The sequence below is a fragment of the Vibrio sp. CK2-1 genome (assembly GCF_021726515.1).
Classification (GTDB): Bacteria; Pseudomonadota; Gammaproteobacteria; order Enterobacterales; family Vibrionaceae; genus Vibrio.
Genome location: NZ_JAKKCJ010000009.1, coordinates 1 through 95,046, shown reverse-complemented (window position 1 = coordinate 95,046; position 95,046 = coordinate 1). Strand labels below are relative to the sequence as shown.

Genomic DNA, 95,046 nt, shown 5'->3' with positions numbered 1-95,046 from the left:
TTGTTCTTATTGAAAGCGCTTAGCGCGTCTCGTTGAACAGGGCGGCCATTTTAGCGATTTAAAAGTTCGTGTCAAACACTTTTTTAAAACTTTTTCCGCAAACCTTTTTGAGAAGGTTTTGACCTCTGACTCGTTGCTGCCGTTAGGCTGTGTGCTCCGTGTCAGTGAGGTCGCATTATAGAGATCCAAATCACATTGGCAACCCTTTTCTTTAAAAAACTTTAAAAATATAGCTTAGATGGTCACTTTCCGCCCAAAGCCTTATTTATACCACTTTACCCTTACCTTAATAACAAGTTATCCACAAAATAGAGGTAATTTAGCTACTGGTCTAAATGAAAAAGAGGCTATCACCAAAGTGTATAGCCTCTTCTTTATATATAAATAAACGCTTAAGGTTAGATTTTATATTCCAGAACCATCTTGTTGCTGCTCAGGATCATCTTCATGGAGACCACATTCCCGCTTCAAACCAAAGAATCGTGTTTCTTCTTCCGTCATTCCTGGTTCCCATTTGCGAGTAGTATGAGTATCTCCAACTGAGAGATAACCTTCCTCCCATAATGGGTGATAAGACAACCCATGTTTTTCTAAATATTGATGTATCTCTTTATTACTCCAATCGATGATCGGTAAAAACTTAAAAACACCATTTTGAACCGCAAGGATAGGTAGTCCATTACGTGTATTTGATTGCTCACGTCTCAACCCTGAAAACCAGGTAGAAACATTAAGCTCTTTTAATGCACGTCGCATTGGCTCTACTTTATTTATCCGGTTGTACTTCTCAATGCCATCGACACCTTGTTCCCAAAGTTTGCCGTAAGAAGCTTCCTGCCAATTAGGACTTTGTTCAGCTCGGAAAACTTGTAAGTTAAGGGTAAGCTTTTCCTTTAACTCGTCAATGAATCGATAAGTTTCTGGGAATAGATATCCTGTATCTGTCAATATGACGGGAATGTCTGCTTTCACTTCCGTTGCCAAATGCAACATTACTGCAGCTTGGATGCCAAAACTTGAAGACACCGCAAACTCACCTTGCAAGTTTTCTAAAGCCCAGCGAATTCTTTGTTGAGCTGTCATTTCTTCAAGCTGAGCATTAATCTCTGCAAGCATCAAACTTTGCTCTACTTTATTAAGATTGACGAGCTTCTCTATATCTAAACTCTTTTCTTGTGTACTAAGCATAGAAGTCCCTCTTAGAGATCACGACCTCATCGATAATACCAACACGAATCACAAAATCGCCGAACGCTTCTTTGTCTTCACGTTCTTTAGACCAGCGAGCCACCAGCTCATCGATCTCTTGTAGAATTTGTTTATCCGTAATGTTCTCTTTATACATCTTAGGTACACGAGTACCGCTACGGTTACCGCCTAAGTGTAAGTTATAACGGCCAGGTGCTTTTCCGACTAAACCAACCTCAGCTAACATCGCTCGACCACAGCCATTCGGACAGCCTGTTACTCGTAAAATAATATTCTCTTCTTTCGGTAACTGATGCTTTTCTAAAATACCTTCCACTTCCGTAACAAAAGAAGGAAGGAAACGCTCTGCCTCAGCCATTGCTAATGGACAAGTTGGAAATGCCACACACGCCATCGAGTTTTTGCGTTGCTCACTAGTCGATGCATCCATTAAGCCATGTTTTACTGCAATACTCTCTATTAACTCTTTTTGATCAGCAGATACGCCAGCCACTATCAAGTTTTGGTTTGCCGTAATGCGGAAGTCACCTTTATGCACTTTCGCCAATTCAGCCATACCTGTTTTAAGAGGTTTATCTGGGTAATCTAAAATACGGCCATTCTCTATAAATAGAGACAAGTAGTGTTTACCGTCAATCCCTTCAGACCAACCAATGCGATCGCCACGCTCAGTAAACTCATAAGGACGACTTGCTTCAAATTGACTTCCAGCGCGTTTTTCAACTTCCGCTTTAAATACATCAATACCAACACGGTCTAATGTGTATTTGGTTTTGGCATTTTTACGGTTAGAACGGTTACCCCAATCACGTTGCGTGGTTACCACCGCTTCAGCAAATGCCAAAGTTTGATCAACCGGAATAAAGCCAAAGTCATCTGCACGACGAGGATAAGTAGACGTATCACCATGAGTCATCGCAAGGCCACCGCCCACCAGCACGTTAAAACCAATTAACTTGCCGCTCTCTTCAATGGCCACAAAGTTTAAGTCATTGGCATGAACATCTACATCGTTTAATGGTGGAATCGCAATCGTGGTTTTAAATTTACGTGGTAAGTAGGTGCGCCCCAAAATAGGCTCTTCTTCTTGAACCGTACTATCGATTTTTTCCGCATCCAACCAAACTTCCGCATAGCCTCGAGCGTGTGGCAAAAAGTGCTCACTGATTTTCTTTGACCATTCATACGCTTCTTGATGTACTTCTGATTGATATGGATTCGCCGTACATAGTACATTTCGGTTCATATCTGCTGCAGTACCAATCGAATCAATACCAATCGAGTTCAGCGCTTTATGAACCTTCTTAATATTCGGCTTTAAAATGCCATGATATTGAAAGGTTTGACGCGTGGTTAAACGAATACTGCCATATAAAGTATGTTCATCCGCCCACTTATCGACACCAAGCCATTGGGTTGGCGTGATCACGCCCGCCGGTAAACGCGCACGAACCATCAAAGTATGTAGCGGTTCTAGTTTTTGCTTGGCACGCTCAGCTCGGATATCACGATCATCTTGTAAGTACATGCCGTGAAAACGAATCAATGTAAAATTATCGCCCGTCACTGCACCAGTAATTGGGTTTTGTAGATCTTCTGCAATCGTGCCACGTAAAAAGTTACTCTCAGCTTTTAAACGCTCACCATCAGAAAGTGGACCTAATACTTCGCCTAATACTACTTGTTCTTTCGTGCTCATTAGTACACATCCCTTTGATAACGTTTTGCTTTACGTAGGTCATTCACAAACGCTTCTGCCTGCTCACGACCGAGTTTTCCTTGTTCTTGCGCAACTGAAATTAATGCTTCATGAACATCTTTAGCCATACGGTTCGCATCGCCACAGACATAAAGGTACGCACCTTGCTGTAACCATTGCCAAACTTCAGCGGCATTTTCTAAAATTCGATCTTGGACATACACCTTCTCAGCCTGATCTCGGCTAAAGGCAACATCGAGTTTTGTTAGCACACCTGATTTCAAATACTTTTGCCATTCAACTTGATATAAGAAATCTTGAGTAAAGGTACGGTCGCCAAAGAATAACCAGTTTTTACCTTCAGCATCTCGCGCTTCTCTTTCTTGAATAAAGCTACGGAAAGGTGCAATCCCCGTTCCCGGACCAATCATGATCACTGGAGTATTATCGTCTTGTGGTAACTTAAAGTTATTATTGTGTTCAATGAAAACTTTAACGTTATCCCCTTCTTCCAAACGATGAGTCAGATAATGAGACGCACCACCATAACGAGTTTCTTCGCCTTGCTGATATTCAACCAGACCAACCGTTAAATGCACTTCATCTTCAACTTCAGCTTGGCTCGAAGCAATCGAATAAAGTCTCGGTGTTAATTTTCGGAATAGGCTAGCGAGTTCTTCTGCGGTCAGTTTGGTTTTCTTTTCTTTTAAAACATCAATAATCTGAGTGTTACCAGCGTACTCACGCAGCTTATCTTTATCGTCCACCAGCTTTTGTAGCCTCTTACTACCAGATAACTCTGAGTACTTTGTGACAAACTGTGGGTTAGAGGCGGTAATTTCAAACTTATTAACCAGTGCACTATGAATAGAAATGCTTTCTCCATCGAGTTCAATGCTTTCTATTCCAGATAAACCGACTTGATCCAAAATCGCAGCCACTAGATCTGAACTGTTTTCATACCATACCCCTAGTGCATCACCAGGTTGATAAGTGATACCTGAGCCTTCAAGATCAATTTCAATATGTCGAACATCTTTACCTGAATCACGACCGGTAATCTTTTGACTAGTCAGTAAACTCGCAGTGTAAGGAGTTTGTTTATTCCAAGGGCTTTCAACATGGGCACTTTGCCCTACCGGTAATTGCACCACTTGTGCATCACTCGCCGATAGCGTTTCTTTTACTTTTTCTAATGCTTGTTTACGCCACTCACTCGCCGGAGCTTCATAATCAACATCACAATCAAGGCGGTCAAGGAAAGCCGTTGCACCAAGCTTGCTTAAGTAACTATCGAAATCTTTACCGGTTTGGCAGAAAAACTCATAACTAGAATCACCTAGTGCAATAACCGCATATTTTAAATTGGCTAATTTAGGCGCTTTTTTAGATTGCAGGAATTCATGCAACTCAATCGCATTATCTGGCGCTTCCCCTTCACCATTGGTTGAGGCAACAATAATGACATGAGTTTCTTTGGCGAGATTCTTACCTTTGTAATCACTAGCATCAAATAATTCTACGGCGATACCATTGGCATCAGCTTCATTTTTTAACGCTTCAGCGACGCCTTTGGCATTACCGGTTTGTGAGGCATAGATAATAGTCAATTTGCCAGCAGGTTCAGCGGCGACTGAAAGTTGAGATTGAGTAGCGCCTCCGGTTGCTGGTTGTCCGGTTTGGCTTAGCCCCCAGAAGTAACCACTCACCCACGCAAGCTGCTGCGGTGATAACTCAGACATAGCCTGCTGCAATTGACCGATTTGTTGATCATTGAGCGGACTTGCCAAAGCAGAAAGATCCTTAAGTAACATGTCACGACATCCTATCTTTTATATAAGCTCAAACGTTCTCAATTCAGGTGGGAACATTTAGGGATACAATATTATTGCTTCATGACAATAGATTAACGACTCTGATGAATCGCGAGAAAGAATTGATAAGTATGTTTTATAACTTTTTGGAAATAAGAAAGGAGAGAAATAATAAAAGCAGAGAAAAAACAGCCGTTAGTCCGCTGTTTCTTAATGACTATTTGTTAGCAATACGAACTTGTTTAAAACCCACATCTAAAGCGGAGCGAGAAGCTTCGTCGGCATCTTGATAATGACATTCTTTTCCATGCTCATCAGTCAGTAACACTAAGCCACCTCTATTATGGCGAAATTCGACAATCCAGCTTTCCTCTTCAATAGAGGACTCAATAATCGCTTCAATCAATTGCTTATCTTGATATAAACGGCGAAGTTCTGTCACGGTCATGATGTGCCCTTCCATGTCACTCACAATGCTCACTATTAATCATGGCGCAAATTTCAGAACTTGCTAGTTTGGCGGGTAAATTACCCTCCTCCTGTCAAAAAAATTAATAAGAGCTTGGCTTATTGTAGTGTTTATAAATATACAAACCTATCAACGCGACAATGATCCAAGGCAGTAGTTTTATCACCGCCCCTACCATGCTCACGATAAAGGCAAACACGAGCGCAGCCGCTAAAGCGATAAAGAAAGTCACCATGGTTACACCCGTGAACATCAACATGCCGATAAAAACGAGAATACAAAGCAGTTCAAACATAAATAGTCCTATTTAATCAAAGTCAGATATTGCATTTAACTAGCTATGCAGATTACGCGCCAAGTTAAACCAAATATAAAAACTTAAAATTCAGTAACTTAAAGCGAGGCAAAAAAGGTGAGACAATAAAAAAGCGGATTTAACCAATAAAAGGCCAAATCCGCCACTTCAGAAGTGAGATTAAACGTCCAATTCTGCTGGAATTTTGGCTAATGCCGCTTCAACGACTTCAATACCAGCACCCGGTTTATGAGCATTTTCACTAATATAACGTCGCCATTGACGAGCGCCAGGCATTGCTTGGAATAAACCTAGCATGTGACGAGTGATATGACCTAGGCTAGCACCGGCCGCCATTTCTTGTTCAATGTAAGGCAGCATTTCTTGTACTACCTGACGACGTTTCTTAATCGGCTTATCACTGCCAAATATTTTCTGATCGACTTCGGCTAGCAAATAAGGATTTTGGTAAGCTTCACGCCCAACCATCACACCGTCAAGGTGCTCTAAATGAGTCAATGAATCCTCAATGGTTTTCACGCCACCATTAATCGCAATAGTTAAATCAGGAAAATCTTGTTTAAGTTGGTAGGCGCGAGGGTAGTCCAGCTCTGGAATTTCACGGTTTTCTTTGGGACTTAATCCACTTAGCCAAGCTTTACGAGCATGGATGGTAAATTGATCAGCACCACCCTTTTCGCTCACCATAGCAATAAAGCGGGTTAAAAACTCATAGGAATCTTGATCATCAATACCAATACGCGTTTTTACCGTAACCGGAATATCCACCACTTCACGCATCGCGGCCATGCAATCAGCCACCAGCTCAGGTTCTGCCATTAAGCACGCACCAAATTTGCCATTTTGTACACGATCGGAAGGACAACCGACATTTAGATTCACTTCATCATAGCCACGCTCTTGGGCAAGCTTGGCACAATGGGCTAAATCAGCAGGATTCGAACCACCAAGTTGCAACGCCACCGGATGCTCTTGTTGGCTAAATTGCAGAAAATCCCCTTTGCCATGAATAATCGCACCGGTTGTAACCATTTCAGTGTATAACAACGTATGCTCAGATAATAAGCGATGGAAGTAACGGCAATGGCGATCAGTCCAATCGAGCATCGGGGCAATGGAAAAACGTTGCATTGGGTAATTATTCATAATGGTATATGGGATAAATATCTCTGACTTATTTGGCCAAATATTTTACCATAGGCAGCAAAGGCGTACACCAATGAAAATTAAGGTTAACAGATTTTGAATAAACGTTTGATCCAACAAGTAACGGACCTTTGCCAACAACGAGGGGTTCGCCTCACCTCGCAGCGTCAGCAAGTGCTTGAATTAATTTGGCAACAAAAAGGCTCTTCGACTGCTTATGAGTTACTAGATAAACTCAAACAAACCGAACCTCAAGCAAAACCACCGACGGTTTATCGCGCATTAGAGTTTTTGCTTGAACAGGGATTTATTCACCGGGTGGAATCAACCAATAGCTTTGTATCATGCTGCTTTTTTGATGAGCATGATTGTCACGGTAGTAATAAACACTTTTCACACTTATTAATTTGTGACCAATGTGGTGATGTCAGTGAACTTCAAGATAAAGCCTTAGTTGAATTGCTGACCAAAAATATTGCTCAACATGGATTTAAACTCACTAACCATGTCATCGAAACACATGGGATTTGCCAAAACTGTCAATCTGACTAACCCTCACTCTTCTTCATGGCAAAATTGACAAAAAAAGAGAAGCCCAATTTGAGCTTCTCTTTTTTAATATCAGTTTATAAATAACTTACGTTTTAGTTAATCGCTTAGGCTTTAAAAGCTTTAAATGCATTAATCAAACCATTAGTTGAACTATCATGCGAGTCTACCGCATTGCTGTCAGCCAACTCAGGCAAAATTTGGTTAGCAAGTTGCTTACCTAGTTCTACGCCCCACTGGTCGAAACTGAAGATATTCCAAATCACGCCTTGAACAAAAATTTTATGCTCATACATCGCAATTAGGTTACCTAGTGTCTTAGGCGTAATTTGCTTAACCAAAATAGAGTTAGTTGGGCGGTTGCCTTCAAACACTTTAAAGTTCACCAAATCTTTCACTTCTTCAGCCGATTTACCTGCTGCTGCAAATTCCGCTTCAACTTGTGCTTTTGATTTACCAAATGCTAGAGCTTCGGTTTGAGCAAAGAAGTTAGACATCAATTTTTGGTGATGATCGCTTACTTGGTTATGGCTGATCGCAGGGGCAATGAAATCACATGGGATCAACTTAGTGCCTTGGTGGATCAACTGATAGAAAGCATGCTGACCATTGGTACCCGGCTCACCCCAAATGATTGGGCCCGTTTGGTAATCAACTGCATCACCATTACGGTCAACATATTTACCGTTTGATTCCATGTTACCTTGTTGGAAGTAAGCAGCAAAACGGTGTAGGTACTGATCGTAAGGCAAAATAGCTTCTGATTCCGCGCCATGGAAGTTGTTGTACCAAATACCAATCAACGCCAAGATCACAGGAATGTTGTTTTCAAATTCAGTATTAGCAAAGTGCTTATCCATCTCATGGGCACCTTCCAATAACTCAATAAAGTTATCAAAACCAACCGCTAGACAAATAGACAGACCGATTGCAGACCATAAAGAATAACGACCGCCAACCCAATCCCAGAATTCAAACATGTTGTCCGTATCAATACCGAACTCTTCGACTGATTTTGCATTAGTAGAAAGTGCAGCGAAGTGTTTAGCAACATGTGCAGAATCTTGCGCCGTCGCTAGGAACCAGTCACGCGCACTGTGTGCATTAGTCATGGTTTCTTGCGTAGTAAAGGTTTTTGATGCCACTAGGAACAAGGTTGTTTCTGGGTTCAAGTTCTTTAGCGTTTCAGCAATATGAGTACCATCCACGTTAGACACAAAGTGCATGTTCAGACGTGTTTTGTAAGCGGCTAATGCTTCAGAAACCATGTAAGGACCAAGGTCAGAACCACCGATACCGATGTTCACTACATCCGTGATTTCTTTACCGGTATAGCCTTTCCACTCACCCGATACGATACGGTTAGTAAAGCTTTCCATTTTCGCCAGCACAGCATTTACGCCAGGCATAACATCTTCGCCATCAACCATAACCGGTGTGTTGCTGCGATTACGTAAAGCGGTATGTAAAACGGCGCGACCTTCAGTTTGGTTGATCTTATCGCCAGCAAACATTGCTTGAATCGCTGCTTTAAGTTCAGTTTGCTCAGCAAGGGCAAATAAATGAGTGAAGGTTTCTTTATCCAACAAATTTTTAGAGTAGTCGACTAAAATGTCGGAGCCAAATGTTGCAGAAAATTGATTAAAACGATCGGCATCTTGAGCGAATAAAGCAGCCAGTTCCATATCTTGTGCTGATTCAAAATGCTCAGTTAGCGCTTTCCACGCTGCCGTTGTGGTTGGATTGATATTTTTCAACATTACTCATTCCCGATAAGTCTATTGGATTTATTCAGAACAAAAACGGTCGTGTTTATTAAAAACATAATCGTTAATTGCCTACCCCGATACAAAACAAGCTTAGCCGAATTAATAGGCTCAACTTAAAATTTCTTATACTGCTATGGAATAATTATCGCAGTGATTTATGTGATCTATATTGCGTTATATCAGTTTAAAGAAAAGTGGTGACTAAAGAAATCAACAAATCACTGATTCAATTAAATAACCACGATAACTTAAAACGGTTGATTAACCATTACTCGGAACATACTTTCTTCATCGCCCCATGCCATTTCAGCGCGAACCACCACACCTTCAACCTGAAAACGCACTGCGCCGCCGTAGCTCACTTGCATATTTTCATGCAGCTCCGATACATCATACTCATCGGCCACTCGACCAACATCGGTAAAAAGTACCCATTGCCACCACGGCACTTTGTACCAGTCAAACACAGGCCAGTTTTGTAATGGCTGCCAATCCGGCATCACACGATACTCTAAACTATAGTTAATCGCCGCGCGGCCAGTGAATCGACCGGAAGAAAAACCACGTTGACGATATAGACCACCTAAGCGTACTCCAGCATATTCCGGTGGACGATGTTCACCATCAGAGCCTTGCTCCCAACTAGGTGTACCAGCAGTATAGAAATCAAAAGCAATCACTTGTTTGTTAAATAGGTTACCTAGTGAGCCAATATCAAAATACTGGCTGTTTTGAAATTCCCAGGTACTCCATGATTCGTCATTACCTAAATCGGGTGCATAGGTGTAATTCAATACCGTACGAGAACCTTGAGTAGTATTGCGAGTACTGTCTCTGTTATCCCAATCAAGACTAAAAATCGCCCCCCACGTAGAATCGGCTTCATCGTAATCAATATCATCTAGCTTGCGGGTTTTATAAAAAGGCGAAATACCAAGGGTAGTCACACCACTATCCCAAGGCGTCATTCCTGTGAGTTTGCGGTTAGGTAAATAGCTGGCTTTTGCTGCGTCTTCTTTTCCCTGTCCTAACGGCAAGACATAACGAAACTTAGCTTGAATTCGAGATTCCTGACCATCGGTTTCAATATAGTCGTTAAACTCAGAATCGTTATTAGTCGCATCCCCTAGGTAATAGCTATAGTCTTTAAACTGAGCAATATAGGCATCTGAATCCACCAACCAGCGATCAGTTAATTGATAGTTATAGCCACCTAAATAAGTAACATAACTGCCTTTATCTGAAACAAACGCTACCCCTAGCAACGCCGCTTGAGGTTGGCCGACGCCTTTAAGTAACCCCGCCGCCCCAATAGAGTTACCAATCGAATCAGAAATAAAACCAAATGGCACGACTTTGAAATCAGAATACCAAGAGTCGTCCTTGCCCTCACTAGTATCAGATGGTGATTGAGAGGTTTCAGATTGTTCAACGTCGGCGTTTTGCTCTGCGGGTTGAGATAATTGAATATTAGGTTCTGCATGGCTATTAACGGAATATAGCGTCAATAATCCCCAACAAAACAGACTACTCAATAACTGTCGCGCATTTCCCTGCATAAATGACATTCTCTTTTTCATCGTTCGATTATGGTTATTCAGAATAAAGTAGCGCTACACGCCCGGTTAATTTAGTCACGAGTTCGTAAGCAATCGTACCAATATGATGAGCCACTTCTTCTGCTGGCAATCCATTTCCCCACAAAGTTGCCTCATCGCCCACTTTATCTTGACTATCCGCGCTCAACTCAACCGTCAACATATCCATAGATACGCGTCCAACTAACGGCACTCGACGTCCATTAATTAATACTGGTGTACCATTTGGCGCGGTGCGTGGATAACCATCACCATAGCCCATCGCAATCACCCCTACTTTAGTATCTTGTTGAGCAGTCCAAGTCGCACCATAACCAACACTCTCTCCAGCTTTGACATCTCGCACAGCAATTAATTGAGAGGTTAAGGTCATGGCAGGTTTAAAGCCTAAAGACTCAGCGGTTTGATTTTCAAAAGGTGATACGCCATACAGAATAATACCCGGTCTGACCCATTCTAGGTGGCTATCTGGCCAGGCTAAAATACCTGATGAAGCGGCAATAGAACGTTCACATCCAGGTTCAGCTAATTGGGTAAATAAGGTTATTTGTTGCATGGTGACCGGATTATCCAGCTCATCGGCACAACCAAAATGACTGATAAAACGCAGCGGTTTCGCGACATTCGGGCAAGCATGGAGACGCTCAATAAAGGCATTAAGATCTTCTGGGCGAACACCTAGTCGATGCATGCCCGTATCAATTTTCAGCCATACATGAATAGGAGAAGCTAAGCTTGCCTGCTCTAGTGCGACTAATTGCTCTTCACAATGTAGCGCAGTATGAAGATTATTGGCTTGTAAGATAGGGAGATCGGAATCGGCATAGAAGCCTTCTAACAATAAAATCGACTGACTGATCCCGGCGCGTCTCAACTCTAAAGCCTCTTCAATTCTCGCTACGCCAAAATTATCAGATAATGACACTAGCGCTAACGCGACAGGAACCGCGCCGTGGCCATACCCATTGGCTTTAACAATTGAGGTGATTTGGCTATTCGGTACCTTGAGCTTAATTTGCTCTAAGTTGTGACGCAATGCTGCTAAATCTATCTTGGCAGTCGCGGCCAGAGTTGGCTTCATTTCAGTGTGTCCTTGAGATGCAGGAAGGGGTAATCGGCAATAAAAAATCAAGCTGACTAACAAAAGCCAGCTTGATTGTGTTATTTATTCATCATCAAAAGCAGGGCCAGCGTAATTATCAAAGCGTGAGAACTGACCTTGGAAAGTGAGTCGCACAGAGCCGATTGGACCGTTACGCTGCTTACCAATAATAATTTCAGCGATGCCTTTTAATGCACTATCTGGATGGTAAACCTCATCACGATAGATAAACATAATCAAATCGGCATCCTGCTCAATCGCCCCAGATTCACGTAAATCCGAGTTAATTGGACGTTTATCAGCACGTTGCTCCAAAGAACGGTTAAGCTGAGATAGTGCAACGACTGGAACATTTAATTCTTTAGCCAGCGCTTTAAGAGATCGAGAAATCTCGGAAATTTCCAAAGTACGGTTATCTTGCAAACCCGGTACACGCATTAATTGAAGGTAATCGACCATGATCATCGATAACCCACCGGTTTCACGAGCTATTCGACGTGCACGTGAACGTAAATCGGTTGGCGTTAAACCCGAACTATCATCGATATACATATTCTTCTTCTGCATCAGAATACCCATGGTCGATGAAATACGCGCCCAATCTTCATCATCCAATTGACCGGTACGGATCTTAGTTTGGTCAACGCGTGACAACGAAGCCAACATACGCATCATTAACTGTTCGGCGGGCATCTCTAGTGAGAAAATCAGTACTGGCTTTTCTTGATCCATTGCGGCATTTTCACAAAGGTTCATCGCAAAAGTGGTTTTACCCATCGAAGGACGTGCCGCGACAATGATTAAATCAGAGCCTTGCAAGCCTGCCGTTTTCTTATTGAGGTCAGTAAAGCCCGTTGAAACCCCAGTCACCCCATCTTGTGGTGATTTGTATAATTCTTCAATTCGCTCAAGGGTCTTTTCTAGGATATTATCCACCCCTTGAGGGCCTTCACTTTCGGTAGTGCGCTCTTCAGCAATGGCAAACACTTTACTTTCTGCCATATCAAGTAAATCTGCCGAGCTACGCCCTTGAGGATCATAACCTGCATCGGCGATTTCATTCGCAATACCGATAAGGTTACGAACTAAAGCACGTTCACACACAATATCGGCATAGGCATTAATATTGGCAGCACTAGGGGTGTTTTTAGCGAGATCGGCTAAATAAGCGAAACCACCTACAGATTCTAGCTCTTCTCGCTGTTCGAGGTGCTCAGATAAAGTGATAAGATCGAGTGGTTGGCTATTTTCTAAAATCGCTTTGATTGCGGCAAAAATAAGACGATGTGGTCGACTATAGAAGTCTTTTTCTACCACCTTGCCAGCAATCGAATCCCAGCGTTCATTATCGAGCAAAAGACCGCCGAGTACGGACTGTTCAGCCTCTAGAGAATGAGGAGGAACTTTAAGGGCATCAACTTGAGCGTCTACGATTTTGCGAGGTTTATTTTCTGCCATGGGACCACTTACTTGCGAAATGAGGTCGACTATTATAACTGAGTGTGTCGATTTGTAATCACACTATCGAATAAAAAAAGTTTTAACGTTATGATGACGGCAAAATGTCGACATCCTTTATTATCGTCGGCTGTTATTTTATTGAGGTATCACGCTTAGTGCAAAATCGATTATTACCACTATTGTGTTTAATTATAAGCAGCCAAGCTTATAGTGAAGACGCGTTACCGAGTCAATCATCAACAAATGATGTGACAGGTAATAATAGCGTGGTAACCGACAATTCCGTAATCGTACCCAAGGATGATACTCAAACCGCAACGCCCTCCTCTGAAAGCACTCAGCAGGAGAACTCAACGACAGCTGAAACAAATAAAAATGTAGATTCAACTGAAGAGACAGAAGTTGCCGATAGTGATTCTGAAGAGATCACATTCGAACCAACACCTGATGCCGAGACTACAGCAGATTCAGCAGATTCAGCAGATAATAATCCTACCGATCCTTCCACCCAATCAACTGAGCAAGCTGCAAGTTCAGACTCAGAAGATGATGGCATCGATGAAGATCTTATTGCCGAGCTTCTTGATGAAGGGAAGGGAAAAGAAAAAGTAGCCAAGCCAAGCACAGGTACTGATAAAAAAGCCGTCAGTGAAACGCTAGACACGACGAAAAAAGACGCTTCTACAGAATCTAGCTCGGTTGGTAGTTCAACCTGGTTGCCTGAAATCGAGTTTGGCTATCGCTCAGAACAAGGCAATGAAGATGAACGTGCTTTAAATGCACGCCTATCACTGTCACAAATCAGTGGCCGCTTACGTAATAGTGGTGAAATAAAAATCTATCTGAAAAATGAAGATGGTGAAGAAGACGAGCGCGAACAAACCTATCAATTGCAAAGTGACTATAAAATCAGTCCTAAATTCTATATCTATGGCAACTTTAAAGGTATAGATTCGAAATACAGTTCATACTTTCATGATTATACCGTTTCAACCGGTTTGGGTTATCAGATCACAAACACCGAAACGCTAAAAGTTGAGACCGAACTCGGCCCTGGTTATCGTTATCAAGAACCCAATACCGATGAAATCGATGACGACGACCCAATATTTCCAGAAAATGTTGACGAGCCGATTGTCCGTGCAAGCTTAACTCTTAACTGGAAACCGCTTGATAGAACCTCATTTAACTTTGATGGCACTATGGTTAGTGGTTCAAGCAATACTCGTTTTGATACTGAAATTAGTATTATTAACGATATAACCGAAGATATTGCTTTGAAAATATCACAAAGCATAGAACACCTAAGCCGAGTACCTAATAACCTAGAAAAAACAGATACCGTGCTGACCATCAATATATTGTACTCGCCAAAGTAACATCGCTATTTATTCTCTAATCGACCAAATACGCTCTACACATACCAAGCAAATACCCTAAAATTTAGACATAAAAAAACCGACACTAGGCCGGTTTCTTTATTACGCTTTGATGCTAGCGATTAAGCAGCAACAACTTGAAGTTTAACTTCAGCAAATACTTCAGAGTGAAGTTGGATGCTGATTTCAAACTCGCCAGTTGTACGTAGTGCGCCTTCAGGAAGACGAACTTCGCTCTTAACGATCTCAACGCCAGCTGCAGTAACTGCATCAGCGATATCACGAGTACCGATAGAACCAAATAGTTTACCTTCGTCACCCGCTTTAGAAGCAACAACAACTGCTTCTAATGCGTTAACTTTCTCAGCGCGAGCTTGAGCAGCAGCTAGTTGCTCAGCAACTTTAGCTTCTAGTTCAGCGCGACGTGCTTCGAAAACTTCAACGTTAGCTTTAGTAGCCATAACTGCTTTACCCTGTGGGATAAGGAAGTTACGAGCGTAGCCAGATTTAACGTTAACTTGGTCGCCAAGGTTGCCTAGGTTACCGATTTTATCAAGTAGAATAACTTGCATTATCTTAGTCCTCTTAAACTTAATTAAACTGCTGCCAATTACTGATGTTTGTCAGTGTATGGAAGAAGTGCTAGGTAGCGAGAACGCTTGATAGCGCGAGCTAGTTGACGCTGATATTTAGCACTTGTGCCAGTGATGCGGCTAGGTACAATTTTACCAGCTTCAGTGATGTAGTTTTTAAGAGTTGCTACGTCTTTGTAATCAATCTCTTGTACGCCTTCTGCAGTAAAACGGCAGAATTTACGACGACGGAAGAAACGAGCCATGGGCTATCTCCTGATCTTAAATTTGAGTAATGTTGTCGGCATGTAACACCAATTTCCCCAAACCATTTCGGCCGGTGTGATAAGCGACAAAACCACTTACCTTGATGTGACTACCTAAAACTAAATATTGAGTTAATTCTTGTGACCCTTGCCCACTCACGACTACCTGCATACGACAATAAACTTGTCTCGGTAAATTCGCTTCTTGTACTGTCGAGCGGTGCTCAATACTAAAATGGCAATGAGCGATGCCGGCAGGACTTAGGCTTCTAACCGGAGCTTTAACGACAGTGCCGCTTAACTCCAATCGATTGGTCATCAATGATTACTCAGCTGCTGCTTCTTCTGACTTAGCTTCAGAACGCTCTTCACGACGAGGAGCGCGTTCTTCACGTGCTTTCATCATGATTGATTGTTCAGTTACTGCAGATTTAGTGCGCATGATCATGTTACGTAGAACTGCATCGTTAAAACGGAAAGCAGTTTCTAGTTCGTCAATCACTTCTTGGCCAGCTTCTACGTTCATAAGAACATAGTGAGCTTTGTGAAGTTTGTTGATTGGGTAAGCCATTTGACGACGACCCCAATCTTCTAGACGGTGGATAGTACCGCCAGCTTCAGTGATAGAACCAGTGTAACGCTCGATCATGCCAGCAACTTGCTCGCTTTGATCAGGGTGCACCATGAATACGATTTCGTAATGACGCATAGGTTGCTCCTTACGGATTATTAGTTTCCACATTGGCTCGGTCATCCGGAGGAAACAAGGAACGAAAAATATAAAAGACCGAGATTTCAGGACGGCGAATTGTATAAGACGTCACCAGATTAGGCAAGAGAAAGATGAAAAAGAAAAGGGGGGGAGCGTTTCTCGGGGGCTCGGGCGCTACGCTGCTCGTGGCTCGAAAAAACAGAAAGTCAGGTTGCGAGAGCCGAGTACGCTGCGCTTCGAGTTGCGAGGAAGAGCAAAAAGCAAAAGCCGGCCGCGAGAGCCGAGTACCTTCGCTCCAAGTTGCGAGGAAGAGCAAAAAGCAAAAGCCGTTACCAAACACGAAATACGCTACACGCGACTCGCAACAATTTCCTGCTTTTCGGCTCTCTAGCGAAGCGTCCCCGCACCTCGGCTCTAGCTTTAACCTAAACGCTGACGCACAGCTTCAAACAAACACACCCCAGTTGCCACTGAGACATTTAAGCTTGAAACACTACCCGCCATTGGGATCTTGATTAAATCATCACAGGTTTCACGAGTTAAACGGCGCATACCGTCACCTTCTGCTCCCATTACAATCGCCAATGGGCCAGTTAATTTGGCTTGATAGATATCGTGAGTCGCTTCACCCGCCGTGCCGACAAACCAGATTCCTTGTTCTTGCAGCGCTCTCATGGTGCGAGCAAGGTTGGTCACTCGAACAAATGGAACCGTCTCTGCCGCGCCACAAGCGACTTTGCTTACCGTACCTGTCAAAGGTGCAGATTTATCTTTTGGTACGATAACCGCAGCAACGCCGGCTGCATCAGCATTACGCAAGCAAGCGCCTAGGTTATGCGGGTCGGTAACGCCATCTAAAACTAATAATAAAGGCTGCTCACCTTTTGCTTGGCACGCCGCAATGATGTCATCGAGGTGATGTTCATTTAACTGCTTAGCTGGTTTTACTTTGGCAATAATACCTTGGTGGTTCGCCCCTTGCGCTTTGTCATCAAGCGCTTTACGTCCCATTTGTTGTACTGATACACCAAACTTCTGTAGTTGGTTGATCACCGGCATTAGTCGGTCATCTTCACGGCCTTTAAGAACAAATGCTTCAACTAGGCGTGCTGGGTCTTTATCTAACACAGCGTTAATGGCATGAATGCCAAAAATAAATTCGTTACTCATTGTTTACCTTGAGGGTACTAGCACCCATATTTATTAATGCGGCTCTCTGTGATTCAGAAAGCCACTAAACTTAAGAATTTTGTTGTTTCATCTTAGCGCGCTTAGATGCCGATGGCTTACTACGCTTAGGTTTCGTGCCCGGTTTTCCGGCAGCGGCTCCTTTCGGCTTACGCGCTTTTTTCTTTTTCGGTTTGTCAGAACTGTCATCTGGTCGCTTAGTTGGCTCAACCAGTGGCTTCGCTTTTTGACCAGGTTTATTGGCTTTAACCGCTTGTTTCTTTTGAGTCGATGCCTTTTTATCCGCATTAGCAGCACGCTTCTTAGCCGTCTTACCTTTACCGCGAGGTTGGCGCTCAGTACCCACTACTTCAAAGTCAATTTGGCGATCATCAAGATTTACCGCTAATACTTTTACTTTAACTGAATCACCCAAGCGATAAATAACGCCTGAACTCTCACCAATCAAGCGCTGACCTAGAGGATCAAATTGATAATAGTCATTCGCTAATGACGAAATATGCACTAAACCATCAATGTGTAGATCACTCAATCGAACAAAGAAACCAAAACCAGTCACATTGGCAATCACCCCGTCGAGCTCTTCGCCGACATGGTCTTGCATGTATTCACATTTTAGCCAATCAGAGACATCACGGGTGGCATCGTCCGCACGACGCTCAGTCATTGAGCATTGCTCACCGTAAAAGTCCATATCATCAAAGCTATAATGATAACCACCGGTTGGCGTCCAACGGTCGGTATTCACACCGTCATTCTTCGCAATTAAATATTTAATCGCACGGTGAAGTAGCAGATCCGGATAACGACGAATCGGTGAAGTAAAGTGAGCATAACGCTGTAATGCTAAACCAAAGTGGCCACCATTTTCCGCATTATAAACCGCTTGCTTCATCGAGCGTAACAACATGGTTTGAATCAGCTCTTTATCTGGACGCTCACCAATTGCTTTGATCAATTGCGCATAATCAGTTGGCGTTGGCTCAAGCCCGCCGGTTAAGTTCAAACCTAACTCACCCAAGAAATCTCTAAAGCCTGTAAGTCGCTCTTCACCTGGAGTGTCATGCACACGGTATAGTGCAGGCTCTTTGGCTTTTTCAACAAAAGAGGCCGATGCGATATTGGCTAAAATCATACATTCTTCAATGATCTTATGCGCATCGTTACGCACGACAGGTTCAATACGATCAATTTTACGCAGTTCATTAAAGATAAATTTGGTTTCCGTGGTTTCAAATTCAATCGCCCCACGGTTTTCACGCGCCACTTTCAGCACGTTATACATTTTGTGTAATTCTTCTAAGTCCGGCACTAAGGCATGATAACGAGTACGTAACTCTTCATTACCCTCTAAAATATCCGATACTTTATTGTAGGTGAGACGAGCATGTGAATTCATCACCGCTTCATAATGCTTGTAGCCAGAAAGCTTACCCGAAGCCGAAATGGTCATTTCACAGACCATACATAAACGGTCAACTTGTGGGTTTAACGAACATAAACCGTTCGACAAAACTTCAGGCAACATAGGGACAACTTGCGATGGGAAGTACACCGAGTTACCACGATTAATCGCTTCTTTATCTAGCGCAGTATTCGGGCGAACATAGTAACTCACATCCGCAATGGCGACCCATAAACGCCAACCACCACCTTTTTTCGCTTGGCAGTAAACCGCATCATCAAAGTCACGGGCATCTTCACCATCAATAGTGACAAGTGGTAGATCACGTAAATCCACTCGGCCTTCTTTGGCTTCTTCTGGTACTTCTTCACCAAGGTGTTCAACTTGCTTCTCAACGGCAACCGGCCATTGGTCGGGAATTTGGTGTGTATGGATCGCGATTTGAATTTCCATACCGGGTGCCATATTTTCACCTAGTACTTCAACGATTTTACCCATCATGCCACGAGAACGCGTCGCACGAGCGGTCAATTCAACGACTACCACATTCCCCATACGAGCGCCTTCGCGGAACTCATCAGGGATCAAAATATCTTGGCTAATACGAGAATCATCAGGCACGACAAAGGCATGGCCATCTTCTAAAAAGAAACGTCCTACAAGATTGGTTTTACGTGCTTCAAGAATTCGAACTAAGCGCCCTTCCTTACGACCACGTTTATCTTCGCCATTCGGCTGAACAAGAACATAGTCACCATGGATCACTGTACGCATTTGGTGATGAGGAAGCAGAACATCATTGTCTTTGCCTACACTTCCTTCAGGGCGAACCCAACCAAAGCCGTCGCGGTGTCCAATTACGGTACCTTTAATTAAATCGATTTTTTCTGGTAAGGCATAGCATTGACGACGGGTAAAGATCAGCTCACCATCTCGCTCCATTGCTCTCAAGCGACGGCGTAAACCTTCATATTCATCCTCACCTTTTAAGTTCAGAGCTTCAAATAAATCATTACGATTCATTGGCATATTTGCTTGCTTTAAAAAATCAAGAATGAACTCTCGACTCGGGATTGGATTTTCGTATTTTTCGGATTCACGAGCTGCGAAAGGATCAATATGGGTACGTTCGGACATGACAAACCTGCTTATGTGCGCAAAGTGTAATGATTAGTATATCTGAGTGAGGCGTTAACCTACAGAAATCGTTTAAATATCTTCTTTTAATTAAAGCAGATAACAATGACAAGCGTATGTCACACAGGAGTAAGGAGTAATACCAGATCATCATTATTATCAAGCAAGTCAGCAAGAGTACATTGATCAAGTTGAGACAAGAATGCCTCTTTTGCTTTGGCGAGTTGCGATTTTAAACGACAAGCCGATGTAATGTGACAGGCACTTTCAGAGCAATCAATTAGCTGCAATGGTTCTAAGTCTCTAACCACTTGGCCGACGACAATCTGTTCAGCTGGCTTACCTAAAACAATACCGCCATGCTTACCTCTTGTGGCTTGAATATAACCAAGCTGTGCAAGTTTATTGATGATTTTAATTAGGTGATTTTTGGGAATAGAAAATCGCTCACTCACTGCTTGTATATTAGAACGCTCACCCTCAGGCAATGCGGCTAAATAAAGTAATGACCTCAAACCATAATCAGTAAAAGATGTTAATTGCATATCTACTCCCAACTTCGAATTGCAACATTATATACCCAAGTAACTTCAAGATGCAGAATTCACTTGAGTATAAGTATTAGATTGACTGAATGATACGTTTAGATAACAATAAAGATACATCTTAAATGCAACTTTAAAAAGGTACGGATATGTTAAGTCAATCAACCATCGATATCGTCAAGTCTACCGCCCCGCTTATTGCCGAAGCGGGACCTTCAATGACCGCTCATTTTTATGATCGTATGTTCAAGCATCATCCTGAACTGAAAGATGTATTTAACCTAACTCATCAAGATACTGGTCGTCAGCGTGAAGCTCTATTCAATGCGGTTTATGGCTACGCTGCCAACATTGATAATGTTGAAGTTTTACTACCTGTGGTTGAAAAGATCGCCCAAAAACATACCAGCTTTAACATCACAGCAGAGCAATACGATATTGTTGGTACTCACTTACTAGCAACAATTGATGAACTAATGAGCCCAGGACAAGCGGTTCTCGATGCTTGGGCTGAAGCTTATGGCTTACTCGCCACCATTTTCATCAACCGAGAAGAAGAAATTTACCAACAAAACGAACAAGAAATTGGTGGTTGGCGTGGAACTCGTGAATTTAAAGTCATTGAAAAAACGCCAGAAAGCCATGTGATCACCAGCTTTGTTTTTGAGCCTACTGATGGTCAAGGCGTTGTTGGTTACAAACCTGGACAATACATTGGTATCTACCTCAACTCAGACAAACTAGCCAACCAAGAAATTCGTCAATATAGCTTGTCAGATGCACCAAATGGTAAGACTTACCGCATCTCGGTAAAACGAGAAGATCAAGGTGTGGCCTCTAATCACATTCATAATGAAATCCAAGTGGGCGATACTGTACAACTTGCAGCGCCAGCCGGTGATTTCTTCTTTACAGCAGAAGCAGACAAGCCGGTTGCCCTAATTTCAGCAGGTGTTGGTCTAACCCCAATGCTCGCCATCTTAGAAAGCATTAAAGCAACTCACAAAGCGAACATCCATTGGTTGCATGCTGCAGACAGCATTGAGCGTCATGCATTCGCTCAAACGGTTGCTGACTATGCAGAACAACAAGCAAACTTAAGCCAACAGGTTTGGTATAAAGATCAACAAGGTTTCATGGATTTAAACGCTGTGGATTCTATCGACTGGCAAGCGACAGATTTCTACCTATGTGGTCCAATTGAATTCATGCAGTTTGTTGCGAAGCAATTAGTCGAAAAACAAGTACCAGAAGCAAACATTCACTACGAATGCTTTGGTCCTCATAAAGTACTGTAATTGACTCGATAGTCACAAATTACACGCAACAAAAAGCCGACATTGAAGTCGGCTTTTTTAATACTCAATTTAATTCAACATTAAGAATTAAATGGGTGAACCTTAATGATGGTTTCGTTACGGTCAGGACCTGTTGAAATAATATCAACTGGAACACCGGTTAACTCTTCAATACGCTTGATGTAATCAAGAGCCGCTTGAGGTAACTCATCAATAGACTTAGCACCGAAAGTATTTTCAGACCAGCCAGGCATAGTTTCGTAAACTGGTGTCGCTCTTTCAAAATCATCTGCTGACATTGGAGACACTTCAACAATAGAACCGTCATCCATTTTGTAGCTAGTACAGATTTTGATTTCTTCTAAGCCATCAAGTACATCAAGCTTAGTTAGGCAGAAACCAGATAAAGAGTTAATTTGAATGGCACGGCGCATAGCAACCGCATCAAACCAACCTGTACGACGTAAACGACCAGTGGTTGCACCAAATTCGTTACCCACTGTACCTAAGTGTTTACCAACCGGATCTTGCTTCTCTAAGCCATCGTATAACTCAGTCGGGAATGGACCGGAGCCAACACGTGTACAGTAAGCTTTCGCGATACCTAAGATGTAACCTAAGTGGCGAGGACCAAAACCAGAACCTGCAGCAACACCACCAGCAGTAGTGTTTGAAGAAGTTACATAAGGGTAAGTACCGTGGTCGATATCAAGCAATGTACCTTGCGCGCCTTCAAACATGATTTTATCACCACGTTTACGAGCAGAATCAAGCTCATCGGTCACATCAATCACAAGTGAAGTCAGTAATTCAGCATAGCCTTTTACTTGCTCCAACACTTCTTCGTAGTTCACTTCTTCTACTTTGTAGTAGTTCACTAGTTGGAAGTTATGATATTCCATCACTTCTTTTAATTTTTGCGCGAAAGATTCCATGTCGAACAAATCGCCAACACGTAAACCGCGACGAGAAACTTTATCTTCGTAAGCTGGACCGATACCACGACCAGTTGTACCAATTGCTTTTTTACCACGAGCTAATTCACGAGCTTGGTCTAAAGCAATATGATAAGGAAGAATTAGAGGACAAGCTTCAGAAATGTATAAGCGTTCGCGAACTGGAATGCCACGCTCTTCAAGCGGTTTCATTTCTTTTAATAAAGCGTCAGGTGAAAGTACTACGCCATTACCGATAATGCATTTTACATTTTCGCGTAGAATACCTGATGGAATTAAGTGAAGAACGGTTTTTTCACCGTCAATGACTAGAGTGTGACCTGCATTGTGACCGCCTTGATAGCGAACCACATATTTTGCATCTTCAGTTAAAAGGTCAACTATTTTACCTTTACCTTCGTCACCCCATTGGGTGCCCAGAACGACTACGTTATTTCCCATCTTTCTAAGTCTGCTTGCTAGTTAAAAAAGGATTCTAGCATAGCCTAGTACCATCTTGCAGTCATTTTTTAGATGATTTTTTATGCAAGTTAATTTTGCGACAAATATTGTATATCAGACAGCATATTAGGTTTTACAAAATTGAAGCATAAAAGCTAACTCACCACCAATAACACAATAACAGCACCAACCAGAATCAGACCGGTACCAATACGCTTTAATTGCTGATCGGGCTGCTGAGCCATTTGACTCACCATATCGCGCCACTGTTTTGGAAATAACGCTGGCCCCATCCCTTCAAAAATCAGCAATAGACCAATGGCGATCATCAATGCGGTCATTTTCAATCTCTCTCTTTTATATCCCAAAAACTTTTATATATCAGAAACAAGAAAGACCCACGAAGGGCCTTTCAAATCTTACTACCGAATAAGTTCAATCAACTTATTTTCGACCATTACTGTCATTCATGTACTTGAAGAAATCACTCTTAGGATCAAGTACTAACAAGTCACTCTTGTTGCTAAATGACTTCTCATACGCTTTCAATGAACGTAAGAAGCTATAAAACTCAGGTGACTGTGTATAAGCTTTTGAGTAAATATTCGCTGCAGTTGCATCAGCGTCACCTCGTGTTACACGAGCGGTCTTATCAGCTTCTGCAAGAATTGTCGCCACTTCTAACTCAGCTTGAGCTCGAATGATCTCTGCCTTTTCACGGCCTTGAGAACGGTGTTTACGAGCAACCGATTCACGCTCTGCACGCATACGTCGGTAAATAGACTCACTGATTTCATCAGGTAAGTTGATTTTCTTCATACGGAAGTCAACCACTTCAACACCCAAATCTTTCATTGCACTACCACGAGTATCTTCCAATACATCTTGCATGATTTGATCACGTTCGCCATCAATTTCAAGTGCTTCTTTGGCAGATTCAGGCAGTACTTCATTATCATCGATAGAATCTACCGCAACAACATCACTGCTTGGTCCAGAAACAATTTGCTTAATTTCACGTGAACCAATTTCAGAACGAAGTACATCAGTCACTTTACGCTCAAGTAACGTTTCTGCTGTTAAGGTATTACCGCCACCCGTTGCTAGGTAGTACTGACCAAAATCACTGATTTTCCACTTAACATAGGTATCGATGATTACGTCTTTTTTCTCTGAGGTTACGAAACGGTCAGAGCGGCCATCCATGGTTTGGATTCGCGCATCTAACGTTCTTACACTATCAAAGAAAGGCATTTTAATGTGTAACCCTGGCGGGTAAATCTTAGAGATTTCATTGGTATCTTTAAGTACACGACCAAAACGGATCACGATGCCACGCTCACCTTCAGGGATCACGAACACCGACATTAACGAAACGACAATTAAAATCGCAACTAAAGGGATAATTAACTTACGCATGCTTAGAATCTCCCTTGACGTGTAGATGTTGAGTTAGTGCCTGAATCTTGAGATTCAGTGCTGTTTTGTGGATCCAACTGAATACCATCATAGGTTGGTTGCGTTTTATCTTTTGCACGAGTTGAACTGTTGTTTTGCTTAGATTCTGAAATCAACTTATCAATTGGCAGATATAACATATTGCCTGATGAGTCAGAGTCAATCAGCACTTTCGAGCTATGAGAATAAATCTTCTCCATTGAATCTAAGTACAAACGGTCACGAGTGACACCTGGTGCTGCATTATATTCAGGAAGTAATTTCTCAAACTGAGCAACTTGACCTAATGCTTCATTTACCGTGCGTTCAGTATAACCTTGCGCTTCTTTCTTCAAACGTTCAGCTCGACCCGTTGCTTTCGGTAAAATTTCATTTTTATAAGCTTCTGCTTCACGAATGAAACGTTCTTCATCTTCTCGAGCCGCAATCGCATCATCAAATGCATCTTTTACTTGCTCAGGAGGACGAGATGATTGGAAGTTCACATCAATAACCGTTAAGCCCATATCGTATTTATCGATAATTTGGTTCAAGGTTTTTTCTGTTTCTTGACGAATCGCCTGACGACCACTAGTCAAAATACTATCCATTAATGAATCACCGATAACCGCACGTAGTGCTGAATCAGTTGCTTGACGTAAGCTATCATCAGCATTCGTCACACGGTACAGATATTTATATGGATCGGATACGCGATATTGAACGCCCATTTCAACGGTAACTACATTTTCATCTTTAGTCAGCATCAAGCCAGATGCACGTAAAGAACGAATAGCTTGTACGTTTACCGCAGAAACTTCATCAATAAAGCGAGGACGCCAGTTTAGACCAGGGTCAACCATACGCTCATATTTGCCTAAGCGTAAAACCACACCTCTTTCTGCTTCACCGATAGTGTAGAAACCAGAGAACACCCAAATTAAAATGGCAATAATCGCAATGGCACCAAAGCCCATTACACCGCCACCACCAAAAGAAGGCCCTTTACCGCCTCCTTTCTTACCAAATTTTCCACCTAACTTTTGGCTGAGTTTATTAAACACCTCATCCAAATCAGGTGGACCTTGTTCACGACCGCCACGATTATTGTTCTTACCCCAAGGGTCATTATCGCGGCCGTTATTGTCGTTATTATTTCCAGGCTCATTCCACGCCATTAGAAAGCTCCATCGTATAGATATGACGTTATATCAATCTGTCTCGTAATAATTGATATCATACTGTAGCAGTGATGTCTGTGACGATAAAGTCACTCATGACTGCCCCTTCTCTTTTCACTAATCTTAACCAATCAACTTGTTGCATTCTAATATCAATCAGTAAATTGCCTTGTTCATCATACTCTTCCGCTTGAATTGCATTCAATTGGAAAAACAGGCTCCGAATTCGCCCCTGATTCATAGGAGGAATACACAACTGATATTGAACAATTTGAGTTGCTAGACGTTCTGTCAGCGCAGCAAATAGCAAATCAATGCCTTGCCCTTCCATCGCTGACACCCACACAGTGCGAGGTCTGCCTTCATCATCACGGTCGATTCTTGGCTTCTGATCGTCCATGCTATCAATCTTGTTCATCACTAATAGCGATGGAACCTCATGAGCATCGATCTCTTCAAGAACTTCGTTTACCGCATGAATATTCTCACGAAAACGGTCATCACTTGCATCCACAACATGTAACAAAATGTCAGCTTCTTGCGTTTCTTGCAAGGTTGCTTTAAATGCAGCGACTAAGTCATGTGGAAGGTGGCGAATAAAACCAACGGTATCCGCTAAGATTGCCCCACCAACATCCTCTAACTCTATCTTACGCAAAGTCGGATCTAGCGTTGCAAACAATTGGTCTGCTGCATAAACCCCAGCTTCGGTAATACGGTTAAATAAAGTAGATTTCCCCGCATTGGTATAACCCACTAATGAGATAGTTGGAATTTCCGCACGTTGACGCGCTTTACGCCCTTGCTCACGCTGCTTAGCCACTTTCGCTAAACGACGCAAAATCGCTTTAATACGCTCACGCAATAATCGTCTATCGGTTTCAAGCTGAGTTTCCCCCGGCCCTCTTAAACCAATACCACCTTTTTGACGCTCCAAGTGTGTCCAACCACGAATCAAGCGAGTAGAAAGATGGCGTAACTGTGCCAACTCTACTTGCAATTTACCTTCATGGGTTCGAGCTCGTTGGGCGAAAATATCGAGAATTAACCCGGTACGATCCAACACACGGCATTGACATAAATACTCTAAGTTACGCTCTTGAGCAGGACTTAAAGCATGATTGAAAATGACAATTTCAGCCCCGAGAGACTTAACTGTATCCGCGATTTCTTGAGCTTTACCGGTTCCGACATAGTATTTTGTGTGCGGAGATTGGCGGCTACCTGTTACAACTTGTAGCGATGTGACGCCAGCGGAAGATACCAGCATTTCAAACTCACTGAGATCTTCCCACTCACCTTCTTGTGTGAAGTTGATATGAACAAGTACAGCCTGCTCACCGGCTTCATAACGGTCAAACAAGCAGCTCGCTCCTTAATGATTGATAGTTCAAAATTAGATAGATATTAATCTTCAGAATTCTCTTGTTGAGGACGTTCCGTACGTTCACCTTGTGGACGTTCAGCCGTATGATGGCTAACCGCACGAGCAGGAACGACGGTAGAAATTGCATGCTTATAAACCATTTGGTTTACTGTATTTTTCAATAGGATCACAAATTGATCAAATGACTCAATTTGGCCTTGTAATTTAATGCCATTCACGAGATAGATTGATACTGGGATACGCTCGCGACGTAACGCATTTAAGAACGGGTCTTGTAAAGATTGCCCCTTAGCCATTTTATATTCCTTATATTTGTTGTTTATTTTATTTTTAGCTAACTTTCTCTTTTTACTACGTTCCAAGTGGGACTTAGTGTAGAAAATCAAAAGTACTTACTTACACAAAAAGCAGTGCCAATTCTTATCGATATTGCTGATTTCTCAGCATAAGCGATAAGTCATGCATTAACGGATGAATTCACCCGACTGCTAAAGTTTCTTTTATATAGCGATTTCAACCTTGAAGTCGCTTTTGACACATACGCAAAGCACTGAGTACAAAGAGCATGAGCAATTACAGTATATACTCAAACTCATTCAAGATGCTTGCATCAATCAGAATTTACTTACAATTTGATTGATAAAGTTATCAATGTGAATAATGATCAATTTCGGCAGAAATCGCCTTAACCCCCGCATCGATATCTTCGCTATCTAACCAAATTAAGTCATTCCAGCTGCGTAACCAGGTGATTTGTCGCTTGGCCAATTGACGTGTGGCACACACCCCACGGAAGATAGCCTCATCCAATGTACCATTGCCATCTAAATATTCCCACACTTGTCGATAGCCTACACAACGAATTGAAGGAAGATCAAGATGTAGATCACCTCTGGCACGTAATGCTTTAACTTCATCTTCAAAGCCGGCTGCCATCATTTTTTCAAATCGCAGTTCAATCCGACGGTGAAGCTCTGCTCGCTCTTTTGGCATAATGGCAAACTGCTTCACTTGGTAAGGCAATGCTTCACCCTTTTGTTCCGTCAATTCGGTTAGGCTTTTACCTGAAATACGAAACACTTCTAATGCGCGAGACAAACGTTGTGGATCGTTAGGATGAATACGCTTAGCGGAAACAGGATCAATTTCACTTAACTGTTGATGCATTGCATCCCAGCCTTTCTCATTGGCTTCTTGTTCAATTTGTTGACGAATGTCCGGATCAGCCGCGGGTAATGGTGATAACCCTTCAAGTAAAGCTTTGTAGTACAGCATCGTCCCGCCAACCAACAATGGAATTTTACCTTGAGAGACGATTTCATCCATCTGCTGCAACGCATCACGACGAAAATCCGCAGCTGAATAGGCTTCACTAGGATCGAGAATATCAATCAATCGATGCGGTGCGAGTGCTAGTTCTTGTGCATCAGGCTTAGCAGTACCAATATCCATGCCTTTATAAATTAACGCAGAATCGACACTGATGATCTCAACCGGATATTTTTGTCTTAAGCGAATCGCCAGTTCAGTCTTACCTGATGCGGTTGGGCCCATTAAAAATAATGCGAGTGGTAATGGTTGTTTCATGATTGCAGCGCCGCTATTGATTCAGAGAAATTCACAGGTTGGATCCAGTTATATTGATGATAAGGCAAATAAGCGCCCCAGATTTGTTCGAGTTCTGCGACTAACTGAATCGCTTCAGAAAGCCTATATTTTGGTTTTGCTACCACAATCTTGCTTGTGATCCATTGAGTGATCAAGGGTAGTTCAATATTTTGTTCTTTTTGTAATTCAGCCAATAAGTCAGGTATTAATTGCTGTAAATTTTTCTGACGTAATGGTTGTGGTACGCCCATTACCATCACGCTACTTTTGCCTTTCGCTGTTAATTCAATTCCCAGCGTGAGCAATAGATTCTGATAAATCGTTAAGGTTTCAATATCTTCAGCCGACATTGGAATATTTAAAGGGATCAATAAAGGCTGAGCTTTCAACATTTCCCCATCAACAAGATTAAACTGCCCTTGAACCCGTAGCGCTTCTGCTTTATTTAAATCAACCAAATGGCAACCTTGCGCATTTTGCATCAATAAATACACATCTTGGATCACCGTTAATGCTTTACCTAGGTCGGTGATATTGATCGCTGAGCTCTCATGCTTTTCCATTGGAGATTGAGAAACATAGATATTACCCTGATCCATAACATCTTGTTCCATAACACCTAGCTCCGACTCATCACACTCCTCGTCAGCAACATTCGGCAAAGGCTCAAATAAAGCACGATAAGCATCGGTTTGCTTTTTCTGGACTATGGATGATGGGCGCGAGCTTGGATAAGAGACAGGGGAAGATGATCGCGAATGCCCCGATGAAACACGAGATGATTCCCACGCTTGAGTGTTAGCACTAGGGTTAGAGCTTGTATGCTGAGGTTGATGGACTGGAGCAGACTCTCGAATCGAGTAATCATCACCTCCAGCGGGTTCAGTTGCGTACGCCGATTTAGATACCGATGGTTTAACGAGCTCAATGCTTTGCGCCAGTGCATCACTTAACGCTTGGTAAATAAAGTCGTGAACTAAGCGAGCATGGTGAAAGCGTACTTCATGCTTAGCGGGATGAACATTAACATCGACCTGATGTGGGGCGACTTCAATAAACAACACATAAGTCGCGAATTGCTCGGGGCGCAGTGCATTCTCATAACTTTGACGGATAGCATGATTAATTAACTTATCACGCATCATTCGACCATTAACGTAACAGTACTGAAGATCACTCTGACTACGTGCACCATCCGGTGTGGTGATCCAACCTTTAAGCTTTAAATCATCATGGTTAAGTTCAATCGCAACCGCGTGATCCATAAAATTATTACCACATACCGCAGACACTCGTTTTTCAACTTGTAGATCGGTTTTAGCAGAGCGATATTGGCGTATGACTTTACCATTATGACGTAAGGTAATGGAGACCGAAAAACAGCTCAACGCAATACGTTTAAGCAGTTCATCGATATGAGAAAATTCGGTCTTTTCAGTGCGTAGAAATTTGCGACGTGCAGGCGTATTAAAAAAGAGATCGACCACTTCAACAGTGGTTCCAATCGGGTGTGCGGCAGGGGTTAATTGCACCGCCATATCTCGACCTTCCGCATACGCAGCCCATGCTTCAGCTTGTGTTGCCGTGCGAGACGTTAAGGTTAAACGCGAAACCGAGCTGATACTGGCCAGCGCTTCACCGCGAAAGCCTAGGCTAAGAATGGCTTCAAGATCATCAAGAGAATGAATTTTCGAGGTGGCATGACGACTGAGCGCCAAGCCTAGTTCATCTTTTTCAATACCCGAGCCGTTGTCACGCACTCGAATCAGCTTGCTGCCACCCTTTTCAATATCAACATCAATGCGCGTCGCGCCGGAGTCGATACTATTTTCAACCAGCTCTTTAACCACCGATGCAGGGCGCTCAACTACTTCACCTGCCGCAATTTGGTTGGCTAATCGAGCGGGTAAAATTTTTATCGCCATAACGCTACTGCACCATTTAATCGATTGAAATTAAGAGCGAGCTTAAGATTGAGGTATGGTCAACTTCTGCCCTACTGCTAGACTATCGGATCTCAAATTATTGGCTTTACGAATATCAGAGATACTGACGCCATACTTGTCGGCAATCTTACCTAAGAAGTCGCCACTTCTTACTTGGTAGATCGTGGTTTTTACCGGGACGCTGATTTGTAATTTTTGGCCAACTTTTAAGGTATTAGAGCGCAAGTTATTCTGTTGCTTAATGCTACTCACCGATACTGAATATTGTTCAGCAATTTTACCTAGGTAGTCACCACTTTTTACCACATGAGTAACGGTTGTATTACCAGAACTACGAGAAGCCGTTGAACCGCTATTACTAGATGTGGCACCTGGTGAAGCAACTTTCAACTCTTGGCCAACAAATACCGTCGAACTTTTTAAGTTATTCCACTTCATCAAGTTTGCCGTAGTGGTGCCATAATTATGGGCAATCACCGAAAGAGACTCGCCACTTTTCACTTTATGAGTCGAACCTGATGATTGATTCACGACAATCATGCCTTCCGGTGGGTTGGCTTTAAAGTACTCTACCACTGCATTGGAAATCGCACCGGCTAATTTATTTTGGTGGTAGTTCTGAAATAATAGCTTCTCTTCCTGTGGATTAGAAATAAAGCCTGTCTCAACTAATATTGATGGAATATCTGGAGACTTCAATACGGCAAGGCTGGCATAAACTGGTTTAGACGTGTGCATTTTTGTCACTTGTCTTAACTCTTGGATCACTTTCAACGCGAGTTTATTACCTTCAGTTTGCGAGTGGCTAAACTGCAAATCTAATACCGTTTGGCTAACGTTTTTATCATTGCTGTTTTTAGACAGTAGAACACCGCCACCACCTAGAAGCTCAGATTGTTCTTCTTTTTTCACCACCCAACGGCCAATTTCAGTATTAGCACGACGAGTACTTAATACGAATACCGAAGCACCGCGTGGCCCTGCCGTCGTATAACTATCGGCGTGAATCGAAACCAATAATAGAGATTTATTTTTACGGGCAATTTCCGAACGCTTATTTAAGTTAACGTAGTAATCACCGGTACGAGTTAAGACCGCATGAATATTGGATGTTGAATTCAGTTTAGCCGCCACTTTTTTAGCAATCGCTAATGTCACGTGCTTTTCATATTTACGAGTCGGGCCAATAGAGCCTGGATCTTCACCACCATGTCCTGGGTCAATCGCCACTACGATTTTAGATGGTGGAATGGCGCGCGTTGTAACCGCTGGAGCGGATGCTTTTTGAGGGGCACTTTTAGCAGCAGTAGCATTTTTAGCAACAGTAGCATTTGATGATGTCGAAGCGGTTTCTTCATGTTTAAAGTCAACCACTAACCTATGTCCATATTGACCATCTGCAGTTGGCGCTAAAGTAAATATTTCTGGTTTTTGTGCTGATTTCAATTCAAACACTAAACGATAACTTGATGGCTCAGCCGGTGTACTATGACGAATTTTAGTTAATACCGGGCTATCTTTAATTACAATCGGTAGCTTGGTTTTTAATTGTGTTTGTTTTAAATCCAGAACCAAGCGATCTGGCCCACTTAAGGTGAAATAGCTAAATTTAGCCTCACTGCCCATGTCCATCACCACGCGGGTGTCATGAGGTGAAGGCCAAACTCGAATACTATTTAAAGAATTAGCATTGGCACTCGCAATAGCACCAAGCCATAACATCATGAGCAGACACAGCGCTCGAAAATAAGAATGTTTCAACACAGCTCCAACTTATTGACTAAAGATTGCCCATATTCATTATTCGCCGTGATCACAACCTGACGTTGCACATCGACGTAACGTAGTTCTATATCCAGATCGGCTAAAGGAAGCAGACCTTCACCTTTTTCAGGCCATTCCACCAAGCAAATCGCATCGGGGGTAAAGTAATCTCGGATCCCCATAAACTCGAGTTCTTCAGGATCCGCAAGACGGTATAAATCAAAGTGATAAACTTGCCACTTATCTAACTGATACGGTTCAACCAAGGTATACGTCGGGCTCTTTACATTTCCTTCATGGCCTAAAGCACGAATGAAACCTCGGCTAAAGGTCGTTTTCCCAGCACCAAGATCACCATGTAAGTAAATAGTGGTTTGCTGAGAGCATAACTTAGCCAGTTGTGTTCCAAACGCGATGGTCGCAGATTCATCACTTAACATAGCTTGTTTTATCGTCTGCTTGGTCGTCATAAAGTGTCATCACCCGTAAAATAAATGGCCTATTGGCAGCTTATAATTCCATCAATAAAAAATAGTAAACTGACTGAGTCAACAGTGGCAAGACTCAATCGGTCTATTATTCTATATATTGACGACAAATTCTAAACAAAGTGTCAAAAAGAAATAGAAACTTGGTCAAAATTACGTTACTCAGCAAATAGAGATCGTCGTTGCTACTGAATCACACTCCTAACTCATGCTAGAATTCTAATATAAATCTTACCGAAATAGCCCGTCTAACATGAACTATCAAGAACTTGCTAATAAAATCAAACAATGGGGTAAAGAACTCGGCTTTCAGCAAGTTGGGATCACCGATGTTGACCTCTCGGAACATGAAGCCCAATTACAGCGTTGGCTTGATGCTGGTTACCATGGTTCTATGGATTGGATGGCGCGACACGGCATGATGCGAGCGCGCCCACAAGAACTCCACCCAGGTACCATTCGTGTAATAAGCGTTCGTATGGACTACTTGCCTCCAGAGGCACAATTTGCTTCAAATTTATCCGATCCTACTCAGGCTTATATTAGTCGTTATTCATTAGGTCGCGACTACCATAAGCTCATCCGCAACCAATTAAAAAAGCTAGGTCAACGAATTGAAGAAGAAGTGGGTGAATTAGGGTATCGACCTTTTGTTGACTCTGCGCCCATTTTAGAACGCCCTTTAGCTCAAAAAGCAGGATTAGGTTGGGCAGGAAAACATTCCCTCATTCTTGATAAGCAGGCTGGCTCATGGTTTTTTCTTGGTGAGCTATTAGTTGATATCCCCCTTCCTATTGATGAACCTCAGACAGATCAATGCGGCCAATGTCGAGCTTGCATGACATCTTGCCCTACAGGAGCGATAGTCGAAGAAGGCGTGATTGATGCTCGTCTATGTATCTCCTACCTCACTATTGAACTAGATGGTGTCATCCCTGAAGAGCTTCGTTCAAAAATCGGCAATCGAATTTATGGCTGTGATGATTGCCAATTGGTCTGCCCATGGAATAGAGCAGCAGACGTCACAAATGAAACAAGCTTTCACCGACGTGACATCTTCAATGATGCTGACCTTATCAAGCTATTCCAGTGGAACGAACTTCAATTTTTAAAAAATATGGAAGGCTCTGCTATTCGCCGTATTGGCCACACTCAGTGGTTACGTAATATTTCGATCGCCCTAGGTAATGCGCCTTATGAATCTGCGATCCTAGAAGCACTAACAGCACGCCTAGGGTTAGATGATAATTTGGATATTCATATTCAGTGGGCGATAGAGCAACAAAATAAAAAGAAGAATGATATTGATGCCAATACAGCACGAAATACTAAATTAGAAAGGCTAGTTAGAATTATAGGAAAAGGGTTACCAAGAGACGCTTAGTGATACTTATCCCAAAAAATATTAGAAATGTGGAAAAAGTGACAAAAGCGAGAGCGTGACAGGGCGTAACAAAAAGTTAAGCACATTCAAAAGAAATGATAAAGATCAAGTAAAAATCAAATAAAGATCCTTGTTATGCACTGTTTTTCCATACAGTAAAAACACAATGATTATACAAAACAACAGGTTACAACCATGTCATTTAATTTGTGATTTTAATCAACTTTAGATGATCCATTAGAAATGGATTTCACTACAACTAAAAAACAACTTACACACCAAGTTATCCACAAAAAAAACATGTGGATAAGTTTGTAGATAATTATTGATTCTTCTCAGATAACGCGGGTAATAATGCAGAGAAGCATTGAGATCAAACGTGCAAATTGAGTTTGGAAATATAAACTGTAGCAATCAAAGAGCAGAAATCCAGAAAAACTGAATTTATTATTGAATAGTGATATCACTCACTGAATTACAAAGAATAAAAAACGACCCCTAAAGAGATCGTTTTTATATATTTGGAGGAAGCTAGGATACAAGTTCCTAGTCCCTAGGCTTTCAGTCTTTCCCTAGAAACTAGGGACTATAAACTAGAAACCTTATGTATTTGGAGCGACACACGAGGTTCGAACTCGTGACCTCAACCTTGGCAAGGTTGCGCTCTACCAGCTGAGCTAGTGTCGCATGATAAATCGCTAAGTAGCAATTCATCTTAATGTGGTTGCGGGAGCAGGATTTGAACCTACGACCTTCGGGTTATGAGCCCGACGAGCTACCAAGCTGCTCCATCCCGCGTCCGATCTTTTCGTTTCTCGTGACTCGGAATCTCGTTTCTCGATAAACGAGTAACGGCTCTTTCCGAATGACGTTTTTATTTGGAGCGACACACGAGGTTCGAACTCGTGACCTCAACCTTGGCAAGGTTGCGCTCTACCAGCTGAGCTAGTGTCGCTTTTTTTCGTTTCTCGTGGCTCGGAATCTCGTTTCTCGATAGACGAGTAACGACTTTTCCAAGATACGATTATTTGGTTGCGGGAGCAGGATTTGAACCTACGACCTTCGGGTTATGAGCCCGACGAGCTACCAAGCTGCTCCATCCCGCGTCCGATCTTTTCGTTTCTCGTGACTCGGAATCTCGTTTCTCGATAGACGAGTAACGGCTCTTTCCGAATGACGTTTTTATTTGGAGCGACACACGAGGTTCGAACTCGTGACCTCAACCTTGGCAAGGTTGCGCTCTACCAGCTGAGCTAGTGTCGCTTCGCGTTTCTCGGAATTTCGTTTCTCGTGGCTCGATTTTCGAGGAACTAGAAACGTTTTTTCCAAGTAACTTTTATTTGGTTGCGGGAGCAGGATTTGAACCTACGACCTTCGGGTTATGAGCCCGACGAGCTACCAAGCTGCTCCATCCCGCGTCCGGATGTCATTGTTAAAGTACAATGATAACTATCCCTTCTCTATAAAAAAGAAGTGGAGCGACACACGAGGTTCGAACTCGTGACCTCAACCTTGGCAAGGTTGCGCTCTACCAGCTGAGCTAGTGTCGCTTTGCGATTCTCGGAATTTCGTTTCTCGTGGCTCGAATTTTCGAGGAACTAGAAACGTTTTTTCCAAGTAACGTTTATTTGGTTGCGGGAGCAGGATTTGAACCTACGACCTTCGGGTTATGAGCCCGACGAGCTACCAAGCTGCTCCATCCCGCGTCCGATCTTTTCGTTTCTCGTGACCCGGAATCTCGTTTCTCGATAGACGAGTAACGGCTCTTTCCGAATAACGTTTTAATTTGGAGCGACACACGAGGTTCGAACTCGTGACCTCAACCTTGGCAAGGTTGCGCTCTACCAGCTGAGCTAGTGTCGCTTTGCGTTTCTCGTGGTAATAAATTTTACACTTCGAGAATCGTCACCCTGAACGTCTTTCGTTGTTCAGGGCTGCGAATTATAAGAGCATTTTTTTTTGATGCAAGTACTACTTCAAAAAAAATGCAAATATCTATTCAATCGTTGAAAAATAACTCAACCTGCGGTTTATAGCCGCACTTTTTATAGCAACCGACTGAGAATTATTAAATTTTAAACACGCTTGAACGATAGTACTGCAATTCTGCAATCGACTCACGGATGTCATCAAGCGCTAAATGACTACCTGATTTTGAAAAACCATCGAGCACTTCTGGTTGCCAACGACGAGTTAACTCTTTAATTGTGCTGACATCTACGTAGCGATAATGGAAATACTCTTCAAGTACTGGCATGTGCTTATATAAAAAACGACGATCTTGACCAATACTGTTACCACAAATTGGTGACTTACCTTTGGGTACCCATTGCTCTAAGAAGGCAATAGTTTGAGCGACTGCATCATCTTCTGAAACCGTACTCTCTTGAACACGCTTCACTAAACCGCTATTGGTATGGGTATTGGTACACCAGTCATCCATCTTAGCCAGTTCAGATTCTGGCTGATGAATAGCAAGAACCGGTCCTTCAGCTAGAATGTTCAATTCACTGTCGGTCACGATGGAAGCGATCTCAATGATTTTATGTGTTTCAGGATCAAGTCCTGTCATTTCTAAGTCGACCCAAATTAAGTTTTGGTCACTGAAAGACGCATTTGACATAGATCTTTGCCTTTTTTATCCAGAAAAGAGGTATCATACTCTGCTTGTATAGAGAAAAACATACGTAGAGTATCCAATAGGGAATAAGTATAACCTGTGGCAAAAAAGAAAAAACTCACTAAAGGCCAAGTTCGCCGAGTTCGAACCAATCAAAAAAAACGTCTGACTCAAGAAGATTCCATTCAATGGGATGAAAACATGTTGGGCGGTATGCAAAAAGGCTTAGTGATCTCTCGCTTTGGGCAACATGCCGATATTGAAGATCTTGAAACGGGCGATATTCAACGCTGTAATTTACGCCGAGGTATTGAAAGCCTCGTCTCTGGCGATCGCGTTATTTGGCGCCCGGGCCTTGAATCTATGGCGGGTATTTCTGGTGTGGTTGAAGCGGTTGAGCCTCGCAGCTCTGTTCTCGTTCGCCCTGATTACTACGATGGCGTAAAACCGGTGGCTTCTAACGTCAATCAAATGGTGATCGTATCGTCTGTTCTACCAGAGCTATCACTTAACATTATCGACCGTTATTTGATTGCAGCAGAAACACTCAAGATTGCCCCACTCATCGTATTAAATAAAACCGATTTAATTCCTCAAGGCGAAGAGCAGCAATATCGCCAAGCACTTAGTCATTATCAAAAGATTGGCTATGAGGTGTTATTTGTTAGTCGCGAAACCGAAGATGGCTTAGCAGAATTGCAAGAAGCCCTTAAAGATCGTTTAAGTATCTTTGTGGGTCAATCAGGTGTAGGTAAATCAAGCTTAGTTAACGCCTTAATGCCGGAAGTAAAAGTACTTGAAGGCGACGTGTCTGAAAACTCAGGCTTAGGTCAACACACCACCACGACAGCTCGTTTATATCACTTCCCGAAAGGTGGTGATCTTATCGATTCTCCGGGAGTGCGTGAATTTGGTTTATGGCACTTAGAGCCAGAAGAAGTGACACAGGCGTTTATTGAGTTTCGTCCCTATCTTGGTGGTTGTAAGTTCCGTGATTGTAAACACAATGACGATCCTGGTTGTTTACTACGCGAAGCGGTTGAGAAAGACGATATTCCGCGCGTTCGTTTTGAAAACTATCACCGCATCATTGAAAGCATGACGGAAAACAAAGCCAATCGACAGTTTTCTAAAAATAAGAAAGACTTATAACGCTAATTTTGAAAAGCTGACAACGGGTTTGCTTTTAAGTAAAATCGGCTACCCTTTTCGTAACTAAGACGAAATGTTCAACAAAAACGGATATTCACGTGATAGATAAAATTAAAGTGACTCTGCAATACTGGATCCCACAGCACGGCTTAACTCGCCTGATGGGTAAATTGGCCTCAGCCAAAATGGGCAGCCTCACTACCGCGGTTATTCGCTGGTTCATCAAGCAATACAACGTCAACATGGACGATGCGGTACATTCTGATCCGGCTTACTTCAATAGCTTTAACGAATTTTTTGTTCGTGAACTGAAAGAAGGCATTCGCCCAGTTGCTGAAGGTAGTAGTGTGATCACTCACCCTGCCGATGCTCGTACGAGTCAGTTTGGCCCAATTGAAAATGGTCGCTTAATCCAAGCAAAAGGCCACGATTTCTCAGCTCAAGAGCTATTAGGTGGCGATGCAAAATTAGCAGAAGAATTTATCGACGGTGAATTCGCAACGTTATATTTATCACCAAGTGATTATCACCGAGTTCACATGCCTTGTGATGGTACGCTACGTCAGATGATTTATGTTCCTGGCGATCTATTTTCAGTGAACCCACTGACAGCTGCGAATGTACCAAACCTATTTGCTCGCAACGAACGTGTCGTGTGTATTTTTGATACGGAATTCGGCCCGATGGCACAAGTACTTGTTGGTGCAACCATTGTGGGTAGTATTGAAGTAATCTGGGGCGGCACCATTACGCCACCAACCGGTTCATCAGTACATCGTTGGAACTATGAAACCACTGGTGATAAAGCGATTCACATCAAGAAAGGTGACGAAATGGGTCGCTTTAAACTTGGCTCAACCGTGATTAACCTATTTGCTAAAGATCAGATCCGTTTTGATTCAAGCATGGCTGAAGGTGAGGCAACTGTACTAGGTACGCCTTATGCCCACGCTATCATTAATGATGCTGAAACGGCGAGTACTGAGTCTCAAGCAGAGCAAGACTAAAACCGAAAACAAACTGTCGAGGGCTACCATGATTTGGTGGCCCTTTTTTATGCACTCAACGGGTCAATTCCCACTAGCCAAGTCCTTCTCAATTCCACTACTATGAACACTTAATCTTCGAGTTCAGGTTATTTAATTATGTTAATCATTGCTCACCGTGGCGCGCGATCTACCCATCCAGAAAACACCTTAACCGCTATCCAAGCGGCAATCGATATGGGATGTAAAGCCATTGAAATTGATGTACATGAGCACGATGGGCAGTTTTGGGTGATTCACGACAAATGGCTGAATCGCACCACAGATCATATTGGCAAATTGCATTGGATGAGTAGTGATAGGCTCAAAAAAGTCATAGTAGAAAAAACCGAGCCCCTACCGACCTTATTGGATGTATTAAAGCTGGTTAACGGTAAATGTGCGCTCAATATTGAACTAAAAGGTGTTCAGCATCTCGAACTCCTCTACCTTCATCTTCAATTTGCCACCGAGCAATGTCAGTTCGACAGCAATCAATTGATCATTTCATCGTTTAATCACAGCTGGTTGCAACAAATCAAACAAGAACAACCGCAGTGGCTCATAGGTGCACTTACCGCATCAAAAGGCACCGACAAAGCCGCTTTTGCCAAAAACTTAAATGCCACCAGCTTGAATTTAGATATCGATGTAGTCGATGAAGATTACGTACAACACGCTAAATCTCTAGGCTTACAAGTTTATGTTTATACAGTGAACCGCCAAGAAGATTGGCAATGGTTGTCAGAAATCGGGGTTGATGGCGTGTTTTGTGATTGTCCTGCTGAAGCGATAAAGCACTACCCTCAGGCAGATGGATTTTCTTGGTATTGAAATGAGAGGACGCTTCGCTAGAGGCACGGGGACGTTTCACTCGAGAGCCGAAGAGCTTAAAGACTATTACGTGTTTCGAGTTACGTGTAAAAGCAGAAGCATTTTGGGATCTGCTTTTCGCATCTCGAGCCTAGCGTCCTCGGTTCTCGCGCGCCCTTCCATGCCGTCATTCCCTACATGAGCCTAAGCGAAGAAGATAGGGAATCTACTTAAAGCGCACTGAATTGTTAAGCCCATAATGGTCTACAACGCGTGGCCTGTAGATCCCCGGTTCCTCGTTTTTTGAGTGATTTGATGTTTTTAAGTACATTGCAACTCGGCCCGAGGATGACGGGTTTCTTGGGCTTTTTCTTCTCGCGTCTCGAGCGTAGCGTCCTCGGCACTCGGCTCCGCTCCTCCCTTAAGCTCTCGGAAATGGAAACGCCGTCACCTGATCTATATGATCCGCGCCGATCGCCAGCATCACTAAGCGATCAATACCTAGCGCAACCCCTGCACATTGAGGCAATCCTGCTTCTAACGCGGCAATCAAATGATGATCAATCGGTTGTGGTTGTAACCCCATCTCTATCCTTTGCTGATTATCTTGCTCAAAACGCGCTAGTTGCTCTTTGGCATCATCCAGTTCATGAAAACCATTCGCTAATTCAATGCCTTTAAAGTACACCTCAAAGCGATCGGCAACTCGTGGATCTTGTTGATTAATCTTAGCTAAAGCCGCTTGTGATGCAGGGAAATCATAAACCATCACCGGCATTTGCTGGCCGATATGCGGTTCAATCCCAACGCTGAATAAAAGTTGCAGTAACGTGTCGCGATTATCCTCTGGTTCAGCAATATCGGCCAAGCCTAAGGTTGCAGCCACTTCTTTTAGTTGCCTCATGGTCGACTCTAGCGGGCAAATATCGAGTACTCGCAAAAAGGCTTGTTGATAGGTGATTTTTTCACATGCTTCACAGCCAAGCACCATCTGTAAAAGCGCATCCATTTCCGCCATTAAATCATGATGATCAAACCCCACGCGATACCATTCCAACATAGTAAATTCTGGGTTGTGATAACGGCCATTTTCTTCATTACGAAACGCTTTATTAATTTGGTAGATCGAACCACTACCGGCCGCTAATAAGCGCTTCATATGAAACTCTGGGCTGGTCATCAAAAATACGTTTTTTCCGAACGCATATTCCGGCCCAACAAATTCAGTTTTAAAGGTATGAAGATGAACATCGGTAACCGTCGCGTGGCTCATGGCTGGCGTATCCACCTCTAAAACCTGTCGTTCGGCGAAGAACTGGCGGATAGAAGTAATGATCGAAGCGCGTTGCTTTAATTGGGAAATCGAACAGGAAGGCTGCCAAGTATGCATAAAAAACTCAAAACAAATGAAAGTGCGCTCAGTTTAATTAAACTGCTAACGATAACCAAGCCCTACCTTAAAACCTAAGCGACTTCTCACTATTGAAACAACCAATCAAAAGCTACCACTTTAGGGTAGCAAAGTGCCTATTTACCCCTGTCAGATCAATTTATTATTCATCATTATTTCCTACACTTATGGCGCACAAAATTTATAACTACTATTTTTCCAATCGTGCTCGTGAAACAAAGCTCTTATGAGCACACCTACTCTGGAGGATAACTGTGAAAGTCATAACCACAGATATCGCAGTCATCGGCGCTGGCGGCGCTGGTTTACGTACTGCAATTGCGGCAGCAGAAGCAAACCCTGAACTTGAAATTGCACTGATTTCAAAAGTGTACCCTATGCGTTCACACACGGTTGCTGCCGAAGGCGGTTCAGCAGCAGTTATCAAGGAAGAAGACAGCTTAGATAATCACTTCAACGATACCGTTGGTGGTGGTGACTGGCTATGTGAACAGGATGTTGTTGAATACTTCGTAGCAAACTCAACCCGTGAAATGATCCAAATGGAGCAATGGGGTTGTCCATGGAGCCGTAAAGAAAATGGCGATGTAAACGTTCGTCGTTTTGGTGGCATGAAAATCGAGCGTACTTGGTTTGCGGCCGATAAAACTGGCTTCCATATGCTACACACACTTTTCCAAACCTCTATTAAATATTCAAACATCAAACGCTTTGATGAGTACTTCGTAGTTGACCTCTTAGTCGACGGTGAAGATGACGCAAAAGAAGCGCAAGGCATCGTAGCCATTCACATGTCTGAAGGTGAGTTAGTCGCGATCAAAGCAAAATCAGTGGTACTTGCTACTGGTGGTGCAGGCCGTGTTTACAACACCAACACCAATGGCGGTATCGTAACCGGCGATGGTATGGCGATGGCTTACCGTCACGGCGTACCTCTACGTGATATGGAATTTGTTCAATACCACCCAACCGGCCTACCAGGTACAGGTATCTTGATGACCGAAGGTTGTCGTGGTGAAGGCGGTATTATCGTCAACAAAAATGGCTACCGTTACCTACAAGATTACGGCATGGGCCCTGAAACGCCAGTGGGCGAGCCTAAGAACAAATACATGGAACTTGGCCCACGTGACAAAGTTTCTCAAGCGTTCTGGCATGAACAACAAAAAGGCAACACCATCAAGCACCCACTTGGTGATGTGGTGCACTTAGATCTTCGTCACCTAGGTGAAGAATACCTACAAGAACGTCTACCGTTTATCTGTGAGCTAGCAAAAGCTTACGTCAACGTTGACCCTGCGAAAGAGCCAATTCCAATTCGTCCAACGGTTCACTACACCATGGGTGGTATTGAAACCAATGGTCAATGTGAAACTCGCATTAAAGGCCTATTCGCAGTTGGTGAATGTGCGTCTGTTGGCCTACACGGTGCAAACCGCCTAGGTTCAAACTCTCTGGCTGAATTTGTGGTATTTGGTCGCGTCGCGGGTGAACACGCCGCTGAACGTGCTAAAGAATTCAAAGGCTGGAATGAAGACAACATCCAACGTCAAATCAGCGATGTAGAAGCTCGCATTCAAGCGCTATTAGATAATGATGGCACTGAAAGCTGGTCTGATATCCGCACAGAAATGGGTCACACCATGGAAGCGGGTTGTGGTATCTACCGTAAAGAAGACTTGATGCAAGCGACTATCGATAAGCTAACTGAGCTTAAAGCGCGCTACAAGAAAGTGGGCATTAAAGATAAAGGTAAAGTGTTCAACACTGACCTACTTTACGCTATCGAAGTGGGCTACGGCTTAGAAGTGGCAGAAGCGATGGCACAATCAGCTATTCGTCGTAAAGAGTCTCGCGGTGCACACCAACGTTTAGACGAAGGCTGTACCACTCGTGACGATGAGAACTTCTTGAAGCATACGCTATCTTTCTACCAAGAAAACGCTGCTCCTGTGATCGACTACAACTCTGTTAAGATCACTAAGTCTCAACCGAAAGCTCGCTTGTACGGCGCAGCGGCTGATGAAGCTGCCGCCAAAGAAGCTGCTGAACAACAAGCGCAGGAGAAATAATAATGTCTGCGACTCCCGATCTACAACAAAAGCAACGAATTCAGAAAGTTAATATTCTGCGTTACAACCCGGAAACCGATAACGAACCGTATCTACAAACGTTCGATGTACCTTGTGATGACACTACATCCATCCTAGATGCGATTGGTTACATCAAAGATCACCTAGACAAAGATCTGTCTTACCGTTGGTCTTGTCGTATGGCAATCTGTGGTTCATGCGGCATTATGGTTGATAACGTACCAACGCTGGCTTGTAAGAGCTTTATGCGTGACTACCCAACTGGCGTGACCATCGAGCCTCTTGCTAACTTCCCTATCGAGAAAGATCTTATCGTTGATATGACCCCTTTCATCGAACGTTTGGAAGCGATCAAGCCATACATCATTGGTAACGACCGCAAACCAGAAGACGGCACCAACAAGCAAACTCCAGCGCAAATGGCGAAATACAAACAATTCGCTGGCTGCATTAACTGTGGTCTTTGCTACGCGGCTTGTCCTCAATTCGGTCTAAACCCTGAGTTCATCGGTCCAGCAGCGTTAACTCTGGCACACCGTTACAACTTAGATACCCGTGATAACGGTAAAGCTGAGCGTATGAAACTTATCAACAGTGATAATGGCGCTTGGGGCTGTACCTTTGTTGGTTATTGTTCAAAAGTGTGTCCAAAACACGTTGATCCAGCCGCAGCGGTAAACCAAGGGAAAGTGGAATCTTCAATGGATTTCGTGATCTCTATGTTCAAATCTGAGGAGATCTAGAATGAGCAATCGTAAGCCTTACGTTCGTCCTATGAATCGTACTTGGTGGAGCAAGCATCCGTTCTACCGTTTTTACATGGTTCGTGAAGCAACGGTACTGCCGTTAATTCTATTTACCTTGTTCATGCTTTGCGGTCTAGCAAGCTTAGTGAAAGGCCCTATGGCTTGGGTAGAGTGGCAACACTTTATGCAAAACCCACTAGTGATCGCGATTAACATCGTGGCATTAGCCGGTAGCTTATTCCATGCGGCAACCTTCTTTAGCATGATGCCACAAGTGATGCCTATCCGTTTAGGTGGCAAATTAGTAGAACCGAAAATGATTATTGCCGCACAATGGGGCGCAGTTGCTGTGATCTCACTGATTGTATTGGCATTGGTGTAGGAGAGAAGAAATGATTAATCCAAACCCAAGACGTTCTGATGAGCCAATCTGGTGGTCACTATTTGGTGCTGGCGGTACTTGGTTTGCCATGATCACGCCAGTAACGGTTTTAGTACTGGGTATCTTAATGCCACTAGGTGTGTTTGATGCGGGCAGTTTTAACTTTGTGCGCGCCCATGCCTTTGCAAGTAGCATTATTGGTGGCCTATTTATTATCGCCTCAATTGCACTACCAATGTGGCATGCAATGCACCGTGTTCACCACTGCATGCACGACCTAAAATTCCACACTGGAATCGTTGGTAAAATTGCTTGTTACGCAGCGGCAGCGATTGTCTCTGTTCTCGCGATTGCTTATATTTTCTTACTGTAAGTAAATATCGTTAATAGATTGAAAAGCCGGCATTTTGCTGGCTTTTTTTGTTTTAGAAATAAGAACTCGATACTCGTTGCTCGGGCGCTTTGCTTCTCGTAACTCGAAAAAAAAGTCGTCATCCTGAAAAGCGACGAAGGAGCGCAGTTCAGGATCTCCCAAAGGTACGCTGAAGAATTAAGGTTTTTAATAAGTCACATGTTGTTGGAGATCCTGAATCTTCTTCGCTTAGGCTCATGTTCAGGATGACATAGTTTTATTTCATTTCTCGTTAATAGTGACTAATAACTTTATTCCCTTAACAAAAAACGGGCCGCTGAAAATTCAGCGGCCCGTTTGCCATTCTTCGAGCTACGAGCAGCGAAGCGCCCTAGCTACGAGAAACGTAAATCTTACTTAACACGACCAACATATTCGCCAGTACGCGTATCCACTTTCACTACTTCACCAATCGCGATGAATAGTGGAACGCGAACTACTGCGCCAGTGCTCAATGTTGCAGGCTTACCGCCCGTACCTTGAGTGTCACCTTTAAGGCCAGGATCGGTTTCTGTTACTTCAAGCTCAACAAAGTTTGGCGGAGTCACAGAGATAGGGTTATCATTCCACAACGTTAGAGTACAAACGTCATTTTCAACTAACCACTTAGCCATATCGCCGACTGCTTTCACGTCTGCTGCAATTTGCTCAAAGGTTTCGTTGTTCATGAAATGGTAGAATTCACCATCGCTATATAGGTAACCTAGTTCTACATCAACTACGTCAGCCAGTTCAAAGCTTTCACCTGACTTGAACGTTTTCTCTAACGTTTTTCCAGACAAAAGTTTGCGAAGCTTAACGCGGTTAAACGCTTGCCCTTTACCAGGCTTAACGTATTCATTTTCGATGATTGAGCAAGGCTCATTATCCAACATGAATTTTAAACCGCCTTTGAATTCATTGGTGCTAACTGTCGCCATGATTTCCTCTATTATTCTTCGAGTTCAATTTAATGCCCGATATGATAACCCGAAAAGTCATTTCTGTTGAGCAAAAGTGGCGTAAAACCTCGCCAAATGCCCGACAAAATGATCCAACTCGACAAAATTCTTGGTTAACCGAATTAGCACAGGCGATTTCCGATCCCATGCAATTGCTTGAGTTATTGGAAATCGATCCTACGCCGTGGTTATCGGGATTGAAAGCGCGCCAGCTATTTGCCCAACGCGTCCCTAGAAGTTTTGTCGATAGAATGGAAAAAGGCAATCCGCACGATCCTTTATTACGCCAAGTGTTGCCTTTAAATGAAGAATTTGAAGTGCATGACGGATACTCAACCGATCCGCTAGATGAGCAAGACAACGTGCTGCCCGGCTTATTACATAAGTACCGCAGCCGAGTACTGATGATCGTCAAAGGGGGTTGCGCGATTAACTGTCGCTACTGTTTCCGTCGCCACTTTCCCTATCAGGACAACAAAGGCAATAAAACCACTTGGCAGCAAAGCCTAGACTACATTGCTGCGCATCCTGAACTCGATGAAGTGATTCTGTCTGGCGGCGATCCATTAATGGCTAAAGACAGTGAATTGCAGTGGCTTATCGAAAATATCGCTCAAATCGAACACATCAAAACGCTGCGAATTCATAGTCGTTTACCAGTAGTGATCCCATCACGCATTACTGATGACTTATGCCAAACCCTCCAACACACTCGCTTAAATGTCGTGATGGTGACGCATATTAATCACGCCAATGAAATAGATGATGAACTAAATGCTAGCTTAAACAAGTTACGCCAAGTTGGTGTGCACTTACTTAATCAGAGCGTATTATTAAAAGGCATTAATGATTCAGTCGAGGCTCAAGCAGCATTAAGCCACGCTTTATTTAATGCCGGTGTTCTACCTTATTACTTACACTTGCTGGATAAAGTACAAGGCGCGGCTCACTTTTATGTGTCAGATGAGAAGGCGAGACAAATTATGTCGAAATTGCTCAAACAAGTATCAGGCTACCTAGTTCCTAAACTGGCACGAGAAGTGGGTGGTGAAGCGAGTAAAACCCCCATCGATCTTCATTTATCTTAATAAGGCAGCATTATGGAATTGGAAGATATTTACCGCCGCGATCTTAACTTGCTTATTGCCTTACGAGTATTAATTGAAGAAGGCTCGGTGAGTAAAGCAGCCCAGCGTTTAAACTTGAGCCAATCTGCGATGAGCCGGGTTTTAGGTCGCTTGCGAGTGTTACTCGACGATCCTTTGTTTACTCGCCAAGGGCAACATCTCATTCCCACTCAGAAAGCCTTGGATTTTAATCAATCGCTTACTCAACCACTTGAGAATATCCGCGATATTTTATCTCCTCAAGAATTTGAGCCTCAAGAGTGTCGCCAAAAATTCACCATCGCTACTACTGATTATGCGATGCAAACCATTCTACCGTTTGCTTTGCCGCGTATTTATCAAGAAGCACCGAACCTGCAACTTAAGCTCGTTCCGCTGCAACATAATAACCTCGTCCACCAGCTGACAACCCAAGGTGCCGATATCGCAATCTGCCGCCCGACTTATTCGGTAGCGCCGCTGCACAGTGATATTCTCGGCAAAGTCAGCGTCTTTTGCTTATTGTCGAGTCACCATCCACTAGCCAATGTTGAACTGACATTGGATGATTATCTCAATAGTCGACATGCGATGATTGCGATTAGTGATGGGGTTAAAGCTCTAATTGATGAAGCGCTTTCTGACTACCCTAGCCCTAATTTGGTTCTACGCTCTTATCATTTAGAAGCGGCATTAGCGGTAATGGATACTCTACCTTTGATTGTCACTGTGCCCGCCGATCTCGCCTACCTAGTGGCAAAGCGCTACAACCTAGTGATTAAGCAACTACCTTTTAACTTAACCCCATTCGATTACTCGTTAATTTGGCATTCTCGCTGTGATCATGCCGCCTCACAACAGTGGCTCAGAGGAGTATTAAAGCAAGAGTGTGGTAAGTTAATTGCAGAAAGGATTAAAGTGATGGGGATAGAGTAAAGAGTTCCTGGTCCCTAGTTTCTAGTTTCTAGTTTCGGGGAAAAGATGATCGAGTCTCGTGGCTCGGGCGCTTTGCTGCTCGTGACTCGAAAAGAAATAAAAGTCCCTAGATCCTAGTTCCTAGAAAGAGCGAGTCGAGATCGCTATTGCTTTCACATACTACCCACAGCAAAACCTCGTCCAAATAGCATAATTTTTAATCTATGATAAACTTTGTGTGAATAGTTAACACAAGGTAAATCCCATGGGACGAACAACAAGTGTCACAATCGGTGAATCACTCAATAGCTTTATTGAGCGCATGGTACAAAGTGGTCGTTACGGCTCAACCAGTGAAGTAATGAGAAGTGCCTTACGTTTATTGGAGCAGCAAGAAAACCAACAAAATATGCTACGCAATGCAATTGAGGAAGGTGAACAAAGTGGTGAAAGCAACTTATCTTTAAAGCAGATCGCTGCGCAGCGCAAGGCTAAGTTGAGTGTATAAATTATCAAAAAAAGCCGAAGAAGATTTCGGGACAATTTATGAATACACTTGGTTAAATTTTGGTGAAGATCAGGCGGATGACTACACCGATGATATGGAACACTGCTTACTTATTCTATCTGAAGCGCCTTTACTTGGCCGCGATTACAGTGAACTTAAACAAGGAATAAGAAGGCATGATTATAAAAAACACGCCATTTTCTATCGAATAAGAGAACAGGATATTTTCATTCTTCGCATTTTACATCAACAAATGAACCCTATGCTTCACCTATAAAAAAAAGCCAAGCAGCGACTCATGTCAAAGCACTGCAAGGCTTTATAATCAATTAAATACATTACTATTTTACTTTTCTCATTGCTCAAAAAACCAAAATCGAGTAACGAGAAACGAACAAGCGTAGCGCTCTAGCCTCGGACGTTAACCACGACACGACCAGTCACTTGACCATTAGTAATGTCTTCTGCGTATTGTGGTACTTCTTCTAAAGTAATTTCTGAACAGGCTTGTTCAAAGTAACTTGCTGGAAGGATCTCAACCAATTTATTCCACGCGGCAATACGTTTTTCTGCTGGGCAATTGACCGAATCGATACCTTGTAGACGCACATTACGTAAGATGAAAGGCATCACCGTTGTTGGTAGATCAAAACCAGCTGCTAGGCCACATGCAGCCACGGTAGAATCGTAATCCATTTGAGCCAACACTTTAGCGAGAACTTTACTACCTGCAGTATCAATCGCTCCCACCCACACTTGTTTTTCAAGCGGACGAGCTGGTTCTTCAAATTCTGAACGGTCAATAATACGAGATGCACCACGCGCTTCAAGCCAAGGGCCATTGGTTTCTACACGTCCAGTTACTGCCGCGACTTTATAACCAAGTTGGCTTAATAAAGTGACAGAAACTGAGCCCACGCCACCACTTGCGCCAGTCACTAGGATCTCACCATCTTCTGGTTTTACACCCGAATCTAAAATAGCTTGTACACATAGCATGGCAGTGAAACCAGCAGTACCGATCATCATAGCTTGCTTAGGATCAAAGCCTTGCGGTAATAGCACTAACCAATCGGCTTTTAAGCGTGCTTTTTCAGCCATGCCGCCCCAATGGTTTTCACCTACGCCCCAACCCGTTAGAACCACTTTATCGCCTTCAGAGTAACGATCATCTTGAGACTCTAAAACCGTACCGGCGAAATCAATGCCAGGCACCATTGGAAAGTTACGAATAATTTTGCCTTTACCTGTTACGGCTAGGCCATCTTTGTAGTTAATTGAAGAGTAATCAACCGCAACCAGTACTTCACCTTCCGGCAATTGACTTTCATCGAGTGTTTCAATGTTTGCGATTGTACGTTTGTCTTCTTGGTTAAGAACTAAAGCTTTAAACATAACATCTCCAACGTGTGGGTTAGCAATTCGACTTAATATGCTGGCAGTATAGGTAATAAACCTTAATAAAAACAGTGATAACAACGCATACAGATCATGCGCAAAACGCATACTTAAATTAATTACTAATGTGTTTTTAGCATTATAAATAAAGTCCTTATAAGCGACTAATGAGCAATCTACGATAGAAAGCATTTACCTTAGAGATAAAAAAATATCATCAACAATCAACTAGATCTCGAAGCCAAAAATCGTCATATTCCACTTTCTTGCTACGCCTCTTTTATCATTAATTTCATTCATCTTATTTAAGGAAAAATCTCCATCAATGAATCCGGTATGGCTTAATATTGAACCCTTTGATTGGTGGTCTCTCGCTGCCTGTGCAGTTAATGGCACTTTAATTGGCTTGGAGCGTCAGCTTCGTGGCAAACCGGTCGGTATTCGCACCGCGATATTAATCATTTCCGGTACTTATTTATTTATGGCGATGGCGGTCTCTCTGTCTCCTAACACCCTCGACCAAGCACGAGTTCTCGGGCAAATTATTACCGGCGTTGGTTTCTTAGGCGCAGGCGTGATGATGACGATGGACGGCAAAATTCATGGTGTGACTTCTGCGGCGGTAATTTGGGTTCTTGCGGCATTAGGATTAATGATCGGCCTTGGTCATGAAACTCAATCCATTATTTTTACCGCGTTAGCCCTCGGCGTTCTACTAGGGGTAGATAAGGTAGAAAAGAGCTTTCAAAGCCTACGTCGCGGCGTACATCAAACGATGCAAAAACGTCGTCGCCCTAAGACGATTAATATGAATCGGGTGATAGTGAAAGAAGAGCAAAGCAGCGAAGATTAAATTGAGACAAGGTTTGTCTATACCTAATACGTCCAACATACCCACGTAACCTCTAATTCAACATACCGGGGTTACTGGGTATAAACGTTTTATGAGCATATCAAAGCGTTTTTATTTCTACTTGGTATCCCATCTCTGAGCTGCCAACAAAGTCCACATAGTTACGGATCGCCGGCAGTGCATCATCGCTATGATGAGAGACATACAAAATCTGACTCAAATTCTCTTCGGCGATCATATTAAGAGTATTCATCACCAGCTTACGATTAATGAAATCTAGGCCTTGATAAGGTTCATCGAGAATTAATAACACTGGCTGCTTAATCAATGCGCGCCCAATTAATAGCAATCGCTGTTGGCCATAATCGAGTTGTTTAAAGCTGGTTTTCTCAAATTGACTCATATGTAAAATTGCCAGCCAATCTTTGGCTAAATCCATCTGCTTTTTACTTGGTTTTTGATAGAGCCCTATCGAATCAAAGAAACCGGAAAGCAATACTTCTATGGCGCTGCAATTGACCCGATACTGCAAATGTAAGGCAGATGACACAATGCCGATTTGCTCTTTTACCTGCCAAATTGTTTCGCCACTACCGCGAGGCTTGCCAAACAAGGTTATATCATTGCTATAGCATTGTGGATGGTCACCAAGAATCAAACCGAGCAAGGTACTTTTTCCGCAGCCATTCGGGCCACGCACTTGCCAATGTTCACCATTATTAATTCGCCAATTCACCTCTTTGAAGATCAAACCATCGGTGTATTCGACTTTGCCATTTTTAAGCTCCACTAGAGGATCGGGATATTTGGCTTGATAACGCTGCTGCTTAATGAGATCAAGTACTTGCTGACTACGTTGCTGCGAGAGAGCATTGAGTTGGGCCATGACAGGGTGCTCATGCCATTCGCTGATAGTCATAGAATCACTTAGGTGATGAATGATGTTGCTAGCCTTATCTACTTCTACATTAAACATCGCCACATGGGTAATGCAGTCTGGTAGTTCATCTTCACGGGAAGTAATGATTAACAATTGAATCGACGTCGAAAGGGTTTGCAGTAATTGGGATAATTGTTGCTGATGGTCAATATCGAGTCCTGCGTAAGGTTCATCGAGCACTAGTAATTCTGGCTCAATTGCCAAAGCTCGGGCCAACATGACCCGACGAGTTTCTCCAGTAGAAAGCTGACGAAAACCTCGCTGACGTAGATGAACTAGATCGGTTAACGCTAACAAATTCTCTAGCTGTTCAGAGTCGCTGCACACTTCCGACACCAGTGATTCGACACTCGAACCGTAGTCCAAACGATCCATAAAATCCGTGTCATCATCGGCTAATTCTTTTTCGAGCAACTGCTGTTGAAGATACAAAGAAACCCAGCCCACTTTTTTAGGTCGGCCTTCAATCACTGCATGCTCTAGTTTGAGATCGCCGGCTAACAAACGACCAAGCAAAGATCCGGCATGACTATAGGTTGAAAATATCCCCCAATGTTGCCCGGTTTCCATCTTCCAATCATCAATTTTCAACCCATAACAATTATCAATAAGGTTTTTTATCTGCATCGCCAAAATAATTTCATCCCTATAAAAACACACACCAACACAGCACGCACAAACAAAAAATTAACACAAAAAACACATCATTGAACTATCTTTTATTAATCGCTAAATCAAAGCAATAAATGACATTAATTTTACATACCTCCTTATTTTCGGAGTAAGTTACCCCTCATTATCTACTCAAATACAAAGGTATTTATCATGTTAAAACGCACTCTAGTACTATCTCTTGCTCTTGCTTCTACTTTTGCTTCTGCTGCAACGCTTACAGATAAGCAACAGCAAAACATTGATGATATCAACGCTCAACTACAACAAGTTGAAGCAACAGCCGCTTCAAACATCGACTCTCTAACTAAAGATCTTGATGCAGCAACAGAGAAAAAAGACCAAATGAAGCTTAACGCTCAAATCAAATTAAATGAGCAAGCAAAAGCGAGCGCTGAAAGACAACAAAAACAAATGGAAGAGTTCACAGCTAAAGTTGAAGACTTAACTGATGACCAAGTAAAAGACATCCAAAACAAAATGGATGAAATGAAAGAAAAAGCAGACAAAATCGCAGAAGACCTAAAATAAGTCGCGATGTAAGCTAAACAATTATAACAAGCTATCCCCTTGCACTAATGAAGTGTGAGGGGATTTTTTTGCTTGCGATTCGGCCTCGGTAGGTAATCAACCTCAACCATAGTTAATAGCAACGCTTAATAAAAATATGCTTAAAAACGATAAGAAAAAAGGCTCACAACCTAAGCTGTGAGCCTTAATATCTTTCTCTATATATGTTGATCTATGAGAGATTTAGATAGCTAGTGATCGGTTGATCACATCATGCCACCCATACCGCCCATTCCACCCATATCAGGCATTGGAGCAGCATCTTGTGGCTTGTCTGTTACCATTGCTTCTGTGGTGATCATAAGACCCGCAACCGATGCAGCGAACTGAAGTGCTGAACGAGTTACTTTAGTTGGATCCAAAATACCCATTGCAATCATATCGCCGTATTCGCCTGTTGCCGCATTGTAACCGTAGTTACCTTCGCCAGCGCGAACATTGTTAGCAACCACTGATTCTTCATCACCTGCGTTCTTCGTGATTTGACGAATTGGTGATTCCATTGCGCGAAGTGCTACGCGGATACCCACATTTTGCTCTTCGTTGTCACCTTCAAGGCCAACCACTTTAGAAGCTGCGCGAATCAGAGCAACACCACCACCGGCAACAATACCTTCTTCAACCGCAGCGCGAGTTGCGTGAAGAGCATCTTCAACACGGTCTTTTTTCTCTTTCATTTCAACTTCAGTTGCTGCGCCAACTTTGATTACCGCAACACCGCCAGCCAGTTTCGCTACACGCTCTTGAAGTTTTTCTTTGTCGTAGTCAGACGTTGCATCTTCGATTTGTTGACGAATTTGCGCGACACGACCTTGAATCATTTCTTCTTCACCAGAACCATCAATGATAGTGGTGTTTTCTTTAGTGATCGTCACACGCTTCGCTTGACCTAGATCTTCAAGTGTCGCTTTTTCTAACTCAAGACCGATTTCTTCAGAGATAACCGTACCTGCTGTTAGAACTGCGATGTCTTGTAGCATGGCTTTACGACGGTCACCGAAACCAGGTGCTTTAACGGCAGCTACTTTCACGATACCGCGCATGTTATTCACAACGAGAGTCGCTAATGCTTCGCCTTCTAGATCTTCTGCGATGATCAATAGTGGACGAGATGCTTTTGCAACTGCTTCAAGCGTTGGAAGCAATTCACGGATGTTTGATACTTTCTTATCAACCAAAAGGATGAATGGATTGTCGAGATCCACGCTACCCGCTTCTTGGTTGTTGATGAAGTAAGGCGATAGGTAGCCACGGTCAAACTGCATACCTTCTACTACGTCTAGCTCATCTTGTAGCGCTTGGCCTTCTTCAACAGTGATAACGCCATCACGACCTACTTTTTCCATCGCTTCAGCAATGATTTTACCTACTGAGCTATCTGAGTTAGCAGAGATAGTCGCCACTTGCTCGATTTCAGTGCTGCTTGAACAATCTTTAGAAAGTCCTTTTAGCTCTTCAACTGCAGCTACTACTGCTTTGTCGATACCACGCTTAAGATCCATTGGGTTCATACCCGCAGCAACCGCTTTTAGACCTTCAGTGATGATAGATTGCGCAAGAACCGTTGCAGTCGTGGTACCGTCACCGGCTACATCGTTTGCTTGAGAAGCGACTTGCTTCACCATTTGTGCACCCATGTTTTGGAATTTGTCTTCCAATTCAATTTCACGAGCCACAGACACACCATCTTTAGTGATAGTCGGTGCGCCATAAGATTTGTCTAGTACAACGTTACGACCTTTAGGGCCTAATGTTACTTTTACCGCGTCTGCTAGGATGTTGACACCTTCTAGCATTTTAATTCGTGCGTCATTACCAAATTTAACGTCTTTTGCAGCCATGTTTGTATTCCTTATAAAATCTATTGAATGCTTTGGTTTTGAATTCAGAAGTTGGCGCTTGCTTACTCTACAATTGCCATGATGTCGTTTTCAGACATGATGAGTACTTCTTTACCATCGATTTTTTCAGACTTAGTGCCATAGCCTTCTGCAAAGATCACAGTATCACCCACTTTTACGTCAAGCGCTTGAACTGTGCCATTTTCTAAAATACGACCTTTGCCGACAGCTAGAACTTTGCCGCGTGTTGATTTTTCCGCAGCTGAACCAGTTAATACGATGCCACCAGCAGACTTTGATTCTACTTCTTGGCGCTCAACGATAACTCGGTCATGTAAAGGACGAATGTTCATCTGTGCATCTCTCCTGATTAGATGTTCATAGAAAAATTAAAGACACCGATCTATTTGTATCGGTCTGCTTGAATATGTTGGGGGGCTAACAGCAAAACCCAAGGGGCTAGGCGAAAAAAATTGTGATGGGGATCAGAATAAAGAAAGTTGTGATAGCCTAGAACGCTTCGCTCGAGAGCCGGGTGCGCTACGCTTCGAGACGCGAAAAGCAGAGCGAGATCGTTTTTAATCTTTTCGGCTCCCGAGTGAAACGTCCCCGAATCCCGGATTCCCAAGCGAAGTGTCCCCGCAACCCGGCGCTCGCTTTACCCTAGTCACAAGTAACAAAAACCCTTATCCTAACCACTTCATCATCAGCGAATCATTTCCATGCAAGATAAACACGGCTTATTGACTGGCCCTATTCCCCAAGTATTACAAACCATGACCTTACCTATGGTGGTTGGGCTATTGGCGATCTTAACCTTCAACCTAGTCGATACCTTTTTTATCTCACTGCTTGGTACTCACGCGCTTGCCGCGATCAGCTTTACCTTCCCTGTCACTTTTGGTGTTAGCTGTATTACGCTAGGTATTGGCATGGGTTTATCCGCCAATGTTGGTCGCTTACTTGGTCAAGGTGATACTCGTAATGCGGCGCGCTTTTCCACTCATGGACTTATTCTCGCCATATTATTAGTCACTCTTGCCTCTACGCTTGGTTTGCTGACTATCGAGCCACTATTTCGTATGCTCGGTGCAACGGATGATTTACTTCCGCTAATCAAGCAGTACATGCAAATTTGGTACTTCACCATTCCACTATTAGTCATTCCGATGGCAGGTAATAGTGTCATTCGCTCAACGGGTGATACCAAGACGCCAGCCAAAATAATGATGACTGCGGGTCTAATTAATGGCGTACTCGATCCATTGCTGATTTTCGGTTACGGCCCATTTCCGGAATTAGGCATTCAAGGCGCAGCCATTGCCAGTGCGGTCAGTTGGTTCGGCGCTTTATGTGCTGCGCTATATATTTTGATCAAACGAGAAAAACTATTAGCGCCGCCACAAATTAAGCGAATTTGGCAAGACTGGATTCAGATACTAAAAATAGGTACACCAGCGGCTTTTTCAAGTGCTATGAACCCACTTTCAGGTGCGGTATTAATGATGATGCTCGCCAGTTTCGGTAATGAAGCCGTCGCCGCCTATGGAGCCGCGCAGCGAGTAGAGTCGATTATGATTATTGTCTTGATGTCGCTCGGTTCAGTACTCACGCCATTTATTGCCCAGAATATCGGGGCCAATAATCAAGAGCGTAGCTTTAGTGCTTTATTCCTTGCGATGCGGTTTGCGGTCATTTTTCAATTTGGACTCTTTATCTTGATGGTGCCACTCAGCATGCCAATCGCCTCAGTCTTTAGCCAAGAGCAAAGCGTACAAGATTTCTTATGGCACTTTTTGATTGTGGTGCCGATAAGCTATGGTTTCCAAGGAGTAGTGATGATGTTAGTCAGCTGCTTAAATGCTATGCACTTGCCAGTAAAAGCCTTCCTATGGAATTTCTCGCGCTTGTTTATTTTTACTCTACCTTGCGCTTGGTTAGGCAGCTTAATGAGTGGCGTCGAAGGGTTGTTTATCGGTATTGCAGTTGGCAATGTGATTGGCGGGATGCTGGCGTATGGGTATGCGGTGAGGATGAGGAAAAGTTCCTTGTCCCTAGTTTCTAGTTCCTAGGAAAAGCAAATACGTAGCTCGGGTATCGGACGCTACGCTGCTCGTGGCTTGGAAAAGATAAGAGCAAAAGCAATATAGGAATTCAAGAGAGCTCGTCATCCTGAACATGAGCCTAAGCGAAGAAGATTCAGGATCTCCTACAGTCGATGACTCACTCAAAAAGCCTATGACTATCAGAACGCTTTGAGAGATCCTGAACTGCGCTCCTACGTCGCTTTTCAGGATGACGACGACCAGTTAGCGATCGCGGTTACACGCAACTCGTTACCGTCTTTTAATCTCTTCGGCTCTCGAGCGCAGCGTCCCCGAAGCCCGGCTCTGTTCTAAATCCCCGCCCCATCAACAAGCTTATGACCATTACCGTTAAACGCTTGATCCATATCTTCTGATGGTTTGTCGCTTTGTGGACGACCGACAATTTTAGCAGGAACACCTGCCACTGTAGTGTGAGGCGGAACCGCTTGTAGTACGACAGAGCATGAACCAATCTTCGCGCCTTCACCCACTTCAATATTGCCAAGAATTTTCGCACCTGCGCCAATCATCACGCCTTCACGGATCTTAGGATGACGATCACCACATTCTTTACCAGTACCGCCAAGTGTCACATCTTGCAGGATAGAAACATCATTTTCGACCACCGCGGTTTCACCAATCACAATACCAGTGGCATGATCGAGCATGATGCCTTGACCAATACGCGCTGCCGGGTGGATATCAACCTGACAGGCGACTGAAATCTGATTTTGAAGATAAGTTGCTAAGGCGAAACGACCCTGCTTCCATAGCCAATTCGCCACGCGATAACCTTGTAGCGCGTGGTAACCTTTCAGGTATAACAGAGGCGTCGAATACATAGAAACAGCTGGATCTCGGTTTACAATCGCACAAATATCACAAGCCGCGCTGTCGGTGATAGAAGGATCATCTTTAAATGCTTCTTCTACCACTTCACGTACCGTCATCGGTGGCATAGTCGCGGTTCTTAACTTATTGGCTAAGATATAGCTCAGCGATGCGCCGAGACTATCGTGATTAATGATCGTCGAGTGATAAAAGCTTGCTAACATCGGCTCTTGTTCCGCCTGACGTCTCGCTTCATCAACAATTGTATTCCAGACTTTTTGTTTTTCGCAGTGTTTCATATATGTTCCTAGATACTGGTCCCTAGTAAAACTCGGATTTCGTCTATCGGGTGCTTCGCTGCTCGTGGCTCGGGTAAAGTTCCTAGTCCTAGTTCCTGATTTCTAGGAAGAGTTGCTCCGCGATCGCGTTTCAGCTTAACCCAACAGCCAATAGATAACGCAATCACGTTAGGAGATCCTGAACTACGCTCCTACGTCGCTATTCAGGATGACGAGTAACGTCTAACGATCGCTGTTACACGCAACTCGAAACACGTAACTCGCTACCGTCTTTTCGGCTCTGGAGCGAAGCGTACTCGAAGCTCGGAGCACTCTTTCGCTTTTTCGAGTTACGAGAAGCGAAGCGGCCTAGCAACGAGATACGGGATAGAAAACCGCGGCTCGCTATTTACCCTTCCGCTTTCTTCTGTCTTGCTAACAAATCTTGCGCGGCGAGACGGGCATCTTTTCCTTGATACAGTACTTGATAAATTTGTTCAACAATCGGCATTTCAACACCCATTCTGTCGGCTAGTAGCCAAACTTCTTTGGTGTTTCGGTAACCTTCCACCACTTGGCCAATTTCAAGCTGCGCGGTATCGACATCTTTACCTTTACCTAGTGCTAAGCCAAAACGACGGTTACGCGATTGGTTATCAGTACAAGTCAGCACTAAGTCACCTAAGCCAGCCATTCCCATAAAGGTTTCTGGTTGAGCGCCTAATGCTGCGCCTAAACGACACATTTCGGCAAGACCGCGAGTAATTAATGCGGTACGAGCATTGGCACCAAAGCCAATACCATCGGACATTCCTGCGCCAATCGCAATGACATTCTTCACAGCGCCACCAAGTTGCATGCCCGTAAAGTCATTATTGGCATACACACGAAGAGATTTACTGCAGTGAATGGTTTCTTGAAGATCTTTAACAAACTCAGCATCTGGTGACGCGACCGCAATCGCAGTCGGCATACCTGCCGCTAATTCTTTAGCAAATGTCGGCCCCGACAATACTGCAAGAGGTATTTGATCGCCGAGCACGTCATGCGCGACATCTTTTAACAAGCGTCCGGTTTCAGGCTCTAAACCTTTGGTTGCCCAGCAAATACGAGTATCACTACGCAAATGAGGCTTTAAATTGTTTAATACGATACCAAATACATGACTCGGCACGACCACCAGCAAATCTCGACTCGCGGCAACCGCTTTCGACAAATCCGATTCAATAATCAATGACTCTGGAAAATCAATGCCAGGTAGAAACTCTTCATTAGAACGGTCTTGCTCTAAAGCCGCCATATGCGCAGGCTCATGCCCCCATAAAATCACTTTAGAGCCATTACGTGCTAAAGCAATCGCTAACGAAGTACCGTATGAACCAGCACCGATCACTGTCATTACGACATCATTATTGGCAGTTGAATTTGTCATGGTGAGACCTTTAAATAGTTAATAGCGTTGCTCGAGCGCTTCGCTGTTCGTTACTCGTATGTCGAAAAAGACAAGAGGATAACTTTGCTATTACACGCAACTCGTCATACGAAGCAAGCTGCTTTTGCTGCATGTTACATAAACACTTCATGTACGAGAAAAGAGCATTCGAATCACGCAAGGAAATCCTGAACTACGCTCCTACGTCGCTATTCAGGATGACGAATAACGTTTAGTACCCACTGTTACAGGCAACTCGAAACACCTAACTCGATACAATCTCTCTTCGGCTTTCGAGAAGCGAAGCGACCTAGCTACGAGTAACGAGCCTGTAAGCACAAAGAGCGAGACACTGCTGTCTTCGCTCTTTTAGTTTAGCTTGAGATTAAAAAGCGATATTACGCTTCTTGTGGTGCTTGCTCAGCTTGTTGCTGTAGGTAGTTCATGAACAACGCATCAAAGTTAACTGGTGCTAGGTTCAATTGTGGGAACGTACCTTTAACCACTAGGCTAGAAACTGTTTCACGAGCGTATGGGAATAGGATATTCGGGCAGAATGCACCTAGACAATGTGCTAGTTGACCTTCTTCCATATTCTCAGCAGTAAAAATACCACCTTGTTGGATTTCACATAGGAAAGCCACTTCTTCAGCGTTTTTAACTGTAACGGTTAAACGAAGAACCACTTCATAAACATTCTCACCTAGCTCACGGCTTTGTGTGTCTAAGTCTAGCTTCACATCTGGTTCCCATTCTTTTTGGAACATTTGTGGTGCCGTTGGTGCTTCAAAAGAAAGATCTTTTAGGAAGATACGTTGAATAGTGAAGTTCTGTTGTTCTTGAGGTGCTGCTTCAGCCATGATGGAGTCATCCTTATTAAATTAAAATATTTTATCGATTATCGAGCGCTTCGCTACTTGAACGCTGCGCTTCTAGTGGCTCGAGTAATGAGAATCGAGCCATCGAGAACCGTGATTACTTCTTACCTTTCTTACTTGCTGGCTTATCAGAAACCAAAGGTAAGTTATTTTCATTCCAAGCCGTCATACCATTTTTCAGCATGTTCACTTTTTCAAAGCCGGCTTTCGCTAACAGGTTAGCACTTTCGTGTGACGTTTGACCTGTCTTGCATACAACAATAATTGGGGCCGCTTTGTATTTTTCAATGTTAGTGATGGCACCAGATTTGATTTCAGATGGTAAAATGTGAACTGAGCCCGCAATATGACCACGTTTAAACTCATCGTTAGTACGAATATCAACCACAACACCATCTTCACGGTTAATAAGGTTCGTTAATTCACTCGCACCGATTGTTTTATATTTAGCGGTTGATGACTTAAAGATAGTCGCGACTAGAGCAGCTAACACAGCAACCCAAACTAAAGACAAAATCATGTTCTGTTGAAAAAATTCGATATATTCTTGCATGCCCTACACTCATAAATGCACTAGCTGGGAACATCCACAGCCAAATATTAGAAAGGCCAGAGTATAACGGGCAAAGCGGCAAGTGGCGAGAGTAAAGGTGGAAAAGACGATTTAGATCTATTTTCGAGGCTCGTAGCTCGGGCGCTTCGCTGCTCGTGGCTAGGGTAAAGTTTCTAGTCCCTGGTTCCTGGTTTCTAGGAAGAGCAAACCGCGAACGCTGATTTTACACGCCACCCCGCTCTCGCTTTTCGCTTTTCGCTTTTCGCTTTTCGCTTTACCGAGCTACGAGAAACGAGAAACGAGAAAATCAACACGAAACTCGCAACACGCTACCGTCTTTTAATCTTTTCGGATCTCGAGCAAAGCGTCCCCGTCCCTCGGCTCTGCTTTTCGCTTCCCCACCTATCAAACCCATCGTTTAATTCGATTTTCATCTAGACTAATTATTAGGCATAATGCGCTCATAGCTTGAAAATTAGCACCAGATAAATGTGACACCGAAGGGGTGAGGCTGGTTAAATTGATCTTACCCTACAGTTTAGAGCGAAAAATGTAGTAAAATTACGCTCAGTGCAGTTTTTTAAATTAAACGAGGTTTGAACATGTCAAATAAGAAGCCAATGGCTCTAGTGATTCTTGATGGTTGGGGTTACCGCGAAGACAACAGCAACAATGCTATCGCAAACGCAAACACACCAGTTTTAGATGGTTTATTTGCTAACCAACCAAACACCCTAATCTCTGCATCAGGTTTCGATGTTGGTCTACCTGACGGTCAAATGGGTAACTCTGAAGTTGGCCACACTAATATCGGCGCTGGCCGCGTGGTTTACCAAGACCTTACTCGTATTACTAAATCTATCGCTGACGGTGAGTTCAAAGACACACCAGCGCTAGCCAACGCGATTGATAAAGCAGTAGCGGCTGGTAAAGCTGTTCACATCATGGGTCTTATGTCTCCAGGTGGCGTACACAGCCATGAAGATCATATCTACTCTGCTGTACAAATGGCTGCTGAGCGTGGTGCTAAGAAAGTTTACGTTCACGCTTTCCTTGATGGCCGTGATACTCCGCCACGTAGTGCGAACAATTCTCTACAACGCTTCCAAGATTTATTTGCTGAGTTAAACCTAGAAGAAGGCCGCATTGCTTCTCTTATCGGTCGTTACTACGCAATGGATCGTGATAACAACTGGGATCGCGTGCAAAAATCTTACGACTTATTAACTCAAGCGAAAGCTGAATTCACTTTTGATTCTGCAACCGCAGGTTTAGAAGCGGCTTACGCTCGTGAAGAAAACGATGAGTTCGTTCAAGCAACTGAGATCCGTGCTGAAGGTCAAGCAAGTGCGGCTATCGTAGATGGCGACGCGGTTATCTTCATGAACTACCGTGCTGACCGTGCGCGTGAAATCACTCGTACTTTCGTACCTGAATTTAGCGACTTTGAGCGTGAAGTATTCCCAAGCATCGACTTTGTAATGCTGACTCAATACGCAGCAGACATCCCACTGCTTTGCGCATTCCCACCAGCATCACTAGAAAACACTTACGGTGAGTGGTTGTCTAAATGTGGCAAAACTCAACTACGTATTTCTGAAACTGAAAAATACGCGCACGTTACTTTCTTCTTCAATGGCGGTAAAGAAAACGAATTTGAAGGCGAAGAGCGTCAATTGGTTGCTTCTCCAAAAGTGGCGACTTACGACATGCAACCAGAAATGAGCGCACCTGAGCTAACCGACAAGCTTGTTGCGGCAATCAAATCTGGCAAGTTCGATACGATCATTTGTAACTACCCAAATGGCGACATGGTTGGTCACACTGGTGTTTATGATGCAGCAGTGAAAGCGTGTGAAGCCGTTGATGAATGTATCGGTCGTGTGGTTGAAGCGATTAAAGAAGTGGATGGTCAGCTATTAATTACTGCCGACCACGGTAACGCAGAAATGATGATCGACCCTGAAACAGGCGGCGTTCACACTGCTCACACAAGTCTTCCTGTTCCACTAGTTTACGTGGGCAATAAAGATCTTGAATTCAAACAAGGTGGTAAGCTGTCAGATCTAGCACCAACCATGCTTGAATTAACTGGTATGGAAATCCCTGCAGAAATGACAGGTCAGGTTATTGTTAATCTAAAATAATCCCTATCAATTGTATGTTTGTCTGATATATCATTACGCTTCATCAGGCTTTCTATACAATTTGTACCCAAAGAATTGCCTTAATTTAGGCCTTCTTTCTGGTATAGAACAAGGCTCATCAACACGGTGAGCCTCATTCTTGGGAAATGTTTCGTTTATGACAATGACTTCGTCAGTATCTAATTCAAGCGCCAGCTTACGTGTTTCGTTTTCTGGCGCTTTTCTCTGCGCTCTGCTTAGCTGTTTTTCTCTTTTTACCACTTCCGCTCATGCAGCATCTAAAGAAGAGCTAAAAGGCGTATCTGCTGAAATATCTCGCCAAACCTCATCGTTAAGCTCTCAGCAAAAAAAACTAAACCAATTACAAAGCGAACTAAAAAACCACGAAGTGGCGATCTCAAAACTAGGCCAAGAAATCCGCAGTAACGAACGAGAATTATCACAAGTTCAAGCCAACTTAACCGAATTAAAATCTCAAAAGCGTCAGTTAGAACAAACCAAACAACAGCAAACTGACACGCTCGAACAACTCATCAAAACATACTACCTCACCAGCCGTAGCAATAACCTACCTCAGCTCATTCAAGGCGGTGACGCAGAAAAGATGGATCGTATTAGCCAATACTTTCAACACTTAGCTCAAGCACGAACAGAAGCGATTGAAGCTTTAGCGAAAACACAAAGTGAATTAACCGAAAAAGAGCGCCAACTTTCAGAAGAAGAAAACCGCCAATCGACCCTGCTTGCTAACAAAAAAGCCAAGCGTGATGATTTGGTTAAAGCGCAAAGCCAACGTAAAGGCACCGTTAATAAAATTCAGGGCAATATCCGTAGCAACCAAAGCAAACTGGCCGAACTACGTCGCAACGAAAACCGCTTAAAAGCCGAAATAGCCAAAGCGGCCAAGCGTAATGTGTCACCAATGAATGGTTTATCCGCCTACCGAGGCAAACTCCCTTGGCCTCTACAAGGCAGCATTCTGCATAACTACGGCACCTCACAAAGCGGACAAATTACCTGGAAAGGTATTGTAATCAATGCCAAACAAGGCGAAACAGTCAAAGCGGTTCATTCAGGAAAAGTGGTATTTGCCGAGTGGCTACGTGGATACGGTTTAGTACTACTGATCGACCATGGTAAAGGCGACATGACCTTATATGGCTATAACCAAACATTGTTGAAGAAAGATGGTGATGTGGTTGCAGCAGGCGAAACCATCGCACTTGCCGGTAACACAGGTGGACAATCACGGCCTTCACTGTATTTTGAGATCCGCCGTAATAGTCAGGCGCAGAATCCTAGAAGTTGGTTGAAGTAAAAGGAAAAGATTGTTGCGAGATCCGAGTGCGCTTCGCTTCGGGTTACGAGTAAAAAAACAATCGAATCTCGTAACTCGGGCGCTTCGCTTATCGTGGCTCGAATAGAAAGAAAGTCCCTAGGCCCTAGTTTCTGGTCCCTAGGAAAAGCAAACAGCGAACGCTTTGCTTTCTACGTTACACGCAACTCGAAACACGCTACCATCTTTTCGGCTCCCGAGTGAAACGTCCTCGTCCCCCGCTACCCCGGCTCTGCCCTTAGCTTTTCCACGCAACTCGAAATATACTACTAGATTCTTATATAGACTCTTTATTTTTATTGTTTTTATTTCTACCTCATCAACTTATACTCAAAGTGATTTCAATGTCATTCATACTTTAGGTGAATATAACCTCATGCCTCAGCTAGATACGACTTTTGCTCATTTAGAAGAAGACGAACTTAAAAACAAACGAGTACAAACCAATATATTAAAGCGCTTTAGCCTTATCTGGACTGCCTTCACTCTACTTTGTTTGGCGTTAGGAGCCTATTGGTATCACACCTATACCCAAAACTTAGAACGTAAGTTACTCGCTCAAGAAGAAGCTTTTGTTGCCACGACTAAAAACGCTCTACAAAAAGAAATGAAGGTACAACTCACCGTTTTACACATGGTATCTAAAGCTAAAGTCATTACTGATTATATTGATCACCCTACAGTTCAAGACAGCATAAATGTCGTTGGGTTATTTTCTAACTTAACTCAAGCCTTTCAGTATTATGATCAAATTAGGCTTTTTGATCTCCAAGGTAACGAACTGGTTCGAGTCGATTATGATGATGGAATCTCCACTCAAACAGATATCAGCCAATTACAAAACAAAAACCTCCGATATTACTTTCAAGAGTCATTATCATTAAAACCCGGAGAGATCTATATCTCTAGAATGGACCTCAATATAGAAAACGGTGAAATCGAAGTCCCTTATAAGCCAACGTTACGATTTGCTACTCAGGTTTTAGATAAAAATGGAGAGGCTATTGCCGTCGTCATCCTCAATTACATGGCTAATGACTTACTTGAAAACTTTCGTCACCAAAGTAAGTTACGTATTAATGGTCAGGGAATGATTATTGATGGTCAAGGTTATTGGTTAAGCAACCATGACCGAAGCAATGAATGGGGACACAGCCTGGGAGAGCCAGAAAAAGATTTCGAACAACGTTACCCACTAGCTTGGCCAACTATTTCAGCTAATGACAGTGGGTTGCTAAAAACACGCAAAGGTTTATTCCGCTACCAAAATATTGAACCATTAGATTTCAGCGCCATTGAGACCCCAGAACTTAACACCCTTACTGAACAAAATTTTCCGGTGTCTGAAAATTCAATTGCCAATACGAATTGGAAGTTAGTCATCTTCCTACCTAATGAAACGATTCATGAAAACTCTCTTTTCTATAACCCCGTTTGGCAACTGATATTATGCTTGCTCTATCTAGTAAGCTCTGTCTTGATCTTTCTTTTGATCAGCCACTCTGAACAAAAGAAATTTCGCCGTACAACACACCGTCGCATCAGTGCTGAACTTCACGACTTATATGAAAATGCACCATGTGGCTACCATAGCTTAGATGCAAATGGCACCGTTACTCGTATTAACCAAACCGAGCTAAACTGGTTGGGTTATGACAAAGAAGAAGTCATCGGCCAATCTTTTGATCGATTCCTAACACCAGCAAGCCAAAAGACATTCCAAGCATTTTTAGAGCTGTTACCTAACGAACAAGAAATTAGCGGTATAATTTTAGAAGTCGAAACTAAGCAAGGGGAAACCTTCTTTGTTTCAACCTCCGCAGTTTCCATTTTTAATGAGGGGAATTTTGCCGTTGCTCGAACTTCAGCATTCGATATTACAGACCGAATTGAACTAGAAAAACGACTTGAATACATTGCTCATACCGATGTACTCACAGGGATCAGCAACCGACGACACTTTTTTGAACGAGTGACTCCTATTTTCAAACGCCACTTGGCAACCCAAGAACCATTATCATTGTTAATGATCGATATCGATCACTTTAAGCAAGTCAATGATGGCTATGGACATGATATTGGCGATATGGTTTTACAACAAATGAGCCTAACCATACAGCAGCATATAGGGGGCAGTGATATATTTGCACGCTTAGGCGGAGAGGAATTTGCGGTTGTCACCACGGATACTCAAGAAGAAGCACTAAAACTAGCCGAAAACATTCGAAAAGTGGTATCAGAGCAACCTATTGAAATTTCAGGCGGTGAAACATTAAATGTTACTTTATCGATTGGAATTGTAGCGATAACACCTGATATATCGAATATCGATAACATGCTCAAGCAAGCTGATATAGCTCTTTATCAAGCTAAAACTAGCGGTAGGAATAGGGTTGTTGCTTCGTGATTCGAATAGAAAAAAGGCCCTAGTTTCTAGTTCCTAGGAAGAGCAAACAGCGATCGCTTTGCTCTTCCACGTTACACGCTACCATCTTTTCTACGCCCGAGTGCAACGTCCTCACACCCCGGATCTGTTTTGCACCCAACCAAAAAACGTCATTCCTGACGAGCCTTAGCGAGAGCGGGAATCTACTCACCACGCGCTGTATATAGATCCTCGATGTCGCTAAGGATCCTCAAGGATGACGCTCAATTTTAGCGTTCACTTTTAGCTTTTCGGCTCCCGAGTGAAACCTCCTCGTAACCCGGCTCTGCTCTTAGCTTTTTACGCCACTCGCAACCACCTTTGCATCTCAGCACTCAAATCTCTTTGCCATAATTTCAACAAACTTATCAACCAGACCGATCGGTAATGCATTAATCCCTGCTGCAGCGCGTCGTCCACCACCGGTTGCAAACTGGTTACACACTTCATCCGCCCCTTCTCGACGATTTAATGGCGCGCGAACACTCACCGTATAATCAGTTTGATTTTCATTAAGCGTTAACACGGCAAACGCTTTGTCTGGATTTTGATTCGCTAATTGATTACCAAAATCACCACTGATACGTCTCGCCCAAGCAGCGTTAGGTAATAAGAAAACTTCGTAGTCTTCCGCAGAAAAAGTGGCTTTAATATTTTTTAACAGAGCCAGATCTTGCTCGTAACCGGCTTTTAATTGATAAAAAACTGATGAGGTGTCATCCAATAAATCAAATGGATTGGTGTAAGTGAGTAGCGTTTGAAAAAGCTCAGTAGGAGTAATATGAAGATCGGCCAAGCTCGCGCCGTAGCCATTGTAATTAATCAATGTCCCAAGCTCTTTTAGGAAGGTAATTTGAGAGCTTGTTAAACCACTTTGACGCGATAAAGCCATGGCGCGCTTTGTCATATTATCGCCAAAGGCCCCAGCAATCGCCCAGATTTGAAATTGACCTTTTAAGTGTTGACTGATCAACAAACTAGTGCAAGTTTCAGCATCAAGATTGATTAAAGAAGTGAGGTATGGAGATTGCGGAATTTCACCACTTTGATGGTGATCGCAATAAAATATAGGAATTTGTTGCTCAAGCAAGGAGTTAAGCGCAGTAATATTCTTTTGTAGAGATATATCTAAGACTGTGACGGATGTCACATCTCCCTTTTCAACTACCTGAGACAGCAATTGAATATCGCGCTTCACACCCGTAATTAACTGACCTTTCTTTGGTTCAGCCAAACGTAACTGAAGCAGCGCAATGATCCCATCCGCATCACCGTTAAACACATCGTAGTGCATAAAAATCCTTTTAAATGCAAAGAGGTTCCTAGAAAAAGATAGTCGAATCTCGTGGCTCGAACGCTCCGCTGTTAGTTGCTCGATCCGCTCTTTGCTTTTTCGAGTAACTAGCTACGAGAAGCGAAGCTCCCGAGTCACGAAACTAATCTGAACCAAACAAATCTCGGGTATAAACCTTACCTTCAACATCGGCAAGCTCTTCTACCATACGGTTTGAGACAATCACATCCGAGATTTGCTTAAACTCATCAAAGTCACGAACAACGCGAGAGTTAAAGAAATCATCTTCTTTTAACACAGGCTCATACACTACTACTTCAATGCCTTTGGCTTTCAAGCGTTTCATAATGCCTTGAACACTGGAAGCTCGGAAGTTATCTGAACCGGCTTTCATAATTAAACGGTAGATACCGACAACTTTAGGCTCGCGCTTCAAAATTGAATCAGCCACGAAGTCTTTACGAGTGCGGTTAGCATCGACAATGGCACCAATAATATTATTGGGTACAGAGTCATAGTTAGCCAACAACTGCTTAGTATCTTTTGGTAGACAGTAGCCACCGTAACCAAATGACGGGTTGTTGTAATGATTACCAATGCGAGGGTCTAAACCTACCCCTTCGATGATTTGACGCGCATCCAAACCATTGGCTTCGGCGTAAGAGTCTAATTCATTGAAATACGCAACACGCAGAGCCAGATAAGTATTAGAGAACAACTTCACCGCTTCTGCTTCAGTTGAATCAGTAAACAGCACATCAATGTCTTGCTTAATTGCGCCTTCAACTAATAAATTGGCAAAGACTTGAGCACGTTCAGATTGCTCACCGACAATAATGCGAGATGGGTGTAAGTTATCAAATAGAGCACGGCCTTCACGTAAAAATTCAGGTGAAAAAATAATATTCTCACACTGCATTTCTTGCTTAATATTGGCGGTATAGCCCACTGGCACAGTCGATTTAATCACCATCACCGAATCTGGGTTAATCGCAATAACATCACGAATCACAGCTTCAACTGATGAAGTATTAAAATAATTGGTTTGCGGATCGTAATCGGTAGGCGTCGCGATCACGACAAATTCTGCATCTTGGTAGGCCGCGTGTTTATCTAACGTCGCAGTAAGATTGAGATCTTTTTCAGCGAGAAACTGTTCGATTTCAGCATCGGCGATTGGTGATTGACGATTATTAATCATCTCCACTTTTTCAGGGATGATATCAACTGCAACCACTTCATGGTGTTGTGACAACAAAACAGCGTTTGAAAGGCCGACATAGCCGGTACCTGCGATGGCAATTTTCATAAAACACTCTCATCAATTAATATGCGGATAGTATAAGATAATTAGATAAATGAATCGACAAAACCAAAGACAATACTTGCATTTACCACCAAGTAAATGAATCATACTAGCTGCTTTTTAAAACAAAGAATTCATAGTGAAAACTCAAATATACTACCTACTCAGTAGCCTACTTATCACACTCTACTGCACTTTAACTAATGATATGGTTAGAGAGCAGTTACTTTTTCCAAACACCGTAATAAATGCGCTCGTTTTTGTTTACACTAGCTATTGGTTAATTGTTTTTTCATTACGACGAATTTCTCAATATCAGTTCACTTCGCCGCTCTATTATCTCATTCCATCTACGTTAGTAATCTATGCGCTTGGTTTAGTCATCATTGTTTTATTCCGACTTGACTATGCTCGCTCCCCCCTTGTACACGGTTTTTATGCCACTATTATTGCTCTGACAATATGTGAGTTCATCAGAATAAGGCGAGCACAGCGGATACTGTCAATCATGCCAAACGTGAATGAAGTATTTACGAATAAATCAAACCTTTCATTTGAAAAAATAGCTTCACCATTTGATCCAAAGCAAGTACGAAACGGTATCATCGTCGACCTTCATTCTGAGCTATCAGAAACAGAAGAAGCGTTCATCACAGATTGCTGTGTTCAAGGTATCCCTGTATTCAACTCAAGCAGTTTGCAAGATCAGCTAGATGGCAAATTACATGTAATTGCATTAACTGAGAATGCTATAGGTCAATTAAACCCACCTAGCCTATATTTAAGTATTAAACAGCTATGGGAGTCCGCTTTAATCTTATTGCTATCTCCGATCGTTGCCGCCCTTTTTCTCATCATATCGATTGTTATTTTTTTAGAGAATCAAGGCTCAATATTTTATAAGCAGCAACGTGTTGGGCAAAAAGGACGAAAGTTCTATATCTATAAATTTAGAACTATGAGACCCAATGATGATGAAAGTACGGATCAGAGATTTGCGACCCAAGAAGAGAATAGAATAACTACAATAGGAAAACTATTGAGGTTGTCTCGACTTGATGAACTACCTCAAGTATGGAATGTACTAAAAGGCGATATGGCACTAATTGGCCCACGCCCAGAACAACCACATTTTGTTGAACAATTTAAGCAAGAGATCCCTTTTTACCACTATCGCCATATAGTGAAACCTGGCATCACTGGATGGGCTCAAGTGATTCAAGGGTATGCAGACTCAACCGATACAACAAAGCACAAACTGGCTTATGACTTTTATTACATAAAGCATTTATCATTTTGGTTAGATATGAATATTATTTTGAAGACTATTAAAACAATATTAACGGGAAGCGGGGCAAGGTAACACTAGTGTTTAGGTAATGAGCGCAAATAACGATAAATAAGCTCTAATACACTCTTTGGCATGAGACGGATAAAAGCACGAAGAATAAAATGTCCTCCAACTAACCAATTTGCACTCCAACCTTTATGATAAATAACTTTCAACAATCGTAACTCTGACATAGCGTAGCGCCATCCTCTTCGTCGACCTAACATGTCATTACCCACTCGCGCATAAACCAATACTTCATCTAAATTCGCTAATTTAAAATGACCAAAGTGTAAACGGAGCCACAAATAATAATCCTCCATCAATGGCATATCTTGATAATTACCGACCGAAAGCACAGCACTTTTTCTTAATGCAGCAGCCATGTGATTTATCGGATTACGAGTTAAAATTGATGTAGAGATCGCCTTATCAAGAGGAATTCGTTTAATAACGAGATCATCATTCAAATCTTCTTGAAACTCAGCTACATGAGCGCTTACTACCGCAATGTTGGGATTCTTTATAAGAAAATCATATTGATTTTTAAATCGCTCAGGAAAGTTTACATCATCACTATCTGCCCGCATCACAATATCAAACTGGCATTCAGATAAGCCAATATTCAATGCCTCCCCCAGCCCCACATTCTTTTCCAACACAATACAACGTATAGGTAGCTTTTCCGAAAACAGCTCGACAACATTCTCCAACTCAATACCAATAGGCCCATCTTGTATTAAGATAACCTCGGAAGGCAATAAGGTTTGAGCATAGATACTCTCTAATGCCATAGCAAAATAGATCGGGTTTTCTTTAGAATAAACTGAGATTAAGACTGAAAACATAATCTACTCAATATTACGATAAATAAGATAATGACTCTGATAAACCGCCCCATAACGCTTCATCAAACGAACTTTAACGTCAGCATCCTCTTCGTCAGGTAAAATTACGTAATAGAAGAAACACTGATTGGCAATAAGCATAGTGATCAAAGTAGAATCATGAATAAATACTTTCTTAGCACAAAAAGGATTAATACCCACGCCGATCTTGAAGCCTTGTGGATATGGAAAAAAATCTCTTGGGTGCTTCTGAATAAGGGTTGAGTCAAAACTTGACATCGTATTAACGATCCAATGAGAAAAAATATCCGATACTGTTGAATAAACTAAACGGTCGTAAGTTTTTATAATTGATGAATCATAAATAATTTCATTAAAATCAGAATGCTCTACCACTCCTCCATAGCCAACCTCATTCACTAATTTTTCAGCCCAAAACTCATTCCAAACCAATAAAGTACCTTTGATAAAGCCAGTAGGAATGTTGGCATAATCAGGGTGATCAAAACTGATCACCCCGTGCTGAATTTCAGTGCTATTCCTTTGTCTGGAGTGCTCGTCTACACATGCATGCAGATTCATGTATTTCTCGATTTTAGGAATAACACAGTTTGAATAATAAACTTGCTTACCCTTCAAAAATACATGTAAAAATCTATTATAATAAAAATCTCCAACCACTTGATTGGCTAGATTAGCGTTTAATTGGGAATTAGAAATTTGGTTAACTCGAGCCAATAACGCATTTCTTTCTTTACGTTTAACCACATGAGTACATTTACGAAACAAAAACCAAATTAGCTCAATAAAGAAAACATTACCGGGTAGCTGCTCCGAGCGCTGAAAAAGTATCGTATTAGAAGTATCAAAGTGGTGTTCAATAAATTGATTAAGCTGATCACGTGATGTCGTCAATACCACCTTGTCTTGCCTGCGAAACCTCAAAGTAAGGAACAGCCACAGAGCAGTTAAAGAGGCTAAAGAAATGTCAACCCTAGGTTTGTAAGTCAGTATTTTTCGTTGCTGATAAGTGCTTCTAAAATAGCTCCAAACACTCACGCCCTTAAAACTAACAGACCAATGAGACTCATCTGGTATAAGACTGTTTTCCTCCTTTAGCACTGACTTTCCTTCCTTAATTTCATCTTACCCATGTCTTAATACCTAGCTTTTTATATGCAAAGTAAGCACATAGAACACCTTGTAGCGTAAAGCTCATTGCCATTGACGTTGCCGCCCCGATCGCTTGATAAGATGGCACTAAGTTGATAAGTAAAAAACCGTTAATGATTAAGCCTAACAGCGTTATCTTCAACGCTAATTTTTCGTGTCCCGTAATATTTAATAAAGTTAGTCCCTGCCCCGAAAGCAATAATACGGCATAACCACATGACACAATAACAAAAGGGGAATAAGCAGCGAGGTATGACTGACCAAATAAGGTTTGAATAAAAAACTCACCACCAAGAATAAAAAATAACAACATAGCTAGCGCGCCACATAAACACAAGCGCATAGACTTAGTCAGTATTTCTTGAAGAAGCTTTTTATCACACTGATAATAAGCAATTTTAGGTGATAATACGGCATTCAGAGCAAAGCTAATAATCAACAATACACCAGCTCCTTGGAGGGCAATTTTTAAATAAGCTAACTGTTCATAATATCCAAGCCAACCAGTAAGAAATGCAGCGCCTTCCATATTCAAGGTTTGAACGCCAGCAACCATAGCGAAAGGGAACCAATGTCGATAATGGTTTATTGATGATAACTCTGACTCTTGTATAGATTGATATCGACCGACTATTTTCGTAGTACTCACAACCCCAACCAAAATACTCACAATAAGAGCAACAACTTGACTCACCAAAACAGAAGCTAAGGATATCCAGCCTAGAGCATATAAAACGAATAATATTGCTAAATTCAGGCAGGGAAAAAGAACAAGAGAAATAGCAATGGAAGTAGAGACATAGCCATTTGCTTGAATCATAGTCGTTCGTTCATTTAATAATGCTTTGAACAAACTAATCCCAAGGGAAAGCAGCAATAATAAAAAAGGAACAGAAATCCAACCTAAAACAAAAGCAAGCATAACTACAATGCTACTGATTAGACTCATCAATAATACATGGCTTAACGACCAATGACTCAAAGAAGAATAAGCGAATGATTGATTAACCAACTTACCTTGAGCTGAAGAGCTTAGACGAGGGAGTTGCTTGACTAAATAGACATTAACTCCAGCCATCGCGGGTATTGCAGTTAAAGCAGCAATAGAAATCAAATAACCATATTGACCAAAATCTTGAGGGGGCAATTGCCGAGCGAGAAATATACCAATTAAAAATAGTACACCGCGATTTAAGATCTGCAAAAAAACCGAGTACAACAGTGACTTCTTTAGCTCAAAGAATGTTACCTTAGGATCTGATGAATTCAATCTATTGCCTCGCTATTAAGCCCTTCCTTGATTAAACAACACGATCACCGGCGCCTTTTCCTAGTACTGTTTTAATAATATAAGAAAAGTAATTTTTCACCGTCATTGTTTGGATCATTTCCTGATCCCATTGCGCCAATTTTTCAGGTTCTGACATATCAACTTCATTAACTTGAGCTAACCCCGTAATACCAGGACGTACGCTATAAACGCTTCTTTTTTCTCGCTCCTCAATTAGCTCAATTTGATTAAACAAGTTAGGTCTTGGGCCTACCAGACTCATTTCTCCTTTTACCACATTAATCAACTGAGGCAATTCATCCAATTTCGTTTTACGCAGAAAAGCCCCAAGTTTAGTCACAGAATTAGCCCCAACCAAATGGGTTGCAACAGACTGAGTATCAACAGGCATAGTTCTAAATTTTATTAAGGTAAATGGTTTTTGATTTCGTCCAACACGAGTTTGAAAAAACAAAGGCGAGCCCGTATCGAAATAACCAATAAGGATGAGCACTAACAGCACCGGCCAAAGAAATAACAGGCCGAAAAAAGCAAAAATAAAATCAAATAACCGCAACATTAATGGCATTCCTAATAACTACTTAGATTGGAGATAATACCTAACCGTTTCCGAGATCCCTTGTTCCCAAGAAACGGGTGGCTGCCAGTTTAACTGTTTTTTAGTTTCAGAGATATCCACTTGTAATGAACCACATAAACGTTGTGCAATCTGTGGCTTACCAACCAGGCTTGCTACAAGATTAAACCAACTCATGGGAATAGGCAGCAGTACACTGTGAGACTTAGATGACCGTTTAATTTGCTTTAACAGTTGAGTGGTCGATACATCATAATCATCAGAGACTAAAAAAGTTTGATTCACGGCATTAGGGTGCTTAATACACACCGTAATTAGAGCTACTAAGTTATCCAGATAAACCAAGCTTCTCTGATTATGGATTGCCCCTAATGGTAAAGGAATCGATCGACGGACCCATTTCATCATTGATTGAAAATTGGCTTTAACTCCTGGTCCATAGACTAGAGGTGGGCGAAGAATAACTACTTCTAACCCTGTTTTTTGAGCAAGCTCCATCAAGGCTATTTCTGCTTTATATTTACTTAAACCATAAGGATCGACCGGTGGAGCAGAGGCTTTCGGAAAAAAAGGTTTACCCGACTCCGTTTGCTCGCCATTGACCTTAATTGAGCTTAAAAAAATAAAGCGTTTTACTCCAGCGTCTACAGCTTGTTGAGCTAAATTTAAAGTACCATGGTAGTTAGTTTCATCATAAACCGCTTGAATATCCTGCGCCTCTTCCTGCATTTGGTGAACACGAGCAGCGCAATGAATTACACAATCAATATCAGTTAAGTTTTTAGACCAATCAAATTCGGGAGAAAGGTTTCCAGTACACCATTGCAACCGCTGCTCAGAATCCACAATTGGTACAGGCTCAGAACGCCTCACAGCGGAGACCTTATATTGTTTATCTAGCGCAACGTCCACCAAGCGACTTCCCACAAAGCCAGTTGCGCCAGTGATTAATAAATTCATTTAATTACTCTTAATTTAAAAAAACAGATCCGAGGTTCGAGTGCGCTTCGAGAGCCGAGTTATCCAAGATTGCTTTTCGCTCTTCGGCTCCCGACCTCAGCGTACTCGCCTCTCGAAGCTCAAATAAACCGTCATGCTGAACAAGTAAGGAACGAACGCGATTCAGTATCTCCCACAGCACGTTACTCACATTTTATATAAATTAAATCTCAACGCGTTTTAGGAGATTCCACATATTCTTCGCTTAGGCTCATGTGCGGAGTGACAGAATAAAAAACTCCCTAGTGAAACGTCCTAGTAACCCAACTCTGCACCTAGCTTTCCACGCTTCACGAAACAATCTTTTACGCTTTTCCTAGAAACAACAATCTTTTACGCTTTTCCTAGAAACTAGGGACTAGGAACCAGGGCGGCCTCCCCTCGCTTTTAATAATATACTAAACTGTTTATAGAAAATGGCTACAAAGCCGTTTACAATCTAGCTTACCTGATTCCTCACTTGTACAAGTTATCTCCTATATGTACCGAACTCTCAAAAACTTGTTGAAAATCCGCCGTAATGAAAAACGTATTATCAATGCCATCTACGATATTGCAGCTATCACAGTCTCTCTCTATGCGGCCGTTGCAGTTCGTCTTGGACATACACACTTTCCAATCAATACTCCAGAAATTTTAAGTTGGTTAGTCACAGTATCTGTCACTATCATCGCCTTTATTAAGCTCGGTATGTATCGTGCGGTTATTCGATATATGATGATAGCCGCACTTGGCCATATATTCTTAGCTGTCGGTTTTTCAACAATCGCATTGAGTATCTCAAGCTTCTATTTCCATTCTTTTGTTCCACGAAGCGTACCACTTATCTTTGCAGGTTTTGCCATTTTATCTCTTGGTGGTCCTAGAATTTTAATTCGTAACTACTACCACCAATACTATCGCCGCAACAAACCAAACGTATTTATTTATGGAGCAGGAGCTACTGGCAGAGATCTTGCCTTTGCACTTACATCTGGTGAAGAATATAACCCCGCTGTACTATTTGATGATGACCCTAAAAAAATAGGACAGGTCATATATGGTTTAAGGGTGCACCCTAGCTCTGATTTTGAACGTTTAAAAAACCTATACCGGCCAGTCAAACTACTATTAGCAATAAACAACATAAATAAAGGGGAGCGGTTACGCTTATTAAATAAATTATCTAACTGGCCAATCGAAGTTCAGTCAGTGCCTTCTGTAGAAGATATTGCAACCGGGCGTGCACAAATCGATGAAATCAAAGATCTAGAGGTTGCCGATCTACTCGGGCGAACTCCCGTAGACCCTGTTCCCAAATTATTAAGCCAAAATATTACCGAAAAAAACATTATGGTAACCGGTGCTGGAGGCTCCATTGGCTCCGAGCTATGTCGCCAAATCGTTAGTCTAAACCCCAAATGCATCGTTTTGTTTGAGCTTAACGAGTACAACTTATATAAGATTGATCAAGAGCTACAGCAAGCTAAAAAACACCTCAAATTTGATACAAAAATAGTAGCAGCACTTGGGTCAGCACAACGACAGAACCGAGTTGAAAAGCTGATGAGAGCCTACGATATTGAAACTGTATATCATGCTGCAGCATACAAACACGTTCCCCTAGTAGAAGACAATATTGTCGAAGGTATTCGCAATAATGTCTTCGGCACCTGGTGTGTCGCAGAGGCTGCTATTAATACTGGCGTTAAAAATTTCACACTTATCTCAACCGATAAAGCCGTACGCCCTACAAATATAATGGGCGCAAGTAAACGCTTAGCTGAACTAGTACTTCAAGCATTATCAGATAGGCAGTCCCAAACCTGCTTTACCATGGTTCGTTTTGGTAACGTACTCGGCTCTTCTGGTTCAGTAGTGCCGCTATTCAAAAAGCAAATCCGTAAAGGTGGCCCTGTTACCGTTACCCATCCAGATATCACCCGCTTCTTCATGTTAATACCAGAAGCAGCCCAGCTAGTAATTCAAGCTGGCGCCATTGGCCATAATGGACAAGTGTTTGTATTGGATATGGGAGAGCCAGTTAAAATCCTAGACCTTGCTAAACGCATGATCCACCTAATGGGGATGACAGAGAAGTGCACAGAAGAAGGTGAAAAGAAAGATGGGGATATTGAAATCAAATTCACTGGCCTGAGACCTGGTGAAAAGCTGTATGAAGAATTATTAATTGGCGAGAATGTGACTGGAACTTGTCATCCTAAAATCATGACGGCTAGTGAAGAAAGTTTAAGTTGGGAAGAAATGTCTCTTGTTCTAAAACAACTTGATATTTGTTGTCATGATTTTGATTTAGATTGTATCAAACGCATCTTACTGGAAGTACCTACTGGTTATAAACAGGTAGGATAACTAGTACACTAGATATGACATAATTCAAAAATATATAGCAGTTAAACAAGTGTTGTTGAAGACCGTCAGGATTTTGTGTCAGTTAATTTTGACTAAAGACCTATCCAAGAAATCAGATACAGCCATATTCCAGTTATAGATTAGCATTGTCCACTTCTTATATGTGTTAAATAACCCCAACCAAAATGTCGCAGTAACTCATAGCTAAAGAAAATTTTACGATTAATTAATTCAATCTTTGGGTTTGGTTTTCTTGATAAGTTGATATCTAAAAAGCTTGAACACTCGTAAGAATTAACAGGCCAAACACTAAGATAAAAGACTTAACGACCTTTTCTAGGCGTTTCATTGTTTAAATTTGGTCAGTCAACGTTACCCGGTACACTATGGATATTTAACCTTAAAGCTACTTCTGTGATTTACTAGATAAAAGAACTTAAAACCACCTCTGCTTGTCAAAGGCTAACTATGTTGAAAATATTTAATCGGTTTAGCAAGATCTAAATAAATTATTGACATGTCATTCATTGCATCTATTTTTAGTAGAAATCATAAACCCATCTAAATACTATCATTTTTATTATAACAGCCGATAATTCATAATTTTAAAAACAGAACATACCCTTAACTTTTAATTAATTTAAAAATAAGTCATTGTAAAATAACAATGACTTATTGAAAAATTAAACATAGTTATCAAGAAGATATTTTACTTAAAAATTCTTCTGATGACTCTACAGCTCTTATAGCTGAAGTTAATATATCATTATCACCATTTTTTAAATAATCATCTAAACGTTTTATATTATAGACTGGCGGACCTATGTAATCATTCGAAGATGAACGTTTAATTATATCTTGTTTTAGAGATACATCATTAGTTCCCATGTAATAAAGTAAGGCAGCGGCTCTCTCTTTTAATTTATCAGATGGTTTTCGAAAATCACCTTCCAATATATATTGTTTATATTGTTCTCTAGACTCTGGATAAATAAGATCTAATGGGTAATCAATTTTACCATAATAACTAGTCATCATGATAGGAACACCTAAAATAGTTAATTCCATAGATGAAGTTCCATTGTATAAAATACCAAGATCTAAATAAGGGGCTAGCTCTGAAGTTGTAAATTCATCATGTCCCAAATACAATACATTATCAGGAAGATCATTAATAATTAAATCTCTAAAGTATTGCTGAAGATCCAATGCTGACTCAGAAACCAATTCAACAGGGTGAGGCTTAATGAGAAGCAATATATCATCCTTGCCTTTCACTACATCAATTGAGTGATTGATCCAATCCTTCATATCTGCATGAGCAGGACCGCCATCAAAGGGCACACCAAGATCACAAGTTAGCTTACCAAAACAACAAATTATTCTTTTACCGCTTAGTTTTGCTTGTTCTATTGCTGGAAGTGAATTATATTTCAAATCTTTAATATCAGAACCTCTATTCATTTTTAAAAATTCATTAGCCTTATCCCTAGACTGTAAAATATTTTTCTCATCTCTCATCCAATATTCGAATCGTTCAGGGATAGCCAAAAAACCAGCCCTACATGGGTGATGCTTTGTAACATCAAGTACCGTTATTACAGAGGATACTTTAGTAGACTTTCCTCCATAATATTTTTCGTAACCAATATTATAGAAAGTTTTAAATATTGGCCTTTCATGATTATGAACAGAAAAGTCTCTAAAAATAGATGCAGGCGCTCTATGTGATGCAGATGATAAAAATGTTACCGGTATATTTTTTAGAGTATCATCTCTTTTTAACTCCAAACATAACCTAAGAGCCAGATCGCATTGTTTCAATGTTAAATCAAAAAATCGACTTATTCCAGGGTTATTTATATCAATATCAAATGCACGGAACCTTATTGATAAATGTTCATAAATACCTTGGTAAAAGTTAATACCTTCACACTCGACAACTTTATTTTCCCAATCAATATTCCAATTAAGTTTAACTTCACCATCAGAACAGTTAAAATTCAAATAACCAATATATTTATCAAAACACTCAACCCCAGTTTCCCCACAAACATTAGCTTCCATAGATAAGCTAAGGATAGCGTAGCCCATTTTTTTTAATTCATATACCATCGGAGCCGATAAAGCTAAGGAGTGTTCATGATCAACACATTGAGCTTGTAAAATCAGCCCTCTATAACCATTCAATGGTATCTTGTCAGTATTATTTTTTAAAATTCTCTTTGTTGAATTTAAAAAATCGAGATTTTTTATATTAAGATTAAGTTTATTCCATGCAAAATTGCTAATATTTTTCCGATTATTTACAATATTATTTTTATATTCAGATAAAATTAATTTTGCATTAGAAAAATCACCTATAGATCTATAATATGTTGATAGTGCGTAAAATGCATCCCCTTCATATTTTCGGCCAAGTAGGTTCTTTACATTTAAATATCCGTTATCATTTAAGTATTCTCCAGCCACATCTAAACCTTTAAACTTAAGAATTGATTTAAAATAAACCCATTCAAACCTCTCATTATCAAGTAACTCTCGATGCTTATCAAATATATCAATCAAATATTCACTTACATTGAAATTAAAAGAAAAATATATAATATCCTTTAACTTTCTAAATTCCTCAATATCACTTTCCGTTATTTTCAATTCATGTAATGCATTTCTAAAAGAGTCTATATCTTTTACTATGAAACATTTAATACAATACCTTAAGTTACTTCCTGATACTTCAGGAATAGACAAAACCCTATCACCAATATATTCTAATAACCTTTGCCTTTCATACCAATTAGAGTCCACACGAAATGCGTTATTACCTTCGGTTCCATGGATTATATGAACAAGCTTAGACCAAAAATTATAGCTATTTGATTCACTTGACTTTAGCATATCCCAAAGCGCATTGTATTCAAATGTTAAAGCATAATGCTTAAATATCAAAAACCAAACATCTTCATGTTGATAGTTATTAATATCAAAATTAAAAACCAATTTATTTTTTAACTTTCGCCCACGAGATCTTAATATTGAGTAATTTAAAGAATGAACAACCCTTCTAAACTCAAATATATTAACGCTTTCATTCCTCGAAGAAAAAACGTCAATAAACTCATCTAAGAATAAATACAACGAGTCAAAGTCAACCTTATTTCTATAATAGTTATCAATTGAAAAACAATACTTAGCTAATCGTTTTCCATTAAGTCTCTCTATATATTCATAAATATCGTTTCTTGATATTTCATCTCCATTAATAATACCTAAAATAATCTTGCTTGATAATGTAGACTCAGAGTTTAAACATTCTTTAATACTTGAAAAAAAACAAGAATTCTCAATCAATTCAAAATTGAATTTCTCATTAAAAACCACTGAAGAATCAGAATCATAAAACGATTCAAAATCATAGAACGAAAATAAAACGCTCCAAACAAAAAACTCATTTATTGATATTGGCTCATTTGTTAATGGTGAACGATATTTACACTTTCCGAATGTTCTTAAAAATATCTCATGAGGATCTTTTTTTATTTTAACATTTCTTTGACCTCGATAGTTAACACCTTCACAGTCAACATAAAAAGTATCACTAAAAACATGTACAACCTTACCATGTATTAAAGCATCAAAACCATAATCACTATCATATGTATATATTGCTTTTGCATCTGCTATATATTCCAACGGATTTGTTTCCATTGAAAAAACAGAGACATCTTTCTCCATACATATTACTTCATTTTCTATCGATTTATTACATATATGATATATCTTAACCTCTGGATATTCCTTACTTACCAGAGAGTATAAATCAACTTCCTCACCCTGTTCTCCATTTTTTATATGTTGCTCACCAATAATAAGAACAAACTCCTCCCTCCCTTTAGATGGATATAAAAACCTTGATAGTTGAGTAAAGTTACTCATAAATGCATTAATATCTTTATTATTTGTTTTTATACCTATCAAACTAGAAGAATATGAATCCTTCATGTGTATAAAACTATTTAATGACAAAGGGTTAGCATTGAAAACTCTAGGAACCTTTTTATACTTTCTATTGACAATACGCCCTACAGTTATAATTTTCTTATAGATAAGTTTTCGAATATTATTAATCAAAATAAAAGCCTTAAAAAAAAACACAAAAAATCATTATAAATCAATCTTCGAACGACTTAGACTAATGAGATTATTACTAGCTAAAACATTAGATATATCTATAATTTCATCCATACTAACCGAAATCAATTCTGATATATCAATTAGATTTTTACCCCCATCACAATAAGAGATAAAGTTCATCATTGCTCTAACTTTTTTCCCGGTATCTTTAGTACTCAAATTAGGATAAAGACCTCTTTTTCCTAATTGAGGCTCACAAAAAACCTTTATCTTGGGATAACAATTCTTTTCTATAATATCAATTGCTTTAATCAATGCATTATACGCACCTTCTAAACCACTAGCTGTAACAAGAGTGAGATCATCAAGTGATGTATGATATTCAGGGTATTCACCATACTTACTTCTCATAATAGTTGTTACAGGTAAATCGACACCTGGAGCACAATATTGACGCTCATCACTACCTCTATCTAACCATGAGTATTTTTTAAAGTCAGGGGAAATACTAGTCAGCGAACTAATGGCAGCTTTATCAGCTAATGTATTTCCATCTCGTGATGGTAAAAAGGAATAACATCTATCATCACCAACACATGTAACATTAAAACCGGCGATAATATTTTTTTTCATTACATCCAAATTTTTACTTAGATAAGTAATTGATCCTATCGTCTCAGGTATAAACACTATTCTATAAGAATAATATCTATTTTTATTTCCTAAAATGCTTTTTGCTAATTCTACTGTAACGACTGGTCCTGAAAGTTCATTATTAGCCATAGAAGGATGACAAATATATGTAGAAATGAATATTTCTTTTTCACTTTCTCCTGGAATAATCAATTCCCCATAATTTAATACACCAGGCTTTAATTCAGATTTAACCACAACATGATATAAACCTTCGCTTAATTTTTCTTTTTCATTATCAGAAAGACAAAATCCCCACCTTTCTTTGTAGTATGATGTGATATATGGGATAGCATCTGGTTGTTCTGGTAACGAATATAGATGATTTTTCAACTCATCTAATGTTAACCATTTATCTACAGGTGTAGAATAACCAACGAGATGTAAATTATTATCCCCAAAATCTAATACTCTTTTCCCATCTTCATTTTCAATATACGCTTCAGATACAGACCATTCATTTGGCACTTCCCAATCAAAAACTTTGGTACCACTTTCAACTGAATGAACTTTCAAATCAGGTAGTTCACGTGTAAGTATTGATAGCGTTTCACGCACACCAGGGCCTGTAATGCTTCGGCAAATAGGGAACAATTCCTGGCATAGTGAATACATTTTGTTTCCAACATTCATATAAAACTCACTTACTTATTCAAAATCTTCTTGTAAAAAACCACGCCCTAAAGTTTCTAGCATTGGCTCTACCCAGGTGCGACTTTCTTTATCTAATAGATATAAAGGATCGTCTAATAACTTTGACAACCAAAAATCGGTTATATTTTTAGCTTTACAGCCAAAAACACTAGGGAAATGTATATTTATAATTCCGGCTTTTTTTAGATCGTTTTTTAAACGAGGCCAATCATAATCAAGGTGCTTCCCCATAGGCCTGAAATGTGAACAAAGTTCTACATCAGATTCTACATCTTTATTGTTTAATATACCTTTAAAAGACTTCCAATAACGATATTGAACGTTTGCTTTACATTCAACATAGTGAATTATCGTAGCTCTATTAAGATCTGTACCATAAAATAAAATATACGAGTTATCATTTACAAGCTTTGAAAATATTGAGTTATCGTCGAAGGGACATTGTAGATCTGAATAATTTATATGCGGTTTTCCAGAGCCACAAACCGAGAACATTGGATCATGACTTCGCCATAAAGCAACATTGTTTCGATAGTACTCAGAAATATGGCCGACTTCACTTGGTGTTTTATCTAAATCAAAAAAACGATTTCTAGGAAATTGATAACTAAATGTAGGTATTAATAGTTTTTCTTTTCCGGCTATATCTTGTAATAGCTCAATATGGGCAGTTAAAATCGCATCTTTAGATGGTGACACTTTAATCAGAGGCATTGTTTTCATTGCGTCCGAATGCACAAAAAGATTTTCAAAGTCAATATTTGAAAAACTACCAATGAAATCATCTTGTTTTTTACGATACATTTTATTTCCTTTAAGCCGTACTACCCGCATCTACTGTAAATGTCGCACCAGTGATTCCTGTTGCTTTCTCTGATAACAAAAAAAGAACCATGTTGGAAACATCATTAACATTAGCAAGACGCCCTAAACAGCTCCTTCGCTTTATTTTTTCTAGCTTATCTCCAACTAAACCATCCGTCATATTAGTTTCCATATAACCCGGAGCTAAAGTGTTGACTGTTATTTGTGATTTACCTAATTCTCTTGCGAGCGATTTAGTAAATCCACCTAATGCAGATTTAGTTGCACCATATACACTCAAACCATTAAACCCTGTTGAACCAATAATTGATCCTACATTAATAATACGTCCTTTACGGTTAAGTAACATTGAACGAGAAACATATTTAGTCAATAAAATAGGGGCTTCGACATTCACCCTTAATAAAGCAGATATATCAGATTCATGCATTGTAGCTAGTACGCCATCATGTCCTAAGGCTGCATTATTAACTAATCCGTATATACGGCCGTGCTCACTTGTTATTTTTTTCACCAATGCTGATATATCTTTTACCTGATTAAAATCAAATTGATAAAAACAAACTTGTTCCGAATAATCTTTTTGTAATTTTTCATAACACTCAGTTGGAGTGCGGCTAATTCCAATTACCTTATAACCTGCATCAGCAAGTATTTTAGATGTTTCTAACCCAAGACCTTTTGCACAACCTGTAACAATAATATTCATCAATTTCTAACCTTTTTCCCAGTGGCATTTGTTTCTATTGATTTCACAACTTTTATAAGAGCAGGAACCTCAAATGACTCTAAATACCCTCGACAAAAGTATAAAATATCACTTTTTAATTCCTTCAAAGAAAGTGATGTTTCTATTTCAGATATTACTACATCACAAACGACTAATGAGCCTAAGACTGGGTTTGATTTAGGATAGACTTTTGCCATTAATACAGATGGATGCTGCTCAAGTATTGATTCAACCTTTTCAGGCATTACTTTGCTTCCACCTACATTAATTGAACCATTTTCTCTTCCTAAAAAGATAACCCTATCATTTTCAACCTTGACCATATCCCCTGTATTGATAAAACCATCCTCATCAATATCAAGTTGAGCGTTTACAAACTTAGAACACCCATTAGAACTTTTTATCCACAAATTTCCGGCTACTATTTTGAGTTGACATGTACTCTTTGGATCACCAGTCAAATACGTTAAAGGAAAACCTTCTTGTTTATCCTTAACAGAAAAGCCTACACCAGCTTCCGTTGAAGCATAAATATGTACTATCGCTGCTGATGGATAGTGTTGTGTTAAAGCTGAAAGTATTGACTGATTACTTATTTCACCACCCAGTGTAATTCTGTGTAATGGTACTTCCAAGTGTTTGGGATCCATTAAAAATTTACGCCAAAATGAAGGAGTAGCAGACAAGGCATTTACTTTCTTATCTGAAAATAATTCCATTAACTCTGTCATTGAGTCCTTACTTGAAGGGATCACCAAAGTAGAGCCCGACAAAACTGATTGAAGGTAAACTTGTAAACCTGCAAATCTATTTATATCGTAGCTTAATCCCCAAATGAAACCAGCCCCTTTATCAATATCCATCTTGGTTGTAGAAAGCAATGATTCAAGACGATAGCTTGCTAATTTAGGAGTACCTGTTGTCCCTGATGTAGCTAAAAAATATGCAGGCGGTTCATTGTTTCTACACTTAGGGTTATTATTCAAATCTTCAATTTCACTTACCTCACATTGAGATAAGTGTATTACATAATCAACGTCTGCTGATGTGTAAAACTCTTGTTTAACACTATTATCGGTACATTTAGGAAGTAATAATAGACTATGGCATATGCTATTTATTGCTGGTAAGTATAAAGCTAAAGACTCTCGGTCACTTGTAATGATAGCGCAAGTACTTCCAGATAAGTGAGGATACCGCTCTATGAAATTCTCACTTAATTCTTTGACATCACGATAGGTATAAATTACTTCTTTCGTTGTCAGATAAACTCTACTTTCTGGAATTCTTTTTATCTGACTAATAATACCATCATGATTAAACTGAATATTTTTCATAAATTGCCACAAACTCACCAAATGTTGTTGGATAAACAGCCTCTTCCATCTTTTGGAAAGGGTCTAGGTCTAATTCTTCTTCTAACAAAGCGACTAAAATTGCAAACCCAAGTGAATCTAAGCCACTTTCAAGTAAAACTTGTTCATTATCAATCTCTTGATAGCGTTCTGTGGCGTCCGTTTGCTCTAATGCTTCATTAAATTTTTCTAAAATAATACTTCTCATAACTACTCCAAATAATTATCAACCAGATATAAAACGCCTAAACTAAAGCTTTATATCATCTCTTAACATAGGGGTGCCTGACTCTAAATCCTTTGTCACTATTTTCCCCATAATTTCATCATAAAACTTAGGCGCCAACCCAAAACCCGGGCGAATACTTCTCACATTTTCTGGCGTGATTTTTTCACCGGCTTTAATGTCTTTTACTACATACAAAGAGCGGCGAAATTTTACATTACCTTTTTCAGCTTCGGCTCTTTCATAGTTCACTTTCCCCATCGCTTGCCAGGCAGTTTTCGCATCTTTGCAAAGCTGGGTTAATTCATGTGGTTCAAGTGAAAAACTATCATCAGCACCACCACCATTACGATCTAATGTTACATGTTTTTCAATCAAACTCGCTCCAAGAACCACAGATGCAATCGCAGTCGCATTATCAATCGTATGATCAGAAAGTCCTGAAAGTACATCAAAACGCTCAGAGATATCGGCAATAGTACGCAGGTTATATTGGTCTGCTGGGGCTGGGTAGCCACTTACGCAATGAAGTACGACAAGTTCTTCACAACCATTATTTCTAGCTGTATCAATAGCCTCTTGAATTTCTTCTTGGTTCGCCATCCCCGTAGACATGATCATGGGCTTACCAGTCTGAGCAACACGCTTGATCAAAGGCAAATCGATTAACTCAAATGAGGCAATTTTATAAGCCGGTGCACTCAGGTCTTCTAATAAATCAACCGCGGTAAAATCAAAAGGAGAACTGAAAATGGTAATATCTAATTCTTTGGCTTTTTCAAATAAAGGTTGGTGCCATTCCCACGGCATGTGAGCGCCTTTATAGAGCTCATATAAGGTTTGGCCATCCCATAAACCACCATGAATTTTAAAGTCTTCACTATCACAATCCATCGTGATGGTTTCATGAGTATAGGTTTGCAATTTTATCGCATCAGCCCCTGCTTTCTTTGCTTCTTCCATGATCTTAAAAGCTCGATTGATATCACCGTTATGGTTTGCGGAAAGCTCTGCAATAATATAAGGAGGGAAGTCAGGGCCAATTTTTCGATTATTTATTGTAATGTACTTATTCATTATTTACCTTCGGAAGTAATACTGTTGCTTCACCTTCAATGAAAGCTAGTTCGTCATTTTTAACGATAGTTTTAAACGTTGCTTTTCGACCAACTTGAGAGATAAGTAAAAGCTGTATCTCTACTTTAGAATCCACATAAAGCGGTGATTGAAATGATAATGTTTGTTCTAGATAGATAACTCCATGTTCAAATGGGCTCTCAGTAAACATGGATGAGAATAAGCTCCCAGTTAACATTCCATGAGCAATGCATCCCGCAAAGCCTTGACTTTTAGCGTATGAATTATCTAGGTGGATAGGGTTATGATCTCCACTCAATGTAGCAAAGTCTGCCACCATTTCTCTCGTAACAATTAACTCTTTTTTAATCAGCTTCGGTAGCTTCTTATAAACAAAAGATTGAGAGTACTCCCAATCTTTTCGTAAGATTGAAAGACAGTAAATATCATGATATGAACCATTTCTACAGAAGGCTTTTCTTTTTATTCCTTCAAGTTCAAACCCAAACTTTCTGTGGAAATTCACTACAGCATAATTGAAATCAAGCACTTCACATTCCAACCGATTAAGATCGAGAATAGTAAATGCATAATGAAGCGCAGCTGTTTCCATATGTGTGCCTACGCCACGAACACTGGTATTAGAAGAGTAAAATGCCCAAGTAGCAGACCGATAATCATTTCTGACATTTGTAAATGTCACAACACCGACAGGTTGTTCTGATATCTCCGCAATCAACAATACAGAGGCTGGGTTTACTGATTCTCTTTCCCACCACTTTACATGTTCTGAATAGGCAATTTCATGTGAGGTATACATATTGTTTCTGACAGTAGGATCATTTCTCCAAGATAAAACTATTTCCAGATCTTTCTCTGTCATTAGACGTAATCTACACTTCATCATTTATCCTCTCAATTTCTTTAGCGACTCTCAAAGCACCAAAACCATCTACATTTAACACGCCTTCATAACGAATATTGTTCCAATTGTGGATTAAATACTCGAGCTCTGTTATGTACGTATTTACCGAAGTTTGACTTCCGCGACCTAAATATCTCACCGCGTTCATTTGGCTTAGATACTCAGACAAAGACTCTTGGTTTTTAGCTACGGAAACAATAGTTGTTGGTAATTCCAAACAAAAACGCTCCCAGTTACTAACACCTGATGCACCAATCGCATACTTGGATTTCTTTAACTCATATTCAAAATCATTAGTGTGCGTTTGTATTTCTACTAATGGACTAGAATACTCTAATAACTGCTCTTTCCATGGATTAATGACACCTGCCAATATAAAAATATTAAATGGAAGAGCCTCAAAACTACGAGCTGCCGAGAGTAACTTTAAGCACTCCCCTGTAGGGTCAGCCCCACCAAAGAAAGCAATAACTCTATCTTTTTTTTCCATTTTCTCAGATTTTAACGCTCTGAATTTAGGACGTAACAATGCATAATTTGGCCCTAAAAGACGTTCACCTTTACATTGAGAATAGCGTGACGCCATATCAGGCCAATAATTTTGGTCAACTATCAAATCGGCTACATGTGGTCTATTTAAATCGTCTATCGCGACGATATTACAATTAAATTTCTGCCTAACGATATCTTCCCACTTGCTGTCAAGAGCATAATGATCAGTCACAATCACATCACACTCTAACATATTCGAAATAACCTCTTTCGCGTCCTCAACAATTGAAACTTGTAACCACGATAAATAGTCATCACTAGCTTTTGGTTTAATTGTTTCCACTTTTTTCAACTTGATTACTTGAAACTCAGCATTGCGAATAAACTCAATCAAGTTACCTTCTAACTCTCGGCACATGAAAGTAATATCATGTCCCCTATTTTTTAATTCTTCAGCAAGAACTAAGCACCTCATTACATGCCCACTACCAACATATAAAGAAGCATCCACCCTAAAGGTAACCTTCATGTTAATCCGCCTTAGATACTGAAAATAAGGCTTCTGCTAACTCCCAGTCTTCTAACGTATCAATGTCTTGAACGCGCTTTCTTGGTAATAAGACCACTCGAGAGTATGAGCCAAATATTCCTAATTTAGATTTAAAAGCATTAACGCTCCCCCAGTAAAATTGACCAGCATCGTGGTAGGCTTCTTCAAGATCTTGAGAGCGCACTAGGGCATTTTCAGGCTCAAACATAGCCACTTCCCCCTTTTCAGACAGCTTAATCGCACGCTGAATAGGGAAAGGGAAACTGGTGGCACTAAAAGCGTATTCAACCTCAGGAGCTTGCACTAAAGCCAGACCTGATTGTAGATCCTGAACTTGAATAAAAGGCGCAGTGGCATAGATACAACAAACATAATCAATATTGCCAAGATTTTCTTCACACCAGTTCACCGCATGTTGCAGCACATCTAAGGTGGTTGCGTGATCATCGGCAATGTCCGAAGGGCGTAAAAATGGCACTTCAGCCCCATATTCACGTGCAACGTCTGCGATTTCTTGATCATCGGTTGAGACAATGATCTTATCAAAACACCCTGATGCTTTGGCCGTTTCAATTGAATAGGCAATCATAGGCTTGCCATGAAACGGTTTAATGTTTTTTCTTGGAATTCTCTTACTGCCACCACGCGCAGGAATAATTGCAATCTTCATGCTTCACCCTTTTAAAATACGCGTTAGGGTTTCAACTACCACATCTTGCTGCTCAACTGTCATGATATGAAACATAGGCAGAGAAATGGCTTCTTGGTAATACGATTCTGATTGAGGAAAATCCCCCCATTGGAAGCCCATTTGTTGATAATAAGGCTGAGCATGCACAGGAATGTAATGCAAGTTAACGCCAATACCTTGCTCACGTAATGCTTCAAAGACTTCTTTATGGGTTTTGTTGATCTCATCAAGCTTTAGACGGATCACATAAAGATGAAGCCCTGAATAGGTGTTTTCAAGTTGAAAAGGAATAGTCAGTGGTAAGTCTTGCAATAAGGCATCATAACGACGAGCAAGGGCATGTCTCGCTTCAATAAAGCTATTTAGACGCGACATTTGACTCACACCTAAGGCGGCTTGAAGCTCGGTCATACGGTAGTTAAAGCCCAAATCCACTTGCTCATAATACCAACCACCATGAGAAGGGTTGTGCATTAACGCTTCATCACGAGTGATCCCATGACTACGATACAACGCCATTTTATCGGCTAGTGTTTTATCATTAGTTAAAGCTGCGCCACCTTCAGCAGTTGTTACTATTTTTACTGGGTGGAAGCTAAAAACAGTAATATCTGAATAGGCACAGTTTCCAATCGGGGCATCGTGATATTTTCCGCCGATCGCATGAGAGGCATCTTCAATGATCTTAAAACCGTACTCAAGCGATAACCCGTGAATGGCTTTCATATCACAAGGTTGTCCGCATAAATGCACTGGCACAACCACTTTTGGCAATTTACCATCCAACTTAGCTTGTTTTAATTTTTGCTCTAAGGCCACTGGGCTCATGTTGTAAGTCTGCGGGTCAATATCTACAAAATCCACTTGAGCACCACAATATAAGCCACAATTGGATGATGCCACAAAAGTCACCGGGGTGGTCCACAACCAATCCCCTTCACCCAGCCCTAATGCTAAGCAAGCAATATGTAAAGCTGACGTCGCACTGTTCACGGCAAGTGCATGCTTTGCACTCGTATGTGCCATCAAAGAGTCCTCAAACTTAGGGACTTGTGGACCCTGAGTTAAAAAGTCCGACTCTAAAACACTCACAACCGCATCGATATCTTGCTGTGTGATTTCTTGCTTACCATAGGGGATCATAATGTGACTCTTTAGCTAAATAAAAACAAATTGTGAAAATTAAACCGCAAAGTTCGGATCAACGTGCTCTTTGATCAGCTCACGCAAACCTTCAATACTTTCCCATTCTGTATTCGTTCCCGAATTATATTTAAAACCAAATGGGACCTTAACAGCACCATGGTGTTTCATAAAGTCATCCTCGGTGTAGGTATATGAAACTGATGGTAAAATCACATAATACTTACCCAAGTCTATGGTGTTTAATGAGTCAGCATCTGTGATCATTTCCTCATGAATTTTTTCACCTGGTCTTACACCTACAAACTTCACTTCACATTCAGGAGCCACCGCTTCTGCAACATCTGTAACGCGATATGATGGAATTTTAGGTATGAATATTTCTCCACCTAAGTGATGTTCAATTGCATACATCACCATATTCACACCATCTTGTAATGAGATATTAAAACGCGTCATTTCTTCGTGCGTGATTGGTAACACGCCTTCCGATTTTTTCTTCATAAAGAATGGAATAACAGAGCCTCGTGAGCCCATAACATTACCGTAACGCACAACACTAAAACGAATATCTTTCGAGCCTTTAATATTATTCGCAGCTGTGAATAGCTTATCCGATGCCAGTTTTGTAGCTCCATATAGGTTAACTGGTGCACACGCTTTATCTGTAGAAAGTGCTACTACATCATTCACACCACATTGAAGCGCGGCTTGGATCACATTCTCGGCACCATCAACATTAGTACGAATACATTCTGTTGGGTTATATTCTGCCGTATCTACTTGCTTTATTGCCGCAGCATGAATTATCACATCAACCCCTTCACAAGCCTGGATCATGCGATTTTGATCACGCACATCACCGATGAAGAAACGTAATTGTGGAAATTCGGAATGTGGGTATTGTTGCTTGATTTCAAACTGCTTTAACTCATCACGAGAGTAAATTATAATTTTCTTAACATCCTGATAAGTTTCAAGAATTGTTTTAATAAATTGCTTACCGAATGACCCAGTACCGCCTGTAATTAAGACTGTTTTATTATTTAACATTTTAAACCTTATAAAATTTACACATTGTGTTAGGAATATGATTGAAGTACACTGTCTACAGATCCATCAAGTATAACCTTACCTTTATCTAAATACACGGCCCTGTTACACATATTTCTTATATCTGAATCTGAATGAGAGACTATAATGATTAATCGAGATTGCTTCATTATAGCTTGCATTCGCTTCTTACACTTTTCTCTAAAGTACTTATCACCAACACTTAGGACTTCATCAATGATAAGGATATCGCTTCTATAAGTTGTCGCTATGGAAAATGCCAACCGAGAAACCATACCACTAGAATAAGTTTCAACAGGCTTATGAATAGATTCTTCCAACTCAGAGAAATCTATAATTTCCTCAATTTTATCTTTGATCTCTTTTTTATTTTTCCCCAATAGAGCACCAGCTAAATATATATTATCCAAGCCACTCAACTCTTTAGCAAAGAAAGAGTTTAATGATAATAAAGAGCCAATATCTAATTTTGAATAAAACTTACCACTCGTTGGCTCTAAGACCCCTGATAAAACCTTACAAATTGTCGACTTTCCGGCTCCATTTCGGCCAACAATTCCAACAATATCACCTTCATAAAATTTAAGAGATATATTACTTAGTGCAGCCTCACGATTCGCATTTGAGTCAGAAGAAACTCGTTCTCTTTCGTATTTAGATAAAAATAGACGTTTAAGGTTAAAACTAGTGCTATTTGCATACTTTAACGTCACATCATTAAGCTCTACTACTAAATTTTTTTCATTACTCATTCTAAACATTCCTAATGATCTGTGGAGTAATACGCTTACAAAAACGCATCAAAATTATTAATGCTAATGATGAAAGAACCAATGCGTAAAGCATATGACTATAGATAATTTTATCATTATAAATCAAAGCATTATTATAAAAACCAATAAGATGAGCGAATGGGTTTAATTCTATCAAAAATCTATAGTTTTCTGGTACACGGCTTGGTGGATAAATAATAGGAGTAACATAAAATAAAATTCTAAGACCAAATCCAACCAAAAATGCTGTATCTCGTACAAAAACATTTAATATTGCCAAGAATAGTGAGATAGCACTGATTGATATCATTGTGATAGCAAAGGTTAAAGCGAGTGCAAACAGATCTGGAGTATAACCAAAAAATAACAGCACAGTTTGTAGGAGTAAGTAAGCAAAGCAAAACATATAACTTTCACCAAATACTTCTGATGTTGGGAGAATAGGCAATGGTATTTTTACTTGACAGACAATACCTTTATAGCGTCGAAATGATGTTGTAGAAATAGACATACTAGAACTCCACCATTTCCACAATGTCACTCCAATACCAATCATTAAAATTTGATCAGCCCCTCGATGACCAAAAATCACACCAACAATGTAGCTATATAAGGCAATCAACATCATCGGTTCTATGATCCACCATAAGTAGCCAAGAAAGGTTCCTCTTATATTAGCTTTTTTCTTTAAATGGGCTAGGGTGTAAAGAATGTACAGGTTTCGTGATATCGCTTTAGTATTCAAACTAGTTACCTATGTCTATATTTAACTCTTTACGAGTTTAAAAATTAATTCCGCATTTTGTTGAGCTTGTTTTTTCTGCACAACATTCAACCAGTCATTGGTATCTTCACGTTCTTGAAGGTAGTAGGAATTATCCTTCAATAAACGAGTCACTTCCTGTAAAAACTGTTTTTGCTCCTTTGGTTTTGGTCCCGGAGTCACTGCATGATAAGGTAATGTAAACCCAATTTTTGTTTCATACTCTACATAATCATAAGGTAAGAAAAGCATAGGTTTTTGAATTAGTAAATAATCTACATAGATACTTGAGTAATCAGTAATTAATAAGTCAAACTGTCCTAATATTTCATTAATATCAACAATCTTATTTCGTGATAACAAGTTAAGATTACTTATTTCTTTCAAATCATTAGAGATTTTCGATTCAAAATTAGGGTGTACTCTAAGATGTAATATACAATTATTGCTTTGTAAAAATCGCCCTATTTCCTCTGCATCAAAATCCTCGAATGGGAAAATAACCGTATCATTGAAGGGCCTCCAAGTAGGCGCGTATAAAATGTGTTTTTTACCTTTATCAAGTTGCAGTACTTTCGAGTAATGAGGGTAAGTTGAATTCAATGCTTCATTACGAGCCTGCCCTGCAATTACAACTTGTTCTTTTTTTAAGTTTAAGCATGCTCGCCATGTTTCAGAAAATGCTTCTGAGGTCGAAAAAAAGTAACTAAAATTGCCTTTTATCAATCGATAATACAGCGCCTTCTTCCAGTTAAGATACTTTTCAGCCCTGCCGATACACTTCAAAGGTGCCCCATGCCCTAGATGGAAAACATTACGTCTATAGGCTTGGAAAAACCCACCAATAGGAGTTTCTAACGATGATGTTATCCAAGTCTTAGCTTTCAATATATAAAAAATGCTTTTTAGACTATAGCTATCTATAAAGTAAGGGCCAATAATTTTATTGAGTTCATCTTTTCGCTCAATATTATTAATGACAAAGCGGATCTCCAATTCGGGATAATGCTTAATCAAATATAAAAAAAGATATTTAGAGTTATGGTTAAATTCGTAAGCGCATCATAAACCCCGCATTCTAATCGTCTAGCCCGAATAATAAGATCAAACCTCCAACCCAAAGCAGCAAAGGAGATTTGAAATGGCCAAACGACGCACTAACCAAGAATGGCGAACCCTG

General features: G+C 41.2%; 82 protein-coding genes, 9 tRNA genes and 1 pseudogene. 23 read left to right on the top strand and 69 right to left on the bottom strand.

Translation table 11 applies throughout. The features are described 5' to 3' along the window. Window positions 1-405: 405 nt before the first annotated feature. The 6 genes from L3V25_RS16230 to dusA form a co-directional block, all read right to left on the bottom strand. Complete coding sequence (locus tag L3V25_RS16230; RefSeq protein WP_237296481.1) at window positions 406-1,188, bottom strand: phosphoadenylyl-sulfate reductase; 783 nt, start codon at window positions 1,186-1,188, stop codon at window positions 406-408. Beyond that, window positions 1,181-2,908, bottom strand: a complete 1,728-nt coding sequence (gene cysI / locus L3V25_RS16225; RefSeq protein ID WP_237296480.1) for an assimilatory sulfite reductase (NADPH) hemoprotein subunit — start codon at window positions 2,906-2,908, stop codon at window positions 1,181-1,183. The genes L3V25_RS16230 and cysI overlap by 8 nt, the downstream gene beginning before the upstream one ends. Continuing rightward, complete coding sequence (locus tag L3V25_RS16220) at window positions 2,908-4,722, bottom strand: assimilatory sulfite reductase (NADPH) flavoprotein subunit (RefSeq protein ID WP_237296479.1); 1,815 nt, start codon at window positions 4,720-4,722, stop codon at window positions 2,908-2,910. The genes cysI and L3V25_RS16220 overlap by 1 nt, the downstream gene beginning before the upstream one ends. 217 nt (window positions 4,723-4,939) lie before the next feature. Continuing rightward, window positions 4,940-5,170, bottom strand: a complete 231-nt coding sequence (locus L3V25_RS16215; RefSeq protein WP_027695413.1) for a hypothetical protein — start codon at window positions 5,168-5,170, stop codon at window positions 4,940-4,942. Window positions 5,171-5,273: 103 nt separating this feature from the next. Beyond that, window positions 5,274-5,486 carry an envelope stress response protein PspG gene (locus L3V25_RS16210; protein WP_027695412.1) on the bottom strand — a complete coding sequence of 71 codons (213 nt, stop codon included), beginning with the start codon at window positions 5,484-5,486 and terminating at the stop codon, window positions 5,274-5,276. A 180-nt stretch (window positions 5,487-5,666) separates the two neighbouring features. Next, window positions 5,667-6,653 carry a tRNA dihydrouridine(20/20a) synthase DusA gene (dusA, locus tag L3V25_RS16205; RefSeq protein ID WP_237296478.1) on the bottom strand — a complete coding sequence of 329 codons (987 nt, stop codon included), beginning with the start codon at window positions 6,651-6,653 and terminating at the stop codon, window positions 5,667-5,669. 93 nt (window positions 6,654-6,746) lie between these two features. Here dusA and zur point away from each other — a divergent pair, with 93 nt between their 5' ends. Beyond that, window positions 6,747-7,205 carry a zinc uptake transcriptional repressor Zur gene (gene zur, locus L3V25_RS16200; RefSeq protein ID WP_237296484.1) on the top strand — a complete coding sequence of 153 codons (459 nt, stop codon included), beginning with the start codon at window positions 6,747-6,749 and terminating at the stop codon, window positions 7,203-7,205. Between the two features lie 104 nt (window positions 7,206-7,309). Here zur and pgi read toward each other — a convergent pair whose 3' ends face one another. The 4 genes from pgi to L3V25_RS16180 all read right to left on the bottom strand — a co-directional run bounded on the left by pgi (window position 7,310) and on the right by L3V25_RS16180 (window position 13,129). Continuing rightward, window positions 7,310-8,962 carry a glucose-6-phosphate isomerase gene (pgi, locus tag L3V25_RS16195; RefSeq protein ID WP_237296477.1) on the bottom strand — a complete coding sequence of 551 codons (1,653 nt, stop codon included), beginning with the start codon at window positions 8,960-8,962 and terminating at the stop codon, window positions 7,310-7,312. A 257-nt stretch (window positions 8,963-9,219) separates the two neighbouring features. Further along, window positions 9,220-10,530, bottom strand: coding sequence for a BamA/TamA family outer membrane protein (locus tag L3V25_RS16190; RefSeq protein ID WP_237296476.1), 1,311 nt, complete (start codon window positions 10,528-10,530; stop codon window positions 9,220-9,222). A 34-nt stretch (window positions 10,531-10,564) separates the two neighbouring features. Beyond that, a complete protein-coding gene (gene alr / locus L3V25_RS16185) occupies window positions 10,565-11,650 on the bottom strand; it encodes an alanine racemase (RefSeq protein ID WP_237296475.1) in 1,086 nt (361 codons plus the stop codon). A gap of 84 nt (window positions 11,651-11,734) precedes the next feature. Beyond that, window positions 11,735-13,129 carry a replicative DNA helicase gene (locus tag L3V25_RS16180; RefSeq protein WP_237296474.1) on the bottom strand — a complete coding sequence of 465 codons (1,395 nt, stop codon included), beginning with the start codon at window positions 13,127-13,129 and terminating at the stop codon, window positions 11,735-11,737. Window positions 13,130-13,233: 104 nt separating this feature from the next. Between L3V25_RS16180 and L3V25_RS16175 the strand changes: the two genes are divergently transcribed. Further along, complete coding sequence (locus L3V25_RS16175; RefSeq protein ID WP_237296473.1) at window positions 13,234-14,511, top strand: DUF481 domain-containing protein; 1,278 nt, start codon at window positions 13,234-13,236, stop codon at window positions 14,509-14,511. Window positions 14,512-14,633: 122 nt separating this feature from the next. On the opposite strand, the gene rplI is transcribed toward L3V25_RS16175, so the two are convergent. The 7 genes from rplI to nsrR all read right to left on the bottom strand — a co-directional run bounded on the left by rplI (window position 14,634) and on the right by nsrR (window position 20,336). Then, window positions 14,634-15,083: a 50S ribosomal protein L9 gene (rplI, locus tag L3V25_RS16170; protein ID WP_193001519.1), complete on the bottom strand. Its 450-nt coding sequence runs from the start codon at window positions 15,081-15,083 to the stop codon at window positions 14,634-14,636. A 38-nt stretch (window positions 15,084-15,121) separates the two neighbouring features. Continuing rightward, a complete protein-coding gene (rpsR, locus tag L3V25_RS16165; RefSeq protein WP_000090472.1) occupies window positions 15,122-15,349 on the bottom strand; it encodes a 30S ribosomal protein S18 in 228 nt (75 codons plus the stop codon). 16 nt (window positions 15,350-15,365) lie between these two features. Next, window positions 15,366-15,668, bottom strand: a complete 303-nt coding sequence (priB, locus tag L3V25_RS16160; protein WP_237296472.1) for a primosomal replication protein N — start codon at window positions 15,666-15,668, stop codon at window positions 15,366-15,368. Between the two features lie 6 nt (window positions 15,669-15,674). After that, entirely contained in the window at window positions 15,675-16,058 is a 384-nt protein-coding gene (gene rpsF / locus L3V25_RS16155) for a 30S ribosomal protein S6 (RefSeq protein WP_089124580.1), read from the bottom strand. A 423-nt stretch (window positions 16,059-16,481) separates the two neighbouring features. Next, the gene (gene rlmB, locus L3V25_RS16150) at window positions 16,482-17,231 is read right to left on the bottom strand and encodes a 23S rRNA (guanosine(2251)-2'-O)-methyltransferase RlmB (RefSeq protein ID WP_237296471.1); all 750 of its coding nucleotides are present in this window, start codon (window positions 17,229-17,231) and stop codon (window positions 16,482-16,484) included. A gap of 70 nt (window positions 17,232-17,301) precedes the next feature. Beyond that, window positions 17,302-19,791, bottom strand: coding sequence for a ribonuclease R (gene rnr, locus L3V25_RS16145; protein WP_237296470.1), 2,490 nt, complete (start codon window positions 19,789-19,791; stop codon window positions 17,302-17,304). Window positions 19,792-19,910: 119 nt separating this feature from the next. Further along, window positions 19,911-20,336, bottom strand: coding sequence for a nitric oxide-sensing transcriptional repressor NsrR (nsrR, locus tag L3V25_RS16140; RefSeq protein ID WP_237296469.1), 426 nt, complete (start codon window positions 20,334-20,336; stop codon window positions 19,911-19,913). A 149-nt stretch (window positions 20,337-20,485) separates the two neighbouring features. On the opposite strand from nsrR, the gene hmpA reads away from it, so the two are divergent. After that, the gene (hmpA, locus tag L3V25_RS16135) at window positions 20,486-21,634 is read left to right on the top strand and encodes an NO-inducible flavohemoprotein (RefSeq protein WP_237296468.1); all 1,149 of its coding nucleotides are present in this window, start codon (window positions 20,486-20,488) and stop codon (window positions 21,632-21,634) included. 80 nt (window positions 21,635-21,714) lie between these two features. On the opposite strand, the gene L3V25_RS16130 is transcribed toward hmpA, so the two are convergent. The 10 genes from L3V25_RS16130 to tsaE all read right to left on the bottom strand — a co-directional run bounded on the left by L3V25_RS16130 (window position 21,715) and on the right by tsaE (window position 32,794). Continuing rightward, window positions 21,715-23,031 (bottom strand): adenylosuccinate synthase, encoded by a 1,317-nt coding sequence (locus tag L3V25_RS16130; protein WP_237296467.1) that lies wholly within the window; start codon window positions 23,029-23,031, stop codon window positions 21,715-21,717. 155 nt (window positions 23,032-23,186) lie between these two features. Next, complete coding sequence (locus tag L3V25_RS16125; RefSeq protein ID WP_237296466.1) at window positions 23,187-23,372, bottom strand: DUF2065 domain-containing protein; 186 nt, start codon at window positions 23,370-23,372, stop codon at window positions 23,187-23,189. A 103-nt stretch (window positions 23,373-23,475) separates the two neighbouring features. After that, window positions 23,476-24,450, bottom strand: a complete 975-nt coding sequence (gene hflC / locus L3V25_RS16120) for a protease modulator HflC (protein ID WP_089124586.1) — start codon at window positions 24,448-24,450, stop codon at window positions 23,476-23,478. A 2-nt stretch (window positions 24,451-24,452) separates the two neighbouring features. Then, window positions 24,453-25,646, bottom strand: a complete 1,194-nt coding sequence (hflK, locus tag L3V25_RS16115; protein ID WP_237296465.1) for an FtsH protease activity modulator HflK — start codon at window positions 25,644-25,646, stop codon at window positions 24,453-24,455. 58 nt (window positions 25,647-25,704) lie between these two features. Further along, window positions 25,705-27,012, bottom strand: a complete 1,308-nt coding sequence (gene hflX, locus L3V25_RS16110; RefSeq protein WP_237296464.1) for a ribosome rescue GTPase HflX — start codon at window positions 27,010-27,012, stop codon at window positions 25,705-25,707. A 44-nt stretch (window positions 27,013-27,056) separates the two neighbouring features. Further along, window positions 27,057-27,332 (bottom strand): RNA chaperone Hfq, encoded by a 276-nt coding sequence (gene hfq / locus L3V25_RS16105; protein ID WP_027695392.1) that lies wholly within the window; start codon window positions 27,330-27,332, stop codon window positions 27,057-27,059. 352 nt (window positions 27,333-27,684) lie between these two features. Further along, the gene (gene miaA / locus L3V25_RS16100; RefSeq protein ID WP_237296463.1) at window positions 27,685-28,623 is read right to left on the bottom strand and encodes a tRNA (adenosine(37)-N6)-dimethylallyltransferase MiaA; all 939 of its coding nucleotides are present in this window, start codon (window positions 28,621-28,623) and stop codon (window positions 27,685-27,687) included. Next, window positions 28,620-30,569 carry a DNA mismatch repair endonuclease MutL gene (gene mutL, locus L3V25_RS16095; RefSeq protein WP_237296462.1) on the bottom strand — a complete coding sequence of 650 codons (1,950 nt, stop codon included), beginning with the start codon at window positions 30,567-30,569 and terminating at the stop codon, window positions 28,620-28,622. Before mutL ends, miaA begins: the two co-directional genes overlap by 4 nt. Window positions 30,570-30,611: 42 nt before the next feature. Beyond that, complete coding sequence (locus L3V25_RS16090; protein WP_237296461.1) at window positions 30,612-32,315, bottom strand: N-acetylmuramoyl-L-alanine amidase; 1,704 nt, start codon at window positions 32,313-32,315, stop codon at window positions 30,612-30,614. Between the two features lie 32 nt (window positions 32,316-32,347). Next, window positions 32,348-32,794, bottom strand: coding sequence for a tRNA (adenosine(37)-N6)-threonylcarbamoyltransferase complex ATPase subunit type 1 TsaE (gene tsaE / locus L3V25_RS16085; RefSeq protein WP_226981093.1), 447 nt, complete (start codon window positions 32,792-32,794; stop codon window positions 32,348-32,350). 301 nt (window positions 32,795-33,095) lie between these two features. Between tsaE and queG the strand changes: the two genes are divergently transcribed. Further along, the gene (gene queG, locus L3V25_RS16080) at window positions 33,096-34,226 is read left to right on the top strand and encodes a tRNA epoxyqueuosine(34) reductase QueG (protein WP_237296460.1); all 1,131 of its coding nucleotides are present in this window, start codon (window positions 33,096-33,098) and stop codon (window positions 34,224-34,226) included. 611 nt (window positions 34,227-34,837) lie between these two features. Here queG and L3V25_RS16075 read toward each other — a convergent pair. The 10 genes from L3V25_RS16075 to orn form a co-directional block, all read right to left on the bottom strand. Then, window positions 34,838-34,913, bottom strand: a tRNA-Gly gene (locus L3V25_RS16075). Between the two features lie 34 nt (window positions 34,914-34,947). Then, window positions 34,948-35,024, bottom strand: a tRNA-Met gene (locus tag L3V25_RS16070). An 81-nt stretch (window positions 35,025-35,105) separates the two neighbouring features. Then, window positions 35,106-35,181, bottom strand: a tRNA-Gly gene (locus L3V25_RS16065). Between the two features lie 74 nt (window positions 35,182-35,255). Further along, window positions 35,256-35,332: transfer RNA gene (locus L3V25_RS16060), tRNA-Met, on the bottom strand. An 81-nt stretch (window positions 35,333-35,413) separates the two neighbouring features. After that, window positions 35,414-35,489, bottom strand: a tRNA-Gly gene (locus tag L3V25_RS16055). A 78-nt stretch (window positions 35,490-35,567) separates the two neighbouring features. Next, window positions 35,568-35,644, bottom strand: a tRNA-Met gene (locus L3V25_RS16050). 56 nt (window positions 35,645-35,700) lie between these two features. After that, window positions 35,701-35,776 (bottom strand) — tRNA-Gly (locus L3V25_RS16045). 79 nt (window positions 35,777-35,855) lie between these two features. Then, window positions 35,856-35,932, bottom strand: a tRNA-Met gene (locus L3V25_RS16040). Between the two features lie 81 nt (window positions 35,933-36,013). Next, window positions 36,014-36,089, bottom strand: a tRNA-Gly gene (locus L3V25_RS16035). Window positions 36,090-36,294: 205 nt separating this feature from the next. Next, window positions 36,295-36,849, bottom strand: a complete 555-nt coding sequence (gene orn, locus L3V25_RS16030) for an oligoribonuclease (protein WP_237296459.1) — start codon at window positions 36,847-36,849, stop codon at window positions 36,295-36,297. A gap of 96 nt (window positions 36,850-36,945) precedes the next feature. On the opposite strand from orn, the gene rsgA reads away from it, so the two are divergent. From rsgA to L3V25_RS16015, 3 genes are all read left to right on the top strand, one after another. Continuing rightward, window positions 36,946-37,998, top strand: a complete 1,053-nt coding sequence (gene rsgA, locus L3V25_RS16025; RefSeq protein WP_237296458.1) for a small ribosomal subunit biogenesis GTPase RsgA — start codon at window positions 36,946-36,948, stop codon at window positions 37,996-37,998. A gap of 101 nt (window positions 37,999-38,099) precedes the next feature. After that, on the top strand, window positions 38,100-39,005 hold the full coding sequence (gene asd, locus L3V25_RS16020) for an archaetidylserine decarboxylase (RefSeq protein WP_237296483.1): 906 nt from the start codon (window positions 38,100-38,102) through the stop codon (window positions 39,003-39,005). Between the two features lie 138 nt (window positions 39,006-39,143). Next, a complete protein-coding gene (locus L3V25_RS16015; protein WP_237296457.1) occupies window positions 39,144-39,857 on the top strand; it encodes a glycerophosphodiester phosphodiesterase in 714 nt (237 codons plus the stop codon). Between the two features lie 400 nt (window positions 39,858-40,257). Here the strand turns inward: L3V25_RS16015 and epmA are convergent, their stop codons facing one another. Beyond that, window positions 40,258-41,226 carry an elongation factor P--(R)-beta-lysine ligase gene (epmA, locus tag L3V25_RS16010; RefSeq protein ID WP_237296456.1) on the bottom strand — a complete coding sequence of 323 codons (969 nt, stop codon included), beginning with the start codon at window positions 41,224-41,226 and terminating at the stop codon, window positions 40,258-40,260. Between the two features lie 275 nt (window positions 41,227-41,501). On the opposite strand from epmA, the gene frdA reads away from it, so the two are divergent. The 4 genes from frdA to frdD are packed head-to-tail and all read left to right on the top strand — an operon-like array spanning window position 41,502 to window position 44,841. After that, window positions 41,502-43,319 (top strand): fumarate reductase (quinol) flavoprotein subunit, encoded by a 1,818-nt coding sequence (gene frdA / locus L3V25_RS16005; protein WP_237296455.1) that lies wholly within the window; start codon window positions 41,502-41,504, stop codon window positions 43,317-43,319. A gap of 2 nt (window positions 43,320-43,321) precedes the next feature. Then, the gene (locus tag L3V25_RS16000) at window positions 43,322-44,083 is read left to right on the top strand and encodes a succinate dehydrogenase/fumarate reductase iron-sulfur subunit (RefSeq protein ID WP_237296454.1); all 762 of its coding nucleotides are present in this window, start codon (window positions 43,322-43,324) and stop codon (window positions 44,081-44,083) included. Between the two features lies 1 nt (window position 44,084). Beyond that, on the top strand, window positions 44,085-44,468 hold the full coding sequence (gene frdC, locus L3V25_RS15995) for a fumarate reductase subunit FrdC (RefSeq protein ID WP_027697935.1): 384 nt from the start codon (window positions 44,085-44,087) through the stop codon (window positions 44,466-44,468). 10 nt (window positions 44,469-44,478) lie between these two features. Next, a complete protein-coding gene (gene frdD, locus L3V25_RS15990; RefSeq protein WP_237296453.1) occupies window positions 44,479-44,841 on the top strand; it encodes a fumarate reductase subunit FrdD in 363 nt (120 codons plus the stop codon). Between the two features lie 392 nt (window positions 44,842-45,233). Here the strand turns inward: frdD and efp are convergent, their stop codons facing one another. Continuing rightward, on the bottom strand, window positions 45,234-45,800 hold the full coding sequence (gene efp / locus L3V25_RS15985) for an elongation factor P (RefSeq protein ID WP_089124600.1): 567 nt from the start codon (window positions 45,798-45,800) through the stop codon (window positions 45,234-45,236). A gap of 32 nt (window positions 45,801-45,832) precedes the next feature. On the opposite strand from efp, the gene epmB reads away from it, so the two are divergent. From epmB to L3V25_RS15965, 4 genes are all read left to right on the top strand, one after another. Beyond that, window positions 45,833-46,909 (top strand): EF-P beta-lysylation protein EpmB, encoded by a 1,077-nt coding sequence (gene epmB, locus L3V25_RS15980; protein ID WP_237296452.1) that lies wholly within the window; start codon window positions 45,833-45,835, stop codon window positions 46,907-46,909. Between the two features lie 12 nt (window positions 46,910-46,921). After that, the gene (locus L3V25_RS15975) at window positions 46,922-47,863 is read left to right on the top strand and encodes a LysR family transcriptional regulator (RefSeq protein WP_237296451.1); all 942 of its coding nucleotides are present in this window, start codon (window positions 46,922-46,924) and stop codon (window positions 47,861-47,863) included. A 244-nt stretch (window positions 47,864-48,107) separates the two neighbouring features. After that, the gene (locus tag L3V25_RS15970; RefSeq protein ID WP_105902535.1) at window positions 48,108-48,350 is read left to right on the top strand and encodes a type II toxin-antitoxin system ParD family antitoxin; all 243 of its coding nucleotides are present in this window, start codon (window positions 48,108-48,110) and stop codon (window positions 48,348-48,350) included. Beyond that, window positions 48,343-48,627, top strand: a complete 285-nt coding sequence (locus L3V25_RS15965) for a type II toxin-antitoxin system RelE/ParE family toxin (protein ID WP_237296450.1) — start codon at window positions 48,343-48,345, stop codon at window positions 48,625-48,627. The genes L3V25_RS15970 and L3V25_RS15965 overlap by 8 nt, the downstream gene beginning before the upstream one ends. A 131-nt stretch (window positions 48,628-48,758) precedes the next feature. Here the strand turns inward: L3V25_RS15965 and L3V25_RS15960 are convergent, their stop codons facing one another. Beyond that, window positions 48,759-49,745 carry an MDR family oxidoreductase gene (locus tag L3V25_RS15960; RefSeq protein WP_237296449.1) on the bottom strand — a complete coding sequence of 329 codons (987 nt, stop codon included), beginning with the start codon at window positions 49,743-49,745 and terminating at the stop codon, window positions 48,759-48,761. Window positions 49,746-50,073: 328 nt separating this feature from the next. On the opposite strand from L3V25_RS15960, the gene L3V25_RS15955 reads away from it, so the two are divergent. Beyond that, window positions 50,074-50,601 (top strand): MgtC/SapB family protein, encoded by a 528-nt coding sequence (locus tag L3V25_RS15955; RefSeq protein ID WP_237296448.1) that lies wholly within the window; start codon window positions 50,074-50,076, stop codon window positions 50,599-50,601. Between the two features lie 100 nt (window positions 50,602-50,701). Here L3V25_RS15955 and L3V25_RS15950 read toward each other — a convergent pair whose 3' ends face one another. Then, the gene (locus L3V25_RS15950) at window positions 50,702-52,168 is read right to left on the bottom strand and encodes an ATP-binding cassette domain-containing protein (RefSeq protein WP_237296482.1); all 1,467 of its coding nucleotides are present in this window, start codon (window positions 52,166-52,168) and stop codon (window positions 50,702-50,704) included. A 198-nt stretch (window positions 52,169-52,366) separates the two neighbouring features. On the opposite strand from L3V25_RS15950, the gene L3V25_RS15945 reads away from it, so the two are divergent. Next, entirely contained in the window at window positions 52,367-52,744 is a 378-nt protein-coding gene (locus L3V25_RS15945) for a hypothetical protein (protein WP_237296447.1), read from the top strand. 245 nt (window positions 52,745-52,989) lie between these two features. Here L3V25_RS15945 and groL read toward each other — a convergent pair whose 3' ends face one another. Both groL and L3V25_RS15935 read right to left on the bottom strand, forming a co-directional pair. Continuing rightward, window positions 52,990-54,624, bottom strand: coding sequence for a chaperonin GroEL (groL, locus tag L3V25_RS15940; protein WP_237296446.1), 1,635 nt, complete (start codon window positions 54,622-54,624; stop codon window positions 52,990-52,992). 62 nt (window positions 54,625-54,686) lie between these two features. Next, window positions 54,687-54,977, bottom strand: coding sequence for a co-chaperone GroES (locus L3V25_RS15935; protein WP_027697946.1), 291 nt, complete (start codon window positions 54,975-54,977; stop codon window positions 54,687-54,689). A gap of 369 nt (window positions 54,978-55,346) precedes the next feature. On the opposite strand from L3V25_RS15935, the gene L3V25_RS15930 reads away from it, so the two are divergent. After that, window positions 55,347-56,696: an MATE family efflux transporter gene (locus L3V25_RS15930; protein WP_237296445.1), complete on the top strand. Its 1,350-nt coding sequence runs from the start codon at window positions 55,347-55,349 to the stop codon at window positions 56,694-56,696. 323 nt (window positions 56,697-57,019) lie between these two features. Here the strand turns inward: L3V25_RS15930 and cysE are convergent, their stop codons facing one another. From cysE to L3V25_RS15910, 4 genes are all read right to left on the bottom strand, one after another. Beyond that, on the bottom strand, window positions 57,020-57,841 hold the full coding sequence (cysE, locus tag L3V25_RS15925) for a serine O-acetyltransferase (protein ID WP_237296444.1): 822 nt from the start codon (window positions 57,839-57,841) through the stop codon (window positions 57,020-57,022). Between the two features lie 388 nt (window positions 57,842-58,229). Further along, window positions 58,230-59,252 (bottom strand): NAD(P)H-dependent glycerol-3-phosphate dehydrogenase, encoded by a 1,023-nt coding sequence (gpsA, locus tag L3V25_RS15920; RefSeq protein ID WP_027697949.1) that lies wholly within the window; start codon window positions 59,250-59,252, stop codon window positions 58,230-58,232. Between the two features lie 398 nt (window positions 59,253-59,650). Next, the gene (secB, locus tag L3V25_RS15915) at window positions 59,651-60,112 is read right to left on the bottom strand and encodes a protein-export chaperone SecB (protein ID WP_027697950.1); all 462 of its coding nucleotides are present in this window, start codon (window positions 60,110-60,112) and stop codon (window positions 59,651-59,653) included. A 115-nt stretch (window positions 60,113-60,227) separates the two neighbouring features. Further along, the gene (locus L3V25_RS15910; RefSeq protein ID WP_237296443.1) at window positions 60,228-60,683 is read right to left on the bottom strand and encodes a rhodanese-like domain-containing protein; all 456 of its coding nucleotides are present in this window, start codon (window positions 60,681-60,683) and stop codon (window positions 60,228-60,230) included. 602 nt (window positions 60,684-61,285) lie between these two features. Here L3V25_RS15910 and gpmM point away from each other — a divergent pair. The 3 genes from gpmM to L3V25_RS15895 all read left to right on the top strand — a co-directional run bounded on the left by gpmM (window position 61,286) and on the right by L3V25_RS15895 (window position 66,573). After that, window positions 61,286-62,830, top strand: a complete 1,545-nt coding sequence (gpmM, locus tag L3V25_RS15905; protein ID WP_237296442.1) for a 2,3-bisphosphoglycerate-independent phosphoglycerate mutase — start codon at window positions 61,286-61,288, stop codon at window positions 62,828-62,830. Window positions 62,831-62,987: 157 nt separating this feature from the next. Continuing rightward, on the top strand, window positions 62,988-64,148 hold the full coding sequence (locus L3V25_RS15900; RefSeq protein ID WP_237296441.1) for a murein hydrolase activator EnvC: 1,161 nt from the start codon (window positions 62,988-62,990) through the stop codon (window positions 64,146-64,148). Window positions 64,149-64,542: 394 nt separating this feature from the next. Next, window positions 64,543-66,573, top strand: a complete 2,031-nt coding sequence (locus tag L3V25_RS15895) for a diguanylate cyclase (protein WP_237296440.1) — start codon at window positions 64,543-64,545, stop codon at window positions 66,571-66,573. A 346-nt stretch (window positions 66,574-66,919) separates the two neighbouring features. Here the strand turns inward: L3V25_RS15895 and L3V25_RS15890 are convergent, their stop codons facing one another. Beyond that, window positions 66,920-67,885 (bottom strand): DHH family phosphoesterase, encoded by a 966-nt coding sequence (locus L3V25_RS15890; RefSeq protein ID WP_237296439.1) that lies wholly within the window; start codon window positions 67,883-67,885, stop codon window positions 66,920-66,922. Between the two features lie 142 nt (window positions 67,886-68,027). Then, window positions 68,028-69,194 carry a nucleotide sugar dehydrogenase gene (locus L3V25_RS15885; RefSeq protein ID WP_237296438.1) on the bottom strand — a complete coding sequence of 389 codons (1,167 nt, stop codon included), beginning with the start codon at window positions 69,192-69,194 and terminating at the stop codon, window positions 68,028-68,030. A gap of 505 nt (window positions 69,195-69,699) precedes the next feature. On the opposite strand from L3V25_RS15885, the gene L3V25_RS15880 reads away from it, so the two are divergent. Then, entirely contained in the window at window positions 69,700-70,554 is an 855-nt protein-coding gene (locus L3V25_RS15880; RefSeq protein WP_237296437.1) for a sugar transferase, read from the top strand. A gap of 2 nt (window positions 70,555-70,556) precedes the next feature. Here the strand turns inward: L3V25_RS15880 and L3V25_RS15875 are convergent, their stop codons facing one another. Genes L3V25_RS15875 through L3V25_RS15855 form a run of 5 tightly spaced genes read right to left on the bottom strand, consistent with a single transcriptional unit; the run spans window position 70,557 to window position 75,370 of the window. Further along, on the bottom strand, window positions 70,557-71,369 hold the full coding sequence (locus L3V25_RS15875; RefSeq protein ID WP_237296436.1) for a glycosyltransferase: 813 nt from the start codon (window positions 71,367-71,369) through the stop codon (window positions 70,557-70,559). A 3-nt stretch (window positions 71,370-71,372) separates the two neighbouring features. Then, window positions 71,373-72,491 (bottom strand): hypothetical protein, encoded by a 1,119-nt coding sequence (locus L3V25_RS15870; protein WP_237296435.1) that lies wholly within the window; start codon window positions 72,489-72,491, stop codon window positions 71,373-71,375. Window positions 72,492-72,510: 19 nt separating this feature from the next. Then, window positions 72,511-73,812, bottom strand: coding sequence for a polysaccharide biosynthesis C-terminal domain-containing protein (locus L3V25_RS15865; protein ID WP_237296434.1), 1,302 nt, complete (start codon window positions 73,810-73,812; stop codon window positions 72,511-72,513). A gap of 31 nt (window positions 73,813-73,843) precedes the next feature. Continuing rightward, entirely contained in the window at window positions 73,844-74,392 is a 549-nt protein-coding gene (locus L3V25_RS15860) for a sugar transferase (RefSeq protein WP_237296433.1), read from the bottom strand. Window positions 74,393-74,410: 18 nt separating this feature from the next. Beyond that, window positions 74,411-75,370: an SDR family oxidoreductase gene (locus L3V25_RS15855; protein WP_237296432.1), complete on the bottom strand. Its 960-nt coding sequence runs from the start codon at window positions 75,368-75,370 to the stop codon at window positions 74,411-74,413. Window positions 75,371-75,889: 519 nt separating this feature from the next. Between L3V25_RS15855 and L3V25_RS15850 the strand changes: the two genes are divergently transcribed. Further along, window positions 75,890-77,761 (top strand): nucleoside-diphosphate sugar epimerase/dehydratase, encoded by a 1,872-nt coding sequence (locus L3V25_RS15850; RefSeq protein ID WP_237296431.1) that lies wholly within the window; start codon window positions 75,890-75,892, stop codon window positions 77,759-77,761. Window positions 77,762-78,457: 696 nt separating this feature from the next. On the opposite strand, the gene L3V25_RS15845 is transcribed toward L3V25_RS15850, so the two are convergent. From L3V25_RS15845 to L3V25_RS15775, 15 genes and pseudogenes are all read right to left on the bottom strand, one after another. Continuing rightward, window positions 78,458-81,892 carry a hypothetical protein gene (locus L3V25_RS15845; RefSeq protein WP_237296430.1) on the bottom strand — a complete coding sequence of 1,145 codons (3,435 nt, stop codon included), beginning with the start codon at window positions 81,890-81,892 and terminating at the stop codon, window positions 78,458-78,460. A gap of 33 nt (window positions 81,893-81,925) precedes the next feature. Continuing rightward, window positions 81,926-83,221, bottom strand: coding sequence for a DUF4910 domain-containing protein (locus tag L3V25_RS15840; protein WP_237296429.1), 1,296 nt, complete (start codon window positions 83,219-83,221; stop codon window positions 81,926-81,928). Window positions 83,222-83,236: 15 nt separating this feature from the next. Beyond that, window positions 83,237-84,046: an AAC(3) family N-acetyltransferase gene (locus L3V25_RS15835; RefSeq protein WP_237296428.1), complete on the bottom strand. Its 810-nt coding sequence runs from the start codon at window positions 84,044-84,046 to the stop codon at window positions 83,237-83,239. A 10-nt stretch (window positions 84,047-84,056) separates the two neighbouring features. Further along, window positions 84,057-84,776, bottom strand: coding sequence for an SDR family oxidoreductase (locus tag L3V25_RS15830; protein ID WP_237296427.1), 720 nt, complete (start codon window positions 84,774-84,776; stop codon window positions 84,057-84,059). Next, entirely contained in the window at window positions 84,776-86,134 is a 1,359-nt protein-coding gene (locus L3V25_RS15825) for an AMP-binding protein (protein ID WP_237296426.1), read from the bottom strand. Before L3V25_RS15825 ends, L3V25_RS15830 begins: the two co-directional genes overlap by 1 nt. Beyond that, window positions 86,115-86,360: an acyl carrier protein gene (locus L3V25_RS15820; protein ID WP_237296425.1), complete on the bottom strand. Its 246-nt coding sequence runs from the start codon at window positions 86,358-86,360 to the stop codon at window positions 86,115-86,117. The genes L3V25_RS15825 and L3V25_RS15820 overlap by 20 nt, the downstream gene beginning before the upstream one ends. Before the next feature lie 42 nt (window positions 86,361-86,402). Beyond that, the gene (pseI, locus tag L3V25_RS15815; RefSeq protein WP_237296424.1) at window positions 86,403-87,455 is read right to left on the bottom strand and encodes a pseudaminic acid synthase; all 1,053 of its coding nucleotides are present in this window, start codon (window positions 87,453-87,455) and stop codon (window positions 86,403-86,405) included. Then, window positions 87,448-88,338 carry a UDP-4-amino-4,6-dideoxy-N-acetyl-beta-L-altrosamine N-acetyltransferase gene (gene pseH / locus L3V25_RS15810; protein ID WP_237296423.1) on the bottom strand — a complete coding sequence of 297 codons (891 nt, stop codon included), beginning with the start codon at window positions 88,336-88,338 and terminating at the stop codon, window positions 87,448-87,450. Before pseH ends, pseI begins: the two co-directional genes overlap by 8 nt. Window positions 88,339-88,348: 10 nt before the next feature. After that, window positions 88,349-89,401 (bottom strand): UDP-2,4-diacetamido-2,4,6-trideoxy-beta-L-altropyranose hydrolase, encoded by a 1,053-nt coding sequence (gene pseG, locus L3V25_RS15805; protein ID WP_237296422.1) that lies wholly within the window; start codon window positions 89,399-89,401, stop codon window positions 88,349-88,351. A gap of 1 nt (window position 89,402) precedes the next feature. Further along, window positions 89,403-90,092 carry a pseudaminic acid cytidylyltransferase gene (gene pseF, locus L3V25_RS15800; RefSeq protein WP_237296421.1) on the bottom strand — a complete coding sequence of 230 codons (690 nt, stop codon included), beginning with the start codon at window positions 90,090-90,092 and terminating at the stop codon, window positions 89,403-89,405. Between the two features lie 3 nt (window positions 90,093-90,095). Continuing rightward, window positions 90,096-91,256 (bottom strand): UDP-4-amino-4,6-dideoxy-N-acetyl-beta-L-altrosamine transaminase, encoded by a 1,161-nt coding sequence (gene pseC, locus L3V25_RS15795; protein ID WP_237296420.1) that lies wholly within the window; start codon window positions 91,254-91,256, stop codon window positions 90,096-90,098. 39 nt (window positions 91,257-91,295) lie between these two features. Continuing rightward, window positions 91,296-92,309, bottom strand: coding sequence for a UDP-N-acetylglucosamine 4,6-dehydratase (inverting) (pseB, locus tag L3V25_RS15790; RefSeq protein WP_237296419.1), 1,014 nt, complete (start codon window positions 92,307-92,309; stop codon window positions 91,296-91,298). Window positions 92,310-92,338: 29 nt separating this feature from the next. Then, the gene (locus L3V25_RS15785; RefSeq protein WP_237296418.1) at window positions 92,339-93,082 is read right to left on the bottom strand and encodes an ABC transporter ATP-binding protein; all 744 of its coding nucleotides are present in this window, start codon (window positions 93,080-93,082) and stop codon (window positions 92,339-92,341) included. Window position 93,083: 1 nt separating this feature from the next. Then, the gene (locus L3V25_RS15780) at window positions 93,084-93,848 is read right to left on the bottom strand and encodes an ABC transporter permease (protein WP_237296417.1); all 765 of its coding nucleotides are present in this window, start codon (window positions 93,846-93,848) and stop codon (window positions 93,084-93,086) included. Window positions 93,849-93,869: 21 nt separating this feature from the next. After that, a pseudogene (locus L3V25_RS15775) lies at window positions 93,870-94,904 on the bottom strand (CDP-glycerol glycerophosphotransferase family protein); the annotation flags it as partial. Window positions 94,905-95,046 lie beyond the last annotated feature (142 nt).

Excerpts from the sequence above, each read along its gene's own strand:
- L3V25_RS16220 (WP_237296479.1), bottom strand. The coding sequence starts at position 4,722 with ATGTTACTTAAGGATCTTTCTGCTTTGGCAAGTCCGCTCAATGATCAA.
- L3V25_RS15945 (WP_237296447.1), top strand. The coding sequence starts at position 52,367 with ATGTTAAAACGCACTCTAGTACTATCTCTTGCTCTTGCTTCTACTTTT.
- pseB (WP_237296419.1), bottom strand. The coding sequence starts at position 92,309 with ATGTTAAATAATAAAACAGTCTTAATTACAGGCGGTACTGGGTCATTC.
- hfq (WP_027695392.1), bottom strand. The coding sequence starts at position 27,332 with ATGGCTAAGGGGCAATCTTTACAAGACCCGTTCTTAAATGCGTTACGT.
- L3V25_RS15890 (WP_237296439.1), bottom strand. The coding sequence starts at position 67,885 with ATGCACTACGATGTGTTTAACGGTGATGCGGATGGGATCATTGCGCTG.
- rpsR (WP_000090472.1), bottom strand. The coding sequence starts at position 15,349 with ATGGCTCGTTTCTTCCGTCGTCGTAAATTCTGCCGTTTTACTGCAGAA.
- pgi (WP_237296477.1), bottom strand. The coding sequence starts at position 8,962 with ATGTTGAAAAATATCAATCCAACCACAACGGCAGCGTGGAAAGCGCTA.
- L3V25_RS15840 (WP_237296429.1), bottom strand. The coding sequence starts at position 83,221 with ATGAATGTTGGAAACAAAATGTATTCACTATGCCAGGAATTGTTCCCT.
- L3V25_RS15885 (WP_237296438.1), bottom strand. The coding sequence starts at position 69,194 with ATGAAAATTGCCATCGCAGGTACCGGCTATGTCGGCCTTTCAAACGCT.
- secB (WP_027697950.1), bottom strand. The coding sequence starts at position 60,112 with ATGGCTGAAGCAGCACCTCAAGAACAACAGAACTTCACTATTCAACGT.
- cysI (WP_237296480.1), bottom strand. The coding sequence starts at position 2,908 with ATGAGCACGAAAGAACAAGTAGTATTAGGCGAAGTATTAGGTCCACTT.
- groL (WP_237296446.1), bottom strand. The coding sequence starts at position 54,624 with ATGGCTGCAAAAGACGTTAAATTTGGTAATGACGCACGAATTAAAATG.
- L3V25_RS16090 (WP_237296461.1), bottom strand. The coding sequence starts at position 32,315 with ATGATGTTATGGCTTGGTGCTATTGCGAGTGCCAATGCTAATTCTTTA.
- epmB (WP_237296452.1), top strand. The coding sequence starts at position 45,833 with ATGCCCGATATGATAACCCGAAAAGTCATTTCTGTTGAGCAAAAGTGG.
- L3V25_RS15910 (WP_237296443.1), bottom strand. The coding sequence starts at position 60,683 with ATGCAAGAATATATCGAATTTTTTCAACAGAACATGATTTTGTCTTTA.
- nsrR (WP_237296469.1), bottom strand. The coding sequence starts at position 20,336 with ATGCAATTAACATCTTTTACTGATTATGGTTTGAGGTCATTACTTTAT.
- hflC (WP_089124586.1), bottom strand. The coding sequence starts at position 24,450 with ATGCGTAAGTTAATTATCCCTTTAGTTGCGATTTTAATTGTCGTTTCG.
- L3V25_RS15960 (WP_237296449.1), bottom strand. The coding sequence starts at position 49,745 with ATGTTTAAAGCTTTAGTTCTTAACCAAGAAGACAAACGTACAATCGCA.
- queG (WP_237296460.1), top strand. The coding sequence starts at position 33,096 with ATGAACTATCAAGAACTTGCTAATAAAATCAAACAATGGGGTAAAGAA.
- L3V25_RS15880 (WP_237296437.1), top strand. The coding sequence starts at position 69,700 with ATGCCAAACGTGAATGAAGTATTTACGAATAAATCAAACCTTTCATTT.
- epmA (WP_237296456.1), bottom strand. The coding sequence starts at position 41,226 with ATGCATACTTGGCAGCCTTCCTGTTCGATTTCCCAATTAAAGCAACGC.
- priB (WP_237296472.1), bottom strand. The coding sequence starts at position 15,668 with ATGACCAATCGATTGGAGTTAAGCGGCACTGTCGTTAAAGCTCCGGTT.
- L3V25_RS15820 (WP_237296425.1), bottom strand. The coding sequence starts at position 86,360 with ATGAGAAGTATTATTTTAGAAAAATTTAATGAAGCATTAGAGCAAACG.
- gpsA (WP_027697949.1), bottom strand. The coding sequence starts at position 59,252 with ATGACAAATTCAACTGCCAATAATGATGTCGTAATGACAGTGATCGGT.
- rlmB (WP_237296471.1), bottom strand. The coding sequence starts at position 17,231 with ATGAGTAACGAATTTATTTTTGGCATTCATGCCATTAACGCTGTGTTA.
- dusA (WP_237296478.1), bottom strand. The coding sequence starts at position 6,653 with ATGAATAATTACCCAATGCAACGTTTTTCCATTGCCCCGATGCTCGAT.
- L3V25_RS15825 (WP_237296426.1), bottom strand. The coding sequence starts at position 86,134 with ATGAAAAATATTCAGTTTAATCATGATGGTATTATTAGTCAGATAAAA.
- alr (WP_237296475.1), bottom strand. The coding sequence starts at position 11,650 with ATGAAGCCAACTCTGGCCGCGACTGCCAAGATAGATTTAGCAGCATTG.
- rplI (WP_193001519.1), bottom strand. The coding sequence starts at position 15,083 with ATGCAAGTTATTCTACTTGATAAAATCGGTAACCTAGGCAACCTTGGC.
- L3V25_RS15895 (WP_237296440.1), top strand. The coding sequence starts at position 64,543 with ATGCCTCAGCTAGATACGACTTTTGCTCATTTAGAAGAAGACGAACTT.
- L3V25_RS15930 (WP_237296445.1), top strand. The coding sequence starts at position 55,347 with ATGCAAGATAAACACGGCTTATTGACTGGCCCTATTCCCCAAGTATTA.
- mutL (WP_237296462.1), bottom strand. The coding sequence starts at position 30,569 with ATGGCGATAAAAATTTTACCCGCTCGATTAGCCAACCAAATTGCGGCA.
- pseF (WP_237296421.1), bottom strand. The coding sequence starts at position 90,092 with ATGAAGATTGCAATTATTCCTGCGCGTGGTGGCAGTAAGAGAATTCCA.
- orn (WP_237296459.1), bottom strand. The coding sequence starts at position 36,849 with ATGTCAAATGCGTCTTTCAGTGACCAAAACTTAATTTGGGTCGACTTA.
- L3V25_RS16125 (WP_237296466.1), bottom strand. The coding sequence starts at position 23,372 with ATGACCGCATTGATGATCGCCATTGGTCTATTGCTGATTTTTGAAGGG.
- L3V25_RS15830 (WP_237296427.1), bottom strand. The coding sequence starts at position 84,776 with ATGAATATTATTGTTACAGGTTGTGCAAAAGGTCTTGGGTTAGAAACA.
- L3V25_RS15785 (WP_237296418.1), bottom strand. The coding sequence starts at position 93,082 with ATGAGTAATGAAAAAAATTTAGTAGTAGAGCTTAATGATGTGACGTTA.
- L3V25_RS15970 (WP_105902535.1), top strand. The coding sequence starts at position 48,108 with ATGGGACGAACAACAAGTGTCACAATCGGTGAATCACTCAATAGCTTT.
- L3V25_RS16230 (WP_237296481.1), bottom strand. The coding sequence starts at position 1,188 with ATGCTTAGTACACAAGAAAAGAGTTTAGATATAGAGAAGCTCGTCAAT.
- miaA (WP_237296463.1), bottom strand. The coding sequence starts at position 28,623 with ATGAAACAACCATTACCACTCGCATTATTTTTAATGGGCCCAACCGCA.
- L3V25_RS16015 (WP_237296457.1), top strand. The coding sequence starts at position 39,144 with ATGTTAATCATTGCTCACCGTGGCGCGCGATCTACCCATCCAGAAAAC.
- cysE (WP_237296444.1), bottom strand. The coding sequence starts at position 57,841 with ATGAAACACTGCGAAAAACAAAAAGTCTGGAATACAATTGTTGATGAA.
- frdC (WP_027697935.1), top strand. The coding sequence starts at position 44,085 with ATGAGCAATCGTAAGCCTTACGTTCGTCCTATGAATCGTACTTGGTGG.
- L3V25_RS15975 (WP_237296451.1), top strand. The coding sequence starts at position 46,922 with ATGGAATTGGAAGATATTTACCGCCGCGATCTTAACTTGCTTATTGCC.
- hmpA (WP_237296468.1), top strand. The coding sequence starts at position 20,486 with ATGTTAAGTCAATCAACCATCGATATCGTCAAGTCTACCGCCCCGCTT.
- pseH (WP_237296423.1), bottom strand. The coding sequence starts at position 88,338 with ATGACAGAGAAAGATCTGGAAATAGTTTTATCTTGGAGAAATGATCCT.
- L3V25_RS16000 (WP_237296454.1), top strand. The coding sequence starts at position 43,322 with ATGTCTGCGACTCCCGATCTACAACAAAAGCAACGAATTCAGAAAGTT.
- pseG (WP_237296422.1), bottom strand. The coding sequence starts at position 89,401 with ATGAAGGTTACCTTTAGGGTGGATGCTTCTTTATATGTTGGTAGTGGG.
- pseC (WP_237296420.1), bottom strand. The coding sequence starts at position 91,256 with ATGATCCCCTATGGTAAGCAAGAAATCACACAGCAAGATATCGATGCG.
- L3V25_RS16180 (WP_237296474.1), bottom strand. The coding sequence starts at position 13,129 with ATGGCAGAAAATAAACCTCGCAAAATCGTAGACGCTCAAGTTGATGCC.
- L3V25_RS15900 (WP_237296441.1), top strand. The coding sequence starts at position 62,988 with ATGACAATGACTTCGTCAGTATCTAATTCAAGCGCCAGCTTACGTGTT.
- tsaE (WP_226981093.1), bottom strand. The coding sequence starts at position 32,794 with ATGTTAAGTGATGAATCTGCGACCATCGCGTTTGGAACACAACTGGCT.
- L3V25_RS15835 (WP_237296428.1), bottom strand. The coding sequence starts at position 84,046 with ATGTATCGTAAAAAACAAGATGATTTCATTGGTAGTTTTTCAAATATT.
- L3V25_RS15855 (WP_237296432.1), bottom strand. The coding sequence starts at position 75,370 with ATGAATTTATTAATCACTGGCGCAACTGGCTTTGTGGGAAGTCGCTTG.
- rnr (WP_237296470.1), bottom strand. The coding sequence starts at position 19,791 with ATGTCCGAACGTACCCATATTGATCCTTTCGCAGCTCGTGAATCCGAA.
- L3V25_RS16215 (WP_027695413.1), bottom strand. The coding sequence starts at position 5,170 with ATGACCGTGACAGAACTTCGCCGTTTATATCAAGATAAGCAATTGATT.
- L3V25_RS15935 (WP_027697946.1), bottom strand. The coding sequence starts at position 54,977 with ATGAACATTCGTCCTTTACATGACCGAGTTATCGTTGAGCGCCAAGAA.
- efp (WP_089124600.1), bottom strand. The coding sequence starts at position 45,800 with ATGGCGACAGTTAGCACCAATGAATTCAAAGGCGGTTTAAAATTCATG.
- L3V25_RS16190 (WP_237296476.1), bottom strand. The coding sequence starts at position 10,530 with ATGCAGGGAAATGCGCGACAGTTATTGAGTAGTCTGTTTTGTTGGGGA.
- L3V25_RS15950 (WP_237296482.1), bottom strand. The coding sequence starts at position 52,168 with ATGCAGATAAAAAACCTTATTGATAATTGTTATGGGTTGAAAATTGAT.
- L3V25_RS15875 (WP_237296436.1), bottom strand. The coding sequence starts at position 71,369 with ATGTTTTCAGTCTTAATCTCAGTTTATTCTAAAGAAAACCCGATCTAT.
- L3V25_RS16175 (WP_237296473.1), top strand. The coding sequence starts at position 13,234 with ATGTCGACATCCTTTATTATCGTCGGCTGTTATTTTATTGAGGTATCA.
- pseI (WP_237296424.1), bottom strand. The coding sequence starts at position 87,455 with ATGAATAAGTACATTACAATAAATAATCGAAAAATTGGCCCTGACTTC.
- gpmM (WP_237296442.1), top strand. The coding sequence starts at position 61,286 with ATGTCAAATAAGAAGCCAATGGCTCTAGTGATTCTTGATGGTTGGGGT.
- L3V25_RS16130 (WP_237296467.1), bottom strand. The coding sequence starts at position 23,031 with ATGGGAAATAACGTAGTCGTTCTGGGCACCCAATGGGGTGACGAAGGT.
- frdD (WP_237296453.1), top strand. The coding sequence starts at position 44,479 with ATGATTAATCCAAACCCAAGACGTTCTGATGAGCCAATCTGGTGGTCA.
- hflK (WP_237296465.1), bottom strand. The coding sequence starts at position 25,646 with ATGGCGTGGAATGAGCCTGGAAATAATAACGACAATAACGGCCGCGAT.
- L3V25_RS16210 (WP_027695412.1), bottom strand. The coding sequence starts at position 5,486 with ATGTTTGAACTGCTTTGTATTCTCGTTTTTATCGGCATGTTGATGTTC.
- L3V25_RS15850 (WP_237296431.1), top strand. The coding sequence starts at position 75,890 with ATGTACCGAACTCTCAAAAACTTGTTGAAAATCCGCCGTAATGAAAAA.
- L3V25_RS15860 (WP_237296433.1), bottom strand. The coding sequence starts at position 74,392 with ATGTTGCGGTTATTTGATTTTATTTTTGCTTTTTTCGGCCTGTTATTT.
- L3V25_RS15955 (WP_237296448.1), top strand. The coding sequence starts at position 50,074 with ATGAATCCGGTATGGCTTAATATTGAACCCTTTGATTGGTGGTCTCTC.
- rpsF (WP_089124580.1), bottom strand. The coding sequence starts at position 16,058 with ATGCGTCATTACGAAATCGTATTCATGGTGCACCCTGATCAAAGCGAG.